This window comes from Variovorax sp. AB1(2024), assembly GCF_037482385.2.
Lineage (GTDB): Bacteria > Pseudomonadota > Gammaproteobacteria > Burkholderiales > Burkholderiaceae_C > Variovorax.
Genome location: NZ_JBBHKP020000002.1, coordinates 566936 through 681888, shown reverse-complemented (window position 1 = coordinate 681888; position 114953 = coordinate 566936). Strand labels below are relative to the sequence as shown.

The following is a 114953-nucleotide window of genomic DNA, read 5'->3' as shown; positions in this document are numbered from 1 at the left end:
GCTGGTCGTCACGCGCTACGACCATATCCCGCCGCGGCCCGAGGGCCTGCCGCAGCGCATCGAACTGGTCGAGGCCGCGCACCCGGTGCCTGACGAGGCCGGCCTGCGGGCGGCCGAGCGCATCCTCGAACTCACCAAGGGCCTCACGGCCGACGACCTGGTGCTGTGCCTGATCTCGGGTGGCGGCTCGTCGCTGCTGGTGCTGCCGGCCGAAGGCCTGACGCTGGCCGACAAGCAGCGCATCAACACGCAATTGCTCGAGAGCGGCGCGAGCATCGGCGAGATGAACTGCGTGCGCAAGCACCTCTCCCGCATCAAGGGCGGCCGGCTGGCCGCGGCCTGCGCGCCTGCGCGTGTCGTCACCCTCACCATCAGCGACGTGCCCGGCGACGATCCGGCCATCATCGCCAGCGGACCGACCGTGCCCGACGCCACCACCTGCGCCGACGCGCTCGCCATCCTCGAGCGCTATGCCATCGATGTGCCCGCGCCGGTGCGCGCGCAGCTCGAAAGCGGTGCGCTCGAAACGCCCAAGCCGAACGATCCGGTGTTCGAGGGCCACCAGACGCATGTGATCGCCACGCCCCAGCAGTCGCTCGAAGCGGCCGCCCGGGTGGTGCGCGCCGCCGGCCTCGAGGCGCACATCCTCAGCGACGAAATGGAAGGCGAGTCTCGCGAGGTCGGCAAGGTGCATGCCGCGCTTGCGCGCGCGGTGGCGCTTCGCGGCGAGCCCTTCGCCAGGCCCTGCGTCATTCTGTCGGGTGGCGAGACCACGGTGACGATCCGGCCCCGCAAGCCCGGCCAGGCCAAGGGCCGGGGCGGGCGCGGCGGCGAGTTCTGCATGGGCCTGGCCGGCGCGCTCATGGGCCAGCCGGGCGTCTGGGCGCTGGCGGGCGACACCGACGGCATCGACGGCATGGAAGACAACGCCGGCACCTTCGTCACGCCCGACACGCTGGCGCGCGCGGCCGCCAAGGGCATGAAGCTGTCGGACCACATGGACCGCAACGACGCCTACACCTACTTCGGCGCCATCGGCGACCTGCTGATCACTGGGCCATCGCACACCAACGTCAACGACTTCCGCGCGCTGCTGGTGTTGTAACGGGGCTGTTCGCCCGGCGCGGGCGGGCTTTGTGAACTCGGGTTAATCTACGCGTTCCGGCGGCCGTTGCTGCCGTCGTCGCCAGCGCACCCTTCGGGGTGCCGCGTCGCACAGACCCGATTTCCCCTTTTCATCATCCAGTCCCCGAAGGAAAAGTTCGTCATGACCGCTACCTACACCGACACCCGCCTGCTGATCGACGGCCAATGGGTCGACGCCGCCGACGGCAAGACACTCGACGTGCTGAATCCCGCCACCGGCAAGGCCATCGGCAAGGTGGCGCATGCCGGCATTGCCGACCTCGACCGTGCCCTGGCCGCCGCGCAGCGCGGCTTCGAGGCCTGGCGCAACACGCCCGCGAACGAGCGCGCCGCCGTCATGCGCCGCGCCGCCGGCCTGATCCGCGAACGCGCCCCTGACATCGCCAAGCTTCTCACCCAGGAGCAGGGCAAGCCGCTGGTCGAAGCCAAGGGCGAAACCCTGGCCGCCGCCGACATCATCGAATGGTTCGCCGACGAAGGCCGCCGCGTGTATGGCCGCATCGTACCGTCGCGCAACCTGGCCGCGCAGCAGCTCGTGCTGAAGGAGCCGCTGGGCCCCGTCGCCGCGTTCACGCCGTGGAACTTCCCGATCAACCAGATCGTGCGCAAGCTCGGTGCCGCACTGGCCACCGGCTGCTCGTTCCTGGTGAAGGCACCTGAAGAAACCCCGGCGTCGCCCGCCGCGCTGCTGCAGGCCTTCGTCGATGCCGGCATCCCGCCCGGCGTGGTGGGCCTGGTGTTCGGCAACCCCGCCGAAATCTCGAACTACCTGATCGCCCATCCGATCATCCGCAAGGTCACGTTCACCGGCTCGACTCCGGTCGGCAAGCAACTGGCCGCTCTGGCCGGCGCGCACATGAAGCGCGTGACCATGGAACTGGGCGGTCACGCCCCGGTGATCGTGGCCGAGGACGCCGACGTGGCGCTGGCCGTCAAGGCCGCCGGTGCCGCCAAGTTCCGCAATGCCGGCCAGGTCTGCATCTCGCCGACCCGCTTCCTGGTGCACAACAGCCTGCGCGAAGAGTTCGCCCGCACGCTGGTCAAGTACACCGAAGGCCTGAAGCTCGGCGACGGCCTGGCGGAAGGCACGACCATCGGCCCTCTGGCCAACGCCCGGCGCCTCACCGCCATGGCCCATGTGCTGGAAGATGCCCGCAAGAAGGGCGCCACCGTGGCCGCCGGCGGCGAACGCGTGGGCGACACCGGCAACTTCTTCGCGCCGACCGTGCTGACCGACGTGCCGCTGGACGCCGATGTGTTCAACAACGAACCCTTCGGCCCCATCGCCGCCATCCGCGGCTTCGACACGCTCGAGGAAGCGATCGCCGAATCGAACCGCCTGCCGTTCGGCCTGGCTGGCTACGCCTTCACCAAATCGATCAAGAGCGCGCACCTGCTGAGCCAGAAGCTCGAGCTGGGCATGCTGTGGATCAACCAGCCCGCCACCCCGTCGCCGGAAATGCCGTTCGGCGGCGTGAAGGATTCGGGCTACGGTTCGGAAGGCGGCCCGGAAGCGCTCGAGGCCTACCTGAACACCAAGGCGGTTTCGATCCTCGGCGTCTGAGCCGGCGCTTGCCGGTCACTCTTCGGCGGCGGCATTCCAGAAGGCTTGCTGCACGCCGTCGAGGGCTTCGAGATCCTCGATGACACGGTCGAGCTCCGTGGGCTCGACCGCCGTCGCATAGAGCGTCGCGCCGATCTCGGTGTCGGCCGGCCCAAAGGGGTGCTGGTCGACATCGCGCACCGGATAGTTCGCGGCCTCGAGCAGCAGCAGCAGCTGGTCCATCACCTCGGGCCGCGCCGCGCGCGTGCAGATCACGCGCACTACATAGGTCGCTTCGCTCGCGCCCTCGCTGATCGGCTGCCGGTTGATGCGGTTCACCACCGGCCGCAGCAGCGTGTTGCTGGCCAGCACGAACAGCGCCGCGATCAGCGCTTCGCCCAGCAGGTCCGCGCCCGCGCAGGCGCCCACCGCCGCCGACCCCCAAAGTGTTGCTGCCGTGTTGAGCCCCGTGACGTTGGCGCCTTCCTTCATGATCGCGCCGGCACCCAGGAAGCCGATGCCCGACACCACATAAGCCACCACCCGCACCGCGCCGCCGCTGCCGTCGAGCCGATAGGCCATGTCGACGAACACCGCCGCTCCCACGGCCACCAGCGTGTTGGTGCGCAGGCCGGCCGTGCGCTGGCGTATCTGGCGCTCCAGGCCGATCACCGAGCCGAGGATGAAGGCGGCCGCGACGCTGACGAAGGTGTCGAGCAGCGAGTTCAGGTTGATGTTTTGAATAGCTTGCATCGAGAGTTCTCCTTGTTGTTTGTTCTGATGCCGATGGTCGATGGGGTAACAGCTTTCCCTCTGATCGAGGCCGGCAGTTTGCTGGGCCAGGGTGTCATATGCGTGTCAAAGAGCCCGAGGCGCATTTGATTTCAGGTGGGCGCGCTCACGCCGACGGGGTACCTTGCTCCGCGAATGTCCTCCGGCCTGCGGCCTCCCCCTTTATTTCGCTGCGCAAGGCACCCCGCCGTCGTGATCGTTCAGCGCACTTGTTGATCAGCCGGCACAAAGAGCGGCGCTCGTCGTGCGCAGGGCGCCGGGTGCTCCCCGCAGCGAAATAAAGGAGGAGGGGCGCAGCCCCGGGGGACATTCGCGGAGGGGAGTACCCGGTGGCCTGTGCACACACCCTGAACCTGAAAAATGCCCCCTCGATACTCGACAAGATAGTCACTGCCACCCATACCGCCGCCCATACCACCCCTTCACCGTCTGCGTCAGCACCGCATAGCCGACCAGCATCGCCACCAGCCACGGGAAGTACGCAAGCGGAAGCGCCTGCAGCTTGAAGTAGTGCGCCAGCGGCCCCATCGGCAGCCAGATGCCCACCGCGGCAATGGCCGCGCCCATTGCCAGCAGCGGCCACGACGCGCGGCTTTGCAGGAACGGGATCTTGCGGGTGCGGATCAGGTGCACGATCAGCGTCTGCGACAGCAGGCCCTCGACGAACCAGCCCGACTGGAACAGCGTCTGGTGATCCACCGAGTTGGCGGCGAACACGAACCACAGCACGGTGAACGTCAGGATGTCGAACACCGAACTCAGCGGTCCGAAGAACACCATGAAGCGGCCCAGGTCGGCCGGGTTCCAGCGCTGCGGGTTCTTCAGGAACTCGTCGTCCACGTTGTCGAACGGGATCGCGATCTGCGACACGTCGTACAGCAGGTTCTGCACCAGCAGGTGCAGCGGCAGCATCGGCAGGAAGGGCAGGAACGCGCTGGCCACCAGCACCGAGAACACGTTGCCGAAATTCGAGCTTGCCGTGATCTTGATGTACTTGAGCATGTTCGCGAAAGTGCGGCGCCCCTCGATCACGCCTTGCTCCAGCACCATCAGGCTCTTCTCCAGCAGGATGATGTCGGCCGATTCCTTCGCCACGTCCACCGCGCCGTCCACCGAAATGCCGATGTCCGCGGCGCGCAGCGCCGGTGCGTCGTTGATGCCGTCGCCCATGAAGCCGACCACATGCCCGTTGGCATGCAGCGCATGCACGATGCGCTCCTTGTGCGCCGGCGTGAGCTTGGCGAACACCTGGTGCCGTTCGACCAGCACGCGCAGGTCGGCGTCGCTCATGTCCTCGATCTCGCGGCCGAGCACCATGCGGCCGGCCTCGATGCCCACGTCGCCGCAGACCTTGCGCGTCACCAGCTCGTTGTCGCCCGTCAGCACCTTCACCGCCACGCCATGCTCGGCCAGCGCGCGCAGCGCGGGCGCGGTCGATTCCTTCGGCGGGTCGAGGAACGCCACATAGCCCAGCAGCGTGAGGCCCGACTCGTCGGCCACGCCGTATGCCGGCTTCTGCGCCTCGAGCTTCAGCGCGCGGCTTGCCACCGCCACCACGCGCAGGCCCTGCGCGTTGAGTTCCGACGCCACGCGATGGATGCGCGCGAGCACCTCTTCATCGAGCGCCAGCACCTCGGCGCCGCGTTCCACCGACGTGCACACCGACAGGATCTCTTCCAGCGCACCCTTGCAGACCAGCAGGTGCTCGCTGCCGCCGTTGGCCACCACCACCGACATGCGGCGGCGCGAGAAGTCGAAGGGCACCTCGTCGATCTTGCGGTAGCCGGTCTGAAGGCGCGTCTCGAGCTGCATCTCTGCATGGCTCAGCACGGCCTTGTCGAGCAGGTTCTTCAAGCCCGTCTGGTGAAAGCTGTTGAGATAGGCGAGCTGCAGCACGTGGTCGGAGCCTTCGCCCCAGGCGTTGGTGTGGCGCTCGAGCACGATGCGGTCCTGCGTCAGCGTGCCGGTCTTGTCGGTGCACAGCACGTCCATCGCGCCGAAGTTGTGGATGGCCTCGAGCCTTTTGACGATCACCTTCTGGCGCGACATCACGACCGCGCCCTTGGCCAGCGTGGCGGTCACGATCATCGGCAGCATCTCGGGCGTCAGGCCGACCGCGATCGACAGCGCGAACAGCGCCGCCTCCCACCAGTCGCCCTTGGCCGCGCCGTTGATCACCAGCACCAGCGGCGCCATCACCAGCATGAAGCGGATCAGCACCCAGCTCACGCGGTTGATGCCGGCCTGGAAAGCGCTGGTGCCGCGGTCGGTGGCGGTCACGCGCTGGGCGAGGGCGCCGAAGAAGGTGCGGTCGCCCGTGTGCACGATCAACGCGGTAGCGGTACCGCTGATCACGTTGGTGCCCATGAAGAGCAGGTTCTCGCGTTCGAGCACGCCGGCGTCGTGCGCGCCGCGGTCGGCGACGAACTTCTCGACCGGCATGGCCTCGCCCGTGAGCGCGGACTGGCTGATGAACAGGTCCTTGGCGGTGAGCAGACGGCAGTCGGCCGGGATCATGTCGCCGGCCGACAGCGCAATCACGTCGCCCGGCACCAGGTCGCGCATCGGCACCTCGACGCGCAGCGTGCCGGCGTGCGTGGCATCGAAGCCTTCGTCGCCGGCCGATCCTGCCTTCTGGCCCGGCGCGGGCCGCAGCACCGTCGCGGTGTTGCTCACCATCGCCTTGAGGCGCTCGGCCGCCTTGTTGGAGCGCGACTCCTGCAGGAAGCGCAGCACCGTCGACAGCACCACCATGCTGCCGATGACGAGCGCTGCCTTCATGTCGTCGGTGGCGTAGGAGATCAGCGCCAGCACCGTCAACAGCATGTTGAACGGATTGCGGTAGCACTGCCACAGGTGCTGCCACCAGGGCAGCGGCTGCTCGTGGCGGACCTCGTTGCTGCCCAGGCGCTTGCGCAGCACCTGCGCATGGCCTTCACTGAGGCCGCGCGGCGAACTGTGGAGCCTGACCAGCATTTCGCCGGCGTCGGTGCGCGAGGCGGCGTTCAGAGCCTTGGCGATGTCGGCCGGCATGCTGGCCGAGCCGGCGGCGGCGGGTTTCGAGCCCAGCAGCGTCTGCCAGCGCTCGAAGTGATGCAGCATGTGGCGGCTGCGCAGGAAGCTCTCGAAAAAGGACTTCAGGACGTTTTTCATTTTTTCTCTCCTTCACGGCGGCAGCGCGGGCCGTGAAGGAAAGAAAAGCGCACGCCTCGGTCAATCAGGCGTGACTATTCCTTCGCAGCAAGGCGCGCTGCGCTCTCTCTGGCTGGCAATCGATCGGAACAATGGACGGGGCGCGCAGGGGCGCAAATGAGGGGCTGGGTCCATGGGGGCCTCCTTTGTCTGCGTGCGTGAATGGGGCGGGGCGCGCGCGGGCTTCAGCGGTGCGCCGGCCGAGCGGATGGATCGAGCAGCACCAGGCAGCTGCGGATGCGGCGGGTGGTCCAGAGCGCGGCGGCCTGGTCCAGCGTGTCGTCGATGCGAGGCGCGGTGGCACTCGCAGGCGTGCCGCCGCTGTGCTGCGTCCGCGGCTGCGCCTGCTGCTGTTGCAGCGGCTGCTGACGAGTTTCTAGATGACGCATGACAAGGCTCCTTCGCGTTGAAGGGCCTCGCGCACGGACGCACGCAAGCTGACTGAAAAAGCCAGTGACGAGAGGGGCGGGTATCGGGAGGAGAGAACCGCTTGCCGCGAGGGCAAGGGGGTCACGCTGCGTGCACGGCGGCCACAGCGCGGGAAGCCTGCGCTAGAGAGCCTGGAGTGTCACGCCTGCCGAGGCACGCGTCTTGTCACTGATCCAACTGGCACTGTCCACGCACGGGGCTCCGAAATGAAGATTTCACGATTGTTGCACCGCGGCATCGGTGCGTCAACCTTTGGGATGGTGTTCCGCGATGCGAAAGAGGGCTGCCTTGCCGCGCGTCTGACGTCCCCGGAGAGGGGATCGCCACGCATAGCTTCTGGCGCAAGACTTTTCAGCAGCACCCTAAGTCAGCCTTGAATGGCAGGAGTGCTGAAAAGATGCCACTCGATAAATCGGAGGGCATTTGCACAGCAATGGCATCGATCGTGGCGAATTGCTAACAATTAATTGACGTATAAAAAACCGAGAGAGGCGCAAACAGTGCAACTGTTAGCTAATTGCAAATGTCTCGGAATTCTGACAATCGTCGATTCGAGATATCAATTTGTCCTAATTGCCGATGCAAATGGATGCCAGAATATTACGATTCGACTATCTCATCAGTTGATCCGATACCAACTACAGCTGGCCCTTGGCGCTCAATGAAGAAACTGGTTTTGTCATCACAGGAGCAGAACGGATTCACGCTCGTCGAGGCGCTTGTCGTAGTCGCGCTGATATCTATCTTGGCCGCGCTGGCGATCCCGTCTTTCTCGGCAACGATCGCCAATCAGCGAGTGAATTCCGCGGCGCAGGATTTGCAAATCCTGCTCCATTTCGCTCGTGCGGAGGGGGTCTACAAACGCACGCAAAGTACCGTCGCCGCCACGGGGCAGACGTGGCAAGCCAAGGTAGGGACTCAGGTGCTGCGCGAGGCTGCACTGTCCGATGCCGTCAGCGTCGAGCCCGGCTCCTCCGGCGGCGTGGTCTTCGATGTGACGGGACAAGCCCGCCCTGCTTCTGGCGGAGGTACGTCGTACATGGTGTCGGTCTCAGGGGCCAATGCGTCCCGCGTGCAATGCCTCACCGTGACCGGCGCAGGCCTGGTCCGCATGAGAAGTGCGGCAACCAAGGAGGCCTGCTCATGAAGCTCGCATCTGTTCATCTCTGTCACGGTTCTTCCATGAACATCCTTCGCTCCAGATCGCCATCCCGGCAAACGGGCGTGAGCCTCGTCGAGGTTCTCATCGCTGTTCTGATGGTAAGCATCGGCCTGCTCGGCGCCGCGGGCATGCATGTACGCGCCATCCAGTTCACCACCGATACCGAGCGGCGCCAGATGGCATCAATGGTCGCCTCCGAATTGATGGAGACCATGCGCGGCGACACACTCACCGTCCTGCAAGCCAACGGCACGCCCAAGGCAGACTTGGGCGGCTACGCGAAAGCCTCTGGGACCGAACTGGAGGTCGTCACGGGGGAGGATTGCCAACCCCTGGCTGCAGCTCCCGCCAAGCGCCTGGGCTGCTGGGGCGCACGCGCCAAGCAACTGATGCCCGAGTTGGGAGATGGCCTTATCAAGAGCAGCTTCGTCGTTGGCCTGGATGCCACAGCAGGGGTGATCTCGGTCACCGTGGCCTGGCCGGTCATGAAGGGCCAATGTCTGGACGGAGCAGACAATGATCATTGCTCCTACAAGCTGCAATCGAGGCTCTGAGCCTGTGTCGCACACATGTTCGCGGACCCATGGCAGCGTCATCCGCCGCTCCCTTGACGCCGAGCAAGGCCTCTCGCTGGTAGAGCTCATGGTGGCGATGGCCGTGGGCCTTGTAGTCGTCCTGATCGCCACCACGATCTACATGGAAGGCTTGCGCAACTTCGGTTTCCGCATCAGTCAGAGCGAGAACCTCGGCAACAGCCGCTATGCGCTGGGAACGCTGGAGAACGAGTTCACGAAAGCCGGCTATCGGCGCGATCCGACGCAGGCAATGGAAAAGGCCTTTCCCGCGGACGACGCCGCGCATCCCAACAGCTGCCGGTTCACCGCGGGCCAGGCCATCTACGCAATCGACACGAGCACCTTGTGCATCCGCTACCAGCCGCGAGACAACAACGAAAAAGACTGCGCCGGTTCGTCGGCCGGCGTCGCCGGCCTGAAGGCTTATGAAGCGCCACCCGCGCCAGCGTTGGGTGCGGGCCTGTTCGTGGAAAAGTACTTCCTCAGCCAGGGCGCGCTGGCCTGCCAAGCCGGAAGCCAGGCCACGGCTAAGAAAGAAGTAGCCGACGGTGTGCGCGGTGTGTTCTTCGAGTTCGGAGTCGGCAAGGGCACAGACTCGTTGGCCGAGCGGCGTGTAGAAGAGTTCAAGACCGGCACGCCAGCGGCGGACGACGCCATCAGGTCGTTGCGCTATGCCATCTTGCTGGCGAGTTCGACAGAAAGGGTCACCGGGGGCATGAGCTCCTCTGCATGCACCCGCTGGGAAGCCGTCGGCGGTGCCCGCACCAGTTGCGACACCAGCAAAGGCCAGCTCTACCAACTGGCGAGCGGCTCCCTCACCCTGAGAAACCTGATGCCATGAGCGCCCGCCACACCTCATCTTCTGCCGGATGGGTGCGCCAGCGCGGCGCAGCGCTGTTCGTCGCCATCATCATGATGCTGCTGGTGCTGGTCTTGGCCGTGGTTGGAATGCGCACCATCACGCTTGAGTCGCGCATCGCCGGCAATGTGCTCGAAAGCCAGAAGCTGCAGGAAACGGCGGACGGCGCGTTGCGAGAGGGCGAGCGAGCCATCCAGATGCACGGCTTGTCGCTCGCCAAATGTGCCGAGAGCGCGACCAGCCCTGTGGACAGTGCCAATAAGCCTTGCTATGTCTCGGATGCACGCACCGATACGCTCGGCTTGAACACTTCGTTCACCGTCAATACCAAGGCGACCGGCTTCAAGAACCCTTACGGCTTCTGGTATCCCCGCTACATCTCCACCGTATGCCCCGAGGGTTCGAGCGCCACATCGGCACTCGAAGCCGCAAGCACCGGTTGCACCGAGTTCTACGAACTCAACGCCCAGGCAACCGCGGAAGGCACCGTGCAAACCTGCGGTCCGGATGCGTTCTGCCTGCGCTCCACGGTCAATCTGTTCATCAAATAGTCGAGGAGGGCTGCGATGGCTCGCTCCACACGTTCAACCCGCTCACCTTTTCGTCTCTTCCACACGGTCGGCTTGCTGGCAGCCGCGGCGGCGATGCTGCTCGGCCACCATCTTGCGACTGCGCAGGACAATGGAGACACGGCTCTGGCACAGACGCCGCTGTTCGTGAGCGAAGGCAATCCGCCGCTGAACATGCTGGTGATGGGGCGCGACCACAAGCTCTACTACGAGGCCTACAACGACGCCTCCGACCTGAACGGCGACGGCGTGATCGACGTGGGCTACAAGCCAAACCAGATCGACTACTACGGCTACTTCAACAACAACGCCTGCTACGAGTACGCCAACGACAAGTTCTCGCCCGTCGATGCCGCCACCGGTGCCAGGAAAAAGATCTGTGCCGGCGGAACCCGCTGGAGCGGCGACTTCCTCAACTATCTCGCCACGTCGCGCATGGATGCCATCCGCCGGGTGCTCTATGGCGGAATGCGGGTGACCGACACCACCAGCAGCACTGTCCTGCAGGCGGCTTATGTGCCTCGTGACGCCCACGCCTGGGGCAAGGCCTACGACCCCGTTCGCGACGGCGCCGTCTACAACATCAGCGACTACGCGCCGCTGACGCAGCCGGCGAGCGGTACCCGCCATCTCTTCGCGGTGACCACGTTGGGCGAAAGCGGCGACAACGCGATTCCCCGTCTGCGAGTCCTCAACGACTCGAAGTTCCAGATCTGGGACTGGGTGTCCAAGGAAGGGACCGCCGGGCAGGACCTTTGTTTGGGCGGGGCGGCGTGCGAGACCGGCAATGGGAGGGAGGCCTTCGAGATGTTGCCCGGCAATGCCTATCGCGGTCTGACCATCACGACGTGGAAGAAGACGAACTACGCGTGGATACCAAGGAACGGGTCGGATATGGATAGTTTCTTCACCGCGAATGGGACCAACGCCAACAGGTGCGGTTCGAGCGCGATCAGCGTGATCGACACCACCGGTGCAGGCAACAACCCTTTCAGCGGTAGCAATGGTTGCTCCGATGAGAACTACCTGACGCAGATCGATGGTGAGATCTACGTTTCGACTGCAGGGACCTATACCTTCGCAGTCGATGGGGACGACGCCGTGGAGGCCACCATCGATGGCACACGCTGGGGCAGGTATGGCAGCAACAGCGCCGACCGCAGCCAGAAGGGCCTGAAGAGCCGCCAGGACATCACCTTCGCGACGACAGGCTGGAAGACGGTGAGATTCCGCCACGTCGAGGCAACCGGCGACGACAGCTGGGGGCTGGCGCTGAAGCTCACGCGGCCCGCCAGCACCATCGCGACCCACAAGATCCGTGTGGAGGCATGCGCCAGCACCAACGCAGCGCTGCGTGAAACCAGCTGCAAGTCCTATCCGAACAACGGCGGCACCGCCATCCACAAGCCGACCGGCTTGCTGCACGACTTCGGCGAGAACAACACGATGTACTTCGGGCTGCTCTCGGGCTCGTACCAGAAGAACATTGCGGGCGGCATCCTGCGGCGCAACATGAGCAGCTTTGCGGATGAGGTCGATCCGCAGACGGGCGTGTTCCGAACCAACGTTGCCGGCGTCGTCGCCAACATCGACCGGCTGCGTTTGATCGGCTTCAACGGCAGCGGGTACAACGAGTGCGACTGGATCACCGACGGGCCCATCAGCGGCAAGACCGATCCATCGATGTGCGCGATGTGGGGCAACCCGGTGGGCGAGATGATGTTCGAGACGATGCGCTATTTCAGCGGTGCATCAGGTGCGCATCGCCAGTATGACTACGGCAGCGGCGCCAAGGACAGTGCGAATCCCCTGAATCTCTCGAAGCCCGACTGGGTGTCGCCCTATGCGGCAAAGACTGCCGGTGGCGGCGGCTACCAGCATTGCGCACGGCCCGTGATGACAGTGCTCAGCGACATCAATCCCTCGTACGACACGAAGATGCCGGGCAGCCGTTTCCAGTCCATTGCAGTCAATGCGGATGCCCTGGGCGGGTTCAATGTGGCCAGCGAGGTGCAGGCCATCGGCGCGGCCGAGGGCATCCACGGCAAGAATTTCTTCATCGGCCAGTCGAACTCGACCAACGCCAACGGCGCGCCGTCGGTGAAAACGGTCGACGATCTTTCCTGGGTGCGTGGCCTGTCGCCTCAAGAGCCCAGCAAGGAAGGCAGTTTCTACTCCGCCGGGGTCTCGCGCTTCGCCGCCAACAATGCGGTTTTCGGCAATGCCAAAGGCAAGAACCGGCTGATGACTTATTCGGTCGCCATTGCGTCCCCGCTGCCGGAGATTCGCTTCCCCGTGCCCGGTGGCTGGTTCGTGACGATCTCCCCCTTTGCCAAGTCCGTGACTGGCTTCGGCATCGATCCCACGCGTTTTGCACCTACCAACCAGATCTTGGACTACTACGTGGACCGAATCGCCAACACCGGCTCGGCCGACAAGAACGCCAGCATCAACGAAGGGCGTCCCTATGCCGAGTTCCGCATCAACTACGAGGACGTGGAGCAGGGCGCCGACCACGACATGGATGCCATTTCGAGCTACGCCGTTTCGCTGCAGGCGAACGGTACCGTCAAGGTCGACATGCAGTCCGAATATGGGGCCGGCACCATCGGCCAGCACATGGGCTATGTGATCTCGGGCACCACCCAGGACGGCATGTATCTGGAGGTGCGTGACAAGGACACGGCATCGGTGTATTACGCGCTGAATACGCCTCCCGGCCGCAGTCCTGGCTATTGCATGGGACGACCCTACGCCCTGGAGTGCATCGGCCTGCCACTCTCGGCCAGCCGCACTTTCACTCCCAGTACGGCCAACTCTTCAGGCAGTTTCCTCAAGGACCCGTTGTGGTACGCCGCCAAGTACGGCATGCCGGGGCGCAATCCTGCCTCCGTCAAGGGCGATCCGGACAACTATTTCCTGGTCACCAACGCGACCACGCTGAAGGCGCAGATGACCAAAGCCTTCAATGACATCCTGCAGAACAACAACTCGGTGACGGCAGTGTCCGTGGACATGCCCGGCGGCACGATCGCTGCGGGGGCCGACATCTATCGCACCCACTTCGAGGCCGATGGCTGGATCGGCGATGTGATCCGCGAGAAGCTCACCGAAAGCGCCACCAACGGCTTGAATTACGAGCGGCAGTGGAGCGCGGCGGACCAGCTATCCAGCCGCGGGACACCCCGAAACATCCTGTATGCCGGCGCCGGAAGCGCCACGCCGACCTTGCGTCCCTTCACCTTTGCGGGCATCAACGGGCAGCCGGCCGATGCTGCCTGGCTCACGGCGCTCAACAGGAACCCGGCGAGCAACCAGGCGGATGCAAAGGCCGAGGAGCGCATCGGCTTTCTGCGCGGTGAGAACAGATTGTTCCGTACCCGCAAGAGCCTGGCCAACGGAAGGCCCAACATACTGGGTGACATCGTCAATTCCTCGCCGTTGCGCGTGAGGGGCGCGCTCTACCGAGCGGGCGCGGCGGACGCTCTGGAAGGCAAAGGCAGCAACTATGCGGCTTTCGTTTCCGACCAGGCGGGAAAGCCCGAGATGATCTATGTGGGCGCGAACGACGGCATGCTCCATGCCTTCCGCGCCGAGAACGGCATGGAGGAGTTCGCCTTCATTCCCACGGCGATGCGCAACAAATTGAACACGCTCACCATGTTCGATTACGGCAAGAAGGACGGCACGCCCCACCGCTACTACGTGGATGGCACGCCTGTCGCCTCGGACGTGTATTTCGGCAATGCGTGGCATAAGGTGTTGATCGGCAGCCTGGGCGCCGGCGGCAGGCAGGTGTTCGCGCTGGACGTCACCGATCCCGCCTCGCCGCGACTGCTGTGGGAGTTCGGCTCCGATCAGAATTCCAGCATGGGCAATTCGCTGCCGCAGCCGACCATTGCTCGCCTGAACGATCCTGCGCTTGGCAAAGGTAAATGGGTCGCACTGGTTCCTGGCGGCTATCAGGGGGGAAACAGCACGGCGAGTGGTGGCGGCGCCAGCCTGTTCGTGCTGGACATAGCCAACGGCGATGTGCTGCGGCGCTTCGATCTGGATGGCGGCATGACTGCCGCCGAGCTGACGGCTTCGATGCCTCTGGGCAATGGGCTGTCGCGCGTGTCCGCCGTCGATCACACCCGGGACGGCAAGGTGGACGTGGCCTATGCAGGGGACCTGGCGGGCAATGTGTGGCGCTTTGACATGAGCAGCGGCGATATCTCGGCGTGGACGGTGAAGAAGCTCTTCACCGCAAAGGATGCGGACGTGGACGGCAAGCGCCAGGCCATCACTGCGGCGCCCTACGTAGTGCCCCATCCGACGGGAAAGGGCAAGCTGGTGATCTTCGGTACAGGCCGCCTGTTGACGAGCAGCGACAAGAGCAGCACGCAAAAGCAGACCGTCTATGGAATTTGGGATCGCTACGCAGACGCGGGGGCGACGGCGCCCACCTCGTTGCCGACCGCGTCCAAGTTGCGCGCCGATCTGCAAAGCCAGTCCTTCGCTGAACTGGTGGCGGGCTCGGGCAGCTTCTCCCTGACGAACAACGCGGTTCGTTGGTACAGGGCCAACGCCACCGGCAAGCGGGACTCCGATGTCGAGAAGTGGGGCTGGGTCGTGGACCTGCCGCGCAACGGGGAGAAGGTGGTCTACGAGATGACGCTGTACGGCAAGGGGCTGTTCCTTTCTTCGGTGCGGACTGCAGAGGACCCTTGCGCGGCAGGCATGAGCGGCACGATCTACGGCATTGACCCCAACGGTGGCGGCCGCACGAACTACGTCGTGTTCGACATGAATGGCGACGGGGTCTTCAATGCCGCTGATGCGTTGGGGGCGGGGCATGGCCAGGTCAATGGCACGGGAACGGGAGCAGGCAAGCAGACCATTCGCGCGGAGCGGGTGTTTGACCCCAGCCGGAACGCCGAACGGCGAGTCAACCATGGATTGCAATTCGGTCGTCAGAGTTGGCGCAAGCAGCCGCCCAACCCGCCCAAATGACGAAAAAAAATGTCTGTGAAGGAGAAACCAGTGCGCAATGCTGAAAAGGGCTTCACCCTGATCGAGCTGATGATCACAGTGGCCATCGTCGGCATCCTGGCGGCGATTGCGTACCCGTCATACACCGAGTATGTGCTGCGGTCTCGACGAGTGGAGGCGCAGAACCTGCTCAACGACGCAGCCGCGCGCCAGGAGCGGTGGAGGGCGCAGAATGGAAGCTACACCGGCATGGTGAGCAATCTGAAGCTGCCGAATGGCGCGGCATCTCAAAACGGTTACTACACGCTGACCGTAAGCATGGCCAAAGATGGCAGTGATGGAGGCTACGTACTCAAAGCGGAGCGCGCGAAGTCTGATCCGAAATGCGGTGACTTCACCTTGGATGCCAGGGGCAAGAAGGGCATGGCTGCCGACACCCCCGGGACTGTGGAGACTTGCTGGCGCTAGGTGATTGTGGTGTGATGAAGCAATGTCAGTTTTACTAGTGTGCACCGGCAACATCTGCCGCTCGCCCACGGCCCACGTACTCCTCATGCACAAGGCCCGCGCGGCCGGCTTCGATGTCGATGTCGACAGCGCCGCCATCTCCGACGAGGAGCGCGGCAATCCGCCCGACCCGCGCTCGGTAGCCGAGGCCAGGCGCCGCGGCATCGAGATGCATGCGCACCGCGCGCGTCAGGTGCGCAAGGCCGACTTCGAGCGCTTCGACCTGATCATTGGCATGACGGCCCAGCATTGCGCCGCGCTGCGCAGGCTCGCGCCTGCTGGCACGGAGGGCAAGATCCATCTGTTCACGGAGTTCGCTGACGGCATCGACGGCGACGTGCCCGACCCCTGGTACGGCGGCCAGAAAGACTTCGTCGAAGTCTTCGACCTGATCGACCATGGCGTCGATGGCCTGCTCGCGAAGCTTCAGGCCGAGGCGCGCTGAAGGCTACTCGCAGAGCACCCGGATCGACGGCGGAATCTGCACCGCCCGGATCCCGCCGCCTTCACGCTTCGCCGCGAAGATCCTTACCTCCTCGCACTCGAGGATCAGGTCGTCGCCGCGCGTGACGCGATAGGTCTGCACGAAGCTCTTCTCGCGCCATTCCTTGATGCGCACCGCGATCTGCAGCGTGTCGCCGTAGCTTGCGGCCTTGACGAAGCGCGTGTGCGTGTCGACCAGCGGCGTGCCGATCACGCCCAGCGTCTGCGTGGTTTCTTCCCAGCGCGGCACGCCGCACTCGGCGAAGAAGTGCCGCGAGGCCGCGTCGATCCAGCGGAAGAAGTTGGGAAACCAGACGATGCCGGCGGGGTCGCAGTCGCCGAACTCGACGCGCGCGGTGTAGACGACTTCCTTGACGTTGTTGCTGTTGCTCATCAGCCCATTCTCGTCGGCAGCCACAAGGCAATGATCGGGAACGCGATCAGGATCACCAGGCGCACGATGTCGGTCACGATGAACGGCAGCACGCCCTTGAAGATGGTGGTGAAGCTCACGTCCTTCACCACGCTCTTGATGACGAACACGTTCATGCCCACCGGTGGATGGATCAGCCCCAGCTCCACCGTCATCACGATGATCACGCCGAACCAGATGGGGTCGAAGCCCAGGTGCACGATCACCGGGTAGATGATGGGCACGGTCAGGATGATCATCGCCATCGCGTCCATCAGGCAGCCGAGCACCAGGTACATCAGCATGATGAGCGCGAGCACGCCGTAGCGGCCGATGCCCAGGCCGGTGAGGAACTCGGTGAGCTTCTGCGGGCTTTGCGTGATGGTGAGGAAGTAGCCGAACAGCAGCGCGCCGATCAGCACCGTGAACACCGCCGCAGCCGTGCGCGTGGCCGACAGCAGCGCCTCGCGGATCTTCGGGCCGTCGAGCTTGCGCCGCACCAGCCCGAGGATGAACGCACCGCTCGCACCCACGCCGCCCGCCTCTGTCGGCGTGAAGAAGCCGCCGTACAGGCCGCCGATCACGAACACGAACAGCACCAGCGGCGCCCACACATTCTTCAGGTCCTTCACGCGTTCCGACCACGGCTTGACCTCGCCGCCGGGCAGCCAGTCGGGCCGCAGCTTGACGATGATCGCGATGGTCAGCACGTACATCGCCATCGCCAGGATGCCGGGCACGATGCCCGCCATGAACAGCTTGCCGATGTCCTGCTGCGTGAGGATGGCGTACACGGCCAGCACGGTCGATGGCGGCAGGATCGCGCCCAGCGTGCCGCCCGCGGCAATCACGCCGGTGGAGAACGACTGCGGGTAGTTGAAGCGCCGCATCTCCGGATACGCCACCGCGGAGAAGGTGGCGGCCGTGGCCACCGACGAGCCGCAGATCGCAGCGAAGCCGCCGCATGCCACCACGGTGGCCACGCCGAGGCCGCCGCGCAGGTGGCCGATCATCGAGTTGGCGGCCTTGAAGAGCTCGCGGCTCACGCCCGACACCGACACCAGCGCGCCCATCAGCATGAACATCGGGATCACGCCGAAGGTGTAGTCGGTCACGGTGCGCATCGAGGTCTGGCCGACCAGCTTCAGCGCCGGCCCGGGGCCCACGAGGTAGCTGTAGCCGGTCACGCCCACCAGGCCCATCGCCATGCCCACCGGCACGCGCAACAACATCAATACGAACAGGGCGACGAAGCCCAGCACTGCCACTGCATCGGGGCTCATTCGTCCGCCTTCTGTTCTGCGTGAACTTCTTCGAGTTGCTCGGGGTGAAAGATCAGCCGGTAGGTGCGGATCGCGATCAGCAGCACCGCGCACACGTCGCCGGCCCAGGCCACGGCATAGAACGGCCAGGTTGGAATGTTCAGGTCATAGGTCTGCACGTTGTCGACGTAGGTGCCGCGCACCTTGTCGAACAGCATGGCGGTCTGCACCGCCACCACGAACAGCAGCACCAGCGTGGCGAACACGTCGATCGCGCGCTTCATGCGCGGGCCCGCCGCCGTCCACACGAGGTCGACCGTGATATGGCCGCCGCGGTAGCTGGTGGCCGCGATGCCCCAGAAGATCAGGATCCCCAGCAGCATGCGGCCGAAGTCGTAGGCGTCGGGGATCGAGGTGTCGAAGAACTTGCGCAGCACCACGGCCACGAAGATGTTGAGCGCGACGATCCCTACAAAAACGGCGGCGAGCCATTCAATCGTATTGATCGCGCGGTCCATGTAGCTGGCGGACCGGGTAGCCATCGCTCAGAGCGCCGACTTGTACTTGGCGAGGCTGGCCTTCAACGCATCCATCACCGCCTTCGGGTCTTCGCCGACCTTCTTCACGCTCTCGGCCCACTGCGCTTCCGAGGGCGCCGCGGCCTTGCGCCATGCGTCGAGCTGCTCCGGCGTGAGCTTGTAGATCTCGTGGCCCGAAAGCGCCGCCATCTTGGCGTGGCCGGCGAACTCGAAGTCGGCCCACGGCCCGGCCACCTTCTGCGCCCATTCGCTGGTGCAGTGGTCGTCGATCACCTTCTTCTGCGCGGTGGACATGGCGTCGTACTTGCCCTTGTTCATGACCCACACGAAGGGGGTGACGTACAGCGGCGCATCCATGTGGTACTTCACCACCTTGTCGATGCCGAACAGGCCGATGGAGCCCCACGGGAAGGTGATGGCGTCGGCCACGCCGCGCTCCAGCATGTCGCGCGACTCGGGCGCCGAGGCCTGCACGTTGGTGCCGCCCAGCGAGGTGATGAGCTGGCCCACGGTGCTGGTGGCCGGGCGCACCTTCAGGCCCTTGACGTCGCCGGGCACGGTGATCTTCTTGCGCGAATGGAAGGTGCCGGGGTCATGCACGAAGGCGAAGCAGTACTTCACGTCCTTCATTTCCTTGGCCGCGTAGTTGCGGTACCAGGCGTCGATGGCGGCCGAGCCTTCCTTGCCGTTGGCGAACAGGAAGGGCAGCGACGCGCCGGCCATCACCGGAAACCGGCCGGGCTGGTAGCCGGGGTTCACGTAGGAGAAGTCGGCGATGCCGTCGCGCGCCATGTCGTAGTGGTCGAAGGCCTTGCCGAGCTGCTCCGACGGAAACAGGATCGCGGTGATGGTGCCGCCGGACTCCTTCTTGATGTCATCGGCCCACGCCTGCAGCGCGGGGTTGAGCGGATGCTGCGCGGGCACCCAGCTCGACAGCTTGAGCTGCACGGGCTTGTCCTGTGCATACGCGGCGGGCGTGCAGAGCGCAAGGGCGGCGGCGATGGCGACGGCGGCCGGGGCCAGTGCCGTGCGGTGGGGGCGGTGGGCGATTGTCATGGTCTCCTTCGTTATGTGTTCGTCTGGGTTGAGCAATCTAGGCAGTCGCGCGCGCGGGGTAAATGGAGGGTTTCCCGTGCGTGTTTTCCTTGGGTCGCGTTGGCACGCCTTCCTGTTCGTCGGGCGAACGCGGCGAAGGCCTGTCCACGTGATGCGGGCCGAGTTCGCGCACCTGCGTGGCGCCCAGCAGGGTCATCGTGCGTTCGGTCTCCTGGATGAGCATCTGCAGCACCGACAGCGCACCGCGCTCGCCGTCGCACGCCAGCCCGTAGACCGGGGCGCGCCCGACCAGGACCCCGCGCGCGCCGAGCGCGAGCGCCTTCACGATGTCGCTTCCGCGCCGGATGCCCCCGTCCATGAGCACGGGGATCCGCCCGTTCACGGCGTCGACCATCGCGGGCAGGGCGGCGATGCTGGCCGGCGCGGCGTCGAGCTGGCGTCCGCCGTGGTTGGAAACCACGATGCCGTCGGCGCCGTGGCGCACGGCACGCCGTGCGTCTTCCGCGCCCAGCAGGCCCTTGACGAGCAATGGGCCGTCCCAGAGCTTGCGCAGCCAGCCCAGGCTTTCCCAGGTGAGCGCGCGGTCCATGGTGCGCGAGAGCAGCGCGGCCTGCGTCTGCGCGGAGACGGGTGCGCCGTCTTCATCGGGCAGCAGGTTCTCGAAGCGCGGCATGCCGTGGCGCGCAAGCCGCAGCAGCCAGGCCGGGTGCCGCGCCATGTCGAACAGTGTGCCGGGCGTGAGCCGCATCGGCACGCGAAAGCCGTGGCGCAGGTCGCGTTCCCGCAGGCCGCTCACCGGCACATCGACCGTGAGCACCAGCGCCTCGAAGCCCGCAGCGCGCGCGCGGCGCACGATGCGTTCGGCAATGGCGCGCTCGCCCATCACGTAGAGCTGCATCCACAGCGTGGCGTCGGGCGCGGCGGTGCGCACGTCCTCGATGCGGGTGTTCGATGCGGTCGAGAGGATGAAGGGCACGCGCGCGGCCTGCGCGGCTCCGGCCAGCAAGGCGTCGGCGCGCGGCCGTACCAGCCCGGCCAGCCCGATGGGCGCGACCGCGAACGGCGCGCGCCAGCGGCGCCCGAACAGTTCGATGCCGGTGTCCACCGTGGTGGTGTCGCGCAGGCATTCCGGAATGAGCGGCAGCGCTTCGATTGCGTCACGGTTGCGCCGCAGGCAGCGTTCGTCTTCCGCGCCGCCGTCGACATAGTCGAACACCAGGCGCGGCAGCACACGGCGCGCACGGCGCCGGTGGTCGTCCACGTTGAGCAGCAAGGCCATCGGTCGCCTCGCCTCAAGCCTTCGCGGGCGGTGGCCGCTTCATCCAGCGGATGGGCTGCGCCTGCACCGGCCGGGGTGCCGCGCCGTGCGCCGCCAGCGCGGCGTCGAGCGCCTTGCCGCCTTCGTCCGCCAGCGCCGCCTCGCGGGCCGCGGCGATCGCGGCGGCTCGCGCCGTTGCCGGCAGGGCGGTGCGGCCGGCCAGCGCGTCGATGACGTGCAGCAGGTTGTGCTTGCCGCGCTCGTTGGTGCTGCCGTAACCCTTGATGAGCCGCCCGCACAGCGCCAGTTCGTGGCCCAGCGCCCAGGCCTCGCAGGTGCCGGCTTCCACCGCCGCGAGCCAGCGCTCGATCAGCGCCTGTTCCTCGGCGAAGCGGCTGCCCCGGCGGCGCAGCCAGCGCAGCGACGCCAGCAGCCGCAGCGAGGCCATGCCGAACACCGAGTGGCTGCCCACCTTCAGCGGCAGCGCCCACGGCTCCCGGCCGCGCGCTTGGCGGGCCCGGTCCCAGGCCGTGACGCGGCGCGAGAGCGAAGCCGGCAGCAGCGCCGCGAATTCCGCCGCGCCGGGCTTGAAGTGGTCGTAGACCTTCACGATGTCGTCGTCGCCGGCGCGCACCTCCTGCCGCACGCGCTGCGCCCGGCTTGCGCGGCCCTTGAGCGCGGCGACCCGCACGATGTCGTCGAAGGCCATCCACAGCGCGAGCCAGCGCGCCATCTCCCGCGTGATGGCAAAGCCCTGTGCGCCGGCCGGGTCGGCGGTGCGCTCGGCATCGAGCACGCGGCCCAGCCGGTCGGCGTAGAGCGCGGCATACGCCGCGTCCTGGTAGTCGAGCACGCGAGCGTGGCCGAGCGCGAGCATGTCGTGCACCGCGGGTGGAAAGCGCCGGGCGAGTTCGGCCGGCAGGGCGCTGGCCGGGGGCGGTGCGTCGTTCGTGTCGCTGGCCAGCACGCTGCTCACGAACGCGGCCTGCGCGCGCGGTGCGTTCACCGCTTCGAAGGCGGCGGCAAAGCCGCGCAGGCTGGCGGCGGCCATCTTGTTCAGTTTCTCCGGGGCGCTGGTGTCCCCGCCGCGCACCACATGCTCGTAGGCCTCGCGCGGGAACGGGAACAGCCCGCTGCCCGCGATGGCGCCGAGCATCACCGCGCTGACCACGGTGCCGCTGTCGCGCGCGATGGCGTTCATGTCGAACACATGGTGCTCGCGGCTGAAGGCCTTGACCACGTCGAGCAGCCGCTGCGCGTCGGCGCGCCCGTCACCCGGCTCCATGCGCTCGGCCGTGGTGAAGATGCGCGCCGAGGAGCTGATGACCAGCGTGCGCAGCGGCGCGCTCATGCCGTTGCCGATCTGGCGCGCGGTTTCCAGCAGCTCCGACGACACGATGGCGTCGAGCGCGCCCGGCACCGGGCTCAGGCTGAACACGGGGCGCTTGCCGGCGAGCCGGGCGAGCGGCACGGGGAACACTTCGATGTAGTAGGTGGTGGCCCCGGTGCGCTGCGCCACGCCGGGGATCGACGTGCTCTGCGCGGCGTAGCCGGCATGGCGCGCGGTATCGACCAGCCATTCGGTGAGCACGCCGCCGCCTTCGCCGCCGAGGGCGCAGACGAGCAGGGTGAGGGGACGGTTCTGTTCCATGTGCTTGTCCCTCATGCCGGCTGCAGCGCGCGCACGACCGCACCGCGCAGGCCGTGCAGCAGCCGTTCATGCCACTTGGGGTTCTGCACCACCTCGGCCCGGTAGAAGCTCGGGCACAGCGTGGCCGCATGCGCGTTGGCGCCGCACAGGCCGCAGCCCACGCAGCCGTCGATCACGGTGGCCACCGGGTCCACCTTCAGCGGATCGGGGTTGTCCTTGAGCGTGAGCGTGGGGCAGCCCGACAGGCGGATGCAGGCGTGGTCGCCGTTGCACACGTCCTCGTCGACGCCGTACTTCACCCGCACCACGCGCTCGCCCTTGCGCAGCAGGCCCGCGATCCAGGGCTTGATGCGCCGCTGGCGCTCGAGCTGGCATTCGCCTTCGGCAATCACCACCTTCAGGCCATTGAAGTCGCTGGTGAGCGCCTCGGTCAGCGTCCTGCGCATGCGCTCCACGTCGTAGGTGGTCACGGTGCGCATCCACTGCACGCCCAGGCCCTTCAGCGTGGCCTCGATGGTCTGGTTCTTGTCGACCAGGCTCTGCTGCTTGTCGACGGCGCGCTCCTTGATTTCGTCGTCGGGCGTCGAGATGATGTCCTGCGTGCCGGTGGCCGAGGTGTAGCCGTTCTTGAAGATCAGCAGCACCGCGTCGTCGCCGTTGAACAGCGCGCTCTGCACGCCGGTGAGCAGCCCGTTGTGCCAGAAGCCGCCGTCGCCCATGATCGACAGGGTGCGCCGGTTCATCATCGGCGCCACGCCCGCGCGGCTCGCCAGGCTCATGCCGTAGCCCAGGATCGAGTGGCCCATCGAGAACGGCTCGAAGGTGCCGAAGGCGTGGCAGCCGATGTCGGCCGCGATGTGCACCGGCCCCGTCTGCTGCTGCGCGAGCTTGAGGGCCGAGAACACCGGCCGCTCCGGGCAGCCGATGCAGAAGCTCGGCGGCCGGTTGGGCAGCGGCGCGCTCAGGCGGCGCGCGACGGCCTCGCGGCGCTCGCGGTTGCCGGCCAGCCAGGCCTGCGCGGAGGACGAGGCCTCGCTCGCCGCGATGTACTTCGCGGCAAAGGCGCCGATGCCGCCCGACAGCACCTCCACGCCGTACTCGCCCGCCGACGGCAGCATGTCCTTGCCGTGCAGCGGCGTCTGGATGTCGCGCCGGCGCAGCAGCGTGGCGATGTCCTGCTCGATGTATTCGGGCTGGCCTTCCTCCACCACCAGCACCGCACGCTTGCCCACGCAGAAGTCGGCCACCTGCTCGGGCACCAGCGGATAGGTCACGTTGAGCACGAGGATCGGGATGTCGGTCTCGCCGAAGGCATCGGCCAGCCCCTGCTGCTGCAGGCTGCGGATCAGCGCGTTGTACAGGCCGCCCTGCACCACGATGCCGAGGTCGGCGTGGCGTTGCCCGGGCATCAGCTCGTTCAGGCCGTGCTCGACGATGTAGCGCCGCGCCGCCGGAATGCGCTCCTCGCCCTTGAGCTTCTCGTGGCGGAAGGTGACGGGCGGATGCGCGAGCTTCATGTAGTTGAAGCCGGCCGGCTCGGTCATCAGCGCGCGGGTGGAGACGGCGGGCGCCACGTTGTCCTTGCACTCGAAGCTGCCGCGCACGTGGCAGGTGCGGATGCGCAGCTCCATCAGGCAGGGCATGTTGGAGCTCTCCGACAGGCGAAAGCCTTCCTCCACCATGCGCACCATCACGCCGAGGTCGGGGCGCGGGTCGAGCAGGCACATGCTCGACTTCAGCGCATAGGCGTGCGTGCGCTCCTGGATCACGCTGGCGCCCTCGCCGTAGTCCTCGCCCACCACGATCAGCACGCCGCCCGTGACGCCCGGCGACGACAGGTTCGACAGCGCATCGGCCGCCACGTTGGTGCCGACGATGGATTTCCAGGTGACCGCGCCGCGCAGCGGGTAGTGGATGGAGGCGCCGAGCATCGCGGCGGCCGAGGCCTCGTTGGAGCAGGCCTCCACGTGGACGCCCAGCTCGTCCATGTAGGCCTTGCCCTGGACCATCACGTCCAGCAGGTGCGACACCGGCGCGCCCTGGTAGCCGCCGACATAGGCCACGCCCGACTGCAGCAGGCCCTTGGTGATCGCGAGGATGCCCTCGCCGTGAAAGGTGTCGCCGGCGCCGAGGCGCAGCATCTCGACTTCCTTGCTGAATGAAACTTCCATCGTGTCTCTTTTTTTTGGTGTGCCGCAGTGTGGTCGGGGTGCCGCCATACTTCAATAAAATAAGCCAGCTATCCAATATGAATCCAGTGCATATCGACGCGGTCGACCTGAACCTGCTGCGGCTCTTCGATGCGGTGTACCGGTCCCGCAGCGTGAGCCGCGCGGCCGAGGCCCTGGGCCTGACGCAGCCGGCGGCCAGCCACGGCCTGACCCGGCTGCGGCTGCTGCTGGGCGACGCGCTGTTCACCCGCACTCCAGGCGGCGTGACACCGACGCCGCGTGCCGAGCGGCTCGCGGTGTCGGTGCAGTCCGCGCTGGCCACGCTGCAGCAGGCGCTGGCCGAGCCGGAGCGCTTCGATCCGGCGGCTTCGCGCAAGCTGTTTCGCATCCACATGAGCGACATCGGTGAGGGGCGCTTCCTGCCGGCGCTGATGGCGCGGCTGCGCGAGCTGTCGCCGGGCGTGCGCGTCGAGACCATGCCGCTGGCGGCGGGCGAGATCGCCACCGCGCTCGACAGCGGCAAGGTCGATTTCGCCTTCGGCTTCCTGCCGCGCGTGAAGGACACCCAGCGCGCCCAGCTGCTGCGCGACCGCTACATCGTGCTGCTGCGCCGCGACCATCCTTTCCTGAATCGCCGGCGCAGCGGGCAGGCGCTGCTCGAGGCCCTGCAGGAGCTCGACTACGTGACGGTGCGCACGCATGCCGACACCCTGCGCATCCTGCAGTTGCTGAACCTGGAGGACCGGGTTCGCCTGACCACCGAGCACTTCATGGTGCTGCCGGCCATCGTGCGCGCCACCGACCTGGCGGTGGTGATGCCGCGCAACATTGCGCGCGGCTTTGCGGAAGAAGGCGGCTACGCCATCGTCGAGCCCTCGTTTCCGCTGCGCGACTTCACGGTGTCGCTGCACTGGAGCAAGCGCTTCGAGGCCGATCCCGGCAACCGCTGGCTGCGCCAGGTCATCGTGGCGCTGTTCTCCGAGCGGTCATGAGCCGCCTTCGCCTCTTTTTGCTCCTTGCCGCCGGACATTCATCCGGTGGTCAGGCTCGCCGTGCCACCATGGGCCTGACATGAAGAAACGCATTCCCTCATTCCTGCGCCACGTCGGCCCCGGCGTCGTCACCGGCGCGGCCGACGACGACCCGTCCGGCATCGCGACCTACACCCAGGCTGGGGCGCAGTTCGGCACCGGGCTGCTGTGGACCGTGTTCCTGTCGCTGCCCTTCATGGTGGCGATCCAGCTCGTGTCGGCGCGCATCGGCCGGGTCACCGGCAAGGGCGTGGCGGCCAACCTGCGCGAGCACATGCCGCGCGGCTTCCTGATCGTGCTGGTGTCGCTGCTGGTGGTGGCCAACACCATCAACATCGCGGCCGACATCGCCGCCATGGGCGAGGCGTTGCAGCTGGTGGTGGGCGGCGGCGCGCACTTCCATTCGCTGGTCTTCGGGGTGGTGACGGTGCTGCTGCAGGTGTTCGTGCCCTACCGCAAGCTGGCCCACATCCTCAAGTGGCTGACGCTCACGCTGTTCGCGTACGTGGCGGCGGTGTTCGTGGTGCAGGTGCACTGGGCGCAGGTGTTGCACGACCTGGTGGTGCCCAAGCTGCAGTGGCGCGGCGATTACTGGATGATGATCGTGGCGCTGCTGGGCACCACCATTTCCCCGTACCTGTTCTTCTGGCAGGCATCGCAGGAGGTCGAGGAACTGCGGCTCAAGGGCGGCCGCAAGGGCACCGACCAGGAAGTGCGGCGCGACCTCAAGCGCGTGCGGCTGGACACCTGGCTGGGCATGACCTTCTCGAACCTCATCGCCTTCTTCGTGATGGTCGTGGGCGCGGCGGTGCTGTATGCGGCCGGCGTGCATGACGTGACCTCCGCCGCGCAGGCCGCCGAGGCGCTGCGCCCGCTGGCCGGCGACTTCGCCTTCTGGCTGTTCGCCGGCGGCATCATCGCCACCGGGCTGCTGGCCGTTCCCGTGCTGGCTTCTTCGGCGGCCTACGCGGTGGCCGAGGCCTTCGGCTGGGAAGAGGGCCTGGAGCGGCACTGGCGCGAAGCCAAGGAGTTCTACGGGATCATCGCGGTGGCCACGCTGGTCGGCACGGCGCTCGATTTCACGCCCATCGACCCCATGAAGGCGCTCTACTGGAGCGCGGTGATCAACGGCGTGGTCGCGGTGCCGATCATGGCGGCGATGATGATCCTCGTGACGCGCGAGAATGTGATGGGTGTGTTCACCTCCGGGCGCCGCATCCGCTGGCTGGGGTGGGGCGGCACCGCCTTGATGGGATTCGCGGCCTTGATGATGGGTTGGGACCTGGTGCGCTGAGACCGAGATCGAGACCGAGTTTGTGCAATTGATTCTTTCCGGGGCCGGCCCCGTGCTGGTCTTCATGGCCTGCGTCGCGCTCGCCACTTACGCGCAGAACCTCACGGGTTTTGCATTCAGCCTGATCCTGCTGGGCCTGGTGTCGGTGTTCCACGTCGCCAGCGTGAGCGACACGGCCAACGCCGCGACGGTGCTGAGCCTCCTGAACGCATGGACCTATTTCCGTGCCCGGCCTGGCGTGGTGCCGTGGCGGCTCATGAAGCCGGCGCTCAACGGCAGCACGGTGGGCGTGATCGTGGGTCTCATGCTGCTGACCTGGCTCAGCGGCGGCGCGGTCAACTGGCTGCGCGGGCTGCTGGGGGTGTCGATCCTGGGCTGCGCCGTGCTGCTGGTGATGCAGGGCCGGCCGCTGCCGGCGGTGTCGGGCCCGCGCAGCTTTGCCGTGATCGGCGGGCTGTCGGGCGTGCTGGGCGGACTGTTCTCCAGCTCCGGGCCGCCCATCGTGTTCCACATGTACCGCCAGCCGCTGGACCGCGAGCTGGTGCGCCGCGCGCTGCTGCTGATGTTCGGGTTCAACTCGCTCGTGCGGCTGGTGATCGTGGTGCCGACGGGGCATTTCTCCTGGTATTCCGCGCTCTTGGCCGGCTGCGCGATGCCGGTGGTCTACGGCGCGACGCGCCTGCACCATCGCCTGCCCAACAAGCTCAAGCCGCGCACGCTCAAGTGGCTGGTCGGCGGCCTGCTCGCGGCGGCGGGCTCGACGCTGATCGCCACCGCCTGGGCGGCCATTGCGCGGGGCTGAGCGCAGCCCGGGCCGTGCTTGGCCCGGGAATTGCAGCTCCCGCGCCAGGGTTTCCCCGTACGTGGCATACCGGCCCCCACATACGCGTTATGGGGCTGCCCGTATGCAAGACCCCCGACAAGCCGCTAACGTCCATGACTGACCCCTGACGGGTCCCCCACGAGCCCCAAAAGCATGAGCACCGACAGCAGCAAGATTCAACCGATCCGCTTCTTCCATCGCGGAAAGATCGTCGACGTCACCGGCGTCCACCCGACCCGTTCCGTGCTCGACTGGCTGCGCGAGGACGCCCGCTGCACCGGCACCAAGGAAGGCTGCAACGAAGGTGACTGCGGTGCCTGCACCGTCGTCATCGGAGAACTGGCCACCGATCCCCAGGCGCCGGGCGCGGTGGACGGCCTGAGCCTGCAGACCGTCAACGCATGCATCCAGTTCCTGCCCACCCTGCACGGCAAGGCCCTGTTCACGGTCGAGGACCTCAAGGCCCAGTGCCAGGCCGCGCCCCACAGGACCGAGAAGGCCAAGGACGGCAAGCACGCGGTGCACACGCTGCACCCGGTGCAGCAGGCCATGGTCGACTGCCACGGCTCCCAGTGCGGCTTCTGCACGCCCGGCTTCGTGATGTCGCTGTGGGCCACCTACGAACACCACCAGGCCGGGGGCACGCAGCCCACCCGCCAGCAGCTGGCCGACGACCTGTCGGGCAACCTGTGCCGCTGCACCGGCTACCGCCCGATCCTGGACGCCGGCCAGCGCATGTTCGACCTGCCTTCGGTGCGCCTGGACACCAGGCCCGTGGTGGCTGCGCTCACCGCCTTGCGCGACGACGGCGCGGCGCTGAGCTACGCCGCCCCGCTCGGCGCGCGCATGGACCACTTCCACGCCCCCAGGACCCTGGCCCAGCTGGCCGCCCTGCGCGAGCAGAAGCCCCGCGCCCAGCTGCTGGCCGGCTCGACCGATGTCGGCTTGTGGGTCAACAAGCAGTTCCGCGACCTCGGCGACATCATCTACGTGGGCGACGTGGCCGAGATGAAGGCCATCGAGGACCGCCCTGACAACGGCGGCGAGCTCTACATCGGCGCCGGCGCCTCGCTGGAGGCGGCCTTCGGCGCGCTGGTCGAGCGCGTGCCCAGCCTGGCCGAGGTGTGGCTGCGCTTCGCCTCGCCGCCCATCCGCCATGCCGGCACCATGGGCGGCAACGTGGCCAACGGCTCGCCCATCGGCGATTCGCCGCCGGTGCTGATGTCGCTCGATGCGCAGATCGAGCTGCGCCGCGGCGACGTGGTGCGCCGCATGCCGCTGCCCGACTTCTATCTGGACTACATGAAGAACCAGCTGCAGCCGGGCGAGTTCGTGCAGGGGCTGGCCGTTCCGCACGCCGCCATGAAGCGCCAGGTGCGCGCCTACAAGATCAGCAAGCGCTTCGACTGCGACATCTCCGCGCTGTGCGCGGGCTTCGCCATCGAACTCGAAGCCGGCGGCGACACGGTGAAGGCCGTGCGCCTGGCCTTCGGCGGCATGGCCGCGACCGTCAAGCGCGCCACGAACGCCGAGGCCGCGCTGCTCGGCAAGCCGTGGACGCAGGCCAGCGTCGCCACCGCCAAGCTCGCGCTCGCGCAGGATTTCAAGCCGCTGTCGGACATGCGCGCCTCGGCCGACTACCGGCTGCAGGTCGCCCAGAACCTCATTCAACGCCTCTGGCTCGAAACCCGCGCCGAAGACGCCCTGTCGCTGGAAGAAACCAGCGTCTGGAGCGTGATGCCCCACGCGACCCCCGCCACCGCCGCAGGAGTCTGACCATGAACAAACCCATCGACGCCCGCCTGCTGCAACCCGCCGAGGCCTTTGCCGACTACCTGACCAACACCGCCGCGCGCATCGACGTGGGCGCCGAAGCGCTGGCGCACGAGCGCGGCATGCGCGTGGGCATCAGCCGCCCGCACGAGTCGGCGCACCTGCACGTGGCCGGCGAGGCCACCTACATCGACGACATTCCCGAGCTCGCCGGCACGCTGCACTGCGCGCTGGGCCTGTCGCCGGCGGCCAACGGCCGCGTCACCGCGCTGTCGCTGGATGCCATCCGCGCCATGCCGGGCGTGGTCGCGGTCATCACGGCCGACGACATTCCGGGCACCAACGACTGCGGCTCGATCATTCACGACGACCCGATCCTGCTGCCCGTGAACGACGGCGGCGAGATCCGCTACCTCGGCCAGCCCGTGTTCGCGGTGATCGCAGAGACCCGCGACGCCGCGCGCCGCGCCGCCGCCAAGGCCAAGGACGCGCTGACTATCGAGGCGCAGCCGCCCGTGCTCACGCCGCAGGCCGCCCACGAGCGTGGCCAGTACGTGGTGCCGCCGATGCACATCGTGCGCAGCGGCGGCGGTGCCAACGAAGGCGACGAGGCCGCCGTGCGCGCCGCCATCGCGAAGGCGCCGCGCCGCCACAAGTCCACGCTCGACGTGGGCGGGCAGGAGCAGTTCTATCTCGAGGGGCAGATCAGCTACGCCATTCCCAAGGAAGGCGGCGCGCTGCACATCCACTGCTCGACGCAGCACCCCAGCGAAATGCAGCACCTGGTGGCGCATGCGCTGCACCTGCAGTCGAACGAAGTGCATGTCGAATGCCGGCGCATGGGCGGCGGCTTCGGCGGCAAGGAATCGCAGTCGGCGCTGTTCGCCTGCGTGGCCGCCATCGCGGCGCGCCAGCTGCAGCGCCCGGTGAAGCTGCGGCTGGACCGCGACGACGACTTCATGGTCACCGGCCGTCGCCACTGCTTCTGGTACGAATACGAGGTGGGCTACGACGACGAGGGCCGCATCCTCGGCGCCGAGATCACCATGGTCTCGCGCGCCGGCCACTCGGCCGACCTGTCGGGCCCCGTGATGACGCGTGCGCTGTGCCACTTCGACAATGCCTACTGGCTGCCCAACGTGGCCATGCACGGCTTCTCGGGCAAGACCAACACGCAGAGCAACACCGCGTTTCGCGGCTTCGGCGGCCCGCAGGGCGCCATTGCCATCGAGAACATCCTGGATTCGGTGGCCCGCGAGCTCCAGCGCGATCCGCTGGACGTGCGGCGCGTCAACTTCTACGGCAAGACGGAGAACAACGTCACCCCGTACCGCCAGACAGTGACCGACAACATCGTCCACGAACTCGTGGCCGAACTCGAAGCCAGCAGCGACTACCGCGCGCGGCGCGAGGACATCGCGGCCTTCAACAAGAAGAGCGTGGTGCTCAAGCGCGGGCTGGCGCTGGCGCCGCTGAAGTTCGGCATCTCGTTCAACGTGAAGCACTTCAACCAGGCCGGCGCGCTGGTGCATGTATACACCGACGGCTCGATCCTCGTGAACCACGGCGGAACCGAGATGGGGCAGGGCCTGAACACCAAGGTGGCGCAGGTGGTGGCGCACGAGCTGGGCGTGAGCTTCGAGCGCGTACGCGTCACCGCGACCGACACCACCAAGGTGGCCAACACCTCGGCCACGGCCGCATCGACCGGTGCCGACCTGAACGGCAAGGCCGCGCAGGACGCGGCGCGCCAGATCCGCGAGCGCCTGGCCGACTGCGCGGCCGAGCGCCACGGCGGCACGGCCGCCGAGGTGCGCTTCGCGAACGACAAGGTCGAGGTCAACGGCAAGACGCTGGCCTTCAGCACCGTGGTGGGCGAGGCCTACCTCGACCGCAAGCAGCTGTGGTCCGACGGCTTCTACGCCACCCCCGGCCTGAGCTGGGACAAGGACAAGATGCAGGGCCGCCCGTTCTACTACTACGCCTACGGCGCGGCGGTGAGCGAGGTGATCGTCGACACGCTCACCGGCGAATGGAAGCTGCTGCGCGCCGACATCCTGCACGACGCGGGCAAGTCGCTGAACCCGGCGGTGGACATCGGCCAGGTCGAGGGCGCCTTCATCCAGGGGATGGGCTGGCTCACCACCGAGGAGCTGGTATGGCATCCGCAAAGCGGCAAGCTCACCACGCACGCGCCCAGCACCTACAAGATCCCGACCGCCAACGACTGCCCGCCCGTGTTCAACGTGCGCCTGTTCGAAGGCCAGAACTTCGAGGACTCGATCCACCGCAGCAAGGCCGTGGGCGAGCCGCCCCTCTTGCTGCCGTTCTCGGTGTTCTTCGCGATCCGCGACGCGGTGTCGGCCGCGGGTGACCACAAGGTCGATCCGCCGCTGAGGGCGCCGGCGACCAGCGAGTCGATTCTTCGCGCCGTCACCGCTGTCCAGTCCGCATAGTCACTCGTAGACTTTGGCGCATGTCCAAAGTCCTCCCCATGCCACACGTCCCGATTCCATTCGCGAAACTCCGCGGAACCGGCTTTGCCGGGCCGCGGGTGCCGCCCCCGGCAGGGGGTGGGCGAAGCGACACGAAGTGCGCGAACACCGGGGGCGAGTGCCATGCGTGACCAGGCGCTTTTCGACAAGATCGATCTGCACCTCATCCGGGTGCTTCACACCGTGCTGACCGACCGCAGCGTTTCGCGCGCCGCCATTCGGCTGGGCATGTACCAGCCGGCCGTCTCGGCCGCGCTCAAGCGCCTTCGCGAGCTGTCGGGCGATCCGCTGCTGGTGCGCTCGGGCTCGGGCATGGTGCCGACCGATGCGGGGCTGCGCATGATCGAGCCCGCGGCCAGCATCCTGCGCGCGGCCGAGATGCTGTTCTCCGACGCGCGCGGCTTCGATCCGCAGTCGGCCGCCACCACCTTCCGCATCGCCGCCAGCGACTACATGGACCCGCTGTTCCTGCCGATGCTGGTGGCGCAGGTCAAGCGCGACGCGCCGCTGTGCCAGATCGAGATCCATGCGCTTACGCCCGACTCGGACTACCACGGCCACCTGGCGCTCGGCCAGGTCGATCTGGTGATCGGCAACTGGCTCAAGCCGCCGGAAGACCTGCACATGGCGCGGCTGTTCGGCGACGAGGTGGTGTCGCTGGTCAACAAGGACCATCCGGCGGTGCGCCGCGGCTGGGACCTGGAGACCTGGCTGGCGGCGGAACACATCGCGCCCACGCCGATGCACCCGGGCGGGCGCGGCATCATCGACCAGATGCTCGACGAGCTGGGCCGGCAGCGCAACATCACGGCGCGCTGCGCGCACTTCGGGCTCATTCCCGACATGGTGGCCTCGAGCCTGCTGGTGCTGACCACCGGGCGACAGTACTGCGAGCGCTTCGCGGCGCGGCTGCCGCTGGCGATCCTCGAATGCCCGGTGGCGCTGCCGCGCCTCATGTACTACCAGCTCTGGCACGAACGCACCCATTCGTCGAGTTCGGCGCGCTGGCTGCGCGAATGCATCAAGGACGTGGCGGCGTCGCTGCGCCCGCCACCCTCCATGGCCGCGCGGCCGCCCGCCGCCCCCGAGACATCCGATCCCTGAGAGATCCCCGTTCGCGCTGGCGTCGTGAGCGGGGCAACGATGAAAACCGCCACTACAACAGCTGGAGACAAGCAAATGAGTTCGTTTGAACAGGCGCCCAAAGGCGCCGAGCCCCGCGCGCCGGGGCATGTCGAGTCCGCGCGTCCGCGCGCGGCTGTGGGCAGCGCAAGCGGCTCGGGCCTGCTTGAACGGGTGTTCAAGCTCAGCGCGCACAACACCACCGTGCGCACCGAGGTCATCGCGGGGCTCACCACCTTCCTGACGATGGCCTACATCATCTTCGTGAACCCGTCGATCCTGGGGGACGCGGGCATGCCCAAGGGCGCGGTGTTCGTGGCCACCTGCCTGATCGCGGCGCTGGGCACGCTCATCATGGGCCTGTATGCCAACTACCCGATCGCGATGGCGCCGGGCATGGGCCTGAACGCCTATTTCGCCTACGTGGTGGTGCTGGGCATGGGCTACACGTGGCAGGTCGCGCTGGGCGCGGTGTTCATCTCGGGCTGCCTGTTCCTGATCGTGACGGTCACCGGATTGCGGGAGCTTTTCATACAGGGCATACCGCAGTCCTTGCGAACGGCGATCACCGTGGGCATCGGCATGTTCCTGGCGCTCATCGCGCTCAAGAGCGCCGGCGTGGTCGCGGCATCGCCGGCCACCTTCGTCACGCTGGGCGACCTGCACTCGGCGCCGGTGATCCTGGCCACGCTGGGCTTCCTGATCATCGTGGCGCTAGATAAGCTCAAGGTGCGCGGCGCGATCCTGATCGGCATCGTCACGGTAACGGTGCTGTCGTTCTTCTTCGGCGGCAACAAGTTCCACGGCGTGTTCGACGCGCCGCCGTCGATCGCGCCCACCTTCATGCAGCTGGACATCATGGGCGCGCTCAAGGGCGGCATCCTGAACGTGGTGCTGGTTTTCTTCCTGGTCGAGATGTTCGACGCGACCGGCACGCTGATGGGCGTGGCCAAGCGCGCCGGCCTGCTGGTGCCGGGCAAGATGGAGCGCATGAACAAGGCGCTCCTGGCCGACAGCGGCGCGATCTTCGCGGGCTCGCTGCTCGGCACCTCGAGCACCACGGCCTACGTGGAAAGCGCGGCGGGGGTGCAGGCTGGTGGGCGTACCGGCCTCACGGCCGTGGTGGTGGCGCTGCTGTTCCTCGCCTGCCTGATGATCTCGCCGCTGGCGGGCTCGGTGCCGGCGTATGCCACGGCACCGGCGCTGCTCTTCGTGGGCTGCCTGATGCTGCGCGACCTGGTCGAGCTCGACTGGGAGGACACCACCGAGGTGATCCCGGCCGCTGTCACCGCGCTGACGATGCCCTTCACCTACTCGATCGCCAACGGCCTGGCGTTCGGCTTCATCACCTATGCCGTGCTGAAGCTGTGCACCGGCCGGGCACGGGAAGTGCATGCGATGGTCTGGGTCATCGCCGCCGTGTTCCTGTTCAAGTTCGCCTATATCGGCGGGCATTGACGCCGTGAACTGAGCAAAGCGCCGTCGGGCGCCGATGGTCGCGGGGACCGCTATTAAACTGATAGCTGTTCCCGCTTTGTTGCTGTTGAACGAGACAAACCCACGAAACCCGGCATGACAACCCCCAGACTCCAGCTCGCGCACATCACCAAGCGGTATCCCGCGGTGGTGGCCAACAGCGACATCACCCTGGCCGTGCAGCCCGGCGAAATCCACGCCGTGCTCGGCGAGAACGGCGCCGGCAAGTCGACCCTGATGAAGATCATCTACGGGTCGGTCAAGCCCGACGAAGGCACCGTCACCTTCGACGGCCAGGCCGTCAACCTGCGCAACCCCCAGCAGGCGAGGGCGCTGGGCATCAGCATGGTGTTCCAGCATTTCAGCCTGTTCGACACGCTCACCGTGGCCGAGAACGTCTGGCTAGGGCTGGACAAGTCGCTGCAGCTGGCCGAGGTGGCGCGCAGCATCACGGCCAAGGCGAGCGAGTACGGTCTGGACATCGACCCCTCGCGACCGGTGCACACGCTGTCGGTGGGCGAGATGCAGCGGGTGGAGATCATCCGCGCGCTGCTCACCAACCCCAAGCTGCTGATCCTCGACGAGCCGACATCGGTGCTCACGCCGCAGGCCGTGCTCAAGCTGTTCCAGGTGCTCAAGAAGCTGTCGTCGGAGGGCTGCAGCATTCTCTATATCAGCCACAAGCTGCACGAGATCCGCGAGCTGTGCACCGCCTGCACCGTGCTGCGCGGCGGCAAGGTGACGGGGGTGTGCAACCCGCAGAACGAGAGCAACGAGTCGCTCTCGCGGCTGATGATCGGCAGCGAGCCGCCGCCGCTGAAGCACCGGCCGGTGCACGCGGGCGCCGTGGCGCTGCGCGTCGAGCGGCTGTCGCTGGCGCGCGAGGACCAGTTCGGCGTGGACCTCGACGGCATTTCCTTCGAAGTGCGCGCGGGCGAAGTGGTCGGCATCGCGGGCGTCTCGGGCAACGGGCAAAAGGAACTGCTCTACACCTTGTCGGGCGAGGACGTGCGCGCCGAGGCCGCGATGGTCCGCGTGTTCGACAAGCCGGCGGGCAGGCTGCGACCGCGCGCGCGGCGCGCCCTGGGCCTGCATTTCGTGCCCGAGGAACGGCTGGGCCGCGGCGCGGTGCCCACGCTGGGGCTCGCGCACAACCTCCTGCTCACGCGCAGCAATGCGGTCGGGCGGGGCGGCTGGATCCGCACCGGCGCGCTCGAGCGCCATGCGCGCTCGATCATCGAGCGTTTCAACGTCAAGGCGGGCGGCCCGCATGCGGCGGCGCGCTCGCTGTCGGGCGGCAACCTGCAGAAATTCATCGTCGGCCGCGAGATCGACGCCAATCCCAGGCTCTTCATCGTCTCGCAGCCGACCTGGGGCGTGGACGTGGGCGCCGCCGCGCTGATCCGCGGCGAGATCCTCGCGCTGCGCGATGCCGGCTGCGCCGTGCTGGTGGTCAGCGAGGAGCTCGACGAGCTGTTCGAGATCAGCGACCGGCTGCACGTGATCGCCAAGGGGCGGCTGTCGCCGTCCGTCGACCGCGCGGCGGCCACGCTGCCGCAGATCGGCGAATGGATGAGCGGCCTGTGGCAGAAGGACTCGGAGGCAGCCCATGCTTAAGCTCGAACCCCGCCCGGAGCTGTCGCGCTTCTGGAGCTACGCCTCGCCGATCCTGGCGCTGCTGATCACCGTGCTGATCGGCGTGGCGCTGTTCGCCGCGCTCGGCAAGGACCCGGTCAAGGGCCTGCTGGTGTTCTTCTACGAGCCCCTCAAGAACGGCTACGCCATCGGCGAGCTGATGGTCAAGGCCACGCCGCTGCTCATCATCGCGCTGGGGCTGGCCGTGTGCTTCCGCTCGAACGTGTGGAACATCGGCGCCGAAGGGCAGTTCGTGTTCGGCGCCATCGCGGCGGGCGGTGTCGCGCTGCTGGCCGACAAGACGACCGGGCAGTGGATCGTGGTGGCCATCCTGGCCGCGGGCATCCTCGGCGGCATGGTGTGGGCGGGCATCGTCGCGTTGCTGCGCGACAAGTGCAACGCCAACGAGATCCTGGTGAGCCTGATGCTGGTCTACGTGGCCACGCTGCTGCTGGGCTACATGGTCTTCGGCCCGTGGAAGGACCCGAACGGCTACAACTTTCCGCAGACCAAGACCTTCGAGGCGGTCACGCAGATCCCGCGCCTGTTCAAGGGCTCACGGGTGAGCATCGGGCTGGTCATCGCGCTGGTCGGGGCCGGGGCGCTGTGGGTGTTCCTGTTCCGCACGCGCGCGGGCTTTGCGCAGCAGGTCGGCGGGCTGGCGCCGGCGGCCTCGCGCTATGCGGGCTTCTCGGCCCGCCGCGCGGTGTGGATCGCGCTGCTGACCTCGGGCGGCGCGGCCGGCCTGGCCGGCGCGCTCGAAGTGGCCGGCCCGCTCGGGCAGCTCACGCCGTACGTGCCGGCGGGCTACGGCTTCGCTGCCATCATCGTGGCCTTCGTCGGGCGGCTGCACCCGGTGGGCATGATCTTCTCGGCCATCCTCATGAGCATGTTCTACATCGGCGGCGAACTGGCGCAGTCGCGCCTGGGCCTGCCGAAGTCGCTCACCGGCGTGTTCCAGGGCCTGCTGTTGTTCACGCTGCTGGCCTGCGACACGCTCATCGCCTACCGCATCCGCCGCAAGGCGGCCGCCAAGGCCGCCTCCGGCATGACCACCGCCTCGCTGCAGGCCAGCACACCCATCACCGCGCCCGTCGCGCGCCCGAACGAGGGAGCCCTCTGACATGGAAAGCTACGCACTCCTGCTCGGCTCCACTTTGAGCGCGGGCACCGTGCTCGCCATCGCGGCGCTGGGCCTGCTCATCAACGAGAAGGCCGGCATCGTCAACCTCGGAGCCGAGGGCATGATGCTGTGCGCCGCCATCGCGGGCTTCGCGACGGTCGTCACCACGCACAACCCATGGCTCGGCTTCCTGGCCGGCATGGCGGCGGGGGCCCTGCTTGCCGCCTTCTTCGGCGTGCTGGTGATCTGGCTTAACACCAACCAGTACGCGACCGGGCTCGCGCTGAGCCTGTTCGGCGTGGGCTTCTCGGCCTTCGCCGGCATCAACTTCGTGCAGGCCAAGCTGCCGGAAAGCGCGTCCTACGCGATTCCCGTGCTGAGCGACCTTCCCCTCGTCGGCCCGGCGCTGTTTCGCCATCACCCGATGGTGTATGCCGCGATGGCGCTGACCGCCGGGCTGATCTGGTTCCTGTACCGCACGCGCGCCGGCCTGGTGCTGCGCTCGGTCGGCGAATCGCCCGAGTCGGCGCATGCGCTGGGCTACCCGGTGCGGCGCATCCGCTTCCTGGCGGTGATCGCGGGCGGTGCGCTGTGCGGGCTGGCGGGCGCGTACCTCTCGACGGTGTACACGCCGCTGTGGGTCGAGGGCATGGTAGCGGGCCGCGGCTGGATCGCGCTGGCGCTCACCACCTTCGCGACCTGGCGGCCGGTGCGCGTGCTGCTGGGCGCGTACCTGTTCGGCGGAGTCTCGATGCTGGGCTTCCACCTGCAGAGCAGCGGCGTCGACGTGCCCGCGCAGTTCCTCAGCATGCTGCAGTACATCGCGCCGATCGTGGTGCTGGCGCTGATCTCGCGCAACCCCGCGTTCATCCGCGCCAACATGCCGGCGTCCATCGGGAAACCGTTCTACCCCGGCTCATAATCGCGTTTTCGTTTTTCCGCCAACCTGTCCTTTTTTGAGGATTTCCGACAATGAATGATCTGAACAAGCGCTCCCTGCTCAAGCTGGCTGCCTTCACCGCGGTCGCTTCGGCCGCCCTGATCGGCTGCGGCAAGAAAGAAGAAGCCGCAGCACCGGCCGCCGCACCCGCGGCCCCGGCTCCCGTGGCGGCCGCCCCGGCGCCGGCACCGGCAGCGCCGCTGAACATCGCGTTCGCCTATGTCGGTCCGGTGGGCGACGGCGGCTGGTCGTTCGCGCACGACAACGCCCGCAAGGCGCTCGAGAAGGAATTCGGCGACAAGATCAAGACCACCTTCGTTGAAAGCGTGCCCGAAGGCGCGGACGCCGAGCGCGTGTTCCGCGACTTCGTGAGCCAGGGCAACAAACTGATCTTCGGCACCACCTTCGGCTACATGGAGCCCATGCTCAAGGTCGCGGCCGACAGCAAGGACGTGAAGTTCGAGCACGCCACCGGCTACAAGACGTCGGAAAACATGCGCACCTACGACAGCCGCACGTACGAAGGCGCGTACATGGCCGGCGTCATCGCCGGTGCCATGACCAAGAGCAACACCCTGGGCGTGGTCGGCTCGGTGCCGATTCCCGAAGTGCTGCGCAACATCAACAGCTTCACGCTGGGCGCGCAGTCGGTGAACCCGAAGATCACGACCAAGGTCGTGTGGGTGAACGAGTGGTTCAGCCCGCCGAAGGAAACCGAAGCCGCCACCGCGCTGATCAACGGCGGCGCCGACGTGCTGTTCCAGAACACCGACTCGCCGGCCGTGCTCAAGACCGCGCAGGAAAAGGGCAAGCGCGCGTTCGGCTGGGACTCCGACATGACCGCCTACGGTCCCAAGGCCCACCTGGCCTCCGCCGTCATCAACTGGACCCCGTACTACGTGAAGGCCACCCAGGAAGCGCTGGACGGCAAGTGGACCACCGGCCAGTCGTGGTGGGGCGTGAAGGAAGGCGCCATCGACCTCGTGTCGATCGCCGAGGACGTGCCGGCCGAAGCCAAGGCCAAGGTCGATGAAGTCAAGAAGGGCCTGAAGGACGGCAGCTTCGTGATCTGGAAGGGGCCGATCCTCGGCCAGGACGGCAAGGAACTGGTCGCCAAGGACGCCGTGGCCGACGACAAATTCCTCTCTGGCATCAACTTCTACGTCAAGGGCGTGGAAGGCAAGGTGCCGGGCGGCGACAAGAAGTAACGCAGCAGCGCGCTGACGGATTCACGGGCCACCCCTGGAAAAGGGTGGCCCGTTGTCGTATGTGGACCGGCTCGGCGGGGGACGACTCGCTCGAACAGCGATGCCGCCGGCAAATAAAAAGTAAATCCGTTAAGAAGTGAGCGCTTATGTGTTACAAAATGAGACCTAACTCCTGAATTGTTATCTGCCTGCCACTGCCTGGATCTTCTTTCACGCCAATCCGTGAGGAAAATCCTTGCCTTCAGCTAGAGTAACAATCGGTGTCGCAGCACCGGTCTGCTGAAAGGCCGATCGGGCGCCAAGCGCCTTCAGGAGGACCGCCAAAGATCCACAGACGAGGCTGAAATGCAGGATGCCGTCACCAACCCCACTCAAGCAGCAGCGTCCCAACCCGCGCCGATTCCGCTGGACATTCCCGGCTATGAACTTCTGGAGGCATTGGGCGCCGGCGGCTACGGCACGGTGTACCGCGCGCGCCAGCAGAGCACTGGCGCACAGGTCGCGATCAAGGTCGTGAAGCTGCAGGCGGGCAACCGGCGCGTGGCCCGCTTCCATCGCGAGACGCGGCTGTGCGCCGCGCTGCATCACCCGCACATCGTCCAGTTGCTCGACAAGGGCGAGCAGGGCGATTGCGTCTACGGCGTCTTCGAATACGTGCCGGGCGAAACGCTCACCAGCCTCATCCGCCGCCAGGGCGCGCTGACGGCGTCCGAGACCGGCCGCCTCATGGCCGAAGTGCTGGACGCACTCGACTGCGCGCATGCGGCCGGCATCGTCCATCGCGACCTCAAGCCCGACAACGTGATGGTGACGCTCACCGGCGCCGTGCCGCACGCGAAGGTGCTCGACTTCGGCATCGGCACCGTCATTCCCCAGCGCACCGGCCTGCAGTTCCCCGCGCTCACGATGACGGAGGAGAGCCTGGGTACGCCGGCCTACAGCGCGCCCGAGCAACTGCGCGGCGAGCCGCCGAGCATCCGCACCGACCTCTACGCCTGGGGCCTGATGTTCCTCGAATGCCTGACCGGCGCACCCGCCGTGCAGGGGGCCTCGGCGGCGGAAATCCTGCACCGGCAATTGAGCCCGCAAGAGATTCCGCTGCCGCCCGAGATCGTGGAGCACCCTGTGGCCGCGCTGCTGCGCAAGGCGCTCAGGAAGAAGGCCGCGGAGCGCGCCGATTCCGCTGCCACGCTGCTGGCCGAACTCACGCGCCTGCGGCTCGAGGACCTCGTCGGCGTGCTGCGCTCGACCCGCCAGGCCCAGCATGAAACGCTCACGCGCACCGTGGCCACCACGCGCGTGTTCTCCGAGAAGCGGCAGCTCACCGTGCTGTGCTGCAGCGTCTCGGTTTGGCCCGACACCGATGCGGACGGCGCCGAGACGCACGACGCGCTGCCCTCCGACATCGAGGACATCGAACTGCTGCAGCGCGACGAGCTCGCGCTGTTCGCGGAGACCGCCACCCGCCGCGGCGGCCTGCTCGCCGGCACGCTCGGCGACCGCATGATCGTGCTGTTCGGCTATCCGCATGCCAGCGACACCGACGCACGGCAGGCCAGCATGACGGCGTTGGAGCTCATGGCGCTGAGCCGCCGCCGCGCCGCCGCCGTCGCGCAGGCGCACGGCGTGCACCTGGGCATCCGCATGGGCATGCACACCGGCATGGCCGTGGTGGCCAACGGCGAGGTGCCTTCGGGCCATGCCGTCAACGTGGCGATGCGGCTCGAAGCCGTGGCCGAGACAGGCACCCTGCTCGCGAGCGAAAGCAGCCACCGCCTGCTGGGCCGCTACGCGCACTTCGACAAGGTCGCCAACGTGAGCCTGCCGGGCCAGTCCGCGGGCATCCAGACCTACCAGCTCAACGTCGACCGGCAGGCGCCGCTGCTGCCCGACCCGTCGCCGGACGCCGCGGCGCAGGCCGTGTGCGTCGGCCGCGAGGCCGAACTGGAGCGACTGCGCGCCGCATGGAGCCGGGCGCGGCAGGACCACGGCAGCGCCGTGTGGATTCGCGGCGAGCCGGGCATCGGCAAGTCCTGCCTGGCCGACACCTTGCGCGCGCATGTGCTGGCCGAAGGCCTGCGCACCGTCGGCGCGCAGTGCCAGCCGGAAAACCGCAACAACGCGCTCACGCCGTTCCTGAACCTGCTGCGCCAGCGGCTCGACGCGGCCCCCGACACCTCGCCGGACGGCCGCCGCGAATGGCTGCGCGAGATCCTGCGCGGCGCCGGCTGCGACGAGGACGCGGTGCTGCCCATCTTCTGCGCGTGGCTCTCGCTGCCGCTGGGCAACTGCGAGCCCAGCCGCATTTCTCCTCCGATGCAGAAGGCACTGCTGCTGTCGTCGATGGCGCAGTGGCTGCTGCACATGGCCGAGTCCGCGCCGCTGCTGCTCGTGCTCGAGGACGTGCACTGGGCCGACCCCACGAGCATCGAGTTCGTCGAACAGCTCAGCGCGCAACTGCCGCACCGCCGCGTGCTGCTGGTGCTCACGGCGCGGCCCGAATGGACGCCGCCGCAGGCGCTCGAGGCCGAGTGCATCGACGTGCGCCGGCTCGAGGACGCGCAGGCCGCGGAGCTGGCGCGGCGGGCGCTGGCGCCGCGCGTGGTCACCGCCGGCGTGATCCGCAACGTGGTGGAGCGCACCGATGGCGTGCCGCTGTTCGTGCAGGAAATGGCGCGCATGCTGCTCGACGCCTACCTGGTCGAGAGCGACGGCGTCTGGGGCTTTCGCGACACGATGCAGCCGGCCGCGATTCCGGTCACGCTGCGCGACTCGCTGGTCAGCCGCTTCGACCGGCTCGGCCCGCTCAAGAACCTGCTGCAGCTCGCGGCCACCATCGGCCGCCAGTTCGAGATCGACCTGCTGTGCGCCTGCTCGGGCCGCGCGCGCGACGCGGTGGACGCCGACATGGCCGTGCTGCGCGAGGCGGAGCTGGTCATGCCCGACGACCGCGCGGGCGCGGGCGCCTACATGTTCCGCCACGCGTTGATCCGCGACACGGCCTACGAATGCATGCTGGTGGCGCAGCGCCGCCAGCAGCACCGCGACGTGGCGCAGACGCTGATGCAGCGCTATCCGCAGCGCGTGGCCGCCGAGCCCGGCGGCGTGGCGCAGCACTGGGCCGATGCCGGCGACCATGCGCAGGCCATCGCGCATGCGGTGCAGCAACTGCGCATCACCCAAGTGCGCTCGCTGAACGATGAAACCATCGCCTACGCCCGGCACATCGACAGCTGGATGGCGCAGCTCGGCGGCACCGCCCAGCGCGAGGCCCGGCTCGACGTGAACAGCTACGTCACGCAGGCGATGATGAACAAGTACGGCTGGGCCCACGAGCAGGTGGTGGAGCGCATCGCGCTGTCGCAGGACCTGCTGGACGACACCGTCGCGCGCGACAAGCAGGTGCAGCACCTGTGGGCCCTCATCACCTACCACCACGTCGCGAGCAACCGCGGCGAAGTGCACCGCCTGAGCCACCGGCTGCTCGACCATGCGACGCAGCAGCAGGACCAGGGCGTGCTCGTCGCGGCGCAGACCTACCTCGGGCTCTCGCACTATTCCGAAGGTCGCTTCGACCTGGCCGAACAGGCGCTGAGCGATGCCATCGAGCGCTACGACCCCGTCGCCCACGCGCACCACGCGGCCGAGTTCGGTTTCGACACGCGGGTGTGGGCCACCACCGGGCGCGCGCTGGTGCGCTGGTTCGCGGGCCACGACGAGGCCGCGCGCAACGACGCGACCACCGCCGTGCGCCTGGCGCGCGAGATGTCGCACATTCCTTCGCTGAGCATGGCGCTGCTCTACCAGAGCCTGGGCCACCAGGCCCGCGGCGACCGGGCCAGGGCGCTCGCGAGCACCGGCGAGCTGCTCGACATCACGGCGCGCTACGGCCTGCCGGCGTTCACCGGCTACGCGGAAATCATCCGCTGCTGGGCCAGCGGCGAGGCGAGCGACATCGCGCGCGCCGATGGCGCCGTGGAGGCGCTGTGGGGCATGGGCTGCCGCTACTGCCAGAGCTACTACCGCGCCTTCGCCGCGGAGACGCTGGCGGCCAACCAGCGCTGGGCCGAGGCGGCCGAGCGCATCGACGAGTGCCTGCGCCTGGTGGACGTGCTCGAAGAGCGGCTCTACAGCGCCGAGCTGCACCTGAAGAAAGCCCGCTACCTGCAGGCCGCGGGTGCCGACAGCGCCACCGTGCAGGCGTGTTTCTCGCAGGCGGCGCTGGTCGCGCGCGTGAGCGGGAAACACCGAACCGAAGCCGAAGCCCTGGTGGCGTTGCAGGCACTGGCACCCGCCGTGCACGACGTTGCCGGACGCTTGAAGGAGCTGGCCGCCCTGCGGCCGGAACTGTCCGTGCGCACGCCCGTGCATGCGCACATCACTTGAACCCAAGGATTGAAGTCACCATGACCCTCCAGCGCCAGAACGCCGACCCGTTGCTCGAATTCCGCCTCGCCTACCTGCGCGGCATCGCCCGATCGTGGCAGGACGACGCCTACCGCCGCGAACTGCTCGAGCAGCGCGACATCCAGCCGCTGCTGCACCGCGATTTCGGCCTGCCGACGCTGTGGCCGCAGCTCGACATCTCGCTCTACCAGAGCGCCGACCCGCACCAGCGCGCCGAGTGGAAGCCCATGCTCACGGCCGGGTGGATCGGCCCCGATGACGCCTTCGTCATCGTGCTGCCGCAGGCGCCGGCGTCGAACGCCTCCGAGGCCCTGGCTGCCTACTACCAGCAGTTCCCCAACTTCATGGGCTCCTCCGCCCAGTTCGAAGCGTCCGAAGTGACACCGGGCCTGCTCGGCGGCGGCCTGCCTACGGGCCTGGGCATTCCCGGCGGCGGCCCCGATTCGCTGCTGGCCTTCGGCGGCGTGGTGCTGCGCGCCATCGCGCTCGCATGGCAGTCGCCCGAGTTCCACGCGGAACTCACCCGCGACGACGGCGCCGACAAGGCCAATGTGCTGAGCCAATGGCTGGGCTACAACAACCCGTTCAACTTCGAGATCCGCTTCGCGACCAACTCGGCGTTCACCTGGGACGCCGCCGCCGGCCAGTGGAACCAGACGAACCCGGACGGCTCGCCCATCAAGAACAGCATCCGGCTGAACTACCCGAGCGCGCCCGAAGAAAAGGACATGTGGGCGATCGCGCTGACCTCGTACAACAACACGGGCAGCGCCTATCCGTTCACCTGCTGAGCTTGCCGTCGCGCCGGTGCAGACGCAACCGCCGACCCAGGCGCTGCAGGGCGCCACGGCCACGCTGCTGCTGACGCTGGCCGCGCGTGCGCGCGCCGGCGGCATGGCGGACATGCCGGCGTTCGACGATCCGCAAGCGCGCCGCATTGCGGCGGCGCTGCCCCTCGACCTGTCGGGCTACGCGGCGGACACCGCCTTCGTGCGCGGCGTGGTGGTGCGCGCGCTGCTGTTCGACCGGTACGCGGCGGAGTTTCTCGCGGCCCATCCGACGGGCCTGTGCATCGCGCTGGGCGCGGGCCTGTGCACGCGCCGCAGCCGGCTGGCCGCGGTTGCCGGCGCCGCAGCAGCCGGCGCGCGCTGGCTGAACGTCGACCTGCCCGATGCCATTTCCCTGCGCGAGCAATACATGCCCCGCGCCGAGGAAGAAGACAACCTGGCCTGCTCGCTCCTCGATGCCGCATGGCTCGACACCGCAGGCCTGCCGGGCGACCGGCCGGTGCTGGTGATGCTGGAGGGCGTCTGCCCCTACCTGCCGCAGGCGCCGCTGGAGGCCGTGCTGCGCCGGTTGGCCGAGCGGTTCGCGCGCGGCGGCCCGCCGTGCTTCGTCGTGCTCGACCACGTGCATCCGGCGCTCGCGCGGCTTCCGATGCAGGTGGGCGGCATGCATCTGCCGGTGGTGTCGGGCTTCGAGGAGGCCGCCGGCCTTACGCGCATTCATCCGTCGATCCGGGTGATGTCCGAGGAACATCCTTATGCGCAGTTCTCGCAGCAGCACCTGCTGTTCGAGACCGCGTTCCATGCCACCACGGGCGCGCGGCCCTACGCCGTCGTCCGCCTCGCATTGGGCTCGCAAGACGATGCGTGACGCCGCCGCGCCCGACCTGTTCGGCGACGTCTTCCAGTGGCACGAGAAATACCTGCCGCCGGCGGTGCTGCGCGACCGCCTGCTGCTGCTGAGCGAGAACGAGCTGCTGGTGCTCGGCTCTCCCGGTGTGATGGCGCTCGAGCGCGTGCTGCGCGAAGGCGTGAGCCTGGCGACGCACTGCAGGGACGCGGGTGCCGGCGCGCTGCTCGCCGAGATGCTGCATGCGCTTGGCGCCTTGCTGCGGCAGGGCCTGGTGCGCCCGGTGATGCTGCGCGGCGGCGAGGCCTACCTGCTGCCCGATTTCTCGGCGCCGCACACGCCCATGGCGGTCGCGGTCCGTGTCGAGGCCATCTCGCTGACGGACGCGGTGGGCCGGGGCGCGGCGATGCGCTGGGGCCAGGCGCTGGCCGAGGCGCTCGATGGCGCGGGCGCCAGCATCAGCCCCGGCCTCACGATCGTGTACTGCGACGACTACCTCGACCCCCGGCTGGGCGCCATCGATGCCCGGCAGCGCGCAAAGGGACAGCCGTGGCTGCTGGTGAAACCGGCGGGCGAGCAGGCCATGGTCGGCCCGCTGTTCACGCCGCGTGCCGGCGTAAGCGAAGGCGAGGCGCCGGCCTGCTGGCATTGCCTTGCGCACCGCTGGCTGCGCAACCGGCCGGCGCGCGCCTGGTGGCGGGCGCGGCATGGCGACCTGGACAGCGGGCCGCCGGTGCGCGCGGGCGCCAGCCTGGTGGCCGAACGGCTGGACGGGCTGCTCGTCAAGGCGCGGCAGATGCTGGTCGCACCGCCCGGCGAGGCGCAGGCGGTATGGACGCTCGATCCGCTCGAAAGAAATCCCGTGGCCGCGCGCCCCCAATGCCCGCAGTGCGGAAACCCGGGGCTCATGGCGCTGCTGCAGCGCGAGCGCATCGCGCCGGCGCCCGGCGGACCTGTCGCCGGCGCCGACGGCGGCTGGCGCACCGTGCCGGCTTCGGCCACGGTCGAGCGCCTGTCACGCCATGTCGGGCCCCTGTGCGGCGTGATCGCGCGGGTGAGGTCCCTGAATGCAGAGTCCGACGACATGCTGACGGTCTACCGCAGCGAGATCTTCAAGACCCCGCAGACCTTCGGCGACCCGGCCCCCGGCGCCTGGATGCAGACCTGCCTGGGCAAGGGCATGTCGGCGGCGCAGTCACGTGCCAGCGCGTTGTGCGAGGCGGTGGAGCGCTACGCCGCTTTCTACCAGGGCGACGAAGCCACGGTCATCGCGCCCGCCGCGGACCTGGACGCGCGCTGCATTCCGCCGACCGCGCTGGCGCACTTCAGCGAGCACCAGAAGTCGCAATTCGGCACCGAGAAGCCGCCGCACGCCGTGGCTGCGGCCGACGCCGGACCGGAGCCGGCCTGGTGGGTGCCCGCGTGGTCGCTGACCGCCGATGCGCGCTGCTATCTGCCGCTGGCCTTCTGCCACGCCCATGCGCCCGCCGAAAGCCAGTACCACGTCACCTGGACATCGAACGGCTGCGCTGCCGGGAACACGCTCGAGGAGGCCATCCTGCAGGGCTTCCTCGAACTGGTGGAGCGCGATGCCGCCGCCATCTGGTGGTACGGCCGGGTCCGCCGGCCTGCCATCGACCTGGACGGCATGCCGGTCGCCACCCGCCTGCGCCTGTCGCGCACATGGGGGCTGCAGTGGGCGCACTGGGTGCTCGACATCACGCACGACTTCGGCATTCCGGTGGTCGCGGCGGTGGGGCGGCACCGGCAGACCGGCGAATGGGCCGTCGGCTTCGGCTGCAGTCCGGACCGCATGCTGGCCTGCGAGCGCGCGCTCACCGAAATGAGCCAGCTGATCGCGGCGGGCAAGACCTTCCCGGTGCCCGGCGCCGAGGGGGGGCAGGAGGCACCCGCCTTCCTCATGCCGATGGAAGAGGGCGGCGCCGTGCCGCTGCATCCGTCGCCCGACGCCGGTGCGCGGCGCGACATCGCCGGGGAGATTGCGCGGTGCGTGGGCATCGCCACCGGCCTGGGCCTGGAGACGATCGTGCTCGACCACTCGCGCCCGGACATTCCGCTGCGCACTGTCAAGGTCGTGGTGCCGGGCCTGTGCCACATCTGGCCCGAGCTGGGCAACCAGCGTCTCTATGGCGTGCCCGTGGCGATGGGGTGGCGCGACGCGCCCCTGCAGGAAGCCGATCTCAACCCCCAGGCGCTGTACGTCTGAGCGGGCGAGCGAAAATACAGGGTATGGCTCTCTTCAGGAACAAGCGAGACGGCCGCTCCATCGTGCTGCGCCCCGTCCATGCGTTCGGCCGCCGTCCGTCGGCCTGCCAGACCGTGCTCAAGGCGCCCGATGTGTCGCAGGTCCATGCATTGGTCCGCTGGAACAGCCTGGCCTGGGAAATCGTCGACCAGAGCCGCAACGGCACCACCCTGGACGGGGTACGCCTGCCGAACGGCCGCTGGACCGCCCTGAGCGTGGGCGCCGAGGTGCGCATGGGCCTGGGCGACGAATCGGCCTGGATCGTGCAGGACCTGACGCCGCCCGTCACCTGCCTGTTCCCGGGCCAGGGACACGGCTTGCCCGTGGCGCTCAACCCGCGCGAAACCTTGTTGCCCGACGCCCAGCAGCCCGAGGTGAACGTGTATTTCCACGAAGGGCGCTGGATGCTCGAGCACATCGACGGCATCGAGCACCTGAACGACGGCGCCATGGTCAGCACCTCGCGCGGCGCCTGGGAGTTCGTGCTGTGCGACGACCTGGAGTCGACATCGGAGAACGCCGTCGCCTCGTCGGCGCCGAAGACGGCGGATGTCGCGCTGCATTTCGACGTCAGCCAGGACGAGGAGCACACCAGCCTCAGCCTGCTGGCGGACGGCAAGTCGGTGTCGCTGGGCGAGCGCATCCACCACTACACCCTGGTCACGCTCGCGCGGGTGCGCCAGCAGGACGCGCAACGCGGCGTTCCACCGCAAAGCCAGGGCTGGATCGGGCTGGACGACCTCTCGCGCATGCTGGGCGTGGAGCCGTCGTACGTGAACATCCAGATCTTCCGCGCCAAGCACCAGATCCTCAATGCACTGCCGGCCAGCCTGGGCGAGCCGCCGCTGGTCGAGCGGCGGCGCGGCAACGTGCGCCTGGGCGACTACCCCTTCGAGATCCGGGGCGGCGCGCACCCCATGTAATCGGTTGTAATTTCATTTCTATCCCGCTCTCCCTAGAGTGACTTCCAGTGCAATGCCGCCCCTGCGGCGCGCATTGGCTGATTCAGTCACTTCTTCAGAGAGTCATGGGAAAGATCTATTCCGTCACGGTCGACAACCACGCAAGCCATTCGGCTTACTTCATGGTGTTCCAGAGCGACCCGACCCAGTGGGCGCCCAACGCCTTGTCGCTCGCCTGGTTCGCCAAGTATTCGAACCCCGGGCAGAACGCGCGGACCCGCTTCGAATGGACGACCGACACCGGTTTCTCCTGGGCTGAAACCGGCGAGCTGCAGCCCGGCATCCAGTTCGCTCCGGCCGAAACCTGCGAGCCGAGCGGCGGCAGCAACAGGATCTCGCTGGACTGCGAGGACGGCATCTACCGGTTCGCCAACCCCAGCTGGGGCGCCGATCCCGCGCGCTTCTACCTCGCCGAGACCGCCAACATCCCGGCCCGCTCACAGGCCTGCGTCGGCGTGACCATGTCCGGCAGCACGGTCTATGCGGTGCAGGCCCGTCCGAACCAGAACCTGGCCTTCTCGCCACGCCCCCGGTACTTCATTGCCTACGGCGACTACCAGCAAGGCGATGTCATCGATGTCAGCACAATCAACAACCCGCTGGAGCTGTCGTTTCCGGCCGGCGTCCATGCGCTGACGACCACGCTGCATGCCGACGGCAGCTGGACCCGGCCGATCTCCCTTGCCCGGGCCAACGAGCAGCGCCTGCGGCTGCTGTCCATTTGAGTGAGGAGGAAAGCGAAATGCATATCGCCAGCGCCAACGTTTCGAGGCCGACACCGGATTTCGCGGAGGACGACCGTGAAAAGAACACCGCGTTCTTCAATGCGCGGCGCCACGCCGACGACCCGCCTGCCCGGCGCGCCGGGGAGGGCGCGATGAGCATGGACGTGCGGCGCGTGCTGCTCGTGCCCCCGGGCGCTCGCCTCGAGGATCCGCGGGTGACCTGCCTGCCGATGGAAGAGCGTGTCTGGGAGAGCGGCTACACGCTGGTCATCGACGAAGTCAAGCGCGGGCTGCTGCAGGACTTCTGGAAGCACTACTACGGCTCGTCCGCCGAGATGGACGTCTCGGGCGTGCAGCTGATGGAGTTCCGCAAGGACATCATGGCGGTGACGCCGGAGTGCGTGGGCCAGCCGGCGGTGCTGCGCTTTCTCGTCGAACTGGGGCGGATGTGCGTGCAGGCCTACCGCCAGGACGCCAGCCTGCGCGTGGTGACCAACCACGCGGCCTGAGATCCGATTGCTGCTGGAGGACATATTCGATGGGATGCCTGGCTCCTCAGAACATGAGGCAAATTTTCCCGAGGTGCCCCGGGCCCAGGGACCTGTACAGCCCTGATGCCACGACCGGGCAGGCCATGGCTCCCGTCTGCCCCTGGTGCCGCAAGGAGGATCGCAACACGCATTTCGATCCTGCCCGGCTTCAGGTGCGCGCCGTCCAGGTGGAATCGCACAGTCCGGTATTGCAGCGCCCGGAAACCGCGGAGCCTGCCCAGGCGCGGTCGGTGATGACCCGATGGTTCCTGGCCTCGCTCTATGTCGACGCGATCGGCAGGCCGCCGAGCCCGGATTCGCTCGCGTTCTGCGTGGCCGGTTCCCTGGCCCGCCTGGATGCGGCCCCGGTGTCCGACATCGAATGCTTCGTCATCCTGAAGGACCCGTCCGCCGCCGTGCGGATGAAGGCTGTGGGGAGGGTGTTCAGGAAAAAGCTGCTGGCCACGGTGCCGCACGATCCGGCGGGGAGGGCGGGCGATCCCGCCGGCATCGACCCGGTCACGCTCTGCGATGGACCCGCGGAGATCCGCAACCTCATCGTGCAGAGGAACATGGACCGGCTGATTCATCCGCTGCTGAATGCGCAGGTGGCCTTCGGCAACCGCGAACTCCTCGCGGAGCTGGGCGATCTCCTGAAGAACGCGGCGTCACCAGACCTCAGAGCCCAGGGCCTGTCGGACCTGAAGGCGTGTTTTCATGACTGCCAGCCATCGAGGCTGCCGGGAAGCTTCGGCGGCCTGGTGGCGATGGACCTCGAAAGAGACCTCGCCCGGCCGCTGGCGCTGTGCGTGAACGGCCTCGCCAGATACAACGGCATCGATGCCATTGGCGTGCGCGCCCAGGCCCACGAACTCCGGACAGCCAAGGTCATATCCGCCCCTGTGCACGAGATGATCATTGCCTGCTCCGAGGCGCTGGAGCGAATCTGCGCGGCCTCGCAGCTGGCATGCCTGGGCCATCACGCGGACACGCTCGACGTCAGCAGCGAGGCCGAGGTTCCCGGCGAGTTGATGAAGGTCGCCTCCCAGGTCAATTGCCTGCAGCACATCGCGTCCAGGTATCTTGAATGGCTCGACTCCGGCACGCCGGTCATCTTCGGCAACGAGAGCCCCTTCCTGAGCAAGTCTCCCGCGACCTACTACGGGGTGTGACCGGCGCGGCCGGTTCGTTCAGGCCTGCGCCGCCTGCAGCTGCGCGCCCATCTTCTGGTGGATCAGGTTCACCGCCTTCAGCGGTCGCAGCATCACCTTGAACTCGGTGATCCGGCCGGCGTCGTTCCACTTGATCATGTCGACGCCGTTGACCTGGATGCCGTCCAGCTCCAGCGTGAACTCGAGCACCGCGTCGTTCGCGGACTGGAGCTCGCGCACGTAGCGGAAGCTCTCGTTGAAGAACACCTGGAACGCCGCGGCCAGGTATTTCTGCGTGATGGCCTTGCCCACCTGGGGCTTGTGCACCACCGGCGAATGAAAGACGGCCTCGTCGTCGAGCAGGGCGTCGAGCCCCGCCGCGTCGCGTTCCTTGACGAGGCGGTGCCAGGTGGCGAGTGTGTCGATCGGCATGGGTCTCCTGGGGCTGTTGTGGTTGACGCCCGCCATTTGACGCACGCACGCGCCGCATGGCAAGGCGGCACGCGCGCGTAGGCGACTCGCCTTCAGGCCAGCCGGTCGAGCAGGCTGTACCAGGCCACCCCGCCCGCCACGTAGAAGCGTTGCAGACCGTGCAGCGGAATCGGCCGGATCGGCGTCACCGGGTACGGGAAGTCCGCACCCGCGTCGATGAGCCGGGCAGCCAGGTGCTTGCCCATGCTCGTGGCCAGTGCAATGCCCCGCCCGTTGTAGCCCAGCGCGATCGTCACGCCCGGCGCCGGGGTGTGCACATGCGGCATGAAATCGCGCGTGACCGCGATGCGCCCGGCCCAGCGGTACTCGTAGCGCAGCAGCCCCAGTTGGGGAAACAGCAGTTCGAGCGAACGTTCGAGGTGCGCGAAATCCGCGGGCCCGGCCGGGTCGGCGAAGTGGCCGCGACCGCCCATCAGCAGACGGCCCTGCGCGTCCTTGCGGAAGTAGAGCAGCAGTCGCTGCGAGGTCGATGCGGTTTCGCCGCCGGGCAGGATGGCGTCGGCCGCGGCGCCCTTGAGCGGTTCGGTGGCAACGATGAAGCTGTTGGCGGCCAGCACGGTGCGCGACAGCATCGGCCACAGCGCGCCGGTGTAGCCGTTGGTGGCCATCAGCACCTGGTCGGCGGTGATGCTGGCGCCGGTCGACGTGCTCGCATGCCAGTGCGTGCCGCGGCGCTCCAGCGCCGTGACCTCGGTGCCGCCGTGCACGCGGGCACCTGCGGCCTGTGCGGCACGCACCAGCCCGCGCGTGTACGCCAGCGGCTGGATGCTGCCGGCGCGGCCGTCGAGCCAGCCGCCCGCAAAGGCTTTGGTGCCGAGCCGCGCGCTGACGGCGGCGCGGTCGAGCTGCTGGGTGTTGACGCCGCGCCTGGCCCACTGCGCGGCGCGCGCATGCAGCGCGGCCACGTCCTTCTGCGCGTACGCCACCTGCAGCCAGCCGTTGCGCACCGGCTGGCAGTCGATGCCGTGGCGTGCGATGAGGTCGAACACGAGGTCGGCCGATGACGAGACCGCATCGATCAGCCGTGCGGCGCGCTCCTGGCCATGGATGCGCACCAGCTCGTCGGGGTCGTGCTTGAGCGAGGGATTGACCTGCCCGCCGTTGCGCCCCGACGCACCCCAGCCGGGCTCGTGCGCCTCGAGCACGCAGGCCTGCACGCCGGCCTCGGCCAGATGCAGCGCAGCCGAGAGGCCGGTGAAGCCGCCGCCGACGATCAGCACGTCGGTCTTGCGCGATTCGGCCAGCGGCGGCGTCGGCGCAGCGGGCGGCGCGGTGTCGGCCCAGAGTGAAGGAGGCAACGCGCGAGCGCTCATGCGCGCACCTCGGTGGCCCCGATGGCACCAGACGGATGCAGCACGCGGCGCAGGAAGTCTTGCGTGCGCGCCTGGCGTGGCGCGCCCAGCACCTGCGCGGACGGGCCCTCCTCGACGATGCTGCCGCTGTGCAGGAAGCACACGCGGTCGGCCACTTCGCGCGCAAAGCCCATCTCGTGCGTGACGACGATCATCGTCATGCCCTCGTCGGCCAGCGCGCGCATCACGCCGAGCACGTCGCCGACCAGTTCGGGGTCGAGCGCCGAGGTGGGCTCGTCGAACAGCATGGCCTCGGGCTTCATGGCCAGTGCGCGGGCGATGGCCACGCGCTGCTGCTGGCCGCCCGAGAGCTGCGCCGGATACGCCTGCGCCTTCTCGGCCAGCCCCACCTTGGCCAGCAGCGCCAGCGCTTCTTCGCGCGCCTGCGCCGCGTTCTGGCGCAGCACGTGGACCGGGCCTTCCATCACGTTCTCCAGCACCGTGCGGTGCGGGAACAGGTTGAAGCGCTGGAACACCATGCCCATGCGGCTGCGCAGCCGGTGGATGGTGGGCGCGGTGCGGTCCACGCGCTCGCCGAAGGCGCGCACCACGCCGCCCTCGTACGACTCGAGGCCGTTGATGCAGCGAAGCACGGTCGACTTGCCCGAGCCCGAAGGGCCAATGAGGCAGACCACCTCGCCCTTGTCCACATGCAGGCTCACGCCCTGCAGCACGCGGTGCGTGCCGAAGCGTTTTTCGAGTCCCTCGACGTGGATCATGGTTGTTTTCTCCCGGCGGCGAAGCGCTTCTCGAGCCGGCGCAGGCCGTACACCAGCGGCAGGCTCATGAGCAGGTAGAGCAGGGCGACCAGCGTGTAGACCGTCATGTTCTGGAAGGTCGACGAAGCGATGAGCTGGCCGGCGCGCGTCATCTCGGCCACCGTGATGGTCGAGACCAGCGAGGAATCCTTGAGCATCATCACCAGCGTGTTGCCGTAGGGCGGCAGCGCGATGCGAAAGGCCTGCGGCAATATCACGCGCCGCATGATCAGCGCCGAGCGCATGCCCATGGCCTGCGCGGCCTCGCGCTGGCCGGGGTCGACCGCCTCGATGCCGGCGCGGAAGTTCTCGGCCTGGTAGGCCGAGTAGGCGATGCCCAGGCCGATCACGCCGGCCTGGAAGGCCGTGAGCTGCACGCCGAACTCCGGCAGCACGAAGTAGATGTAGAAGAGCTGCACGATGATCGGCAGCCCGCGGATCACGTTGACGATCACCGAGCCCGCCCAGGACAGCGCGCGCACCGGCGACAACTTCATCAGCGCGAGCGCAAGGCCGAGCGCGCTGCTCAGCAGGAAGGCCAGCACCGTGACTTGCACGGTGACCACGGCGCCCTGCAGCAGGATCGGCAGGAAGTCCTGCGCGTTCTGGAGAAAGGTGGGAGCAGCCATGGGTCAGCGCGCTCTCAGATGCCCCACTTCTGCACGATCCTGGCGAGCGTGCCGTCGGCCTTCACGGCGGCAATGGCCTTGTTGAGGCGAGCCAGCGTCTCGGTGTCGCCCTTGCGCACCACCAGGCACACGTCACCCACGTTCACCGGCTTGTAGCTCTCGACCAGCCTCACGCCCGGAAAGGTGTTCTGGCGGATCTGGTAGGCCATGATGGGCTGGTCGCCCAGCCCTGCCTTGATGCGGCCTAGGGAGAGGTCGCGCGTCATGTCGGCCACCGAGTCGTAGCTGCGCACCTCCTTGAAGATGCCCTTCTTGTTCAGCATGTCGAGAAAGACGGTGCCGACCTGCGCGCCCACCACCTCGCCCTTGAGCTCGTCGAGCGAGACATACGCACGGGCGTCGTCGGCCTTGACGATCAGGCCCTCGCCGTACGAGTACACCGGATCGCTGAAGTCGACCACCTCCTGGCGCGCCGGCGTCTTCAGCATGGCGGCCGAGACGATGTCGATCTTGCGGGCGGTGAGCGAGGGGATCAGCGCCGAGAACACCGTCTGCTGCACGTTGACGTTGAAGCCGCCGGCCTTGCCCACGGCGGTGACGGTGTCGACCATCATTCCCTGGATGCTGTTGGTCTTCACGTCCAGGAAGGTGAAGGGCACGCCGGTGGCGGTGGCGCCCACGTTGTAGGTCGGCGCGGCGCCCTGCGCCACGGCCAGCGAGGCGCCGCCCACGATGCAGAGACCCAGGGCCAGGCGGTGAAGGCGGCGAACGATGCGATTCATGGATGCACTCCTTGAAGGACAGAAGTTGGAAAAGTGGACGGAAAGGATGGGTGCCTTTCGCGATGCAACATGCGTGCCAATAATCGATTCTTTTGAATCTCTTATCAATAAATGAAAACCACTAGTCGATCTTTAAGTATCGATATTCGATATTTATGGCGAGCGTGGATATACTCGAATCCATGGAAGCCACACCCGACGCAGCCCCCGAAGACGGCCAGAGCCTGCTTTTCAACCAATCGCTGGAGAAGGGCCTGGCCGTGCTGCGCGCCTTCAGCGCCCGGCGCCGCACCATGACGCTGGCGGACGTGGCCGCGGCCACCGACATCACCAAGAGCTCCGCCCAGCGCATGGTCTTCACGCTCGAGAAGCTGGGCTACGTGCGCAAGCACGCGAAGACACGGCGCTACCAGCTCACGCCGCGCGTGATGGAAATCGGCTTCAACTACCTCGCGGCCAATTCGCTGATCGACGTGGCCAATCCCTTCCTGTCGGAGCTGACCAAGGTGACGACGGAAACCTCCTGCCTCACCGAGCCGGACGGACTCGACATGGTCTACGTGGCGCGCTTCGTCAGCGCGCAGTTCGTGCCGGTGCACATGCCCATCGGCAGCCGCATCCCCATGTATTGCACGGCCTCGGGCCGCGCCTTCCTGAGCGCCTTGCCGGAAGACGAGGCGCGCGCGCTCATCGAGGCGTCCGACCGCACGGCCCACACCATGCACACGCTGACCGACGTCGACGCCATCCTCGATGCGCTGCGGCAGGCGCGGCTGCAGGGCTTTGCCACCAATGCCGAGGAGCTGTTCCTCGGCGACATGACGATCGCCGCGCCCGTGCTGGGCAGCCAGGGGCGGCCGGTCGCGTCGGTGCACGTGGTGGCGCCGACCAGCCGCTGGACCATCGACGAAGCCGTGCGCAAGCTGGCGCCCACGCTGCTGCTGTGCGCACGCTCGCTGACGAGTTCCGCACGCAGCATCGACTGACGCCCATACGGTTTCGGGCATCGCCCGGGCGGCGGCTGGCTTTATGCTTTGCAGGATCACAACGCAGCAGCAGTCCCCCACCATGACCGATTTCCGCCCCGCCTACGACCAGAACTTCGACCGCATCGGCACCGACCGCCTGCCAGAGCTGCTGCGCGCCATGCCCAAGGCCGAGCTGCACATGCACATCGAAGGCTCGCTCGAGCCCGAGCTCATCTTCGCGCTCGCGCAGCGCAACGGCGTGTCCATTCCCTACGCCAGCGTGGAAGAGCTGCGCCGCGCCTATGCCTTCACCAACCTGCAGAGCTTCCTGGACATCTACTACGCCGGCGCCAGCGTGCTGCTGAAGGAGCAGGACTTCTACGACATGGCCTGGGCCTACCTGGAGCGGGCCGCCGCCGACAACGTGGTGCACACCGAAATGTTCTTCGACCCGCAGACGCACACCGCGCGCGGCGTGCCGATGGAAACGGTGGTCAACGGCCTGCACCGCGCCTGCGTCGATGCCCAGGCCAAGCTGGGCGTGAGCGCGCTGCTCATCATGTGCTTCCTGCGCCACCTGAGCGAGGAAGAAGCCTTCGAGACGCTGGAGCAGGCGCTGCCGTATCGCGACAAGTTCGTCGGTGTCGGCCTGGACTCGAGCGAAGTGGGCCATCCGCCCGAGAAGTTCGCGCGCGTGTTCGCACGCTGCCGCGAGCTGGGCCTGCACCTCGTCGCGCATGCCGGCGAGGAAGGCCCGCCGGCCTACGTGTGGAGCGCGCTCGACGTGCTGAAGGTGGAGCGCGTCGACCACGGCGTGCAAAGCGCCAAGGACCCGGCGCTGATGCAGCGGCTCGCGCAGGACCGCATTCCGCTGACCGTGTGCCCGCTGTCGAACCTCAAGCTCTGCGTGTTCCCCGACCTTGCGCAGCACAACCTGGGCACGCTGCTGGACGCGGGGCTCGTGGCGACTGTCAATTCCGACGATCCGGCCTACTTCGGCGGCTACATGAACCAGAACTTCACGCAGACCTTCGAGGCCACGGGGCTCGGCGTGCGGCACGCCTGGCAGCTCGCGGCCAACAGCTTCGAGGGCAGCTTCATCGATGACACGGCCAAGCGCGCCTACGTCGACCGGCTGAACGCGGTCTTCGCGGCGTTCTGATCCGGCGCCGCACCGGTCTCGGTCCGGGGCACCAGGAGCGGCATCGCCACCAGCGCGCAGGCGCTCGCGGCCAGCCACACCAGCGGCCAGCCCTGCAGCGCCATCAGGTGCGGAATGGAGAAGGGCGTGACGAAGCACACCAGGAACACGCTGGTGTTGGCCATGCCCAGGGCCGTGCCCGCGCGCGCCGCGCCGGCCAGCGTGGCCAGTTCGGTGTAGGCCACGCCGTGCCAGGCCGAGACGCACACGCCGCTCGCGGCCAGCAGCGCGACCAGCGCGACGCGCAGCGCCGATGAATCCGCGGCATGCGCGCCGCCGAGCAGCACCAGCAGCGCCAGGCCGGCGAACAGCAGCACGCTGAGGCCGCTGCAGGCGCGCAGGTAGGCCGGGCGATTGCGGCGGCGATCGGTCCAGCGGCCGCTCCACACGCGCATCACCATCGCGCCGATCTGCACGAACACCATGGTGGCGGTGATCGCCGCGAAGCTGGCATGGCCGAAGTCGTGCAGGAACACCGTGCCGAAGGAAAGCACCGCGAACTGCGGCGCGCAGAGGATGCCGATGCCCGCCACGATGCGCCACACGCGCGCGTCGCGCAGCGGACCGCTCCGGGGCGCGGGCGGCTCGGAAGCGCCCGGCTTGCCGCGCGGCGCAACGGGCGGCTCGTGCACCCAGGCCCAGCTCATCGCGGCGCTCAGCGCGCACAGCAGGGCCAGCAGACCGTACAGCGCGGCGAAGCCGAAATGCAGCGCCACGAAGGGCAGCACCAGCGCGCCGATGCCGCCGCCCAGCGGCACGGCGGTCTGCCGGATGCTCATCGCCAGACCGCGCTCGCCGGCGCTGAACCATGTCATCACCGCGCGGCCGCTGGCGCCGTTCACGCTGCCGCCGAGCAGCCCGACCAGCAGCAGCCCGGCGCCGAGCCAGCCCAGGCCGGGCACATGGCCCCCGGCAGGCGCGGCCCACAGCGCCATCGCCACCAGCGCGAGGGCGGTGCTGCCCAGGCCCGTGAGCAGCACCGGGCGGTCGCCCCAGCGGTCGGTCAGCAGGCCCCAGGGCAGCTCGCTCACGGCGATGCCCAGCCCCATGAGGCCGAGCACCAGCCCGAGCGTGGCGTTGTCGAGCCGGTAGCCGGTGCGCATGAGCACCGCGGTCATCGGGATGCCGCTGAAGGCGACCGAGAAGGCCGCATTGGCGGCCACGCCGGCGGACAGCACTTTCCAGCGGTGGCGGGGCGGGAATGCGGGGGAGGAGGAAGTCGTGGGGCTCATGTTGCGGTGCAGTGTCCGCCGTTGCCAAGGTTTTGAAAATCAGAAAATACTCGGCTAATCGTCCCAAAAAACAGGATGATTGAAATCGCAGGAAAAAAGGAAGACCCATGGCCCAGGTGATGTTCGATCTCGACGTGCTGCGCAGCTTCTCCACCGGCGTCGCGCTCGGCAGCTACGCACGCGCGGCCGAGAAGCTGGGGCGCTCGACCTCGGCCGTGAGCGCGCAGCTCAAGAAGCTGGAGGCGCAGGCGGGCACCGTGCTTTTCCGCAAGGTGGGGCGCGGGCTCGAGCTCACCGATGCCGGCGAGACGCTGCTCGCTTATGCCCACCGCATGCTCGAACTCAACGACGAAGCCAGCGCCGCCATGCGCGGCGTCGACCTGCAGGGCGCGGTGCGGCTGGGCCTGCAGGAAGACTTCGGCGAGACGCTTCTGCCCGCCGTGCTGGGACGCTTCGCGCGGGCCCATCCCAAGGTGCGCATCGAGGCCTGCGTGGCTCGCAGCGCCGACCTGCGCGAGCGGCTCGAACTCGGCCAGCTCGACCTGGCGCTGGCGTGGGACGCGGGTGACCAGCCCCTGTCGCCCTATGCCGAGCGCGTGGCGCGGCTGCCGCTGCTGTGGATCGGCCCCAGGTCGCCCGACCGGATCGATGCCGCCTGGTGGACCGAGCGCGAGCGCCGCGGCCCGGGCGCGCGCAAGAGCCGGGAGCCGTTGCCGCTGATCATGCTCGACGCGCCGTGCCCGTTGCGCGAGATCGTCATCGCCGCGCTGGACCGCGCCGGCGTGCCGTGGCGCCGCGCGTTCGCCAGTGCCAGCCTGTCGGCGCTGTGGGCTGCCGCTTCGGCCGGGCTGGGCCTCACGGTGCGCACCCCTTTCGGGCTGCCCGCGCATGTGCGCACCATCGACCGGGCGGTGCTGTCGCTGCCGGCACTGCCGCAGATATCGCTGGTGCTCTACCGCGCGCAGGCCCGGGCCGAGGCCCCGGCGAGCCGGCTCGCTTCGCTGCTGCTAGAGGCGGTGCGCCAGCATGTGCAGACCGATGCATCGTCCGCCGCACACTGAAGGACTGCTGCCGGCGGCTGGGCACGATGCCTGGCCGGGCCGCCGTGGCAATGCGTGAGAATCCGCCGCTGGAGACAAACCAAAAGTGAGACGGCATGGCCTCGCAGAATTTCTTGCACCTGTGGGATGACAGGTTCCTCTACATCACGCCCGCCATCCAGTCGGGCCTCACGGCCCGCTCTTCGGCCACGCTGCTGGCGTCGGTCAGCGGTCATCCCTTCACGCTGGAGGCGGTAGACGGCACGCGCACGCGCTGCACCGCCGCGCTGGTCGCGCCGCACGTCGCGCGCCGGCTCGACGTCGACGGCTGCGGGCTGCTGTCGCTCAACCTCGACCCCGCTTCCAGCGCCTACCGCATGCTTGCCAAGCGCATGGGAGGCCACGGCATCGTGCCGATCGACGCACGCCGCTTCGGCCGCCTGCGCGACGACTTCGACCCCGCCCAGTGCGGCGAGCTCTGCAAGGAACGGCTGCAGGCGCTCAGCGTGAAGCTGGTCGAGGCCATCACTGAATTCCCCGAGATCGGGATGACCATCGATCGCCGTATCGACCGCGTGCTGCAGGCCATCCGTGCGCATGCCGGGAAGATCCAGCTGCGCGAGCTTTCGGCCGTGGCCTGCCTGTCGCCCGACCGCCTCACGCACCTGTTCGCCGAGCAGGTGGGCGTGTCGGTCAAGCGCTATGCGCTGTGGACCAAGGTGCGCCGCACGGTGCAGCAATTCACCGCGCAGCGGCCGCTGACCGACGTGGCGCTGGTCAGCGGCTTCACCGACGCGGCCCACATGAGCCGAACCTTCCAGCGCTACTTCGGCCTGCCGCCGTCGTTCCTGGCGAGCCAGGTGAGGGTGACGGCGGACGAGCAGGCGTCGCACGCCTGGGGGCATTAGGGGGCGCAGACAAGGTGCGCTGGGCATCGCGCCGCGTGTGCGGAACGCCAGTGAACCTTGGCGGCTAAAAACTCCGGGCCCTCGTTTGCTGCACTGCTGGCGTCATCCGGTCTTCGCGCGGCGCGCCGTTGAATAGTCGCAAATTTCGATTTGCCGCCGTTGGATCCGCGCGTGTGTGCCGCTTTCGCACCGATCTGGGCTTGCTAACGGCTGCTTTGGGCGACATCCGATGTCTCAAATGGGCCCGAAGCGGCTGTTGCGGTTGCTCCAGAGCGGTCGTCTAAACCGTTAACTGAACTCACTAGTCCACGCCGTGCCGTGCCCTAGCTCTTCGCCGAGCAAGGCTGCACGAAGAAGTACGTATTCGCGCGGCTTCTTATTTTTCAAAGCGTTCCTTAAGGCTGAAATCCCGCTGCCTTCTAATGTCAAGGCACCATGGTGTCCCGCAGGGATGACTTCGAGCGGGCTTCGGAAGAACTTATTTTCGACGTTCACCAAACGCAGGTTTACCGTCTCAATCACACCCAGGTCCGCGGTGAATGAGCGGGGTGGTTTACCAACAACCCGCTGCAAGATCATCTCTTTGTAGACCGTGCCCAGTGGCACGTTGACGTAGTCGTTCGAACCGTACACCGTGCCGTCGTCAGCAATCTGGTCTACGAGAAAGGTAACGGGTCGCATGCGTGAGTGTCGTGTGGATCGTCCGCTTCTGGCCGTCCGCGGTCACAGAGGCACTTCACTCGCTGAAGAGATGACAGTGACACTTCCCGATTCGCACATTTCGACAAGGCCGGGCGGAAGTTCGGCCGTGATTTCTGTTCGCGCGAGAACGTAGCTGCAATCCAACTCGTAGTAGCACATGCCTGGAAGGGCGAGCAGTTCGAATACGAGCGAAGCTAGACGACCGCCGGAAGCCGGTCGCTCGAAGCTGACCGAGTCGATGCCCTCGACTTCGCTGCCGCCGACGAATCCAACTTCGCAAAGGTCATCGCCGGCGGGCGTGAATTCCAGGCGACCGCCGGCATCACCGACATCACCGACATCACCGTACCTTTGCAAGATTGAAACCACCGAGGCGAAAGGAATCGCGCTCGGCGCTCCGCCGGCAAACTTCTGCACAAACACTGTGTAGCTCATGTTGGTCGATTGTTGACGCGCCTTCAGTTGGTGTGCACGCGCTTCAGCGCAAGGGTCTTCAACCGAACAGACACTGTTGTGAGCGCGCCGCGAACGTCAGCTTTCAAGCGAACTGGGCGTCGTCAGTGAATGTCGGGTTCTGGCCGCGCAGCGATCTTCGTTAGTCGCTACCAGTTCAATGGCTCGTCATCAACGTCGGTCATCAAAGATGCGTTCAGTGCGCGTGCGACCGCCGCCAGCTTGCTGCGAACTTCGTTTCCTGGCTCCTCGAACTCGGGCCTGTACTTGGTGACCAGCTTGCCGCGAACGAGGCGCAGAAACGGTTGCCAATCACCGCCACTAAAGAACTCCGAGTCGGCCTCCCCTGCTTGCAGGCGAATCTGGTCGCCCGCCATGGGGTTGACCGCAACGTGCGCGTCAGTGCGAAAACGAAGTTCTGGCTCCTGCGAAACGACTCGCCTCCAATCTTCGAGGGAGATTGACCGCTCAGCCCCGATGACGCGCTCGACGAATAGGCTAATGCTCAAGTTTGGTCCTTGTTGGCGCAACCGCGAAGGTCAGCTTTTGCGCAAATTCTGCGCCGCTAGCACGCGACCGGTTCTGGCCAACTGTAGCCTGTCGCGGCATCCGAGCTTCGGACCCAAAGCCGACTTTCAGTTTCCTCAAAAGCAGACGTCCAATCACACGGCAGAGATCGGCGTTTACGCGATGCTGGTGCGCAAGGTTCAACGGTCTTTGCCGACTGTAGCCGGTCGCACCGCTGTCGTGAACGGGCCTTGAGCAATCTTGCGACTCGCTTGAGAGCAGACATTCTCCCAATCGGAAACCACGTCCGCAGCTAAGGGCAACGCAAAACCACCGACGCACCAATAGCCTCAAGGGCCTCAGCGATAGGTCGGAGCTCCGCGTCTACTGGCCACCCTGCTTTGATCCTGAAATTGCCGTTTTCGAGCAACGCCTTAACTTCACTCGGGCTGCGGCCTGTGACTCGACGAATGATGTTGAACACCCTTGATCGATTTTGGCCAATGGATGTCAGCCAGAGTTCTGGATCTGGACATGGACCATAAGAGAGAGGAGGTTCGAATGCACCGTACTCCTGCTTCAAGCAAGTCATGGCGTCACTCAACGGCTTAGATGCCAAAGCCCGTGCCGCTGGCAGGTGGACAGGGCAAAACCATTCCATGGATCGAGGGTACCCAGCTGCGCCTTCAGGAAGAGGCAAGTAATCTGAGAACCTTACGTAGCCACCTCCAGCTTGGAAGTACCACGACTCGCAGCGGCAATCCTTGTGGCAGAGGTGACAGTACTGGGTCTTCATATGGGCTTCGTCCGCAGTTGCACGCAAAAGTCCGAATTTGGCCGAGGTTTGGCGGACGCTGCGAACGGCTGGTTGTGGCCGCATTCTGCCTTCTACGGTCGGACTACCTTCCGCATCGCGGTCATCGTCGCGCACGCTCCATGGCAGTCGACGAGGCGCTGAACCCCAACTTTGCAAAGAATTCTGCAGCACCCGTTCTTCCGGCCCGGAGCATCCAGGTGATGCCCGGTTCAGACCCGATAAGGTCTTTGACAAGTGCCTGTCCAATGCCTCGTCGTCGATGCTGCTCTGCGACGACGACCATGGACACGTACCCGTTGGAAATTCCGTCGGTTATCGCCCGCGCGAAGCCAACGATTTCGTCGTCTGCCATCGCAACCACAGCACGTTGCGACGCCGAAATCAGTCGGACGAGGTCTTCTAAATCACCGACCCGATGGGCCCACCCGCTCGTCACGAGCAGGTGATGTACGGCTTGGAAATCGGAAGTGGTAACGCTGCGAACCTGCATGCCTGCTCCTCCTGAAGTTCATGCGTTTCTGCCGGCAATGGGAACGTCTGGTTCTGGCCGACTCCGGCCTGTCGCATTTTGCCGTCGTCGTAAGGCACGACTGCGCAATGCCGCGGGGCGGCTCCGGGTGCCGCGTATCTCATCCACAAAGATTCGACGTCGCACCGGGCGCAAGACCAGTGTTGTTCCTAAGCGCGTTCCTCTGCTTGCCTTCTGGGATTCCATTTTCCGGCAGCAATTTTTACAATCGGTTGCGTTCCGTTTCACCTGCGCGGCGCCATGGCGCGTCTTCGTCCATTCATCGCCTCTGCCTATGTCTTCGTCCACACTCGCCTACCGCCGCATCTTTCGCAATGCCCGTCTCGCCGCAGCGCTGGCCGGGTCTCTCGCACTGTTCGCCTGCGGCGGAGGCGGAGGTGGCTCGGGCAACGTTGCGAACCTCTTCCCCGCCGCGCAGCAGCCCGCCGCGCCTGCGCCCGCCGGCACATCCGGCGAATCCACGGTGCTGATGCGCGTCAAGCCGGAGGCGGTCGGCGTCAACTGCACCTTGGGCGGCGCACGCGTCGAGGCCGGCCTGGACGCGGACAGCAATCGCGTGCTCGCGGACAGCGAAGTCACGTCCACGCAGTACATCTGCAACGCCACCGCCGGGGTGGATGGCCTCAGCACGCTGGTGCGCATGCGGGCCGAACCCCCCGGAAGCCACTGCGCGCAGGGCGGCTCGCAGGTGCTGGCCGGCAAGGACCTGAACCGCAATGACGTGCTCGAGGACGCGGAGGTGACCAGTTCGGCCTACGTCTGCGGCGGCGCGCCGGGTGCGACGGGCGCTGCGGGGTCGAGCGGCCGGGACAGCCTGCTCGCATTCGCCGCCGAAGCACCGGGCGGCACCTGCGCCTATGGCGGCCAACGCGTGCAATCCGGGCTGGACCTGAACGCCAACGGCGTGCTCGACGCCGCAGAGGTCACGGCCACGGCCTTCGTGTGCGCGGCCGCGCCGGCCGACACGCGCTGGGTCAACGTCACGGCCTCGAGTTTCCAGACCGAGTCGAACACCGGCTATCAGGCGAATTCGACCACGGGCGTCACGCTCACCCTGCCCGCCGCGCCCACGGTGGGCGATTGGATCAAGGTGGTGGGGGTCGGCAGCGGCGGGTGGACCATCGCGCAGAACGCGGGGCAGCGCATCGACACGCGCGGCCTGCCCGGCGGAACGGACTTCGACTGGCGCTCGGTGGCGCCCACCAGCAACTGGAGCAGCCTGGCCTCGTCCGCTGATGCCACCCGCCTGGCGGCGGCATCCGGCAGCGGCGATCTGTACACATCGAGCGATTCCGGTGCGACCTGGAGCCTGCGCCTCACGGGACAGACCTGGAGCGGCGTCGCTTTTTCCAGCGATGGCCTCGCGCTGCTCGCCTCGACCAACGGCGGTGCGCTCTTTCGCTCGACCGACGGCGGCAACTCGTGGTCCAACGACGGATCGTCCCGAGCCTGGAGCGCGGTGGCCAGTTCCGCCGACGGCTCGCGCCTGGTCGCGACCGCCTACCTGGGGCAGATCTGGACCTCCTCGGACGGCGGCAGCAGCTGGACGGCGCGTGAGTCGGACCGGCCCTGGCGTGCCGTGGCCTCTTCGGCCGATGGCCGGGTCCTGGTGGCGGCCACCAATGGCGCCCAGCTGTATGTCTCGACCGACTACGGTGTGAGCTGGACCGCGCGCGCGAGCAGCCAGTTCTGGTGGTCGGCGGCGGCGTCTGCCGACGGCAGCATCCTGTACGCCACCGTCGACACGGGCGCCGTCTGGGTGTCCACCGATTCGGGGACCACGTGGGATGCGCAGACCGTCAGCCGGGACTGGCGAGGCATCGCCACGTCCGCCGACGGCCGCTATGCCGTGGCCGCGACCAGCGGCGGCCGCATTTACGAGTCCAGCGACATCGGCCGGACCTGGCGCGTGACCAGCGACGCCGGTGCCTGGACCGCGGTCGCGAGCAGCGCCGACGGCATGAAGGTGGCCGCCGCCAAGTCGGGCTCTACCATCCAGCTCGGCACGCGTCGCGCTTCGACCACTCTCGGCACGGCCGGGTCGGTTTCCGGGGGGCAACAGGACGCGCTTGAGCTGCAATACGCGGGAGGAGGGGTGTTCATGCCCGTCGGCTACGTGTTGGCCAACCTGGCGTTCGTCATTCGCTGAATCCGCTTCGCGGCAATCCAGGACCTGCAGGCCGGAACGTGTGAGAGGACAGCCAGACGCCGGTCGAGGCGGCCTCGCCCCCCCCAAGCCGGCCTGCCGGGCCTCGAAGCGGCGCCCGTCAACCTACTTGTCGTTGTGCAGGTAGGTCGCCTGCTTCGGCAGCAGCAGGCTCACCAGGAATGCCAGGGCCATCATGCCGGTCACGTACCAGTAGAAGTACGACTCGTGGCCGATCGACTTCAGTCCGAGCGCCACGTATTCGGCGCTGCCGCCGAAGATGGCATTGCCCACCGCGTACGACAGGCCCACGCCCAGCGCGCGCACTTCGGGCGGGAACATCTCGGCCTTCACGATGCCGCTGATCGAGGTGTAGAAGCTCACCACCGCCAGCGCCAGGGTGATGAGCACGCCGGCCATCAGCGGGCTGCTCACGCTCTGCAGGCTGGTCAGCACCGGCACCGTCATCAGCACGCCCAGGGCGCCGAAGAGCAGCATGTTGCTGCGGCGTCCGATGCGGTCCGACAGCGCGCCGAACAGCGGCTGCATGCACATGTAGATGAACAGGCAGGCCGTCATGATGTTGCTGGCGGTCTTGATCGACATGCCGGCCGAGTTCACCAGGTACTTCTGCATGTAGGTGGTGAAGGTGTAGAAGATCAGCGAGCCGCCGGCCGTGTAGCCCAGCACCACGAAGAAGGCGCGCTTGTGGTGCTTGAACAGTTCGGCCACGCTGCCGGCGCCCTTGGCGGCGCGGGTCTTGGTGCTGGCTGTCTCGGTCAGCGTGCGGCGCAGCATCAGGGCCACGATGGCGGCCACGGCGCCCAGCACGAAGGGAATGCGCCAGCCCCAGCTGCGCAGTTCGGCTTCGTCCAGCACCTGCTGCAGCACGACCACCACGACCACGGCCAGCAACTGGCCGCCGATCAGCGTGACGTACTGGAAGGACGAGAAGAAGCCGCGCTGTCCGCGCATCGCCACTTCGCTCATGTAGGTGGCGGTGGTGCCGTACTCGCCGCCGACCGACAGGCCCTGCAGCAGCCGCGCGAGCAGCAGCAGCGCGGGCGCCGCCGCGCCGATCTGCGCGTAGGTGGGCAGGCAGGCGATCACCAGCGAGCCCACGCACATCATGACCACCGAGGTCACCATCGAGGTCTTGCGGCCCTTGCGGTCGGCCAGCCGGCCGAAGAGCCAGCCGCCGATCGGGCGCATCAGGAAGCCGGCGGCGAACACGCCGGCCGTGTTCAGCAGCTGCACCGTCGGGTCGGACTTGGGGAAGAAGGCCGGCGCGAAATAGATGGCGCAGAAGGCGTAGACGTAGAAGTCGAACCACTCCACCAGGTTGCCGGACGAGGCGGCGAAGATGGCGAAGATGCGCTTGCGCTTTTCTTCGAAGGTGTAGGGGGTGTTGTTGTCGGCGATGGCGTCGGGGCTGGAGGCGCCGGCGGTCGCGCTGCTTGCGAAGGCGGTCATGGAAAGGGGTCCTTGTCTCTGGCTGCGGCCCGCCGCGAAGCCGCGCGAGGCCGTTGCGGCGAGTCTGTCCGGCCGCCGCGGCGCTGTCGTCCGTAGCCGCCCGGCGGGTGTCTACGTATCGGTACGCAAGGGTAAATACCTAGATTCCTGCGGGATTCCACCAAGCCCGCGCGTGCGCAGGCGCGGCGCATACTCGCGAAAAAGCCACTCGCCGGCTCCTCCGGGGCTCCAGGCGACAGCCAGGAGATATGCGTTGCAGCGAACGAATATTGCCGACCCGACCTATTTCCACAAAGTCGTCGATTGCCAGTACGCCTGCCCGGCGCACACGCCCGTCCCCGAATACATACGCATGATCGCGCAGCGCCGCTACGGCGACGCTTACATGATCAACTGGGCCTCCAACGTCTTTCCCGGCATCCTGGGGCGCACCTGCGACCGGCCCTGCGAGCCGGCTTGCCGGCGCGGCCGGGTGGAAGAAAGCAACGCCGAGGCGCCGGAGCCGGTGGCGATCTGCCGGCTCAAGCGCGTGGCGGCCGACATGAAGGACGACGTCCGCGCGCGCATGCCCCAGCCCGTGCCGAAGAACGGCAAGCGTGTCGCCTGCATCGGCGCCGGGCCGGCCTCGCTCACCGTCGCGCGCGACCTGGCACCGCTGGGCTACGAGGTGACGGTGTTCGACGGCGAGGCCAAGGCCGGCGGCTTCATCCGCACGCAGATTCCGCGCTTTCGCCTGCCCGAGTCGGTCATCGACGAAGAGACGGGCTACGTGCTGGACCTGGGCGTGGAGTTTTGCGGCGGCGAGCGCATCGCGTCGATGAAGGCGCTGATGGCGCAGGACTGGGATGCGATCTTCGTCGGCTGCGGCGCCCCGCGCGGGCGCGACCTCGACGTGCCGGGGCGGCAGGAAGCCGCGGCCGGCATCCACATCGGCATCGACTGGCTGAACTCCGTGTCCTTCGGCCACGTCAGCAGCATTGGCCGGCGCGTGATCGTGCTGGGCGGCGGCAACACGGCCATGGACTGCTGCCGGTCGGCGCGCCGCCTGGGCGGCACCGACGTGAAGGTCATCGTGCGCAGCGGCTTCGAGGAGATGAAGGCCTCGCCCTGGGAGAAGGAAGACGCCGCGCACGAGGGCATCCCGATCATCAACTTCCATGTGCCCAAGGCCTTCGTGCACGAGGACGGCAAGCTCATGGGCATGCGCTTCGAGATCGTGCGCGCCGAGTACGACGCCGAGGGCCGGCGCTCGCTGGTGCCCACCGGCGAGCCGGAGGCGTACTTCGAATGCGACGACGTGCTGGTGGCGGTGGGCCAGCAAAACGCATTCCCCTGGATCGAGCGCGATTGCGGCATCGACTTCGACAAGTGGGGCCTGCCGGTGCTCGACAAGAACACCTTCCAGTCCTCGGTGCCGAACGTGTTCTTCGGCGGCGATGCGGCCTTCGGGCCGAAGAACATCATCACGGCCGTCGCCCACGGCCACGAGGCGGCGGTGTCCATCGACAAGCTGCTGCGCGCCGAGCCGGTCTACGTGCGGCCGGCACCCATGACCAACCTGGTGTCGCAGAAGATGGGCATCCACGAGTGGAGCTACGACAACGACACCTCCAACGACCTGCGCTACAAGGTGCCGTGGGCCAAGGCCGAGACGGCGCTGGCCAGCATCCGCGTGGAGGTGGAACTGGGCTTCGACGCCGCCACCGCCTTCAAGGAGGCCGAGCGCTGCCTGAACTGCGACGTGCAGACCGTGTTCACAGAGGCTGCCTGCATCGAGTGCGATGCCTGCGTCGACATCTGCCCGATGGACTGCATCAACTTCGTCGACAACGCGGAAGAAGACGAACTCAGGCCCCGGCTCAAGGCACCAGCGCTGAACCTGGCGCAGGACCTGTACGTGTCGGGCGGGCTCAAGACGGGGCGCGTCATGGTCAAGGACGAAGACGTCTGCCTGCATTGCGGCCTGTGCGCCGAGCGCTGCCCCACGGGCGCATGGGACATGCAGAAGTTCCTGCTGAAGATGACGCCGGCGGGGCAGGGGGTGGCCGCATGACGCAACAGCAGATCGAGGCGGTCAACGACTTCGTCATCAAGTTCGCCAACGTCAACGGCTCGGGCTCGGCTTCGGCCAACGAGCTGTTCGCCAAGGCCATCCTGCGCATGGGCGTGCCGGTGAGCCCGCGCAACATCTTCCCGAGCAACATCCAGGGCCTGCCGACCTGGTACGAGGTGCGCGTGACCGAAGACGGGCACCTGGGTCGGCGCGGCGGCACCGACATGATGGTGGCGATGAACCCGCAGACCTGGGACGCCGACGTGGCCGAGCTGGCGACGGGCGGCTACCTTTTCTACGACAGCACCCGGCCGCTGCCGCCTTCCAGGTTTCGCGACGACATCCGCGTGATCGGCATGCCGCTCACCGAAATCTGCAACGCCGTCTATCAAGACCCGCGCCAGCGCCAGCTGTTCAAGAACATCGTCTATGTGGGCGCGTTGGCCGTCCTGCTGGGCATCGAGCCCGAGGTGGTCGAGAAGCTGTTCGGCGAGCAGTACAAGGGCAAGGAAAAGCTGCTGGCCTCCAACGTGCAGGCGCTGCACCTGGGCTGCGACTTCGCGCGGGAGAACCTGCGCGAGCCGGTGGGGCTGCAGGTGCGGCGCGCCGACCGGGTGGGCGGGCGCATCTTCGTGGACGGCAACAGCGCCGCGGCGCTGGGCTGCGTGTATGGCGGCGCCACGGTCGCGGCCTGGTACCCGATCACGCCGTCTTCCTCGGTGGCCGAGGCCTTCCAGAAGTACTGCAGCAAGTTCCGGGTGGACCCGGCCACCGGCCAGCACCGCTTCGCCATCGTGCAGGCGGAGGACGAGCTGGCCTCGATCGGCATGGTGGTCGGCGCGGGCTGGAACGGCGCGCGCGCCTTCACCGCGACCTCGGGGCCCGGCATTTCGCTGATGGCCGAATTCATCGGCCTGGCCTACTTCGCGGAGATTCCGATCACCTTGATCAACGTGCAGCGCGGCGGGCCCTCCACCGGCATGCCCACGCGCACGCAGCAGGCCGACATCCTGGCTTGCGCCTATGCCTCGCACGGCGACACCAAGCACGTGCTGCTGTTTCCCGAGGACCCGCACGAGTGCTTCGCACACGCGGCGGCGGCGCTGGACCTGGCCGACCGGCTGCAGACTCCCGTGTTCCTGATGACCGACCTGGACATCGGCATGAACCAGCGCCTGTGCGAGCCCTTTGCCTGGGACGACAGCCAGGCCTACGACCGCGGCAAGGTCATGAGCGCCGATGAGCTGGAGGCGGGCCGCGACTTCGGCCGCTACAAGGACGTGGACGGCGACGGCATTCCCTGGCGCACGCTGCCGGGCACGCACCCGACCAAGGGCAGCTATTTCACGCGCGGCACCACGCGCGACGCCTACGCCCGGTATTCGGAGCGCGGGCCGGACTACATCTACAACATGGAGCGGCTGCTGAAGAAGTTCGCGACCGCGGCCACGCTGGTGCCGCAGCCGGTGCTGCGGCCCGCGGCCCGCAAGACCGCGCTGGGCGTGATCTATTTCGGCTCGACCAGCCCGTCGATGCACGAGGCGCTGGATGCGCTCGAAGCGCAGGGCATCCACCTCGACGCCATGCGGCTGCGCGCCTTTCCCTTTCCCGAGAGCGTGGCGCAGTTCGTGGCGCAGCACGAGAAGGTGTTCGTGGTCGAGCAGAACCGCGACGCGCAGATGCGCAGCCTGCTTGTCAACGAGCTAAATGCCGATCCGGCGCGGCTGATCCGGGTGCTGCATTTCGACGGCACGCCGATCACCGCGCGCTTCATCGTACATGCCATCGCCACGCATGTTCATCCGACGAAGGAGGCGGCATGACCTACCTCGCCAAGCCCAGGCTGCGCCATCCGACGCTGGCCGTCAACAAGGTGGGCTACACGCGGCGCGACTACGAAGGAAAGATCTCCACGCTGTGCGCCGGCTGCGGCCACGACTCGATCTCGGCCGCCATCATCGAGGCCTGCTGGGAGCTGGACATCGAGCCGCATCGCGTGGCCAAGCTCTCGGGCATCGGCTGCAGTTCCAAGACGCCGGACTACTTCCTGGGGGCCTCGCACGGCTTCAACACAGTGCACGGCCGCATGCCCAGCGTGCTGACCGGCGCCAACCTCGCCAACCGCGACCTGCTGTACCTGGGCGTTTCCGGAGACGGCGACTCGGCCTCCATCGGCCTGGGCCAGTTCGCCCACGCCATGCGGCGCGGCGTGCGCATGGCCTACATCGTGGAGAACAACGGCGTCTACGGCCTGACCAAGGGCCAGTTCTCGGCCACGGCCGACCAGGGCTCCAAGAGCAAGAAGGGCGTGGTCAACACCGACAGCCCGGTCGACCTGGTGGCCATGGCGCTGCAGCTGGGCGCCAGCTACGTGGGGCGCGGCTTCTCGGGCAACAAGGCGCAGCTGGTACCGCTCATCAAGGGCGCGATCAGCCACGGCGGTTCGGCGTTCATCGACGTGATCAGCCCTTGCGTGGCCTTCAACAACCATCCCGGCAGCACCAAGAGCTACGACTACGTGCGCGAGCACAACGAAGCGGTGAGCCGCATCGACTTCATCAGCGGGCGGGACGAGATTTCCGTCGACATCGAGCCGGGCGAGGTGATGGACGTGCGCCAGCACGACGGCACGCTGCTGCGCCTGCGCAGCCTGCACCCCGACTACACGCCCGGCGACCGCCACGCCGCCATGGCCTACATGCAGCGCCACCAGGAAATGGGCGAGGTGGTCACCGGACTGCTGTATGTCGATCCGCTGGCCACCGACCTGCACACCGCCCTCAACACCAGCGGCCGGCCGCTCAATGCGCTGGGGCCGGCCGAACTGTGCCCGGGCGCCGCGGCGCTCGAGCGGCTGAACGCCTCCTTGCGCTGATCGGCGGCCCGGGGCACCATTGGCCCTCTTTCAGGAGGGCGCACCATGGCCGAGCGCACCGTTTTCCAATCCATCTCCCGCACGCACCTGATCAGCCTCGCTCCGCAGGCCAGCGTGCGCGACGCCGCCTGCGTGATGACGCGCGCCAACTGCGGCAGCGTGCTCGTCATGGAGCTGCCGGACGTCCTGGTGGGCATCCTGACCGAGCGCGACCTGATGACCCGCGTGCTGGCGCGGGGGCTCGACCCCGATCGCACGCCGGTGCGCGAAGTCATGACGCCCAACCCGATCTGCGTGCCGCCGGAGACGCCCGTGTCCGACGCGGTGGTGCTTATGCTCGAACGGGGCTTTCGCCATCTGCCGCTGGTGGCGGGCACGAAGGTCGTCGGCGTATTCTCGGTGCGCGATGCGCTGCCGCGCGAGATCGGCGCGGCCGTGAGCCTGACCGAGTTCCGCGAACAACTGAACGACGCGCTGGGCTGACAAGGAAACCAATGCCTCTTTCCACTCAAAAACCGCAGGTGCTGGTGCTCATGGGCGTCTCGGGCTGCGGCAAGACGACCGTGGCCGCCATCCTCGCGGGCCGCCTGTCCTGGCCCTTCGAGGAGGGCGATGCACTCCATCCGCCTGCGAACATCGCCAAGATGGAAGCGGGACATCCGCTCACCGACGAAGACCGCGCACCCTGGCTGCGCAAGGTGGCGGACTGGGTGGACGAGCGCATCGCCGCTGGCGAGCATGGGCTCATCACCTGCTCGGCGCTCAAGCGCTCCTACCGCGAGGTGATCAACCGGCGCGGCGCGGGCGTGGTGTTCGTCTACCTCCACGGCTCGCGCGAGACCATCGCCTCGCGCCTGATGGCCCGCCACGGCCACTTCATGCCGCCCAGCCTGCTCGACAGCCAGTTCGCCGACCTGGAAGAGCCCGCGGAGGACGAGCCCGCGATTCGCGTCGACATCGGCCCCGCGCCCTCCGCGCTGGCCCAGACCATCATCGAAACCCTGGGCCTGAAATAAATGGACGCTTCCACCGCGCTGAACGCGCACGACATCCAGGTGCTGGCCGTCGCGGCCATCGGCATCGCGCTGCTGGTCGTGCTGATCGTGTGGCTGAAGCTGCATGCCTTCCTGGCCCTGACCATCGGCGCGCTCTTCGTCGGCGTCGGTTCGGGCATTCCGCTGGACAAGGTGACGGCGTCCTATGAAAACGGCGTCGGCGGCGTGCTGGGCTACGTGGGCGTGCTCATCGCATTGGGCGCGATGCTGGGCAAGCTGCTGGCGGATTCCGGCGGCGCCGACAGGCTGGTCGAGACGCTGCTGCGCGGGCGCCCCGCCACGCTGCCCTGGAAGATGGCGCTGGTCGCCAGCATCATCGGCATACCGATGTTCTTCGAGATCGGGCTCGTGCTGCTGATTCCCGTGGTCATGCTCGCGGTACACCGCTCCAAGGGCCCCGCCATGCGGCTCGGCATTCCGGCGCTGGCCGGCCTGTCGGTGCTGCACGGGTTCATTCCGCCGCACCCTGGGCCGCTCGCCGCCATTGCCATCCTGCATGCGAACGTCGGCGTGACCCTGGCGCTCGGGCTGCTGATCGCGATTCCGACGGTGGCCGTGGCCGGGCCGCTCTTCGGCCTGCTGGCGGCCCGGCTGGTCCCGATCGGCGCGGCCGGCGCGGGGCTGGCGGTCACGGCCTCGGGGTCGGCAGGCAATGCAGGCGACCAGAAGCCGAGCGCAAGCCCCACGTTCGCATGGACCCTGGTCACCCTGCTGTCTCCCCTGGTGCTGATGCTGCTGAAGGCGGCGGCCGACATCTGGCTGGACAAGTCGGCCCCGCTGCGGCCGGTGCTCGACTTCATTGGCGACCCCGTCTTCGCCCTGCTGGTGGCCGTGTTGCTGGCCATGGTGACCTTCGGCACCGCCGTGGGCTTCACGCTGCCCGTGCTGGCCAGGAAGATCGCCGACAGCCTGCTGCCGGTGGTGGGCGTCATGCTCATCGTGGGCGCTGGCGGCGGCTTCAAGCAGGCGCTCGTCGATGGCGGTACCGGCAATGCCATCGCCAAGATCGCGCTCGCGGCGGGCCTGTCGACGCTGGTGCTGGGCTGGATCGTGGCGGTGCTGATTCGCCTGGCGACCGGCTCCGCGACGGTGGCGACCGTCACCGCGGCGGGCATCATCGCGCCGCTGGCCGGCGGGCTGTCGACCAACCACCTGTCGCTCGTGGTGCTGGCCATCGGTGCCGGCTCGCTGTTCTTCTCCCATGTGAACGACGCGGGCTTCTGGCTGGTGAAGGAATACTTCGGCCTCACGGTAGGGCAGACGATCAAGACCTGGTCGGTGATGGAGACGGTGATTTCCGTGATGGGGCTGCTGCTGACGCTCGCGCTGTCGGCCGTTTTCTGAGGGCCGGGTGCCAATCGGCTTGCGCCGGCCCGGCCGATCCCGTACGCTGGCCTGGCGTCCGTGCGCAGCACCCGAGCCCCTGCGGGCCGCCGGGTCGGCCTTCCGGATGCGAAGGAGTGCAGCCATGCCAAGCCGATCGAACGGCCTCGCGGCCGAAATGGGAGCGGTGCGAACACTGGCGCTCGTCGGCGCCGCCGCCGCCGGCAAGACCTCCCTCGCCGAGGCCCTGTTGTTCAAGGCGGGTGCCATCAAGGCATGCGGCAGCGTCGAGCGCGGCAGCACCGTCAGCGACCATGACCCCCTGGAGCGCCGCCTGCAACACTCGCTCAATGCATCGGTGCTGCACCTCACGCATGCCGGCACGCGCATCCACTTCATCGACACGCCCGGCGGCCCCGACTTCCTCGGCCAGAGCCTGCCGGCGCTGGAGGCGGTCGAAACGGCGGCGGTGGTCATCAACGCCGCCACCGGCATCGAGCCGATGACGGTGCGCATGATGGCGTACGCGGCCTCGCGCCATCTCGCGCGCATGATCATCGTCAACAAGATCGACTCGCAGGGCATCTCGCTGGCGGGCCTGCTGGCCGACATCCAGGCCACCTTCGGCCGCGAATGCCTGCCGCTGAACCTGCCCGACGGGGTCGGCAGGCAGGTGGTGGACTGCTTCTTCAACCGCTTCGGGCAGTCCGACTTCGGCCCCGTCGAGGCGGCGCACCGCGCGCTGGTGGAGCAGGTGGTCGAGGTCGACGCGGCCTTCGTCGAGCGCTACCTCGAGGAGGGCGACGTGAATCCGGCCGAGCTGCACGCACCGCTCGAGCAGGCGCTGCGCGAAGGCCACCTGATTCCGGTGTGCTTCGTCTCGTCGCGCAGCGGCGCCGGCGTGGCCGAACTGCTGGACGTGATCGTCAAGCTCCTGCCCGACCCGAGCGAGGCCAACCCGCCGGACTTCATCGTCGGCGAGGGCGCGCAGGCCAAGCCCATGCAGGCCAGGCCCGACCCGTCGCTGCACGTGCTGGCGCACGTGTTCAAGGTCACCATCGACCCCTACGTCGGCAAGATGGGCATCTTTCGCGTGCACCAGGGCACGCTCACGCGCGACAGCCAGCTCTACATCGGCGATGGCCGCAAGCCCTTCAAGGTGGGTCACCTGTTCATGCTGCAGGGCAAGGACCATGTCGAAGTGTCGCACGCGGTGCCGGGCGACATCGTGGCGGTGGCCAAGGTCGACGAGATCCACTTCGATGCCGTGCTGCACGATGCGGCCGAGGACAGCCATGTGCATCTCGCGCCGCTGGCGTTTCCGGTGCCGGTGCACGGCCTGGCCGTGGAGCCCAAGCGCCATGGCGACGAGCAGCGCGCCTGGGAGATCCTTGGCAAGCTCGCGGCCGAGGACCCCTGCCTGCGCATCGAGCACGTGATGGCGACCAACGAGACGGTGCTCTACGGCCTGAGCGAGCTTCACCTGCGCATCGTGCTCGACCGCCTGCGCGAGGTGTACCGCTTCGAGGTGCAGACGCGGCCGCCGCGCATTGCCTACCGCGAGACCGTGACCGCGCCGGCCGATGGCCATCACCGCCACAAGAAGCAGACCGGCGGCGCCGGCCAGTTCGGTGAAGTCTTCCTGCGCATCGAGCCGCTGGCACGCGGCGGCGGCTTCGAGTTTGCCGACGAGGTTCGCGGCGGCGCGATTCCGGGGCATTTCATCCCTGCGGTCGAGAAGGGCGTGCGCGAAGTGCTGGCGTGCGGTGCGATCGCCGGCTATCCGGTGGTCGACGTGCGCGTGGTGGTGCACGACGGCAAGCACCACAGCGTCGACAGCAAGGACATCGCCTTCGCCACCGCCGGCCGCAAGGCCTTCATGGCGGCCATCCGCGAGGCACGGCCGGTGGTGCTCGAGCCGATCGTCGAAATCGAGATCGCCGTGCCCGAACAGTCGGTCGGTGATGTCACCGGCGATCTTTCAACCCGCCGGGGCCTGGTCACCGGCACGTCGGCTGCAGGCGCAGGCACCGTGGTCGTTCGCGGCCAGGTGCCGATGGCCGAACTGGCCAGCTACCAGTCGCGCCTCAATGCGATGACCAGCGGGCAGGGGCGCTACACCATCGCGCTGTCGCACTACGAGGCGGTGCCACTGGCGACGCAGCAGATGCTGATGGGGCAGTACCGGGGGCATGAGGAAGACTGAGACTGCGGGGTTTGTGGCGGCCTACCGATTCAGCTGTGCGCACGCCAGGCGGCCCAGGCGACGCACGCCGGCTTCGATGCGGTCGTCCCATGTGTGGCCGGCGCTCAGGCGCAGGCAGTTGCCATAGCGGCGGCTTGCCGAGAACACGTTTCCTGGCGCGAAGCAGATGCCGTGCTCGAGCGCTTCGTCGAACAACGCGCGCGAGTCGAAATGCTTGGGAAGCTCCAGCCAGAGCATGAAGCCGCCGGCGGGGCGACTCACCTTCGTCTCTGCGGGAAAGCTGGCTTCGATGGCCCGGACCATGCGCGCCAGGTTCTCCTCCAGCACGCGCCGAATGCGGCGCAGGTGCACGTCATAGGCGTTGCCCTCGAGGAACTCCGCGATCGCGAGTTGTGGCAGCACCGGGCTGCTCAGGCTGAATGCCAGCTTGCGCTCCATCACGCGCTGCGCGTATGCGCCCGGTGCGATCCAGCCGATGCGGTACCCGGGTGCAAGGCTCTTCGAGAAGGAGCAGCAGTAGATGATCTTGTTCTCGCCCCGGTCCAGCGCAATGAATGGCTTGGGACGCTCGCGGCCGAAGTGGATGTCGCCGTACACGTCGTCTTCGATCAGCGGTATGGCGTGCTTCGAAAGGAGCGAGAGAAGCGATCTTTTATCGCTCTCGGCCATCACGTATCCCAGCGGGTTGCTGAAGCCGGACGAGAGCACGCAGGCCGCTATCGGTTCCTTGTCGAGCAGGCGCGCCAGCGCGGCCACATCGACGCCGCGCACGGGGTCGGTGGCAAGTTCCAGGGCCTTCAGTCCCAGCACCTCCAGCGTGTGCAGCAGACCGAAGTAGGTGGGGGACTCGACCGCGATGGTGTCGCCGGGCCTGGCCACCGCGCCCAGCGCGAGCGTCAGCGCTTCGGTGCAGCCGCTGGTGATGAGGATGTCGTCAGGCGACAGGGCATGGCCCGTGCGCATCGACCGCCTGGCGATCTCGCGGCGCAGGGCCGCCTCGCCCCGTGGGGGGCTGTAGACGTTGTGACGGGCACCGTGCTGGCGCGCCACGCGTGCGAGCATGAGATCGAGCCGCTTCGACTGCAGCAGCCCCACATCGGGCACCGCGCATCCCAGCGGGACCAGGGACATGTTCGACGCATGCTCGAGCAACGCGGCGACGGCGCCGCTGATCGACACGGTCGAAGCCTTCGTGCGAGGACGGGAGGTGGAAGGAAGCGCAAACGTCGCATGGCGGGCGTTCGAAACATAGAAGCCCGACTGCGGTCTTGACACGAGGATTCCGCGATCCTCCAGCATGCGGTAGGCCTGCAGCGCTGTCGCGATGCTGAGCTGATGCTGCTCGCTTACGGCACGCACCGACGGAACGCGCATGCCTGGGGACAAGGCACCTTTGTCGATCATGCCGACGATGAGGTCGGCCAGCTGTTCGTATCGATAGGGTGCGTGCGCTTCCATGATGGCGCTCATTCTCGGCCAGCCCGGTGCGGCGCGACAAGCAAACTGTGATGGTCGAAAAATCGAAAAACTGTGGCTGTTGCGGTTTGCCCCTGCTCGCTACGATGCCTCGGCTGAACTACTGAACCGGCAGGTTCGAGGCGAAACGATGAGAGCTATTCAAGAGATTCCTTCCCCGGAAAGAAGCGACGACGTGCGCGATGCGGCCTCCCCGCAGTGGCGCGGAAGGTTTCCCTACAACGAGATCATTTCGCTTCTCGATGTGAACCGGCCGTTCAATCTGGCGGAGAGCACCTCGCAGGATCTGACGCTTGGCGAGCTTCTTGATTTTCCGGGTGTGGAGAACATCCGCAACCTGAAGCTGGGCTACAGCAAGTCCGCCGGTTCGCTTGCGCTGCGGCAGGCGATTGCGGATGCCTGCAAGGTCCCGGCGGAATACGTCCTCACGACGCAGGGCACGGCATTGGGTCTCTTCCTTCTGGCTTTCGAGGTTTGCCGCGCAGGTGACGAAGCCGTTCTTGCGACGCCGTGCTTCCCCCCAAGCCGTGACAGCCTCCTGGGAGCAGGTGCGAGCGTGCGGGAGGTCAAGCTCTCCTTCGAGAACGGCTATGCCCTGGATTTCGGGCAGTTCGAGGCATGCCTCAACTCGAAGACGAAGCTGGTGAGCATCGCTTCGCCGCAGAACCCCAGCGGCGTCCGCACCTCGCGCGCCGACATCGAGAGACTGCTCGAACTGATGGGCAGGCTGTCGCCTGGTGCGCTGCTCTTCGTCGACGAGACCTACCGCGAGGCTTCCTACGGAGATGACCCGATGGTCGAGAGCTTCGCAAGCCTCGATCCACGCATCGTCACGGGCGCATCCGTCTCCAAGGCATTGGGCGCACCGGGGCTGCGAACCGGTTGGCTCACGGTGCCTGACGCGGACCTCCGCTTGAGGCTCACCGTGGCGAAGATGAACACCGTGATCTCCGGCTCGGTGCTCGACGAAACGCTGGCCGCGGCACTGTTGCGCAACAGCGAGCGAGTGTTGGCGCCTCGGCGTCGTCTGCTTGCGGCTGCCCTGCAGGAACTGTCGGACTGGTGCGAAGCCGAACGCGGCCGCATCGAATGGATCAGGCCCGATGGCGGTGCCCTGAGTTGCCTGCGGCTGCGCGCCGATGTGTTCGACGATGCCGCGGTCTCTCGCTTCTGGGCTCTGTTGCCGGACCATGACCTGCAGCTCGCATCGGGGCGGTGGTTCGGCGAGTCCGACCGCGTGTTCAGGCTCGGCTTCGGATACCTGCCGGCGGCAAAGCTGAAGCCTGCGCTGGCTGCTCTTTCGGCCAGCCTGGACAGGTCACTGTCGCCGCGTTGACGGCGATAGCCCACTTGTCGAGACGGTCATGCGCATCCGGAGGTGAGTTCGTCGACATGCTGTTGAGATTCACGAGGCGCGGAATCCTCATCCCATTTGGAGTCAACCACTTACGGGCGGATCAATCATTGAGGATGGAACCGCTGTTTCACTAAAGATGGAATTCCTGGGGTTTTGTCTCACCAACTTTGGAATTTAGCGGCTAAATTGCGGCGTCAGATGGCGCGCGTCGTTGCCGCGCGGCGGCGAATGGCCGCCAGGAACAGACATTCAGGCAAGGCTTCCCATGTCATCAGCACTCGCCTTCGACGGCCACATTTGTTGGGGAACCAGCACCGCAATTCACGACATCCTCGCGAGGGCGGCTTCGATTGCGTCTGAGCGCTATCGGGCTAGCAATCCGGCGGCGAAGTTACTTGCACGAGAGCTAGCAGAGTATTGGGGAGGCAAGGTCATCACGTTGAGTGAAGCCGATCTGTCTGCCGATCAGCTTTTTGAAGTTCTCACCGCAGCGCGCAATCAAGCTCTTGCGAGTGGTGAATTCACTGAGCTGGGCCAGAGGTGGCTCGCTGAAGCAATGGCGACGTTCTGCAAGGAAGGGGAAGCGGCTACCAAGCTATCAGGACGAACTGGGCCTCAGTAATCCGGTGCCATATGGCTCCGGACGCACTTTTTGCCTTCGCAACCATGGCAAGATTCGGACCAGAAGCGGCATTCAAGACGCCCTGATGGTTGCCGAGCCCCGCGCTCCCAGGCGAGCTACGGCTTCGCCTTGCGCACGGTCGCCGTGCAGTCTCCGAAGCCGATGCGCCGGCGTCCCGGGCGCTCGCAGTAGCCCCGCAGCGTCACTGTGTCGTCATCGTTCAGGAACAGACGTTCCTCGCCATTTGACAGTCGCAGTGGATGCCTGCCACCTTGTGTGATTTCCAGCAGACACGCCGCCTGTCCGGCGCGCTCGCCAGACAGCGTCCCCGTTCCAAGCAGATCGCCCGACATCAGGTTGCACCCATTGATGGTGTGATGCGTCACAAGTTGGGCCACCGTCCAGTACGCAGCCTGGGCGAAGCCCGTTCGAACGATGCATTCGCCACCCTGCCCGTGAGCCCGCATCTGTGGCGTCTGGAGCCAGACCTCGAGCGTCACATCAATCGCACCGAGTTCACGGCCCGATCGGACTTCCAAGTACGGCAGCGGCTGCGGTTCATCGGGTGACCGAACGAAGGGCTCGCGGAATGGCGCAAGAGCCTCCAGCGTCACGATCCAGGGCGACAGTGTCGTAGCGAAACTCTTGGCCAGAAACGGCCCAAGTGGCTGCGCTTCCCAAGCCTGGAGATCACGCGCACTCCAGTCGTTCAGGAGCGTCAGGCCTGCAATGTGCTCCTCGGCCTCGTCGATGGGGATCGGATCGCCTTGCTCGTTGCCGCGACCGATGACGATGCCCATCTCCAACTCAAAATCCAGCCGGGCGCTGGGCTGCATCGACGGCACCTCGGCACCTGCGGGCTTGACTTGGCCCTTGGGCCGCGCGAAATCGCGCTCGCTGACTTGTATGGATGACGCGCGTCCGTGGTAGCCGATGGGCACCCAGCGATAGTTGGGAAGCAGCGGCGTGTCGGGTCGAGAGAGGCGACCCGTGTTGTACGCATGGTGAATGCCGATGAAGAAGTCGCTGTAGTTGCGGATGTCGCACGGCAGGCCCAACTCGACCCCCGTCATTGGCACCAGCCAGGGCTTGATGCGCGCTCGATTGTCGTTGCCGTGCTTCAGGGCCAGCGAGATCGCCTGCCGCTGCGCCTGTCGCTCGGAACGACACAACGTCAGCCAGTTGCCCATCTCCGAACTGTGGGCAAGCCCGGCGCCATGAACATCCAAGACCTGGTCTCCAATGGCCACACCGATCAACCACGGAGCAGATGCATCTCGCCTGAACCTGCCGTAGGGAAGGTTTTGGATCGGGAAAGGGGTTTCGGGCGCGTTGGCGCTCTCAACCCAACTCACGAGGTCTGGCGAATTTGTGTCGAACGGGACGGTCAAGGTGGATCCTTCGTGGTCAAAAGTGCTGGTGGCTCGCGAGCCGACGCCCAGGTCACCCCGCGGGGAAGTGACTGGGAACGCGCTTCAGTCGCTGCGACAGGGGATCAGCGGCAGCATCAGGTGCGAGTCGTAGGCCCCCCCTGTGAGGATGGTGTTCTCGCCGTTGAAGAGATCAGGCTTGCGATCGAGCGGGTCGGTATGCAGGAACGGCCCTGACCCCTTGCGTGGCCCTGTTGCGCCTTCACGTTCGAAGTCCTGCGCGTCGATGCGCACCGCAAGCCGATACCCTCGTGGAAGCACGATGGACGTTGGCCAGATTTCCACCTCCACCCGATAGTCTTCGCCCGGTATCAATGGCTCGACTTCCTTATGCGTGTGAAATGGCTGCCATGGACACGATCGCGCGGGGTCAGTCTTGCGGTGCGACGCTCGTAGCCATCCTTGTGCGACCGGCACCTGTGGATCCGTAGCGCCTCGGAAGAGCACTTCACCGCCATCGGGGTCATACGCCCGGACAGTGACGAAAAGATCCATGTCTTCGGTGCTTGAGCGAATCCACGCGACCAGTGACAGCGGTCCGGTGAACTCTGTCGTAGCCTCCATCGGCGCGCTCCGGAACTCGACACCGCGACCGGGCGCACGGTACGAAGCGGTAGAGGTCGAATCAACGGCCTCAGCAGCCAGCTTGCCTGTTTGGGCATCGAGGTAGAGCTTGGCCCACTGCGTTCGAGCGATCGGCCATTCGTGTTCGAAGCGCTTCTCGAAGCGGTCCGGATGGCGCACCTCTAGCATGACAGGAGGTTGCTCTTCCCATCCGTTGGGCTCGTCCTTCAGGAACCTATCGAAGAAGCGCTTCTGCATCTGCACATACTCGGGCAGATAGAAGGATTCCCAGTGGGTGCCGCCGTGCATCTGCAGCCACTTCTTCTGCGAACCCGCACCGAGGAAGCCCTGCACATTGCCACGAAGGTGCAATCCCATGCCTCCCCAGTTGCCTGCGGACAGGACCGGCACCTCGATGTCGGCGAGTTTCGGTGACCTTGCGGCATACCAGTCGTCCATCAGCGGGTGTGACCGGAACTCCTCGATGACATCCACCCGGTTCGCGCGCAGAGCATCGGCGTCTAGCGCCGCGCCGGTGCTAGTCATGCCCGTTTCGCGGTCGATGTAGGGACTGTCGGCCTTTCCGTTCTGCACCGAGAGGATCTGCTTCGGGAACCAGAGTTCGAAGAAGAAATTGCCGAAGATCCCGCCGTGGTGACTGGCGTCACGGTACATGTCGCTGGCCCCTTCCCAAGGACAGATCGCCGCCAGATGCGCAGGCCGGCGTGCGGCGACCTGCCACTGGTTCATCGCGTAGTACGAGATGCCGAGAAGGCCGACCTTGCCGCTGGACCATCCCTGCACGCCGGCCCATTCGATGCAGTCTGCGTAGTCGTCTACCTCCTGCGGCGACCACACCCACAGCTTGCCGGGCGACTCGCCGGCGCCCCGACTGTCGACCACCACGATCGCGTAGCCCAAAGGAATCCAGCGTTCTGGATCGGCCACCTCCCAACGCAGGTACTTGCCGGAACTGCCTTCCGTGTCTATGCCCGGGTATAGACGTTTCAGTTCGTCCCATTGCGGCTTGAACGCATCCTCGAAATGCGCGTCTTTGCCGTAGGGGCCATGCGTCATGAGGACCGGCACGGGTGCATCCCCGTCCGGACGGAAAACGTTTGCCTTGAGGACCGCACCGTCGCGCAGGCGGATCGACACATTCTTTTCAAAGATCATGGTTCTTCCGATCCATGTCACTGGAACAGCGCTACCGCGCGCGTCCAGCCGGCCGAACCGCCGCGGATCTTGGCCGGAAAGCAGGAGAGGAAGAACCCGTCTGCGGGCAGCACTTCTAGGTTGTGCAACTTCTCAAGGTGGCAGTAGCCGATGTTGCGGCCGGCCTTGTGCCCCTCCCAGATCACTGCCGGGTCTTTGTCCTGCTTGTAGCGCTCGGCGGTGTACACGAAAGGTGCGTCCCAGCTCCACGCGTCTGTACCCGTCACGCGAACGCCCCGCTCGAGCAGGTACATCGTCGCGCCGTAGCCCATGCCGCACCCTGACTGCACGAAATCGGGCTTGCCGTAGCGGCTTCCCGCGCGGGTGTTGACGACCACGATCTCCAGCGGCTTCAGCGTGTGGCCGATCCGCTTCAACTCCGCCTCGACGTCCTCTGCTTGCACAACGTAGCCGTCCTCGAGATGACGGAAGTCAAGCTTCACTCCTGGTTGCAGGCACCATTCGAGAGGCACTTGGTCGATGGTGATCGCGGGCTCGCCATGGTTCATCGTGGAAGCAAAGTGCCACGGTGCATCGAGGTGCGTGCCGTTGTGGGTGCTGAGCTCAACTTTTTCCACCGCCCATGCTTCGCCGTCGGGTAGGTCTCCTGCCTTGAGCCCGGGGAAAAACTGCGCCAGTCGGCCAAAGCTTTCCGTATGGTTCATGTAGTGGATCTTGGGCGCGAACGCTGGCGGATCCGAGATCACATCGTTTTCTAGAAAGATGGAAAGGTCGACAATTTTTTTGAACATCACGAATCCATTTCGATGCCGAGTGGAGGAAGGATTCGCTGGTAGCGAGCGAACTCCTTTTCGAGGTAGGCCTTGAATCTGTCGGGCGGCATTCCCGAGACCTTGTTGCCGAAGGTGACCATCTTCTCCTTGAAGCCTGGGTCGGCCAGCGTCTTTGCAACGCCTTCGTAGAGCGCAGCCAGGACCTGCGGCGGCATTTTGGGCGGCGCGAGCATGCCGATCCACGCGGGAATGTCGATGTCGGGCATACCCATTTCGGCGAACGTAGGCACGGTCGGCAGCGTCTCTGCTCGCTGTGCCCCCGTGATAGCGAGAGCTTTGATCTTTTTGGCCTCGATGTACTGCATCACGGACGAAGGCGCGATGAACGAGACGTCCACCACACCACTGATCAGATCCGTGAGAGGCGTTCCTTTGTAGGGCACGTGGATCAGATCGAGGCCAGCCTGCTTGGCGAACAGGGCGCCGACCACATGTGTGGTGTTTCCGTTGCCGGCCGACGCATAGCTCAACTTGCCAGGCTGCTTCTTGGCTGCGGCGATGAATTCGGCCAGCGTGTTGAAGGGTCCATTCGCCCGATGCAGCAGCGCGAACCCGTAGGTCGAATACACCATCGACAACGGCGTGAATCCATCGATAGGGTGATAGGGCAGCTTCTTCATCAGAACCCCGTTGGTCAGGTGCCCACCGGTGGTCCAGAGCACCACGGAGCCATCGGGCTTTGCACGCGACACCTCCGACGCACCGATGGTGGTGGCCGCACCGGGCTTGTTGTCGACGATGCATTGGCGACCTGTCACCTTCTGATAGGTGTCCGCAAAGATGCGGGTCATCCCGTCAAGTGCGCCACCGGCAGGGAACGGCATCACGATCCTCATCATCTCGGGCAGGTCCGTCGTCGCCGCTTTCGACATGGGCGCTGCAAGCGCAACTGCAACGCCTGTGAGCGCTTCTCTTCGATTCAACATGGGCTTGCGTCTCCTATGGAACCGGCCGGCGCTGACTACGCCGGAAGCCGATAACGAGCGCATTCTAGGCAAATAAAACGCATGTTTCAATCGAACGTTTATACGAATCTTGCGAGCTGCCTCGTTGATTGAAACAAGTGATTGACTGGTTGATGCAGAATGCCCCATGACCGTGGCGACTCGTCATGCGGTCGCACCCATATACCCCACTCTTTTACCCCCTGCGGACATGCAAGGACGACCCCCCCCTTCCTCCGATCGCCTCACCCGGCAGAAGATTCTCGATTCCGCCTTGGCCCTGTACGCCGAGAAAGGAATCGACGGGGTACCTGTGCGAGCGCTGACCAGTCATGCGGGTGTCAACGTCGCGGCGATCCATTACCACTTCGGAAGCACTGAAGCGCTGGCCGAGGCGGTTTTTGATGAGCTATCGGCGCGTGTCAACAAGCGCCGAACGCTTGCCCTAAAAGAGATCACCGCGGCAGCTGCCTCAGAAGGCGCGCGACCCGAAGTGACGGCGATCGTGACTGCGTTCGTCGCTCCGTACGTTGGGGAGGGCGCGGCAACCGAGGGCCAGTTGCTCGCGCAGTTGATACTGAAGCACCGCCTTTCACCTTCACCGATGACGGAGCGGGTCATCAAAAAGCACTTCGACCCGATGGCGAAGCGGTTCGTAGCAGCACTGCACGACGCAGTGCCCGAGATTCCGCTGAGCCTTATGTACCTGCGTTACATGCTGATGGTCAGCACCGTGGTGCTCTTTCTGACTGACAGGGGTCGACCCAATCGACTCCATCGCCTCTCGGGCACGAAGGCCGGAACAACGGAGGCGAAGGACACAGCTAGAGCGCTTGTTGATTTCGTCGTTGGAGGGATCCGAGTGAGCGCGTCTTAATAGGGACGTCCCAACATGGGAAGTTGTTTTGTGAGGGCCGCAATAGGCAGTCAACCCGTGAATGGCATCGCGACGGTCTGGTCCCGGACGCTGAAGCGCAGCACCGAACGACCGCTTTTCGGGGTTAACCAACTTCGGCTTTGGGCCCGTTACGGTCGTTGAGCTGCGCGACGCGAATGACCGCTTCAGAGACAAGCGGTCGTTTGGCTCGCGATGCCTCGATGACCGCGCTCGCTACACAACGGAATTCACCACCGGTCGGCATTTCGATGGCAATTGCGGGTTGGGCTTAGCGAAAGCGGTCGTTCAATCCTCAACGTGATCGAGCTGGAAAGCTCTTGCCAAGCGATCACTCGAGTATCTCTTGCGCACTCGCCACTTCGCCACTTCGCCCTTCAAGCGTGTCAAGTCCGCTCTGTAAAGGGCTAGGGTCGTCCTTAGGTGCATTGACCTCTCGCGCCAAGCAGAGACACGCCCAGGAACTAGCCAGTTCGCGCTGCTCGAGTTGCAGGCGACTTTGCGTGGGTCTTGGCGGCGGACTTGTCTTCCTCCAGTCGCGCAGGAAAGACCTCGAGCAACCAGTCGATGAAAACTCGCAACCTATGGGTGACATGCCGGGTCTGCGGATAGACAGCGTGAAACGGGTATGGCGCGGGACGCCACGCTTTCAGGATCTCCACCAATGAGCCGTCGCGAAGCGCCGATGCGGCGGCGTAGGTAAAGGTCTGGACGATGCCCAGGCCCGCCACGCAGGCCGCGAGATGCGCGTTGCTCTCGTTGACGCCTACACGGTGCTCGACCTTGATCTCGGTCTTCTCGCCGCGCCGCTCGAAGCGGAACGGCGCGGCGCGGCCGGTCTGGCTCGACACATAGCTCACCAGCCGGTGGCCATTCTTCAACTCGTCCGGGTAGGCCGGGGTGCCGTACTGCTTGAGATAGCCCGGAGTGGCGCAGGTGAGCAGCGCCGCGTTGCCCAATTGGCGAGCCACGAGCGATGAACTGTCCAGTGGACCGCCGCGTATGACGCAGTCGACGTTGTCGCCGATCAGGTCCACCGGCCGGTCGGACACGCCCAGGTCGATGCGGATGTCCGGGTAGCGCGCCACGAAATCCGGCAGCAGCGGGATGAGTACATCGCGCGCAGTGGAGCCGCCGACATCGATCCGCAGATGGCCTCTTGGTTTGCCTCGCGCGAGATTGAACGAGGCGTCGATATCTTCCAGATCCCGCAGGATGCGCGTGCACTTGGTGTAGTAGTCCTGGCCCTCCGGCGTCACCGTCACGCGCCTGGTGGTTCGCTGCAGCAGCGACACGCCGAGATGGGCCTCCAGTTCCCGGACCAGTTTGCTGACCGTGGCGATGGGCATGTCGAGCGAATCGGCTGCTCGGGTGAATCCGCCCGCTTCCACCACGCGAGCGAAGGCGCGCATCGCCAGCAGCTGATCCATGGGTACTCCTCGCTGAATTACAAGCCGAGGATTATCTACGACCATGGATAGTGATTCCATTCAGCGCTCTTTTTCGCCCAATGAACGAAACCTACATTCCTCCCATGCCGCGATCGAAGTCGCATTCAGGCATCAATCTCATCCCCCCCCGAATCACGAAACGGAGCTCTCATCATGAACAAGCAACTCGAAGGCAAGATCGCGCTGGTCACCGGCGGCAGCAGCGGCATCGGCCTGGGTGCCGCGAAGGAACTGGCGGACCAGGGCGCACGGGTCTTCATCACCGGGCGGCGGCAAGCGGAATTGGACGCCGCGGTCACGCAGATCGGGCCGTCCGCCACGGCGCTGCGGGCCGATGCATCGGTGCTGTCGGACCTCGATGCCGTCTATGCCCACATCGCGAAGACGGCCGGGCGGCTGGACATCCTTTTCGCCAATGCCGGCGGCGGCGACATGATGCCGCTGGGCGCGATCACCGAAGAGCACTTCGACCGCATCTTCGGCACCAACGTACGGGGCGTGCTGTTCACGGTGCAGAAGGCGCTGCCCTTGCTGAGCAACGGGGCCTCGGTGATCCTCACCTCTTCCACCACCTCCATCCAGGGCACGGCCAGCTTCAGCGTCTACAGCGCGAGCAAGGCGGCGGTGCGCAACTTCGCGCGCTCCTGGGCCCTGGACCTCAAGGATCGCGGCATCCGCGTGAACGCCGTGAGCCCCGGCCCGGTCCGCACGCCCGGCCTGGGCGACCTCGTGCCCGAGGAGGCGCGCCAGGGGCTCTTCGACCACCTGGCGTCACAGGTGCCACTGGGCCGCCTGGGCGAGCCTGGCGAGATCGGCAGGGCCGTCGCCTTCCTCGCTTCCGACGCCGCGAGCTTCGTCAACGGCATCGAGCTGTTCGTCGACGGCGGCATGGCCCAAGTCTGACCTGCCCACGCCTCCAAGGAATTGCAAATGACCAAAGTGACCACCGCAACTGACCTCCTCAATGCTTATCTGAACAGCGTCTCGAATCCCGAGGCAGCCGGTGCACTCTTTGCGGAAGACGGCATCCTGGAATTGCCGACCGTCAACGCGCGAGCCCAGGGGCCGGCCGCTGTTGCCGATTTGCTGACCGGGCTACTGAAGAAGGTTCCAGACTTCGCTTTTCAAGAGCCCACGTTCTGGATCCAGACGCCCGAACGAGTGTTTGCCGAGTACAGGGTCGAGGCACTGGTTCCGGGCACCGGCAAGATCTACCGACAAGTTTACGCAGGAGTTCTGATCGCAGAGGACGGTCGGATCAAGCTGTTGCGGGAGGCGCTTGATACAGCTGAGGCGGCTCGCGCGTTCAAAAAGGATTGACTTGTCAAAAGCAAAGAGCGCCCCTGAGAGGGCGCCTTCATTCCGAACTCGGAAGTCCGCTCCGCCAGTGAGCGGGAGACGCAGGGCATCGATGGCCGGCGATCGACCATCGCATGCGGCAACTCAGTCGATTGCTTCTTCGGCCTGAAACAGGTTGAAGAAGCCACAACGCTCCTGTGCCAAGCTCGCTATGGCCTTGACCGGCGTGCTGCGCGGCGAGGGGCGACACATCACGACGCACGATATTTCTGGCGCAGAAAGCGCGGCCTTCATGACACGGCATTCATGGTGAGAACCCGATCCCAAGGACTGGATGATGACAAATTGCCCTGACGGAGCTCAACAAGTGCGCTTGCTGATTTGCGACATGAGCCCACTGATTTCTTTGGGAATTGAAGCGGCTGTCGCCACCAATCCGAATTTTGAGACGCAGCGCTCCACGGCGGAAAAGATTCTCAGGGGCGAGCATGGGACGCCTCCTGCCTTCGACGTAATCGTCACGGAGAGAGAGACTGCTATGCGTCTGGTCACCCAGCGCGCGCGACACGCGCAGCGGGGGGCGCTCAGCCTCCCCCGGATCTTCGTTATCCACCAGAGCACGGGAGAGCAGGACATCCGGGGTGCGCTTGAGGCGGGCATCCAGGGCTACGCCTCGCAGGCTTTGACACTCGAGGAGTTCCAAGATGGCGCGCGCATGGTCGCTCTCGGGATGCGCTACCTGTGTCCTCGGTCAGCACAGCGTCTGGCAGACAGCATGACCAGGGAGCCATTGACCTCGCGCGAAACAATCGTGCTGCGCGAACTAGCGCACGGCCAATGCAACAAGGCCATAGCGCAGGAGCTTGGGATGGCCCTTGGCACGGTCAAAGCTCACGTCAAGGCGCTGATGTCCAAGCTGGACGCGAAGACACGCACTCAAGTCGTCACGGCCGCGATCACGAGAGGGCTGGTCAAACTGGATGGTAGCGACGACATCTTAGGTGGCGGCGATGTTCGTTCTCTGGAGGCTCACCGCACCAGGAGGCCGAAACTGCACCTTGCCGCTTAGCGCGGAGTCGTCGAGCCATTCGATGGCCAGCCATGCCACGGTTCTGTCGACCATGAAGTCGCGGATGCGGCAAGGATCGAGCTGTTGGAGCTGATGCGCCCGGGAGGAGGCTAGCCCAAAGCGTCCCCCAAATGGCCATTCGGACTAGCTGCCGATGGACTCCTGCCGGATTGAAGCCGCCCCTTGCAGGTGGTCTGATCCGAATGCTGTGCATCAATGATCGAAACCGATCGAAGCTCCGGCAACCCGATCCACCCCTTTTTGACACAAGAGCCACCGTCACCGGCTCGTGCAAACCTCGGAGACTTAGCGTGAACTTCATGCGTTTGGCCTGCATGGCCCTGATACTTGCCGCAAGCACCTGTCTCGCTCAGAGCACTGTCATACCCGATCAGCCAGCCGCCGGCACCACCGACGAAGAGTTGGTGCGATTGCTCCCAGGGTTCGAAAACCAGACTGCTGAAGTAAACGGGGTGCGATTGCACTACGTCATCGGCGGAAAGGGACCCTTGGTCATTCTGTTGCCGGGCTGGCCGCAAAACTGGTGGGAATACCACAAGGTGATGCCTACGCTTGCCGCGAATTATCGGGTCGCTTCGGTCGACTTCCGTGGCATGGGCACGTCCTCCAAACCGGCAGATGGATATGACAAGAAGAACATGGCGCACGACATCGCCGAGCTGATTCGGCATATCGGCTCCGAGAAGGCGTACGTGGTCGGGCACGATATCGGAGCCTAGGTCGCATTCGCTGTTGCGGCGAACCACCCCGACGTGACCCGCAAGTTGGTTCTGATAGACGTGGCGCACCCCGATGCGGGGCTGATGAGCTGGCCGCTCCTGCCAGCAGTGGGGCAAATCCAGGACAAGGTCGGTGACGGCAGCCACGCGTACCTGTGGTGGTTTGCTTTCCATCAGGTCAAGGACCTTCCGGAGAGGCTCATGGCCGACGGCCGCGCTCGCATCGAGCAGGACTGGTTCTTCCGCTATTTGACGGCAGACGAAAGCTCGATCGACCCGCTGAGCCGCGATGTCTACGCGCGGTCTTACTGGAATGCTGATGCCATTCGCGCGGGCAACGCGTGGTACCAAGCCTTTCCCCAAGACATCATCGATGAGGGGAAGTACGCCAAGGTAAATATGCCCGTCATGGGGATCGCGGCACCAGGCTACGAGTGGGTGAAGCTACGACTTGCCGCCAAAGCGACGACGTTCGAGATGGTCAAGGTTCAGAATTCCGGTCACTTCATTCCCGAAGAACAGCCGCAGGTTCTCATCGACAACCTCCGGCGGTTTCTGCGCTAGAGCTTCTCGCGCTGCGCGCGCCGCTGGCATATCCCGCAGCGAGCCGCACGAGCGGCGCCGCTGTTCAAACCTTCGGCGAGTTGCGTATGCGACTTTCGGCCATTTGTTGCTCGCCGTTGGAGAGGTGCGCATCTTCGGTGCATTTCAGATACTGCTCGCGGATCCAAACCAAGTCTTCAACATCCTGCTGCATCGCAGGCAATCTCAGCAAGGACCTCAGGTGTCAGACACCGACTCTCGCTCTTTGGTCAGGCTCAACCGGCGGCAGGTCGTGTTGGCCGGTGCCGCCACTATCGCCGGGGGCGTGGCCCCTCTCCTCGTCTCCGCCAGCCCCGCTGGCGACAACTCCTCCTCAACCATTGAAGGGCACCACCAAATGGCTTTCGTTTCTACCAAAGACGGCACGCAGATCTTCTACAAGGACTGGGGCCCTAAGACCGCCACCCCCATCGTCTTCTCGCATGGCTGGCCGCTGAGCAGCGACGATTGGGATACCCACATGCTGTATTTCCTCGCCAAGGGCTATCGCGTCATCGCGCACGACCGTCGCGGCCATGGTCGCTCGACGCAGACCGATACCGGCAACGACATGGATACCTACGCTGCCGACTTGGCGACGCTGACCGACCATCTTGACCTGAAGGGCGCTGTCCACATCGGCCACTCCACCGGCGGCGGCGAAGTCGCACGCTACGTCAGCCGCGCCAAGCCTGGCCGCGTCTCAAAGGCCGTGCTTGTCAGTGCCGTGCCGCCGATCATGGTGAAGACGGCCGCGAACCCGGGTGGTACTCCCCTTGAGGTGTTTGACGGCTTTCGCGCCGCGCTGACCGCCAACCGGGCTCAGTTCTTCCTGGATGTTCCGAGCGGTCCGTTCTACGGCTTCAGCCGCCCGGGCGCAAAGATCAGCCAGGGCATCATCCAGAATTGGTGGCGCCAGGGGATGATGGGTGGTGCCAAGGCGCACTACGACTGCATCAAGGCTTTCTCAGAAACCGACCAGACCGAAGATCTCAAGAGGATCAGCGTGCCCACCCTGGTGATGCACGGCGATGACGATCAGGTGGTGCCCATTGCAAACTCCGGCTTGCTGTCGGCCAAGCTGCTCAAACACGGCTCGCTCAAGATCTACCAGGGCTTCTCCCACGGGATGCTGACGGTCAATGCGGACGTTATCAATCCGGACCTGCTGGCCTTCATCAAGGGCTGACGATCTGAAGGTTAGCCCCCGACTGCGCCTGGCGGCGACACGCGAGCCGGGCACTGCGCTGGCGACCATCGTCGGCTGGGGCGCGGCCTTCGGGTTTGTTTCGCCCTGGATTCAGATCGGGCTGTACCGCGCCGACCCCGAGTTGTTCGAAGCAAGCTCTGCGGTCATGGTCACCGTCTTCCAGATTGCGCTGGGGTCCGGCCTATGGGTCGGCGGTATGGCGATCGACCGCACGGACTTGCAAGTCCCGGTGCTCGCAGGCGGCTGTCTCGCCGCGGTCGGCGTAGCTGCGATGCGTGCCTGCCGCACGCCGATGCCCGACGAGACGCCGATGCAGAACTCACAAGTCGAGCCCTGACGAACTCACCGCGTCGGGCATTGGCCGAATGGCCTGCAAAGTGTGGTCGTGCGGAAGTATCGAGCCGAGCGATCGCTGTCTACGATGCCAGCGATGCTTTCCATTCAAACAAGGAATATGCGATGTCTGAAATACCCAATTGGCTGTCTGCGGACGCAATCTCCCGGCGCGACGCCATAGTGGGCCTGGCACGAGGCGCCTCGGTCGCGGCGCTGGGCTCCAGCTTCGTCGCACAGGCTGTCGCAGCAGCAACGGGTTCGGACACGTACGCCCCCGACAGTGCCCTTGTGCCCTTCCGCGTCTCGGTTCCGCAGAGCCGCATCGACGACCTCAAGCGACGCCTGGCCGCCACGCGTTGGCCTGATCGCGAGACGGTCAGCGACTGGTCGCAGGGCGTTCCGCTGGGTTCGGCCAAGCGACTCGTTGCCTACTGGCACGACCGTTACGACTGGCGCAAGTTCGAGCGCAAGATCAACGCATATCCGCAGTTCCGCACGCACATCGACGGGCTGGGCATCCACTTCATCCATGTGAAGTCCAGGCACGTGAATGCGCTGCCGATCATCCTTACGCACGGTTGGCCGGGCTCGGTCGTCGAGTTCCTCAAGGTCATCGGCCCGCTCACCGATCCCACCGCACACGGTGGCAGCGCCGACGACGCCTTCCACGTAGTGATCCCGTCGCAACCGGGATTCGGCTGGTCGGATAAGCCGGCCGAGACCGGCTGGAACGTGGTGCGCACAGCCAAGGCGTGGGGCGTTCTGATGGCCCGCCTTGGGTACAAGCGGTGGGTCGCCCAAGGCGGCGACTGGGGTTCCGGCGTGACGCATGCGCTCGGCCACATCCGACCCGACGGCCTTGTGGCGGCACACGTCAACTGGCCGCTGGTCATCCCGGCGAAGCCTTCCGAGAACCTGTCCCCCGAGGAGAAATCTGCACTCGAAGCTGCAGGCAAGTTCCTCAGCGACGGTTTCGGCTACTTCGCCGAGCAGGCAACGCGCCCGCAAACCGTCGGCTACGCGCTCGAGGACTCCGCAGTCGGACAAGCGACCTGGATCTACGAGAAATTCCAGGCCTGGACCGACAACAAGGGCCGTGTCGAGGATGTACTGTCCTTTGAGGAAATGCTGGACGACATCTCCGTCTACTGGTTCACCGACTCGGCTACGTCGTCCGCCCGCATCTACTGGGAGAACACGCGCCAGGGCGGCGGATTCGATGCCGGCAAGATCGACCTGCCCATGGCCGCCACGATCTTCCCAAAAGAAATCTACCGCGCGCCGAAGTCGTGGGCGCAAGAGCGCTGGCCCAACCTCATCTACTGGAACGAGGTCGACCGCGGCGGCCACTTTGCTGCATTCGAGCAACCGCAACTCTTCGCCGAGGAGATGCGCAAGGCCTTCCGCTCCGTTCGCACCTGACGTGGACTGTCCTGCACGCAAGCACACGAACAACGTCGAACAGTTTCGGAGAGCCAAATGGCACACGCAACCTCATCCGTAGCATCCATCACCCCTTTTCGCGCGAACATTCTGCCCAACGCAGTCGCCGACCTGCATCAGCGCCTGAACCGCACTCGGCTGGCGGAGAAGGAGACCGTGAACGACTGGTCGCAAGGCGCTCCCCTGTCCAACGTCCACGCACTCGTGGACTACTGGAGCAAGGGCTACGACATGCAGCGCCTGGCCAAGCGCCTCAACCAGTATTCGCAGTTCCACACGGCGATCGACGGCCTGGGCATCCACTTCATTCACGTCAAGTCCACGCATGCCGATGCGATGCCGCTCATCCTGTCGCATGGCTGGCCGGGCTCGGTGGTCGAGTTCCTCGACGTCATCGGCCCGTTGACCGCTCCCACGGCGCACGGCGGCTCTGCCAACGACGCGTTCCATGTGGTCATCCCATCGCTCCCCGGCTTCGGCTACTCGGAGAAGCCCAAGGGCAAGGGGTGGGGGCTGCCCCGCATCGCAAGGGCCTGGGGCATGCTTATGAAGCGCCTGGGCTATGACTGGTACGCAGCCCAGGGCGGTGACTGGGGCGCCGGTGTCGCGACTTGGATGGCCAAGGAGCATGTGCCGGGCCTGGCGGGCGTGCACCTGAACCTGCCCATCCTCTTCCCGCCTCCATTGCAAGGCGACCTGAACGACGAGGAGAAGGGATCGCTTGCACAGTTGATCGCCTACAGCGTGGACAAGGCCGGCTACGCGAAGCTGCACAGCACGCGCCCGCAGACCTTCGGCTATGCCCTGGCGGATTCGCCCGTCGGTCAGGCCTCTTGGATCTACGAGAAGTTCGGGGAATGGAGCGACTCGAACCACCGGCCCGAGAAGGTGTTGTCGATGGATCGCATGCTCGACAACATCATGATGTACTGGATGACCGACACCGGCGCATCGTCGGCTCGCCTGTATTCGGAGAGCTTCCTCACCGACTTCTCGCCGCAGAAGCTCGACCTGCCCGTGGCCGTCAGCGTGTTCCCCGGCGAGCTGTTCCGGGCGCCGCGCATCTGGGGCGACCGCATGTACTCGAACATCATCTATTGGGGTGAGGCGAGTCGCGGCGGGCACTTCGCGGCGTTCGAACAGCCCGAGATCTTCACTGAAGAGGTGCGCAAGGGCCTTCGTCCCCTGCGCGGCTGAACATGTGTCGCTGCGATCACCGGATCCTGTGCGGTCCAGTTGCGGACTGACACGTACTAGCTCAACTTTCCCATCCCCTGGAACGCCCAGCTTGAGCTGGTCGTTCTGCCGTCCCAGAAGTCTTGATACAGGAGAACCCATGTCTACAAGTGATGTTGCCAAGCTCAACGAGAAGGTCATTCGCGAACTCTACGAGTCCGCGGAAGTCCGCGACGTCGATCGCTTCGTTTCGCTATTCGCCGAGGGCGGCTACTTCTGGGACGTCTCCGCCGGCGCGAAATACTTCGGCGCCGACATCGGAAAGACGGTGGAGATCTACGCGGCGGCCTTCCCCGACATGCATCGCGAGCTCGAGAAGTTCTACGTCCTGGGCGACGTCATCATCGTGGAGCTCTCCCTCAACGGAACCCATCGCGGCCCTCTCGCACTGCCCGGCGGCACCATCCCCGCAACCGGCAAGGAGATGCATGCTCCGTGCTGCGACGTGTTCCACCTGAAGGACGGCAAAGTTACCTCATTCCACTGCTACACGGCGGCGACCATTCTGCTCGGCCAAATCGGCGTCCTCGGCAACCTCGGGGCGGCATTCGTTTCGACGCAGGCCTGATCCTGGCGCGTGAAGCTCCCCGTCCGCAGCCAGAACCGGCCAGCGCGAGCTCAGCGCGCAATGTTTATCAGCACCAGCTTGCGCGTCGCGCGCGCTGTTAACCTGAGATGACTGCTCTTGAGCAAATTCTGCAGTGGTCGCGAAGGTCCGGCAGTCGCCGGTTGCTTCAGCTAGACAAGCTCACGCAGATGTCCGCAGCGGGCACGTACCGGCGGAAGGGGATTTCCCTTTCCGACGACCGCTGTGTGGCGGTCACCGGACGTTGAGGCCATTTATGCGAGCGGCCGCTTGTGGCCGAGTGCGGCCCTCGGAGAGCAATCTGCCCCGCTCGAGCCGGGCCCTGTCTGGCCCGTCTGCCCCAGCCTGGTAAACACTCGACGATTGCAACTGGCAACTGGAATGCTCAACTTCCGCAAGGCTTCAAGCTACGCCTTGCGATCCGGCGGGGAAGAGGAGTGCCGCCATGGATCACGATGAGCGCAGGTAGCGACGCGCGACGCTGGCGCCCTTGCGCGCGCCGACATGGCCCGCCGAGCAAATCCTGACGTTAGGGGTCAAATTTGGCGAGGTGGGCGGCGGCCAGGACCGAAACACACCTCTAAGTCGTTGATTTCATAAAAATCACGGTTCCATTCCCAGTGAAAAAATTCCATCCTCAATGGAGATCGACACATTCTGTGGACATGAATAGGTCGAATAGACAAGAACACCTGCTGCATGCCGCTGACCGCCATGTTGATCATGCGAGCCCTTCGACCCATTGCTGGCGCCAGGCCGGAGCTTCGAAAGGGTCTGCAAAGTACTGGGTCTCGCGCGCGACCTTTCCGTCCCGGAATTCCATGATGCTCACCGTGAAGGCGCTCTTGCCTTCGTAATCGATCGCATATTCGGTCACCCAGAGATTCCCCTCGCCGACGATCCGCCGAACGACAAACCCTGATGGCTTGCCTGGGTGATGGCTTCGAAGCGCTTGCAGGTTCTGTCGCCCATGGATGACCTCGCCCGACTGCGGATAGATGCACACTGTGTCGTCGTGATAGATCTCGTGCTCGGTGACCTGGTCGCCCGCAGCGGATGCGGCCCAATGTCGATTGATAGCTGCTCGAACAGTCTGCTCTTCCATCATCGATCTCCATTGGGGTTGGCTTGGTTCCTACCAGACACGCCACCAGGGCTTGCTCCGGGCATCTTTCGCCACCGGTGCTTCCTGAAGCAGCATCTGGCCGTCCGCGCCGTAGAGTTCCGACTCTTCTCCCTGCACCTTGGCCGAAACGGCCTGAGCCAGTTGCCACATCTTGCGCCGGATTTCCTCGTCGGGGTTCTTCGCGACGATGTTGCCTTGGTGATGCCAGATCCAGGCCATGTTCCCGTCGACGCCATGCTGGGAGTATTCGAGCCATACGGCCATGCTCTGGTCATTGACGCGAAGCACGTCGCCATCGGTTGTCGCTGCTTCGGCATATCCGTCGAGCCGCATTTCCTTGTCGGCATGAACGAGGTCGATCCACTCCTGCAGGGAGATCTCAGGCCCGTCTTCGCTGAACCAGTCTTCGCGGCGCGTGATGTAGATGTTGTAGCTCATGTCAAAGCGCATGCTCCCGCAGAAACCGATCGAGCTGGTGACTGTTCGACAACCCCAGCTTCGCAAACACATGCGCGCGGTGTGTCTCCACCGTGCGCTGCTCCAGCGGGGCGAGTTCCAGCGCGATCTGCTTGTTGGGCTTGCCTTCGGCCACGAGGCGGGCCACCTGCATCTCGCGCGGCGTGAGCTTGTCCCACAGCGCCTGCGCTGCTTGCCGTGCCTGCCGGCGCACGGCGTTCTCGCCAGCCTGCCGCAGCGCGCGGGCGATGTTGTCGAGCAGTTGTTCGTCGCTGCAGGGTTTCTCCAGCCAGCCGAAGGCGCCGTTCTGCACGGCCTCCACCGCCATGGGGATGTCGCCGTGGCCGGACAGGAAGATCACCACCAGCGGGCTTTCCTGTGCACGCAGCGCGTCGAACACCTGCAGGCCGCTCATGCCTTCCATGCGCAGGTCCAGGATGGCGCAGCCCGCGCGCTGGAGGTCGGCGCCTTCGAGGAAAGCCTCGCCGGAGGCGAAGGTCTGCACCGCATAGCCGCGCGACAGCAGCAGCAGGCCCAGCGAGCGGCGCACGGCCTCGTCGTCGTCCACGATGCACAGGTTGTTGGCAAGAGCGTTCATGGCGGTGAGATTTCCAGCGCAAGGGTAAAGACTGTGCCACCGCCGGGCCGGTCGGCAAAGGAAAGGCGGCCGCGGTGAGCTTCGACGATGGTGCGGCAGATGTTGAGCCCCAGGCCCAGGCCGCCGGCCTTGGTGGTGAAGAAGGGCGCGAACACCTGTTCTGCCAGGCTGGCATCGATGCCCGGGCCGTGGTCGGCGATGCGGATGCGCATGCGCCCGTCGAGCACCTCGGCGTCGATTTCCACCACGCGTTGGTCCTGCGGCGTGGCCTGCATGGCCTGCAGGCTGTTGGAGAGCAGGTTGAGCAGCACCTGCTCGAGCAGCACGCGGTCGCCGCGCACCGGTGGCAGCGTGGCGGGCACGCGCACTTCGGCGCGCACCTGGCGTTGGCGCATCTCGCCCTGCAGCAGCGCGAGCACGTTCGTCACCAGCGCCGCCACGGCGCAGTCTTCGGTGCCGACGGTGCGCTGGCGAACGAAGCCGCGGATGCGCCGGACGATCTCGGCGCTGCGCTGGGCCTGCGCCATGGTCTCGTCGAGGCTGCTCACCAGCAGCGCCTGGTTGCCCTGCTCGGCAAAGGCCTTGGCCGCGCTCGCGAAGTTGCTCAGCGCCATCAGCGGCTGGTTGAGCTCGTGGGCCAGGGTGGATGCCATTTCGCCGAGGCTGGCAAGGCGCTGGGCGTGCTGCAGCTGCTCGTCGTTCTGGCGCTGGCGCAGCTCGGCGCGCTTCTGCTCGGTGATGTCGACCACCGAGCTCATCCACCCGCTGTGCCGGCCGTCGGCGTCGATCAGCGGCGCGGTGTAGACCATGGTGATCACCTCGCGCCCGTCGCGGTGCCGCAGGCGCGACTCGAAGCCCGAGCGCGCGGGCTGGCCGCTCATCATGGCGTCGTAGTGGTGCCAGTGCCGGGGCACGTCGTCGGGGTGCCAGTACGGGTAGGGCGGCAGCCGGCCGAGCAGCTCGTCGGCGCCATAGCCCGTCATCTCGCAGAAGGCCGGATTGACGTAGGTGATTCGGCCTTCGAGGTCGCGCGCGCGCATGCCGACAAGCAGCGAGTCTTCCATTGCCTTGCGGAAGGCGTGGGCTTCGTCCAGAGCGTGGGTGCGTTCGCGCACCCGCAGCTCCAGGTCGCGGCGTGCGTCGCGTTGCTCGGCGAAGCGGCGTTCGCGCAGCTGCCAGTACAGGCCGCCGAGCAGCAGCACGCCCGCGACCAGCAGGCCCAGCATCCAGGTGCGTTCGCGCGCGCGGTCGACTTCGGCATGGTCGGCCATCACCGTCAGCGTCCAGCCAAGGTCGGGCAGAGGCTCGTCGACCGCGAGAAAGCGGCGTGTCTTGCCGCCGATGCTGGTGCGCACCAGGTAGCCGGGCTGGTCGCCGCCGCGCTCGAGCTGCCACGGCAGCAGCGGGAAATCGGTGCGCGCGCCGTACTGCTGGTCGCGCCGAATGCCTTCCACGTCGGTGGGCGACAAGGTGCGCGTGGCCCGGTACATCCACGTCGGCACCGAGCTCAGGAACACGATCCCGCGCGCGTCGGTCAGCAGGATCGGGTCGCGCACGAAGGTCCAGGCCTCCTGCAGCTGGCGCAGGCTGACCTTGACCGTCACCACGCCCAGCACCGCGCCGCCGTCCGGCCGCACCGGTGCCGAGATGAACAGGCCGGGTTCGCCGGTCGTCTGGCCGAGGCCGTAGAACAGGCCGCTGCGGCCGGCGCGCGCATCGCGGAAGTAGGGCCGGTTGGCATAGGACTCGCCGACGAAGCTCTGCGGCGTGTTCCAGTTGCTCGCGGCCAGCGTGAGGCCTTGCAGGTCGCTCAGGTACAGCGCGTCGGAGCCCGCCTGGCGGTTCACTTCCTCGATGTAGAGATTGGCGCGCTGCTTCACGGCGGCGTCCTGCGGGTGGGCGAGCGCGGCCAGCACTTCGGGGTGCAGGCCGGTGGTGAAGGGCAGGTAGCTGTATTTGCCGGCGGAGTCGCGCAGGCCGAGCACATGCACTTCCATGGCGCGGCGGATCGAGTCGGCCTGGAAGTTCGCCTCGCGCACGGCGGCCCATTGGCCGGCCAGGCCGATAAGTAAGAGCGCCACGGCCACGGTCGCGACCCAGGCGTACAGCGTGTGGCGGCTGGGGCGGGGCCTGGAGACCGGAGGTTCCGGCAGGGCGGGCAAGGTGGGCGGCATGGGGAAAAACAGGGCCGACCGGCGCGGCGACCGAGATTTTGCCCTGATCGTGCCGGTGCCCTCATTAGTAATGGATGCCGTAGGGCAAAGAGGGTGGGCGCTACACCTCCTGCGCTATGCCAACAGAGTCAGATGAAAGCCAACAATGGGCGAGATGACGGCGATGGAGAACGGTGGCGCTGGTGCAGTCTGCCCAATCGATCTATATGACGGCTTCAAACTGAACAAGGGCACTACGGACTGGAGGCACGCTCTTCAGGGTGCGGATCAGGTCGACAGTCCAATCCTGTCGACCTCGATCACGAATTGGCCCTTTGAACTGAAGGTTGGAGTATTCCTAAGCGCCAAGCAAAGAACATCGTATGCATAGGCCGTAAAGACCGTGAGCAACTCGTCCTCGCCACGGCTTTGCGCCGTCAGTTGTGGCTGATCCTGCAGCCAATAGATTTGACGAACGGTCTGCTTAATAGCGTCGCGTTCGGCCTCGTGGTGAGCGAGTAGGAAGCTCATCCGATTGGAGACGCTATGCGCTCGTGGTTCCATCTCGTGCCTGAGTAGAACGCCCTCCAGGGAAAACACACAGCTTCGCAGACGATCCAGTGGGTCCGCCGAGGTGGTGCCTTTGCTGTAGGTTATGAGACTTGCCCGTACTGACAGTGCGAACTCGCTCAGGCTCTCTGGTACTACGAGCGAAGCGGCGACGTCTAGGAGGTCGGACTTGAGTGCGGATATTTGCTGTATCGATAGGCGCCAGTGCCCCACCGATCTCGGCAAAGTATCTTGGCTAAAGATGAAACCTTCTTCGGGTAGAACAATCAGCTTTGATGTCGGAATGCAGTCCGCACCCATAAGAGCTACTGGACTAAACATGAACGATCGTGACGCCGCTGGTGAGAAAAATCTTAGTAGGCTCAAGGCGTCTTGAGCGATCTGCAGCGCACGTTTCTGAGCGGCTAGGGGTTCTGCCTCCATCGATACCACCATGGCTGCGTATCCTTGGAAATCCTGTCTCAATTTTTCGAATAGCTGGCCAACTTGCTTCTCCTGCTCAGGTCGAGTGACAGGTACCCTTTTACGGAGATGCTCCATTGCGGCAGCGGTAATGGATTCGACGCGAACGGGGCCGAAATAGAATCCCTGCTCCACTTCCATGTTCGCGATCGGGGCCCAAACCTCGACCTTCTTGACGCTTCCTCGTGCTGAGGCAGCTAATGCCTTTGAGAAAGGTTCCCCGTCCGCAGAAAAAAGTTGTCTTGCCCAATCGCAGAAGGTTGTCTTGACAAACTCACGGCTCAAGCCGTCGCGAGCCCAAGCTGATTTCATGACAGCGGCAATCAAACCGTCAAGGGCCTCATAGTCTCTCTCCCGCAGTCCGTAGTATTTTTCTTCATGGCGGATGAACATGAAGGCTGTCTCTCCGCCAACCTCCTTTCCCCAGAGCGAGACCGGCCCCATCGTCTCGCGGTCCGTAATCGTGGTGGTTGGCCTTTCAGTATCAAATCCCTTGGGAATTTTTTGGAAGTGAAGCTCACGAATTTTGCTTAGCAGAGTAGTTGAAATCTGATCGAGTTCAGTCGCCTGTATCGCAGTGAATTCAAAGAGCCCAATGGTGCCGGAATTGGGTTGTTCAGCGGGCTTGGCGGAGGATACCCGTCTCGCCGATTCAATCGAATGAAACTGTGCCTGGATCTGGTCGAGCTCTTCAAGGTCTGACTGATGATGTGCCGCGAGAGTGGCATCCAGCCATCCGTGGAATTGATTAACGAGCGTCAGATACTCCTGTACAAATTCGTGAAGATCCAAATGCTCCCCAGCCCTTTCTAAATAAACACGCGCTACTGGCTTCCAGTCCTTCCAATCTAAGAGCGATGCGGTGCCGTAGCGCACACCGGTTCGCGCCGATCCAGAACCATCCTTTGCGCCTGGATTGGCCGTGAAGTTCATAAACATGCTGGAGTTGGGAAGGCCTCTGTGCAGCATGTAGTTGCGAAGGCCCTGGACAAACTGCGCCACAGCGGACTCAGCGAAACTCGCTTTCGCTTGCTCTTCATAGGTCGCCAGAAGCTCCGTGCCGGCGTAGTGTTTTCTCATGAAGACCCGCGTGTGCTCAACCAAGGTCAAGGCGGATGAAACGAAGTTATGGACGTAACGATTCAGCTCGCGGTGGGCTTGACGTCCGGCTTCTTGATTCTTTTCCATCATCAGAGCTATAGCCTGATCGGGGTCTCTGATCCTCTGAACCGCCCCCATGAGTTCCACAGCATTCATCTGGAACACGTTCAGCGAGAAGCTGCGTTGGTAGGCACGATTGAGATACCGCGTGCCCGCCGAGTCCGAAATCTGTTGCAGAAGATCGGTGGCCATGTTGGACTCCCTCATTGTGATGCTGAGGCCTCAAAGCGCCTCTTCTTGGAAACTGAACGAAAAGCGACGGAACAGGTCCGGCGCGCTTCAGTATGCCGTTAGTGAGGTTCAGGAGTGAATAGCCCATGAACGGCCAATCAACAGAATATCGAAGGTCCGCTCTGGATTGAGATGTAGAGTCCAAATAGGTCTTTCAACTGACCGCTATCACTGCGAAGCAGAAGTGTGGGACGAAAGCCCGTACTGCGGCAAGCTGCCCCAAAGCACTGATATGACCCCGCCGGAACTTCTCGCCTTTCGCATGTGTTGCAAAGATTGCTTGTCTCAGGCTTCATGGCGAGATCGCGTCGACTGACTTCACGGCCGGAGTCTTCGGCCTTGTTGGCCGCTCAGCACATCGGCGTCGGTAAACTTTAGTCACTCCTGCGTACTGCCGCCTAGACGGCCAACTGTCCCCGGATGTCAAACAACTCCACCCTTGCCGCCTTCGACTTCGACGGCACCATCACCACTTGCGACAGCCTGCAGGAATTCGTGCGAGGCGTGGCCGGCCGCGGGCGATTCGCCGCCGGCGTGGTGCGCTCCGCCCCGTGGCTGCTCGGCGCATGGACCGGGGCCTGCGACCGCGGCGTGGCCAAGGCGCATTTCCTCGCGTCCACACTTGGCGGCATGGGGCGTCATGAACTGGAAGACGCCGCGCGGCATTTCGCGTCCAGCGAGCTGCCGGCGCTGGTTCGCCCGGAGATGCTCGAAAGAGTCCAGGCGCACAAGCGGCTGGGGCACCGGCTGGTGCTGATCAGCGCATCGCCGTCGCTCTATCTGCGGCCCTGGGCGGCGCAGGCCGGCTTCGACGCCGTGCTGGCGACCGAACTCGAATTTGCCGGTGACCGCTTTTCCGGCCGGCTGGCTTCGGCCAACTGCTGGGGTCCAGAGAAGACACGGCGCCTGCGGGAGTGGCTGGCCGGCGAGCAGCCCGCCAGGCTCTATGCCTATGGCGACAGCCGGGGCGACCGCGAGCTGCTCGCGCTGGCCGACCGGCCGTGGCTGCGGGGCGACGGCGAATTGCCCGTGCTCCCCGCCGTTCCAACAGCAGCCACGGCCCTACCGTCATGAAGCGGCGGCGCTAAGTTCCCTCTCGCGTTGCGGCGCAGCCTCCAACTGTTTCGCCAGCGCCTGCCAGCGCACCCGCGCGGCCACCACGCTCTCTTCCTTCACATGCCCGAAGCCGCGGATCTGCTCCGGCAGCCGCGCCAGCGCGAGCGCGCTGTCGAAGTCGATGCGGTCGAAGCGCTCCAGAATGTCTTCGACCATGGCCCGGTAGTCCTCGATCAGCTGGCGCTCCATGCGCCGCTCGGCCGTGCGGCCGAACACGTCGATCGCCGTGCCGCGCAGGCCACGCAGCTTCGCGAGCACGCGGAACGCGCGCATCATCCACGGGCCGAAACTGGTCTTCACCGCACGGCCTTCGGCATCGCGGCGGCTGAGCACCGGCGGCGCAAGGTTGAAGCGCAGCACGGGCTTGCCTTCGAACTGCTCGTTGAGCTTTTCCATGAAGCGCGGATCGGTGTAGAGCCGCGCGACCTCGTACTCGTCCTTGTAGGCCATGAGCTTGAACAGCCCCGAGGCCACGGCCTTCGCCAGCACGGTGCCGCCGCGCTCGCGCTGTTCGAGCACGCGCACGCGCTCGACCAGTTCCGCATAGCGCTGCGCATAGGCGGCGTTCTGGTACGACGCGAGAAATGCGGTGCGGCCTTTCACCAGGGCCTCGAAGCTCTGCGGCCGCTGCAGCGCCACGACCTTTTGCGGCGAGGCCTCGCGCGTCACCGCCGCGAGGTCGAGCGCCGCCTTGCGGCCCCAGCGGAATGCCGCCTGGTTCGCCTTCACGGCCACGCCGTTGATCTCGATGGCCTTGCCCAGCGCCTGCGCCGACAGCGGCACGAAGCCCTTCTGGAACGCGAAGCCCAGCAGGAACAGGTTGGCCGCGATGGCATCGCCCATGAGCCGCGTCGCCAGTTGCGTCGCGTCGACGAAGTCGGCGCGGCCCTCCACCGACTCCTCGATGAGTGCGCGCACCTGCGCGGCCGGAAACTGCCAGTCGGGCTGCTGCGCGAAATGCCCGGTCGGCTGCTCGAAGGTGTTGACCAGCGCATAGGTGCGCCCCGGCCGCATGCGCGCGATGGCGTCGGGCGCGCCGGCCGTGAGCATGTCGCAGCCCAGGATCAGGTCGGCTTCGCCGGTAGGGATGCGCTGCGCCTTCAGTTGCGCCGCGTCGCGCGCGATGCGCACGTGCGAGGTCACCGAGCCGTTCTTCTGCGACATGCCCGTCATGTCGAGCACGCTCACGCCCTTGCCCTCGAGATGCGCCGCCATGCCGATCAGCGCGCCGATGGTGATGACGCCTGTGCCGCCGATGCCGGTGATCAGGATGTTGTGCATGCCGTCGAGCGCGGTCTGCTTCGGCTCTGGCATCGGTGCTTCCTCGGCCGCGGACTTCGCGGTCACGGGCGCCTGTTTGCGCGGCTTCACGCCTTCCACGGTCACGAAGCTCGGGCAGAAGCCGTTGATGCAGGATTCGTCGGCGTTGCAGGCGCTCTGGTCCACGCTTCGCTTGAGGCCCAGGTCGGTCTGCTTCGGCAGCAGCGCCGTGCAGTTCGACTGCTCACCGCAGTCGCCGCAGCCTTCGCACACCGCGTCGTTGATGAACACGCGGCGCGCGGCCTGCGGGAACTCGCCCTTCTTGCGCCGGCGGCGCTTTTCGGCCGCGCAGACCTGGTCGTAGATGAGCACCGACACGCCCTCGAACTCGCGCAGCTCGCGCTGCACCGTGTCCATCTGGTCGCGGTGGTGCACGGTGAGCACGAAGCCGTCGCGCTCGGGCGGCAGCAAGCTGCGATCGGCCCAGCGCGTCGGGTCCTCGGCCACCAGCGCCAGGCGCTTCACGCCTTCGGCCGCCATCTGGTGTGCGATGCGCGGCACGGTGATCGGGCCGTCGACCGGCTGGCCGCCCGTCATGGCCACCGCGTCGTTGTAGAGGATCTTGTAGGTGATGTTCACGCCCGCCGCCACGGCCGCGCGGATGGCGAGCGAACCCGAGTGGTAGTAGGTGCCGTCGCCCAGGTTCGCGAACACGTGCCTGCGCTTCGAGAACCATGCCTGCCCCAGCCAGGGCGCGCCTTCGCCGCCCATGTGCGTGGTGGTCTTGTTGTGCTCGGGGTAGATGGCGGTGGCCATCACATGGCAGCCGATGCCCGCGAGCGCGAGGCTGCCTTCGGGCACCTTGGTCGATGTGTTGTGCGGGCAGCCCGAGCAGTACCAGGCCGGTCGCGAAGGCGTGGCCACGGCCTTGCCGAGCACCACGTCCTTCGCGTCGAGGATGGCCAGCCGCATGCGGATGCGGTCGCTGGTGTGGAAGCGCGCCACGCGAGCAGCAATGACGCGCGCGATCTGCGCCACCGAGAAGTCGGCCGTGGCCGGCAGCAGCCACTTGCCGCGTGGATGCGCGCCCCATTCGCCCTGTTCGTCGAACTTGCCGATCACGCGCGGGCGCACGTCCTCGCGCCAGTTGTAGAGATGCTCCTTGAGCTGGTATTCGACGATCTGGCGCTTTTCCTCCACCACCAGGATCTCTTCGAGCCCGTCGGCAAACTCGCGGATCGAGTCGGGCTCCAGCGGCCAGGGCATCGACACCTTGAAGAGGCGAATGCCGATGCGCGCGGCTTCGTCCGCGTCGATGCCCAGCTCTTCCAGCGCCTCCAGCACGTCGCGGTACGACTTGCCCGAGGCCACGATGCCCAGGCGTGCCTTGGGTGAATCGATGGTCACGCGGTTCAGCCGGTTCTCGCGCGCATAGGCGATGGCGGCGTAGATCTTGTAGTCCTGCATCAGCGCTTCCTGCTTTCGCGCCTGCACGCCGAGCGTGTCGGTCGACAGGCGCGCATGCACGCCGCCTGGCGGGAAGACGAAGTCCGAGGGCAGCCGCGTGTGCACGTCGAGCGCACCGGCGGCGATGGAGCCCGACGACTCGACCGTGTCCGCCAGCGCCTTGAAGCCGACCGGCAGGCCGGCAAAGCGCGACATCGCAAAGCCGTGCAGGCCCAGTTCGATGTATTCCTCCACGCTCTGCGGATAGAGCATCGGGATCATCGAGGCCGCGAACAGGTGGTCGCTCTGGTTGGGCAGCGTGGAAGAAGAAGCGCCGTGGTCGTCGCCCGCCACCAGCAGGACCCCGCCGTTGGGCGAGGTGCCCGCGTGGCTCATGTGCTTGAACACGTCGCCGCAGCGGTCGACGCCGGGCGCCTTGCCGTACCACATGGCGAACACCCCGTCGACCGCGCTCTCGCCGGTCAGGTGCACCTGCTGCGTGCCCCAGACGGCGGTGGCCGCCAGCTCCTCGTTCACGCCGGGCAGGAACTTCACCGCGTTGGCTTCCAGCTGCGGCTGTGCCTTCCAGAGCGCCTCGTCCAGGCCGCCGAGCGGCGAGCCGCGGTAGCCCGAGACGAAGCCCGCGGTGTTCAGACCCGCCTTCTGGTCGCGCCATTTCTGCACGAGCATGAGGCGCACCAGTGCCTGGATGCCGCTGAGGTAGATCCGGCCTTCGGTGGCCGTGTATTTGTCGTCCAGCGCAACGCTGGCCAGTTCGTGGGATGCCATGACAGAAAAAGACTCCGGGTAGGACTCGTGGAATGCGGGCATGGCCCCGGTAGGGTGCCGGCCCGCGAAACGCCCCGCCGGGGTAGGCGGCGAGGCAGCAACGATTCTTCCGCCGCGCACGCGGAAAGTGCTTCTTCGTTTTGGCCGGCTGGCAGGGTTTGCGGAAGATCTGTCTTTTTCTACGGCATCCGGCCGAAAGGATTTCGTCGGCGCTCCGGCGCCGCGCCGGCCGCACAATGGCGGCCCCGCAGAACGACGAGAACCCGATGAGACCCGACCTCGATTCGCTGGCGCTTTTCCTTCGCGCCATTGAGCACGGCAGCCTGTCGAAGGCCGCCGCCGAGAGCCACATGGTGCTGTCGGCCGCGAGCCGCCGCCTGGCCATTCTCGAGGGGCACCTGGGCGTGGCGCTGCTGAACCGCACGTCGAAGGGCGTGACGCCCACCGGCGCTGGCGAGTCGCTGGCCATGCATGCGCGCCAGATCCTGCGCGACGTCGATCGCATGCGCGCCGACCTGTCCGACTACGCGCAGGGCGCCACCGGCCGCGTGCGCCTGCATGCCAATGCCTCGGCCATGGGCCAGTTCCTGCCCGACGACGTGGCGAGCTTCCGCGTGCGCTACCCCGAGATCCGCGTGAGCGTGGAGGAGCACCGCAGCGTCTACATCGTGCAGGCCATCCGCGACCGGCAGGCCGACGTGGGCGTCATCACCAGCGAGGCGGTCGACCCCGCGCTCAACTTCATTCCCTACCGCACCGACCGGCTGGTGGCCATCGTGCGGCAGAAGCATCCGTGGCGCGGGCGCGAGGTGTCCTTCGAGGAACTGCTCGACTTCGATTTCGTCGGGCTGGAGGACGACTCGGCCATCTCCCGCACGATGGAAGACGCCGCCATGAGCGCGCGCAAGGTGCTGCGACTGCGTGTGCGGGTGAAGAGCTTCGAGGCCGTGTGCCGGATGATCGAGGCGGGCATGGGCGTGGGCATCCTGCCCGAGGGCGCCGCCGTGGCCTACCGCAAGGAGATGAAGCTGCGCTTCATCAATCTCAGCGACGCATGGGCCTCGCGCCGCATGTACCTGTGCACGCGGCAGGAGGCGCTGACGTTTCCGCAGCGCCGCCTGGTCGATCACCTGCTGGCGCGCGGCATTCCCTAGCGCACGGCGGTCAGCCCGGCGGCTGCCGGCGCTTCGCGAGCCAGTTCCACCCGGCGCCCGCGGCCATCAGCACGCAGGTGCCGAGGAACACGGCGCGCATGCCCACGTGCCCGCCCACGAAGCCGCCGAGCAGCGGCCCCGCGACCTGGCCGGTGTACTGCGCCGAGGTCGAGTAGCCGAGCATGTTGCCGGCCACGCGCTCGGGCACGTTGTGGCGGATCACGCTCGCGATGCACGGCAGCAGCCCGCCGAGCGACAGCCCCATCAGGAAGCGCAGCACCACCAGCTGCCAACCCGAGGTGACGAAGGCCTGCGGCACCAGCAGCACCGCCGACACCGCGAGGCAGCCGACGATCACGTTCCAGTGGCCCACCCGGTCGGCCAGCTTGCCGAGGCGCGAGGCCGAGAGGATGCTGCCCAGCGCGGCCGCGGACATCACGAGGCCGGCGACCATCGTCACGCGGTTCGGGTCCTCGACCAGCGTGGCCACGTACACCGTGATGATCGGCTCGATCGACATGTTCGCCAGCATCAGCAGCATGCCGGTGAAGAGCATCGCGACCAGCGGCCGCTTGTCGGGCACCGCGGCCCAGCCGGCTTCGGCCGCGCCGCGCTGCTTCGACGCGGCGGGAGTTCTCTTTTCCTCGCGGATCAGGAAGGCGGTGGCCAGGAAAGCCACGAAGATCATCGCGCCCGCCGCGAAGAAGGTCGCGCGGATGCCGATCAGCGGCGGCAGCAAGCCGCCCACCAGCGGGCCCACGAGGTTGCCCGCCATGATGGCCGACGACATGGTGCCCAGCGCCCAGCCGGTGCGCGCCTTGGGCGTCTGCGTGGCCACGAGCACCATCGAGCCCGAGGCATAGCCGCCCAGCAGACCGGCCAGCAGCCGCAGGCCGACGAGCTGCCACACGTTGCCCGCGATGCCGATGAGCGCCATCGCCACCGACATGCCCAGGCTCGCGCGGATCAGCATCGGCTTGCGGCCATAGCGGTCGGCCAGCCGGCCCCACAGCGGCGCCACCAGCGCGGCGCTGAAGAAGGTCGCGCCGTAGGCCGCGCCCGACCATTGCACGATGGCCGCATGGTCCTTCACGCCCAGCTGCTCGACGTACAGCGGCAGGAACGGCAGCAGCAGCGTCATCGCGATGATGGTGGTGAAGGAGCCGAACATGCACACGGCGAGGTTGCGCTGCCAGTGGGTGTCGGTGGCGGTGTCCGCTGCTTCTTTTGCGGCGGCGTCTGTGGTCGTCGGATTCGTCATGGGGCGGGCCCATTGTGTGACGGCGCGGGCGATGGCGCGCCTGCCGATTGGCGGCGGGGCCCATCGCCGTGCGGGAAGGGCGCGCAGCGGCGTCCCGCTCAGGTCAAAGCGGCCGGACCTGCCATGCCGAGTCAGGCCCGAACAGTGCCTGGCACTTGGGGCATTCCTCGGAGAAGAACGGAATCGTCGCCTTGCAAGATGGGCACACGCCCATGCGCACGGGGGCCTCGAAATCGCCCGCCATGGCCGTGCCGGCGAACGGGCCGAACGGTGCCGGTGGTGGCGCGAGCGGCACCAGGGAAGTGAGCAGTCGTTCCTTCAGCGCGGTGCGCGTCTGCTCGTCGAGCCCCTCGCGATCGACGTAGGCATCGACGGACTTGCGCCGCTTCTCGAGCCAGTCCGGCTGGTTCTGGCGCCAGACGGTGAACGCCTCCGCCAGCAACATGCGCAACACGGCCGGCGACAGGCCCGTGAAGAGCAGGTGCAGCTCGCCGACGTGCGTGACCAGCGAGATGAAGGTCTGGGCGCTCGGCTGCGTGGTCGAGCTGGTGACCTCCTTGTTGGTGGAGCCGCCGGACAGCAGGCCACCGAACAGGCCGAAGTCCGGGTAGGTGTGCCCCGTCGTCGTGATCGCGTGATTGCCGAGCGAGAGTTCGGCCAGTTCGAAGTAGGGCACCGCCACGGGGTCCCGGCTTTCCACTGCCACGGCCACGCAGGTCGTGCCGAAGGCCAGCGCGACCTTCTCGTCTCTGAAGAAGGCATAGCCCGCCGCGCTCACGACCGTGCATTTCGGCAGCGTGGGCGTGTTCGGCAGCGGCGCGAAATCGAAGTCGAGGCGCAGGGGTGACGTCATGGCGGCTGTGGCCGGGGAGTTTCAGCGGGTCTTGACCTGAGAGCGCACGAACTCGAACACCGAAGTCTTCTCGCTCGCCGTCACCTCGAGGCGGATCACGTCGTCGGGCCTGGGTGTCGGGTCGCAGCAGTTCTTCAGGACCAGGTCGCCCGTCACCATCTGCAGCGGCTCCACCGTGTTCAGCTGCAGGATAGAGTTGGCCGACTGCTCCTGGCTCTCCGCGTTGTATTCGATCTGCCGGATGCCCAGCACCGTGGCGCCGCCCACGGCCGCGCCGGCCAGCATGCCGGCCACGGGGTCGTACACGCGCACCGTGTTCGTGCCGGCGAAGCTCGTGATGCCGTGGCGGCCGACCACCGAGCCCGAGTAGTTCTGGCGGTAGGTCTGGCGCGACGCACCATAGGCCGCCGCGCCGGCGGCCAGTCCGCCGATGATGGCCAGCGCCACCTGCTTGGCCTGTTTCTCCGACTGGATCTCGGCAATGCGCTCGCTGTAGGTGTAGATCTGCACCGGCGCCCCGCGGAAATAGGCCTTGACGTTGTCGGTGCTGAAGTTCACGGGCGCGGCCGTGTTGTTCGCATAACCCAGCGTGAAAGTCGGCTGGGTCGGGCCCTGCATCTTGAAGCGCGAGTAGACGAAGAGCTCGCGCGATTCGTCCTTCTCGGTCAGCGTACCCACCCCGTCGGTGTACTTGATTGTCTGCGCGGTGTCCTGGCCGGGGCGCGGTGTGTAGGTGATGTTGGCCGTGGCGCAGCCGCTGACGAACACCGAAATGGCGACGACGCAGCAGAGGGTACGCATGGAAGAGCCGCTGCGGGACTCGGGCCGGACAGGGGAGGATTCGAATTTGCGCTGCAATGCGCCGCTGACAGCAATCACCGGGACTCCGTTCGTTGTGCTGGGGGAAGACTTGGCCCGGTGGCCGAACTGACCAGGGCCTGACCGCACAATCGTAACTTAACGTATCTAAATGTCAGAGGATCGTTACTGACAGCAGTGTGGCTGCGCGGGTCGAGGTGGAAGCTTCTGTGAATTTGTTCACGAATTGCCGACGTCAGGGTGCCACAGGCTGCCCCATGCGCCGACCAGCGCGATGAGCCCGCCTGCCATGACCACGGTGACAGCCGCCCCGAGCCCGCCGAACAGCAGCGCGCCGAGCCCCGCGCCGGCCATCATGGCCGCGGCCGTCAGCGCGAGGCGCAGGCGGATGATGCTGGCGAGTTCGGCGCCTTCGAGCCGTGTCTGCAGGAAGGTCATCATGGGAATGAAGAACGTCGGCCCGCCCAGGCCCGACACGAAGGCCGCGGCCATCATCGACGGCAGCCATGCGGCCTGCGGCAGCAGCCAGAACGGCAGTGGCACCAGCGCCAGCGCACCGCCGAGGACGACGTAGCCGTTGAACATGAAGCGGCCGAGCCGCGCCGGCCGGTAGGCAGCCACCCAGAAATTCGACAGGAAGTCGCCCGCGCCATATGCGGCCGCAAGGGCCGCCACCGCGCCGAGGCCGCTCAGGCCAAGGCCCGACAACCCTGTCTGCACGACCAGGAACGGAAGGCCGAGGCTCACGCCGATGGTCCAGGCTGCAAGCACTGCGGTGTTGGCCAGCAGCAGGAGGCGGATGTCCTTGTGCCGGACCATGAGCGTGGCACCCTGCATCAGGCGCCGGGAGACCGGCACCGGCGGGGCGGGCGCGGCGGGCCTCTCTCCGAGCTTGCCGAGCTTGCCCATCGCGGCCACGGCCCATGCGGAAGCGAGAAAGCTCACGGCGTTCACGGTCAGGAAGTGCAGCACCGGCAGCACCGCGGCCAGCAGGCCGGCGGCGAAGGGACCGGTCAGCCGCGACAGCCGCGTCGTGGCGTCCAGCAACGCATTGACGCCCTGGACCCGCTCCTTCGTTCCCGCCACATGTGGAATGCTGGACAGCAGCGCCGGCTGGAACAGCGCGCTCAACGCCGCCAGCGCCATCGCCGACGCGACGAGGCTCCAGAGCGTCAGCCCGTAGATGCCCGCGAGCACCACGGGCAGCACCGCGACGAGCGCCGACACCAGGTCGGTGCCGATCATCGTGGCCCTTGGCGAGAGGCGGTGCGCGAAGAGCCCGGCACCCAGGCTCACAACCAGCACCACCGCGTGCTGTGCCAGCGGCAGGAGGCTGGCGCTGGAGCCGGCAACTTCGATGGCGAGCCACAGTACGGCCATGCGGTTGAGCTCGCTGCCGAAGCCGGAGAAGGCGAGGCCGGCCCACAGGCATGCGGTGCGGCGTTCGCGCAGCAGTTCGATGAACGGGTGCATGGCGCGATTGTGCGCATTCGTCCCGCAGCGATCTCGCCACCCGCTTGCCGCCCGCATGATGGTCACGGCCTGTATGGCGGCGGCCGTATGATCATCCGAGACCATGCGCAACTCACTCGACTTCAGTTCCTGGCAGGGCCTTCTGACAACGCTGCTGGGCCTCGTCGTGGTGTCCTTGGTGGCGGTCGGCATCCGCCTCGTCGTGATGCACGGCGTGCAGCAGCGGCGCGAGCGGCAGAACCGCCAGATCAACGAACGGCTCAAGACGCTGATCGCAGCCTACAAGGTGCTTGGCGGTTCTTTCACGGGAGACCTGTCGGTGGATCCCAGCCATCTGCGCGAACTGCGCGCGCGTGAAGGCGTGGAGACGTCAGCGCTCACCGCCTCCGATCGGCGCCGGCGCATCCGCGATGCGGTGGAGGCTGCGCTGTCGGACGTCATCCTGCTGGGCACCGAAGAACAGGTGCGCCTCGCGGCGCAGGCTGCCAACGACATGGTGGCAGGGCGGCCGGTGGAAACGGCGGAATTGGTGGTGTCGCTGCGGCTTTTCATCCGCGACGTGCTCGACCTCGATCCGATTTCGCCGCATCTCGGCATCCCCAAGCAAGGCCCGGTGCGGGCCAAGGGTGCTGGCCCGCGCGAGGGCGGAGGAGGGAAGGGCAGCGGGGGTTCAGAAAGAGGCGGTGGCGCGGGGGGCGGCGGTGGCCTGGGCCTTGGCGCGGGCCTGCCCGGCGAGACCGCGCACGACCCCGCCTCGTCCTAGCGCAATCGTCGTTGCGGTCAGATGCGGTGCGTGCGGCGGGCGTACAACATCGCCAGCGCCAGCCCCGTGACAGCCGCGCCGCCCCATGCAAAGGCCGGGCTGCGAAGCGCGCGTTGCAGGCGTGCGCGGCGCCCCTGCTCCGGGGCTACGCCGGTTGCGGCCTGCTCCTTGGGCGAGAGCGGGCGCGCGACGTTCGGGTTTTCTTCGCCCTCCAGCACGGCTTGCGAAATATCGAGCGGGGTCAGCGAGTCGTTGACGGTGGATGCGGTCATGGTGGCTGGCCTTTCTTTCTTCTCTCGGTGATGAAACTGTGGCCCTAGGCTCGCGCAGCCCGGCGCCGCGGCCCTAAGGCGAAGCGCCGACATTGAAGTAGGCCAATGCCCCGGCCGCGTCGTGGGCGGCGCCCCGGCTTAAAATGCCGCTCCCCTCGCAGCCGGGCGTCCCGGCCGGCTGCGGGGTTTTGCATTTCCGGGGCCATGTAGAGGAACACCATGTACAAAAACCTCGCGGGCCGCGCCGTTCTGGCGTGGGCAGCCGCCTGTTTTTTATCTCCCGCCTTTTCGCAGCCGCAGCAGCAGCCCCCCAAGGCCCCGCTGAAGATCGGCTTCGTCTATGTCACGCCCGTCACCGACGCCGGCTGGGTGCGCCAGCATGAAGAGGGCCGCAGGGCCGTCGAGGCGGCGCTCGGCGACAAGGTCAGGACCACTTATGTCGAGAACGTGGCCGAAGGCGCCGATGCCGAGCGCGTGATCCGCGACCTCGCGCAGCAGGGCAACCGGCTCATCTTCACGCCGAGCTTCGGCTACATGGAGCCGACGCTGAAGGTGGCGAAGGACTTCCCCGACGTGAAGTTCGAGTCCATCACCGGCTACAAGGCCGCGCCCAACGTGGCGACGGCCAACGCGCGCTACTACGAGGGGCGCTACCTCGCGGGCATCGCGGCCGGCCGCATGACGAAGACCAACGTGGCAGGCTACGTCGCGGGCTTTCCGATTCCCGAGGTGCTGCAGGGCATCAACGCCTTCACGCTCGGCATGCGCTCGGTGAACCCGGGTGCCAAGGTGCACGTCGTGTGGCTCAACGAGTGGTTCGATCCGCCGAAGGAGCGCGACGCGGCGATGGCGCTGTTCAACCAGAACGCCGACGTGGTGGCCTTCCACACCGGCTCCACGGCCGTGATGTCCGCGGCGCAGGAGCGCGGCAAGCTGGCCATTGCGTACCACTCCGACATGCGCAAGATCGCGCCCGACGCGCAGATCGTCGCGGTCACGCACCAGTGGGGCGGCTACTACACGCAGCGTGCGAAAGCCGTGCTCGACGGCAACTGGAAAAGCGG

Annotated in this window: 96 protein-coding genes (2 of these 96 running past the window's edge); 57 read left to right on the top strand and 39 right to left on the bottom strand. The window is 66.5% G+C overall.

Going from position 1 to position 114953, the window contains the following annotated elements; genetic code table 11:
* Together WIX39_RS30060 and WIX39_RS30055 are read left to right on the top strand one after the other, a co-directional pair.
* Positions 1-1105: the 3' portion of a glycerate kinase type-2 family protein gene (locus tag WIX39_RS30060; RefSeq protein ID WP_409196761.1), read on the top strand. 236 nt of this gene lie to the left of the window's left edge; the window shows 1105 of its 1341 coding nt (coding positions 237-1341); its start codon lies beyond the left edge, outside the window; its stop codon occupies positions 1103-1105.
* Positions 1106-1267: 162 nt separating this feature from the next.
* Positions 1268-2710 carry an NAD-dependent succinate-semialdehyde dehydrogenase gene (locus WIX39_RS30055; protein ID WP_409196760.1) on the top strand — a complete coding sequence of 481 codons (1443 nt, stop codon included), beginning with the start codon at positions 1268-1270 and terminating at the stop codon, positions 2708-2710.
* 15 nt (positions 2711-2725) lie between these two features.
* Here the strand turns inward: WIX39_RS30055 and WIX39_RS30050 are convergent, their stop codons facing one another.
* From WIX39_RS30050 to WIX39_RS30040, 3 genes are all read right to left on the bottom strand, one after another.
* Positions 2726-3442 carry an MgtC/SapB family protein gene (locus tag WIX39_RS30050; RefSeq protein WP_409196759.1) on the bottom strand — a complete coding sequence of 239 codons (717 nt, stop codon included), beginning with the start codon at positions 3440-3442 and terminating at the stop codon, positions 2726-2728.
* Positions 3443-3868: 426 nt separating this feature from the next.
* Positions 3869-6634: a magnesium-translocating P-type ATPase gene (mgtA, locus tag WIX39_RS30045; protein ID WP_409196758.1), complete on the bottom strand. Its 2766-nt coding sequence runs from the start codon at positions 6632-6634 to the stop codon at positions 3869-3871.
* Between the two features lie 224 nt (positions 6635-6858).
* Positions 6859-7062 (bottom strand): hypothetical protein, encoded by a 204-nt coding sequence (locus WIX39_RS30040; protein ID WP_409196757.1) that lies wholly within the window; start codon positions 7060-7062, stop codon positions 6859-6861.
* A gap of 701 nt (positions 7063-7763) precedes the next feature.
* On the opposite strand from WIX39_RS30040, the gene WIX39_RS30035 reads away from it, so the two are divergent.
* Genes WIX39_RS30035 through WIX39_RS30005 form a run of 7 tightly spaced genes read left to right on the top strand, consistent with a single transcriptional unit; the run spans position 7764 to position 16193 of the window.
* The gene (locus WIX39_RS30035; protein WP_409196756.1) at positions 7764-8249 is read left to right on the top strand and encodes a pilus assembly FimT family protein; all 486 of its coding nucleotides are present in this window, start codon (positions 7764-7766) and stop codon (positions 8247-8249) included.
* Positions 8246-8818, top strand: coding sequence for a type IV pilus modification protein PilV (gene pilV, locus WIX39_RS30030; protein ID WP_409196755.1), 573 nt, complete (start codon positions 8246-8248; stop codon positions 8816-8818). The genes WIX39_RS30035 and pilV overlap by 4 nt, the downstream gene beginning before the upstream one ends.
* A gap of 4 nt (positions 8819-8822) precedes the next feature.
* Entirely contained in the window at positions 8823-9680 is an 858-nt protein-coding gene (locus WIX39_RS30025; RefSeq protein ID WP_409196887.1) for a PilW family protein, read from the top strand.
* Positions 9677-10249 carry a pilus assembly PilX family protein gene (locus WIX39_RS30020; protein ID WP_409196754.1) on the top strand — a complete coding sequence of 191 codons (573 nt, stop codon included), beginning with the start codon at positions 9677-9679 and terminating at the stop codon, positions 10247-10249. The genes WIX39_RS30025 and WIX39_RS30020 overlap by 4 nt, the downstream gene beginning before the upstream one ends.
* Before the next feature lie 15 nt (positions 10250-10264).
* The gene (locus WIX39_RS30015; RefSeq protein WP_409196753.1) at positions 10265-15262 is read left to right on the top strand and encodes a pilus assembly protein; all 4998 of its coding nucleotides are present in this window, start codon (positions 10265-10267) and stop codon (positions 15260-15262) included.
* Positions 15263-15292: 30 nt separating this feature from the next.
* Entirely contained in the window at positions 15293-15709 is a 417-nt protein-coding gene (locus WIX39_RS30010) for a type IV pilin protein (RefSeq protein ID WP_409196752.1), read from the top strand.
* A 22-nt stretch (positions 15710-15731) separates the two neighbouring features.
* Positions 15732-16193 (top strand): low molecular weight protein-tyrosine-phosphatase, encoded by a 462-nt coding sequence (locus WIX39_RS30005; RefSeq protein WP_409196751.1) that lies wholly within the window; start codon positions 15732-15734, stop codon positions 16191-16193.
* Positions 16194-16196: 3 nt separating this feature from the next.
* Here the strand turns inward: WIX39_RS30005 and WIX39_RS30000 are convergent, their stop codons facing one another.
* The 7 genes from WIX39_RS30000 to WIX39_RS29970 are packed head-to-tail and all read right to left on the bottom strand — an operon-like array spanning position 16197 to position 24580.
* Entirely contained in the window at positions 16197-16625 is a 429-nt protein-coding gene (locus WIX39_RS30000; protein WP_081269349.1) for an acyl-CoA thioesterase, read from the bottom strand.
* A complete protein-coding gene (locus WIX39_RS29995) occupies positions 16625-17926 on the bottom strand; it encodes a TRAP transporter large permease (RefSeq protein ID WP_106938120.1) in 1302 nt (433 codons plus the stop codon). Before WIX39_RS29995 ends, WIX39_RS30000 begins: the two co-directional genes overlap by 1 nt.
* The gene (locus WIX39_RS29990; RefSeq protein ID WP_234383038.1) at positions 17923-18447 is read right to left on the bottom strand and encodes a TRAP transporter small permease; all 525 of its coding nucleotides are present in this window, start codon (positions 18445-18447) and stop codon (positions 17923-17925) included. Before WIX39_RS29990 ends, WIX39_RS29995 begins: the two co-directional genes overlap by 4 nt.
* A gap of 3 nt (positions 18448-18450) precedes the next feature.
* Positions 18451-19500 carry a TRAP transporter substrate-binding protein gene (locus tag WIX39_RS29985; protein ID WP_285413640.1) on the bottom strand — a complete coding sequence of 350 codons (1050 nt, stop codon included), beginning with the start codon at positions 19498-19500 and terminating at the stop codon, positions 18451-18453.
* Positions 19501-19537: 37 nt separating this feature from the next.
* Positions 19538-20779, bottom strand: a complete 1242-nt coding sequence (locus tag WIX39_RS29980) for an alpha-hydroxy acid oxidase (protein WP_081269352.1) — start codon at positions 20777-20779, stop codon at positions 19538-19540.
* 13 nt (positions 20780-20792) lie between these two features.
* Positions 20793-22409 (bottom strand): indolepyruvate oxidoreductase subunit beta family protein, encoded by a 1617-nt coding sequence (locus WIX39_RS29975; RefSeq protein WP_285413639.1) that lies wholly within the window; start codon positions 22407-22409, stop codon positions 20793-20795.
* Positions 22410-22420: 11 nt separating this feature from the next.
* Positions 22421-24580, bottom strand: a complete 2160-nt coding sequence (locus WIX39_RS29970; RefSeq protein ID WP_285413638.1) for an indolepyruvate ferredoxin oxidoreductase subunit alpha — start codon at positions 24578-24580, stop codon at positions 22421-22423.
* Between the two features lie 77 nt (positions 24581-24657).
* Here WIX39_RS29970 and WIX39_RS29965 point away from each other — a divergent pair, with 77 nt between their 5' ends.
* From WIX39_RS29965 to WIX39_RS29875, 19 genes are all read left to right on the top strand, one after another.
* A complete protein-coding gene (locus tag WIX39_RS29965; protein ID WP_409196750.1) occupies positions 24658-25572 on the top strand; it encodes a LysR family transcriptional regulator in 915 nt (304 codons plus the stop codon).
* A 79-nt stretch (positions 25573-25651) separates the two neighbouring features.
* On the top strand, positions 25652-26905 hold the full coding sequence (locus WIX39_RS29960; RefSeq protein WP_081268965.1) for an NRAMP family divalent metal transporter: 1254 nt from the start codon (positions 25652-25654) through the stop codon (positions 26903-26905).
* A 22-nt stretch (positions 26906-26927) separates the two neighbouring features.
* Positions 26928-27707 carry a sulfite exporter TauE/SafE family protein gene (locus tag WIX39_RS29955; protein ID WP_081268964.1) on the top strand — a complete coding sequence of 260 codons (780 nt, stop codon included), beginning with the start codon at positions 26928-26930 and terminating at the stop codon, positions 27705-27707.
* A gap of 174 nt (positions 27708-27881) precedes the next feature.
* Positions 27882-29504, top strand: a complete 1623-nt coding sequence (xdhA, locus tag WIX39_RS29950; protein WP_081268963.1) for a xanthine dehydrogenase small subunit — start codon at positions 27882-27884, stop codon at positions 29502-29504.
* Between the two features lie 2 nt (positions 29505-29506).
* Positions 29507-31957 carry a xanthine dehydrogenase molybdopterin binding subunit gene (gene xdhB, locus WIX39_RS29945; protein ID WP_409196749.1) on the top strand — a complete coding sequence of 817 codons (2451 nt, stop codon included), beginning with the start codon at positions 29507-29509 and terminating at the stop codon, positions 31955-31957.
* 162 nt (positions 31958-32119) lie between these two features.
* Entirely contained in the window at positions 32120-33100 is a 981-nt protein-coding gene (locus WIX39_RS29940) for a LysR family transcriptional regulator (protein ID WP_081268961.1), read from the top strand.
* A gap of 75 nt (positions 33101-33175) precedes the next feature.
* Entirely contained in the window at positions 33176-34576 is a 1401-nt protein-coding gene (locus WIX39_RS29935) for an NCS2 family permease (RefSeq protein ID WP_081268960.1), read from the top strand.
* Between the two features lie 114 nt (positions 34577-34690).
* Positions 34691-36211: an ABC transporter ATP-binding protein gene (locus WIX39_RS29930; RefSeq protein WP_081268959.1), complete on the top strand. Its 1521-nt coding sequence runs from the start codon at positions 34691-34693 to the stop codon at positions 36209-36211.
* Complete coding sequence (locus WIX39_RS29925) at positions 36204-37352, top strand: ABC transporter permease (protein WP_081268958.1); 1149 nt, start codon at positions 36204-36206, stop codon at positions 37350-37352. Before WIX39_RS29930 ends, WIX39_RS29925 begins: the two co-directional genes overlap by 8 nt.
* Before the next feature lies 1 nt (position 37353).
* Positions 37354-38274, top strand: coding sequence for an ABC transporter permease (locus WIX39_RS29920; protein WP_409196748.1), 921 nt, complete (start codon positions 37354-37356; stop codon positions 38272-38274).
* 50 nt (positions 38275-38324) lie between these two features.
* Positions 38325-39500: a BMP family ABC transporter substrate-binding protein gene (locus WIX39_RS29915; RefSeq protein ID WP_081268956.1), complete on the top strand. Its 1176-nt coding sequence runs from the start codon at positions 38325-38327 to the stop codon at positions 39498-39500.
* Positions 39501-39845: 345 nt separating this feature from the next.
* Positions 39846-43886 carry a TOMM system kinase/cyclase fusion protein gene (locus WIX39_RS29910; protein WP_409196747.1) on the top strand — a complete coding sequence of 1347 codons (4041 nt, stop codon included), beginning with the start codon at positions 39846-39848 and terminating at the stop codon, positions 43884-43886.
* Between the two features lie 20 nt (positions 43887-43906).
* Positions 43907-44698: a BMA_0021/BMA_0022 family TOMM bacteriocin gene (locus WIX39_RS29905; protein WP_081268954.1), complete on the top strand. Its 792-nt coding sequence runs from the start codon at positions 43907-43909 to the stop codon at positions 44696-44698.
* A 16-nt stretch (positions 44699-44714) separates the two neighbouring features.
* On the top strand, positions 44715-45563 hold the full coding sequence (locus WIX39_RS29900; protein ID WP_409196746.1) for a class I SAM-dependent methyltransferase: 849 nt from the start codon (positions 44715-44717) through the stop codon (positions 45561-45563).
* The gene (locus tag WIX39_RS29895; RefSeq protein ID WP_409196745.1) at positions 45556-47769 is read left to right on the top strand and encodes a TOMM precursor leader peptide-binding protein; all 2214 of its coding nucleotides are present in this window, start codon (positions 45556-45558) and stop codon (positions 47767-47769) included. Before WIX39_RS29900 ends, WIX39_RS29895 begins: the two co-directional genes overlap by 8 nt.
* Before the next feature lie 23 nt (positions 47770-47792).
* The gene (locus tag WIX39_RS29890) at positions 47793-48731 is read left to right on the top strand and encodes an FHA domain-containing protein (RefSeq protein ID WP_409196744.1); all 939 of its coding nucleotides are present in this window, start codon (positions 47793-47795) and stop codon (positions 48729-48731) included.
* Positions 48732-48835: 104 nt separating this feature from the next.
* Entirely contained in the window at positions 48836-49495 is a 660-nt protein-coding gene (locus tag WIX39_RS29885; RefSeq protein WP_409196743.1) for a hypothetical protein, read from the top strand.
* Positions 49496-49512: 17 nt separating this feature from the next.
* Positions 49513-50004, top strand: coding sequence for a hypothetical protein (locus WIX39_RS29880; RefSeq protein ID WP_234383041.1), 492 nt, complete (start codon positions 49513-49515; stop codon positions 50002-50004).
* Positions 50005-50129: 125 nt separating this feature from the next.
* Positions 50130-51197: a hypothetical protein gene (locus WIX39_RS29875; RefSeq protein WP_409196742.1), complete on the top strand. Its 1068-nt coding sequence runs from the start codon at positions 50130-50132 to the stop codon at positions 51195-51197.
* A gap of 18 nt (positions 51198-51215) precedes the next feature.
* Here the strand turns inward: WIX39_RS29875 and WIX39_RS29870 are convergent, their stop codons facing one another.
* From WIX39_RS29870 to WIX39_RS29850, 5 genes are all read right to left on the bottom strand, one after another.
* Positions 51216-51608 (bottom strand): nuclear transport factor 2 family protein, encoded by a 393-nt coding sequence (locus WIX39_RS29870; protein ID WP_409196741.1) that lies wholly within the window; start codon positions 51606-51608, stop codon positions 51216-51218.
* A 92-nt stretch (positions 51609-51700) separates the two neighbouring features.
* Positions 51701-52981, bottom strand: a complete 1281-nt coding sequence (locus WIX39_RS29865; protein ID WP_409196740.1) for an NAD(P)/FAD-dependent oxidoreductase — start codon at positions 52979-52981, stop codon at positions 51701-51703.
* On the bottom strand, positions 52978-53739 hold the full coding sequence (locus WIX39_RS29860) for an amino acid ABC transporter ATP-binding protein (RefSeq protein WP_081268947.1): 762 nt from the start codon (positions 53737-53739) through the stop codon (positions 52978-52980). Before WIX39_RS29860 ends, WIX39_RS29865 begins: the two co-directional genes overlap by 4 nt.
* Positions 53736-54407 (bottom strand): ectoine/hydroxyectoine ABC transporter permease subunit EhuD, encoded by a 672-nt coding sequence (ehuD, locus tag WIX39_RS29855; protein ID WP_081268946.1) that lies wholly within the window; start codon positions 54405-54407, stop codon positions 53736-53738. Before ehuD ends, WIX39_RS29860 begins: the two co-directional genes overlap by 4 nt.
* 14 nt (positions 54408-54421) lie before the next feature.
* Positions 54422-55189, bottom strand: coding sequence for an ABC transporter substrate-binding protein (locus WIX39_RS29850; protein WP_409196739.1), 768 nt, complete (start codon positions 55187-55189; stop codon positions 54422-54424).
* Between the two features lie 182 nt (positions 55190-55371).
* Between WIX39_RS29850 and WIX39_RS29845 the strand changes: the two genes are divergently transcribed.
* Together WIX39_RS29845 and WIX39_RS29840 are read left to right on the top strand one after the other, a co-directional pair.
* Positions 55372-56175 carry an IclR family transcriptional regulator gene (locus WIX39_RS29845; protein WP_081268944.1) on the top strand — a complete coding sequence of 268 codons (804 nt, stop codon included), beginning with the start codon at positions 55372-55374 and terminating at the stop codon, positions 56173-56175.
* Positions 56176-56257: 82 nt separating this feature from the next.
* The gene (locus WIX39_RS29840; protein WP_409196738.1) at positions 56258-57319 is read left to right on the top strand and encodes an adenosine deaminase; all 1062 of its coding nucleotides are present in this window, start codon (positions 56258-56260) and stop codon (positions 57317-57319) included.
* Here WIX39_RS29840 and WIX39_RS29835 read toward each other — a convergent pair.
* Positions 57280-58590 (bottom strand): MFS transporter, encoded by a 1311-nt coding sequence (locus WIX39_RS29835; protein WP_409196737.1) that lies wholly within the window; start codon positions 58588-58590, stop codon positions 57280-57282. The two genes, WIX39_RS29840 and WIX39_RS29835, sit on opposite strands and share 40 nt — an antisense overlap.
* Positions 58591-58697: 107 nt before the next feature.
* Here WIX39_RS29835 and WIX39_RS29830 point away from each other — a divergent pair, with 107 nt between their 5' ends.
* Together WIX39_RS29830 and WIX39_RS29825 are read left to right on the top strand one after the other, a co-directional pair.
* Entirely contained in the window at positions 58698-59651 is a 954-nt protein-coding gene (locus WIX39_RS29830; RefSeq protein ID WP_106938139.1) for a LysR substrate-binding domain-containing protein, read from the top strand.
* Positions 59652-59746: 95 nt separating this feature from the next.
* Positions 59747-60538 (top strand): helix-turn-helix domain-containing protein, encoded by a 792-nt coding sequence (locus WIX39_RS29825; RefSeq protein ID WP_409196736.1) that lies wholly within the window; start codon positions 59747-59749, stop codon positions 60536-60538.
* Positions 60539-60826: 288 nt separating this feature from the next.
* Here the strand turns inward: WIX39_RS29825 and WIX39_RS29820 are convergent, their stop codons facing one another.
* From WIX39_RS29820 to WIX39_RS29805, 4 genes are all read right to left on the bottom strand, one after another.
* Positions 60827-61219, bottom strand: a complete 393-nt coding sequence (locus WIX39_RS29820) for a hypothetical protein (protein WP_409196735.1) — start codon at positions 61217-61219, stop codon at positions 60827-60829.
* A gap of 42 nt (positions 61220-61261) precedes the next feature.
* Positions 61262-61675 (bottom strand): hypothetical protein, encoded by a 414-nt coding sequence (locus WIX39_RS29815; RefSeq protein WP_409196734.1) that lies wholly within the window; start codon positions 61673-61675, stop codon positions 61262-61264.
* Between the two features lie 167 nt (positions 61676-61842).
* Positions 61843-62202: a hypothetical protein gene (locus WIX39_RS29810; RefSeq protein WP_409196733.1), complete on the bottom strand. Its 360-nt coding sequence runs from the start codon at positions 62200-62202 to the stop codon at positions 61843-61845.
* 915 nt (positions 62203-63117) lie between these two features.
* Positions 63118-63507: a GNAT family N-acetyltransferase gene (locus WIX39_RS29805; RefSeq protein ID WP_409196732.1), complete on the bottom strand. Its 390-nt coding sequence runs from the start codon at positions 63505-63507 to the stop codon at positions 63118-63120.
* Between the two features lie 313 nt (positions 63508-63820).
* Here WIX39_RS29805 and WIX39_RS29800 point away from each other — a divergent pair, with 313 nt between their 5' ends.
* Entirely contained in the window at positions 63821-65695 is a 1875-nt protein-coding gene (locus WIX39_RS29800; protein ID WP_409196731.1) for a WD40/YVTN/BNR-like repeat-containing protein, read from the top strand.
* A 123-nt stretch (positions 65696-65818) separates the two neighbouring features.
* On the opposite strand, the gene WIX39_RS29795 is transcribed toward WIX39_RS29800, so the two are convergent.
* On the bottom strand, positions 65819-67165 hold the full coding sequence (locus WIX39_RS29795) for an MFS family transporter (RefSeq protein ID WP_409196730.1): 1347 nt from the start codon (positions 67163-67165) through the stop codon (positions 65819-65821).
* A 253-nt stretch (positions 67166-67418) separates the two neighbouring features.
* Between WIX39_RS29795 and WIX39_RS29790 the strand changes: the two genes are divergently transcribed.
* The 7 genes from WIX39_RS29790 (at position 67419) to fusA (ending at position 76677) form a co-directional block, all read left to right on the top strand.
* Positions 67419-69218: an FAD-dependent oxidoreductase gene (locus WIX39_RS29790; RefSeq protein WP_409196729.1), complete on the top strand. Its 1800-nt coding sequence runs from the start codon at positions 67419-67421 to the stop codon at positions 69216-69218.
* The gene (locus WIX39_RS29785; RefSeq protein WP_409196728.1) at positions 69215-71041 is read left to right on the top strand and encodes a 2-oxoacid:acceptor oxidoreductase subunit alpha; all 1827 of its coding nucleotides are present in this window, start codon (positions 69215-69217) and stop codon (positions 71039-71041) included. The genes WIX39_RS29790 and WIX39_RS29785 overlap by 4 nt, the downstream gene beginning before the upstream one ends.
* Entirely contained in the window at positions 71038-72093 is a 1056-nt protein-coding gene (locus WIX39_RS29780) for a 2-oxoacid:ferredoxin oxidoreductase subunit beta (RefSeq protein WP_409196727.1), read from the top strand. The genes WIX39_RS29785 and WIX39_RS29780 overlap by 4 nt, the downstream gene beginning before the upstream one ends.
* A gap of 45 nt (positions 72094-72138) precedes the next feature.
* Positions 72139-72576, top strand: coding sequence for a CBS domain-containing protein (locus tag WIX39_RS29775; RefSeq protein ID WP_409196726.1), 438 nt, complete (start codon positions 72139-72141; stop codon positions 72574-72576).
* An 11-nt stretch (positions 72577-72587) separates the two neighbouring features.
* Positions 72588-73109: a gluconokinase gene (locus WIX39_RS29770; RefSeq protein ID WP_409196725.1), complete on the top strand. Its 522-nt coding sequence runs from the start codon at positions 72588-72590 to the stop codon at positions 73107-73109.
* On the top strand, positions 73110-74492 hold the full coding sequence (locus tag WIX39_RS29765) for a gluconate:H+ symporter (RefSeq protein ID WP_285415316.1): 1383 nt from the start codon (positions 73110-73112) through the stop codon (positions 74490-74492).
* 124 nt (positions 74493-74616) lie between these two features.
* Positions 74617-76677, top strand: a complete 2061-nt coding sequence (fusA, locus tag WIX39_RS29760; RefSeq protein WP_409196724.1) for an elongation factor G — start codon at positions 74617-74619, stop codon at positions 76675-76677.
* Positions 76678-76698: 21 nt separating this feature from the next.
* Here the strand turns inward: fusA and WIX39_RS29755 are convergent, their stop codons facing one another.
* Entirely contained in the window at positions 76699-78135 is a 1437-nt protein-coding gene (locus tag WIX39_RS29755) for a PLP-dependent aminotransferase family protein (protein ID WP_409196723.1), read from the bottom strand.
* Between WIX39_RS29755 and WIX39_RS29750 the strand changes: the two genes are divergently transcribed.
* A complete protein-coding gene (locus WIX39_RS29750; RefSeq protein WP_409196722.1) occupies positions 78134-79489 on the top strand; it encodes a pyridoxal phosphate-dependent aminotransferase in 1356 nt (451 codons plus the stop codon). The two genes, WIX39_RS29755 and WIX39_RS29750, sit on opposite strands and share 2 nt — an antisense overlap.
* A 286-nt stretch (positions 79490-79775) precedes the next feature.
* Entirely contained in the window at positions 79776-80132 is a 357-nt protein-coding gene (locus WIX39_RS29745) for a hypothetical protein (protein WP_409196721.1), read from the top strand.
* Positions 80133-80248: 116 nt separating this feature from the next.
* Here the strand turns inward: WIX39_RS29745 and fahA are convergent, their stop codons facing one another.
* The 4 genes from fahA to WIX39_RS29725 all read right to left on the bottom strand — a co-directional run bounded on the left by fahA (position 80249) and on the right by WIX39_RS29725 (position 85061).
* Complete coding sequence (fahA, locus tag WIX39_RS29740) at positions 80249-81523, bottom strand: fumarylacetoacetase (RefSeq protein ID WP_409196720.1); 1275 nt, start codon at positions 81521-81523, stop codon at positions 80249-80251.
* Between the two features lie 84 nt (positions 81524-81607).
* A complete protein-coding gene (locus WIX39_RS29735; protein ID WP_409196719.1) occupies positions 81608-83302 on the bottom strand; it encodes a CocE/NonD family hydrolase in 1695 nt (564 codons plus the stop codon).
* Positions 83303-83319: 17 nt separating this feature from the next.
* Positions 83320-84093 carry a cyclase family protein gene (locus tag WIX39_RS29730; protein ID WP_409196718.1) on the bottom strand — a complete coding sequence of 258 codons (774 nt, stop codon included), beginning with the start codon at positions 84091-84093 and terminating at the stop codon, positions 83320-83322.
* On the bottom strand, positions 84093-85061 hold the full coding sequence (locus WIX39_RS29725) for a Bug family tripartite tricarboxylate transporter substrate binding protein (protein ID WP_409196717.1): 969 nt from the start codon (positions 85059-85061) through the stop codon (positions 84093-84095). Before WIX39_RS29725 ends, WIX39_RS29730 begins: the two co-directional genes overlap by 1 nt.
* Before the next feature lie 166 nt (positions 85062-85227).
* Here WIX39_RS29725 and WIX39_RS29720 point away from each other — a divergent pair, with 166 nt between their 5' ends.
* Positions 85228-85956: a TetR/AcrR family transcriptional regulator gene (locus WIX39_RS29720; protein ID WP_409196716.1), complete on the top strand. Its 729-nt coding sequence runs from the start codon at positions 85228-85230 to the stop codon at positions 85954-85956.
* A gap of 482 nt (positions 85957-86438) precedes the next feature.
* On the opposite strand, the gene WIX39_RS29715 is transcribed toward WIX39_RS29720, so the two are convergent.
* The gene (locus tag WIX39_RS29715; RefSeq protein ID WP_409196715.1) at positions 86439-87404 is read right to left on the bottom strand and encodes a LysR family transcriptional regulator; all 966 of its coding nucleotides are present in this window, start codon (positions 87402-87404) and stop codon (positions 86439-86441) included.
* A gap of 174 nt (positions 87405-87578) precedes the next feature.
* On the opposite strand from WIX39_RS29715, the gene WIX39_RS29710 reads away from it, so the two are divergent.
* Positions 87579-88328: an SDR family NAD(P)-dependent oxidoreductase gene (locus tag WIX39_RS29710; protein WP_409196714.1), complete on the top strand. Its 750-nt coding sequence runs from the start codon at positions 87579-87581 to the stop codon at positions 88326-88328.
* A 27-nt stretch (positions 88329-88355) separates the two neighbouring features.
* Positions 88356-88745, top strand: a complete 390-nt coding sequence (locus tag WIX39_RS29705; RefSeq protein ID WP_354412883.1) for a nuclear transport factor 2 family protein — start codon at positions 88356-88358, stop codon at positions 88743-88745.
* A 123-nt stretch (positions 88746-88868) separates the two neighbouring features.
* Here WIX39_RS29705 and WIX39_RS29700 read toward each other — a convergent pair whose 3' ends face one another.
* Positions 88869-89018 carry a hypothetical protein gene (locus tag WIX39_RS29700; RefSeq protein ID WP_409196713.1) on the bottom strand — a complete coding sequence of 50 codons (150 nt, stop codon included), beginning with the start codon at positions 89016-89018 and terminating at the stop codon, positions 88869-88871.
* Between the two features lie 73 nt (positions 89019-89091).
* On the opposite strand from WIX39_RS29700, the gene WIX39_RS29695 reads away from it, so the two are divergent.
* From WIX39_RS29695 to WIX39_RS29660, 8 genes are all read left to right on the top strand, one after another.
* Complete coding sequence (locus WIX39_RS29695; protein WP_409196712.1) at positions 89092-89793, top strand: response regulator transcription factor; 702 nt, start codon at positions 89092-89094, stop codon at positions 89791-89793.
* Between the two features lie 320 nt (positions 89794-90113).
* Positions 90114-90533, top strand: a complete 420-nt coding sequence (locus tag WIX39_RS29690) for an alpha/beta fold hydrolase (RefSeq protein WP_409196886.1) — start codon at positions 90114-90116, stop codon at positions 90531-90533.
* A 33-nt stretch (positions 90534-90566) separates the two neighbouring features.
* On the top strand, positions 90567-91097 hold the full coding sequence (locus WIX39_RS29685) for a hypothetical protein (protein ID WP_409196711.1): 531 nt from the start codon (positions 90567-90569) through the stop codon (positions 91095-91097).
* 376 nt (positions 91098-91473) lie between these two features.
* Positions 91474-92304, top strand: a complete 831-nt coding sequence (locus WIX39_RS29680; protein ID WP_409196885.1) for an alpha/beta fold hydrolase — start codon at positions 91474-91476, stop codon at positions 92302-92304.
* Between the two features lie 166 nt (positions 92305-92470).
* Positions 92471-92662, top strand: coding sequence for a hypothetical protein (locus tag WIX39_RS29675; RefSeq protein WP_409196710.1), 192 nt, complete (start codon positions 92471-92473; stop codon positions 92660-92662).
* Between the two features lie 122 nt (positions 92663-92784).
* Complete coding sequence (locus WIX39_RS29670) at positions 92785-94083, top strand: epoxide hydrolase family protein (RefSeq protein ID WP_126186346.1); 1299 nt, start codon at positions 92785-92787, stop codon at positions 94081-94083.
* A gap of 57 nt (positions 94084-94140) precedes the next feature.
* Positions 94141-95301 carry an epoxide hydrolase family protein gene (locus tag WIX39_RS29665; protein WP_409196709.1) on the top strand — a complete coding sequence of 387 codons (1161 nt, stop codon included), beginning with the start codon at positions 94141-94143 and terminating at the stop codon, positions 95299-95301.
* A gap of 139 nt (positions 95302-95440) precedes the next feature.
* Positions 95441-95908, top strand: coding sequence for a nuclear transport factor 2 family protein (locus WIX39_RS29660; protein WP_409196708.1), 468 nt, complete (start codon positions 95441-95443; stop codon positions 95906-95908).
* 739 nt (positions 95909-96647) lie between these two features.
* Here the strand turns inward: WIX39_RS29660 and WIX39_RS29655 are convergent.
* The 5 genes from WIX39_RS29655 to WIX39_RS29635 all read right to left on the bottom strand — a co-directional run bounded on the left by WIX39_RS29655 (position 96648) and on the right by WIX39_RS29635 (position 102644).
* Positions 96648-97031 carry a nuclear transport factor 2 family protein gene (locus WIX39_RS29655; protein ID WP_409196707.1) on the bottom strand — a complete coding sequence of 128 codons (384 nt, stop codon included), beginning with the start codon at positions 97029-97031 and terminating at the stop codon, positions 96648-96650.
* Positions 97032-97061: 30 nt separating this feature from the next.
* The gene (locus WIX39_RS29650) at positions 97062-97490 is read right to left on the bottom strand and encodes a hypothetical protein (RefSeq protein WP_409196706.1); all 429 of its coding nucleotides are present in this window, start codon (positions 97488-97490) and stop codon (positions 97062-97064) included.
* A gap of 1 nt (position 97491) precedes the next feature.
* A complete protein-coding gene (locus tag WIX39_RS29645) occupies positions 97492-98106 on the bottom strand; it encodes a response regulator transcription factor (RefSeq protein ID WP_081268913.1) in 615 nt (204 codons plus the stop codon).
* Positions 98103-100280, bottom strand: a complete 2178-nt coding sequence (locus tag WIX39_RS29640) for a sensor histidine kinase (RefSeq protein ID WP_409196705.1) — start codon at positions 100278-100280, stop codon at positions 98103-98105. Before WIX39_RS29640 ends, WIX39_RS29645 begins: the two co-directional genes overlap by 4 nt.
* 267 nt (positions 100281-100547) lie before the next feature.
* Positions 100548-102644 carry a hypothetical protein gene (locus WIX39_RS29635; RefSeq protein ID WP_409196704.1) on the bottom strand — a complete coding sequence of 699 codons (2097 nt, stop codon included), beginning with the start codon at positions 102642-102644 and terminating at the stop codon, positions 100548-100550.
* A gap of 459 nt (positions 102645-103103) precedes the next feature.
* Here WIX39_RS29635 and WIX39_RS29630 point away from each other — a divergent pair, with 459 nt between their 5' ends.
* A complete protein-coding gene (locus WIX39_RS29630) occupies positions 103104-103757 on the top strand; it encodes an HAD family hydrolase (RefSeq protein ID WP_409196703.1) in 654 nt (217 codons plus the stop codon).
* Here WIX39_RS29630 and WIX39_RS29625 read toward each other — a convergent pair.
* Positions 103752-107294 carry an indolepyruvate ferredoxin oxidoreductase family protein gene (locus WIX39_RS29625; RefSeq protein WP_409196702.1) on the bottom strand — a complete coding sequence of 1181 codons (3543 nt, stop codon included), beginning with the start codon at positions 107292-107294 and terminating at the stop codon, positions 103752-103754. The genes WIX39_RS29630 and WIX39_RS29625 overlap by 6 nt on opposite strands.
* A 266-nt stretch (positions 107295-107560) precedes the next feature.
* Between WIX39_RS29625 and WIX39_RS29620 the strand changes: the two genes are divergently transcribed.
* Positions 107561-108448: a LysR family transcriptional regulator gene (locus WIX39_RS29620; protein ID WP_081268972.1), complete on the top strand. Its 888-nt coding sequence runs from the start codon at positions 107561-107563 to the stop codon at positions 108446-108448.
* A 10-nt stretch (positions 108449-108458) separates the two neighbouring features.
* Here the strand turns inward: WIX39_RS29620 and WIX39_RS29615 are convergent, their stop codons facing one another.
* From WIX39_RS29615 to WIX39_RS29600, 4 genes are all read right to left on the bottom strand, one after another.
* On the bottom strand, positions 108459-109709 hold the full coding sequence (locus WIX39_RS29615; protein ID WP_409196701.1) for an MFS transporter: 1251 nt from the start codon (positions 109707-109709) through the stop codon (positions 108459-108461).
* Positions 109710-109812: 103 nt separating this feature from the next.
* Positions 109813-110562 carry a hypothetical protein gene (locus WIX39_RS29610; protein ID WP_409196700.1) on the bottom strand — a complete coding sequence of 250 codons (750 nt, stop codon included), beginning with the start codon at positions 110560-110562 and terminating at the stop codon, positions 109813-109815.
* A gap of 21 nt (positions 110563-110583) precedes the next feature.
* Complete coding sequence (locus tag WIX39_RS29605; protein ID WP_409196699.1) at positions 110584-111363, bottom strand: hypothetical protein; 780 nt, start codon at positions 111361-111363, stop codon at positions 110584-110586.
* 237 nt (positions 111364-111600) lie between these two features.
* Entirely contained in the window at positions 111601-112854 is a 1254-nt protein-coding gene (locus WIX39_RS29600; protein ID WP_409196698.1) for a hypothetical protein, read from the bottom strand.
* A 103-nt stretch (positions 112855-112957) separates the two neighbouring features.
* Between WIX39_RS29600 and WIX39_RS29595 the strand changes: the two genes are divergently transcribed.
* A complete protein-coding gene (locus tag WIX39_RS29595) occupies positions 112958-113617 on the top strand; it encodes a hypothetical protein (protein WP_409196697.1) in 660 nt (219 codons plus the stop codon).
* A gap of 17 nt (positions 113618-113634) precedes the next feature.
* Here the strand turns inward: WIX39_RS29595 and WIX39_RS29590 are convergent, their stop codons facing one another.
* Positions 113635-113889: a hypothetical protein gene (locus WIX39_RS29590; RefSeq protein ID WP_409196696.1), complete on the bottom strand. Its 255-nt coding sequence runs from the start codon at positions 113887-113889 to the stop codon at positions 113635-113637.
* Positions 113890-114108: 219 nt separating this feature from the next.
* Here WIX39_RS29590 and WIX39_RS29585 point away from each other — a divergent pair, with 219 nt between their 5' ends.
* Positions 114109-114953 carry the 5' portion of a BMP family ABC transporter substrate-binding protein gene (locus WIX39_RS29585; protein WP_409196695.1) on the top strand. Its footprint extends 262 nt past the window's final position, so only the first 845 of its 1107 coding nucleotides appear in the window; it begins with the start codon at positions 114109-114111; the stop codon falls past the right edge of the window.

Excerpts from the sequence above, each read along its gene's own strand:
- WIX39_RS30055 (WP_409196760.1), top strand. The coding sequence starts at position 1,268 with ATGACCGCTACCTACACCGACACCCGCCTGCTGATCGACGGCCAATGG.
- WIX39_RS30050 (WP_409196759.1), bottom strand. The coding sequence starts at position 3,442 with ATGCAAGCTATTCAAAACATCAACCTGAACTCGCTGCTCGACACCTTC.
- mgtA (WP_409196758.1), bottom strand. The coding sequence starts at position 6,634 with ATGAAAAACGTCCTGAAGTCCTTTTTCGAGAGCTTCCTGCGCAGCCGC.
- WIX39_RS30040 (WP_409196757.1), bottom strand. The coding sequence starts at position 7,062 with ATGCGTCATCTAGAAACTCGTCAGCAGCCGCTGCAACAGCAGCAGGCG.
- WIX39_RS30035 (WP_409196756.1), top strand. The coding sequence starts at position 7,764 with ATGAAGAAACTGGTTTTGTCATCACAGGAGCAGAACGGATTCACGCTC.
- pilV (WP_409196755.1), top strand. The coding sequence starts at position 8,246 with ATGAAGCTCGCATCTGTTCATCTCTGTCACGGTTCTTCCATGAACATC.
- WIX39_RS30020 (WP_409196754.1), top strand. The coding sequence starts at position 9,677 with ATGAGCGCCCGCCACACCTCATCTTCTGCCGGATGGGTGCGCCAGCGC.
- WIX39_RS30015 (WP_409196753.1), top strand. The coding sequence starts at position 10,265 with ATGGCTCGCTCCACACGTTCAACCCGCTCACCTTTTCGTCTCTTCCAC.
- WIX39_RS30005 (WP_409196751.1), top strand. The coding sequence starts at position 15,732 with ATGTCAGTTTTACTAGTGTGCACCGGCAACATCTGCCGCTCGCCCACG.
- WIX39_RS30000 (WP_081269349.1), bottom strand. The coding sequence starts at position 16,625 with ATGAGCAACAGCAACAACGTCAAGGAAGTCGTCTACACCGCGCGCGTC.
- WIX39_RS29995 (WP_106938120.1), bottom strand. The coding sequence starts at position 17,926 with ATGAGCCCCGATGCAGTGGCAGTGCTGGGCTTCGTCGCCCTGTTCGTA.
- WIX39_RS29990 (WP_234383038.1), bottom strand. The coding sequence starts at position 18,447 with ATGGCTACCCGGTCCGCCAGCTACATGGACCGCGCGATCAATACGATT.
- WIX39_RS29985 (WP_285413640.1), bottom strand. The coding sequence starts at position 19,500 with ATGACAATCGCCCACCGCCCCCACCGCACGGCACTGGCCCCGGCCGCC.
- WIX39_RS29980 (WP_081269352.1), bottom strand. The coding sequence starts at position 20,779 with ATGGCCTTGCTGCTCAACGTGGACGACCACCGGCGCCGTGCGCGCCGT.
- WIX39_RS29975 (WP_285413639.1), bottom strand. The coding sequence starts at position 22,409 with ATGGAACAGAACCGTCCCCTCACCCTGCTCGTCTGCGCCCTCGGCGGC.
- WIX39_RS29970 (WP_285413638.1), bottom strand. The coding sequence starts at position 24,580 with ATGGAAGTTTCATTCAGCAAGGAAGTCGAGATGCTGCGCCTCGGCGCC.
- WIX39_RS29965 (WP_409196750.1), top strand. The coding sequence starts at position 24,658 with ATGAATCCAGTGCATATCGACGCGGTCGACCTGAACCTGCTGCGGCTC.
- WIX39_RS29960 (WP_081268965.1), top strand. The coding sequence starts at position 25,652 with ATGAAGAAACGCATTCCCTCATTCCTGCGCCACGTCGGCCCCGGCGTC.
- xdhA (WP_081268963.1), top strand. The coding sequence starts at position 27,882 with ATGAGCACCGACAGCAGCAAGATTCAACCGATCCGCTTCTTCCATCGC.
- xdhB (WP_409196749.1), top strand. The coding sequence starts at position 29,507 with ATGAACAAACCCATCGACGCCCGCCTGCTGCAACCCGCCGAGGCCTTT.
- WIX39_RS29940 (WP_081268961.1), top strand. The coding sequence starts at position 32,120 with ATGCGTGACCAGGCGCTTTTCGACAAGATCGATCTGCACCTCATCCGG.
- WIX39_RS29935 (WP_081268960.1), top strand. The coding sequence starts at position 33,176 with ATGAGTTCGTTTGAACAGGCGCCCAAAGGCGCCGAGCCCCGCGCGCCG.
- WIX39_RS29930 (WP_081268959.1), top strand. The coding sequence starts at position 34,691 with ATGACAACCCCCAGACTCCAGCTCGCGCACATCACCAAGCGGTATCCC.
- WIX39_RS29925 (WP_081268958.1), top strand. The coding sequence starts at position 36,204 with ATGCTTAAGCTCGAACCCCGCCCGGAGCTGTCGCGCTTCTGGAGCTAC.
- WIX39_RS29920 (WP_409196748.1), top strand. The coding sequence starts at position 37,354 with ATGGAAAGCTACGCACTCCTGCTCGGCTCCACTTTGAGCGCGGGCACC.
- WIX39_RS29915 (WP_081268956.1), top strand. The coding sequence starts at position 38,325 with ATGAATGATCTGAACAAGCGCTCCCTGCTCAAGCTGGCTGCCTTCACC.
- WIX39_RS29910 (WP_409196747.1), top strand. The coding sequence starts at position 39,846 with ATGCAGGATGCCGTCACCAACCCCACTCAAGCAGCAGCGTCCCAACCC.
- WIX39_RS29905 (WP_081268954.1), top strand. The coding sequence starts at position 43,907 with ATGACCCTCCAGCGCCAGAACGCCGACCCGTTGCTCGAATTCCGCCTC.
- WIX39_RS29895 (WP_409196745.1), top strand. The coding sequence starts at position 45,556 with ATGCGTGACGCCGCCGCGCCCGACCTGTTCGGCGACGTCTTCCAGTGG.
- WIX39_RS29890 (WP_409196744.1), top strand. The coding sequence starts at position 47,793 with ATGGCTCTCTTCAGGAACAAGCGAGACGGCCGCTCCATCGTGCTGCGC.
- WIX39_RS29885 (WP_409196743.1), top strand. The coding sequence starts at position 48,836 with ATGGGAAAGATCTATTCCGTCACGGTCGACAACCACGCAAGCCATTCG.
- WIX39_RS29880 (WP_234383041.1), top strand. The coding sequence starts at position 49,513 with ATGCATATCGCCAGCGCCAACGTTTCGAGGCCGACACCGGATTTCGCG.
- WIX39_RS29875 (WP_409196742.1), top strand. The coding sequence starts at position 50,130 with ATGGCTCCCGTCTGCCCCTGGTGCCGCAAGGAGGATCGCAACACGCAT.
- WIX39_RS29870 (WP_409196741.1), bottom strand. The coding sequence starts at position 51,608 with ATGCCGATCGACACACTCGCCACCTGGCACCGCCTCGTCAAGGAACGC.
- WIX39_RS29865 (WP_409196740.1), bottom strand. The coding sequence starts at position 52,981 with ATGAGCGCTCGCGCGTTGCCTCCTTCACTCTGGGCCGACACCGCGCCG.
- WIX39_RS29860 (WP_081268947.1), bottom strand. The coding sequence starts at position 53,739 with ATGATCCACGTCGAGGGACTCGAAAAACGCTTCGGCACGCACCGCGTG.
- ehuD (WP_081268946.1), bottom strand. The coding sequence starts at position 54,407 with ATGGCTGCTCCCACCTTTCTCCAGAACGCGCAGGACTTCCTGCCGATC.
- WIX39_RS29850 (WP_409196739.1), bottom strand. The coding sequence starts at position 55,189 with ATGAATCGCATCGTTCGCCGCCTTCACCGCCTGGCCCTGGGTCTCTGC.
- WIX39_RS29845 (WP_081268944.1), top strand. The coding sequence starts at position 55,372 with ATGGAAGCCACACCCGACGCAGCCCCCGAAGACGGCCAGAGCCTGCTT.
- WIX39_RS29840 (WP_409196738.1), top strand. The coding sequence starts at position 56,258 with ATGACCGATTTCCGCCCCGCCTACGACCAGAACTTCGACCGCATCGGC.
- WIX39_RS29835 (WP_409196737.1), bottom strand. The coding sequence starts at position 58,590 with ATGAGCCCCACGACTTCCTCCTCCCCCGCATTCCCGCCCCGCCACCGC.
- WIX39_RS29830 (WP_106938139.1), top strand. The coding sequence starts at position 58,698 with ATGGCCCAGGTGATGTTCGATCTCGACGTGCTGCGCAGCTTCTCCACC.
- WIX39_RS29825 (WP_409196736.1), top strand. The coding sequence starts at position 59,747 with ATGGCCTCGCAGAATTTCTTGCACCTGTGGGATGACAGGTTCCTCTAC.
- WIX39_RS29820 (WP_409196735.1), bottom strand. The coding sequence starts at position 61,219 with ATGCGACCCGTTACCTTTCTCGTAGACCAGATTGCTGACGACGGCACG.
- WIX39_RS29815 (WP_409196734.1), bottom strand. The coding sequence starts at position 61,675 with ATGAGCTACACAGTGTTTGTGCAGAAGTTTGCCGGCGGAGCGCCGAGC.
- WIX39_RS29805 (WP_409196732.1), bottom strand. The coding sequence starts at position 63,507 with ATGCAGGTTCGCAGCGTTACCACTTCCGATTTCCAAGCCGTACATCAC.
- WIX39_RS29800 (WP_409196731.1), top strand. The coding sequence starts at position 63,821 with ATGTCTTCGTCCACACTCGCCTACCGCCGCATCTTTCGCAATGCCCGT.
- WIX39_RS29795 (WP_409196730.1), bottom strand. The coding sequence starts at position 67,165 with ATGACCGCCTTCGCAAGCAGCGCGACCGCCGGCGCCTCCAGCCCCGAC.
- WIX39_RS29785 (WP_409196728.1), top strand. The coding sequence starts at position 69,215 with ATGACGCAACAGCAGATCGAGGCGGTCAACGACTTCGTCATCAAGTTC.
- WIX39_RS29780 (WP_409196727.1), top strand. The coding sequence starts at position 71,038 with ATGACCTACCTCGCCAAGCCCAGGCTGCGCCATCCGACGCTGGCCGTC.
- WIX39_RS29775 (WP_409196726.1), top strand. The coding sequence starts at position 72,139 with ATGGCCGAGCGCACCGTTTTCCAATCCATCTCCCGCACGCACCTGATC.
- WIX39_RS29770 (WP_409196725.1), top strand. The coding sequence starts at position 72,588 with ATGCCTCTTTCCACTCAAAAACCGCAGGTGCTGGTGCTCATGGGCGTC.
- WIX39_RS29765 (WP_285415316.1), top strand. The coding sequence starts at position 73,110 with ATGGACGCTTCCACCGCGCTGAACGCGCACGACATCCAGGTGCTGGCC.
- fusA (WP_409196724.1), top strand. The coding sequence starts at position 74,617 with ATGCCAAGCCGATCGAACGGCCTCGCGGCCGAAATGGGAGCGGTGCGA.
- WIX39_RS29750 (WP_409196722.1), top strand. The coding sequence starts at position 78,134 with ATGATGGCGCTCATTCTCGGCCAGCCCGGTGCGGCGCGACAAGCAAAC.
- WIX39_RS29755 (WP_409196723.1), bottom strand. The coding sequence starts at position 78,135 with ATGGAAGCGCACGCACCCTATCGATACGAACAGCTGGCCGACCTCATC.
- WIX39_RS29745 (WP_409196721.1), top strand. The coding sequence starts at position 79,776 with ATGTCATCAGCACTCGCCTTCGACGGCCACATTTGTTGGGGAACCAGC.
- WIX39_RS29735 (WP_409196719.1), bottom strand. The coding sequence starts at position 83,302 with ATGATCTTTGAAAAGAATGTGTCGATCCGCCTGCGCGACGGTGCGGTC.
- WIX39_RS29730 (WP_409196718.1), bottom strand. The coding sequence starts at position 84,093 with ATGTTCAAAAAAATTGTCGACCTTTCCATCTTTCTAGAAAACGATGTG.
- WIX39_RS29725 (WP_409196717.1), bottom strand. The coding sequence starts at position 85,061 with ATGTTGAATCGAAGAGAAGCGCTCACAGGCGTTGCAGTTGCGCTTGCA.
- WIX39_RS29720 (WP_409196716.1), top strand. The coding sequence starts at position 85,228 with ATGACCGTGGCGACTCGTCATGCGGTCGCACCCATATACCCCACTCTT.
- WIX39_RS29715 (WP_409196715.1), bottom strand. The coding sequence starts at position 87,404 with ATGGATCAGCTGCTGGCGATGCGCGCCTTCGCTCGCGTGGTGGAAGCG.
- WIX39_RS29710 (WP_409196714.1), top strand. The coding sequence starts at position 87,579 with ATGAACAAGCAACTCGAAGGCAAGATCGCGCTGGTCACCGGCGGCAGC.
- WIX39_RS29705 (WP_354412883.1), top strand. The coding sequence starts at position 88,356 with ATGACCAAAGTGACCACCGCAACTGACCTCCTCAATGCTTATCTGAAC.
- WIX39_RS29700 (WP_409196713.1), bottom strand. The coding sequence starts at position 89,018 with ATGAAGGCCGCGCTTTCTGCGCCAGAAATATCGTGCGTCGTGATGTGT.
- WIX39_RS29690 (WP_409196886.1), top strand. The coding sequence starts at position 90,114 with ATGCGTTTGGCCTGCATGGCCCTGATACTTGCCGCAAGCACCTGTCTC.
- WIX39_RS29680 (WP_409196885.1), top strand. The coding sequence starts at position 91,474 with ATGGCTTTCGTTTCTACCAAAGACGGCACGCAGATCTTCTACAAGGAC.
- WIX39_RS29675 (WP_409196710.1), top strand. The coding sequence starts at position 92,471 with ATGGTCACCGTCTTCCAGATTGCGCTGGGGTCCGGCCTATGGGTCGGC.
- WIX39_RS29670 (WP_126186346.1), top strand. The coding sequence starts at position 92,785 with ATGTCTGAAATACCCAATTGGCTGTCTGCGGACGCAATCTCCCGGCGC.
- WIX39_RS29665 (WP_409196709.1), top strand. The coding sequence starts at position 94,141 with ATGGCACACGCAACCTCATCCGTAGCATCCATCACCCCTTTTCGCGCG.
- WIX39_RS29660 (WP_409196708.1), top strand. The coding sequence starts at position 95,441 with ATGTCTACAAGTGATGTTGCCAAGCTCAACGAGAAGGTCATTCGCGAA.
- WIX39_RS29655 (WP_409196707.1), bottom strand. The coding sequence starts at position 97,031 with ATGGAAGAGCAGACTGTTCGAGCAGCTATCAATCGACATTGGGCCGCA.
- WIX39_RS29650 (WP_409196706.1), bottom strand. The coding sequence starts at position 97,490 with ATGAGCTACAACATCTACATCACGCGCCGCGAAGACTGGTTCAGCGAA.
- WIX39_RS29645 (WP_081268913.1), bottom strand. The coding sequence starts at position 98,106 with ATGAACGCTCTTGCCAACAACCTGTGCATCGTGGACGACGACGAGGCC.
- WIX39_RS29640 (WP_409196705.1), bottom strand. The coding sequence starts at position 100,280 with ATGCCGCCCACCTTGCCCGCCCTGCCGGAACCTCCGGTCTCCAGGCCC.
- WIX39_RS29635 (WP_409196704.1), bottom strand. The coding sequence starts at position 102,644 with ATGGCCACCGATCTTCTGCAACAGATTTCGGACTCGGCGGGCACGCGG.
- WIX39_RS29630 (WP_409196703.1), top strand. The coding sequence starts at position 103,104 with ATGTCAAACAACTCCACCCTTGCCGCCTTCGACTTCGACGGCACCATC.
- WIX39_RS29625 (WP_409196702.1), bottom strand. The coding sequence starts at position 107,294 with ATGGCATCCCACGAACTGGCCAGCGTTGCGCTGGACGACAAATACACG.
- WIX39_RS29620 (WP_081268972.1), top strand. The coding sequence starts at position 107,561 with ATGAGACCCGACCTCGATTCGCTGGCGCTTTTCCTTCGCGCCATTGAG.
- WIX39_RS29615 (WP_409196701.1), bottom strand. The coding sequence starts at position 109,709 with ATGACGAATCCGACGACCACAGACGCCGCCGCAAAAGAAGCAGCGGAC.
- WIX39_RS29610 (WP_409196700.1), bottom strand. The coding sequence starts at position 110,562 with ATGACGTCACCCCTGCGCCTCGACTTCGATTTCGCGCCGCTGCCGAAC.
- WIX39_RS29605 (WP_409196699.1), bottom strand. The coding sequence starts at position 111,363 with ATGCGTACCCTCTGCTGCGTCGTCGCCATTTCGGTGTTCGTCAGCGGC.
- WIX39_RS29600 (WP_409196698.1), bottom strand. The coding sequence starts at position 112,854 with ATGCACCCGTTCATCGAACTGCTGCGCGAACGCCGCACCGCATGCCTG.
- WIX39_RS29595 (WP_409196697.1), top strand. The coding sequence starts at position 112,958 with ATGCGCAACTCACTCGACTTCAGTTCCTGGCAGGGCCTTCTGACAACG.
- WIX39_RS29590 (WP_409196696.1), bottom strand. The coding sequence starts at position 113,889 with ATGACCGCATCCACCGTCAACGACTCGCTGACCCCGCTCGATATTTCG.